The sequence below is a fragment of the Tsukamurella sp. M9C genome, from assembly GCF_020169415.1.
Lineage (GTDB): Bacteria > Actinomycetota > Actinomycetes > Mycobacteriales > Mycobacteriaceae > Tsukamurella.
In genome coordinates this window covers 169721-269294 of sequence record NZ_JAIULG010000001.1, presented here as the reverse complement: position 1 = coordinate 269294, position 99574 = coordinate 169721, and the positions used below count along the sequence as shown (strand labels likewise).

The 99574-nt window shown below is 70.4% G+C and carries 92 protein-coding genes and 1 pseudogene (1 of these 93 only partly in view); 48 read left to right on the top strand and 45 right to left on the bottom strand.

What is annotated here, in order from left to right; translation table 11 throughout:
* Both LB823_RS01280 and LB823_RS01275 read left to right on the top strand, forming a co-directional pair.
* A partial coding sequence (locus LB823_RS01280) for an LCP family protein (protein ID WP_224644943.1) occupies positions 1 to 1235 on the top strand: 1235 nt, incomplete at its 5' end.
* Between the two features lie 9 nt (positions 1236 to 1244).
* Positions 1245 to 1904 (top strand): TetR/AcrR family transcriptional regulator, encoded by a 660-nt coding sequence (locus tag LB823_RS01275; protein ID WP_224644942.1) that lies wholly within the window; start codon positions 1245 to 1247, stop codon positions 1902 to 1904.
* Positions 1905 to 1934: 30 nt separating this feature from the next.
* Here the strand turns inward: LB823_RS01275 and LB823_RS01270 are convergent, their stop codons facing one another.
* From LB823_RS01270 to LB823_RS01240, 7 genes are all read right to left on the bottom strand, one after another.
* Complete coding sequence (locus LB823_RS01270; RefSeq protein WP_224644941.1) at positions 1935 to 2831, bottom strand: DUF5926 family protein; 897 nt, start codon at positions 2829 to 2831, stop codon at positions 1935 to 1937.
* 10 nt (positions 2832 to 2841) lie between these two features.
* Positions 2842 to 3600, bottom strand: a complete 759-nt coding sequence (locus LB823_RS01265; protein WP_224644940.1) for a glycerophosphodiester phosphodiesterase — start codon at positions 3598 to 3600, stop codon at positions 2842 to 2844.
* A complete protein-coding gene (locus LB823_RS01260; RefSeq protein ID WP_224644939.1) occupies positions 3585 to 4418 on the bottom strand; it encodes a DUF4328 domain-containing protein in 834 nt (277 codons plus the stop codon). The genes LB823_RS01265 and LB823_RS01260 overlap by 16 nt, the downstream gene beginning before the upstream one ends.
* The gene (locus tag LB823_RS01255) at positions 4418 to 4768 is read right to left on the bottom strand and encodes a rhodanese-like domain-containing protein (protein ID WP_224644938.1); all 351 of its coding nucleotides are present in this window, start codon (positions 4766 to 4768) and stop codon (positions 4418 to 4420) included. Before LB823_RS01255 ends, LB823_RS01260 begins: the two co-directional genes overlap by 1 nt.
* A gap of 132 nt (positions 4769 to 4900) precedes the next feature.
* Positions 4901 to 5806: a S49 family peptidase gene (locus tag LB823_RS01250; RefSeq protein WP_224644937.1), complete on the bottom strand. Its 906-nt coding sequence runs from the start codon at positions 5804 to 5806 to the stop codon at positions 4901 to 4903.
* Between the two features lie 47 nt (positions 5807 to 5853).
* Positions 5854 to 6273 (bottom strand): DUF2752 domain-containing protein, encoded by a 420-nt coding sequence (locus tag LB823_RS01245; RefSeq protein ID WP_224644936.1) that lies wholly within the window; start codon positions 6271 to 6273, stop codon positions 5854 to 5856.
* A 74-nt stretch (positions 6274 to 6347) separates the two neighbouring features.
* The gene (locus LB823_RS01240; protein WP_224644935.1) at positions 6348 to 6746 is read right to left on the bottom strand and encodes a hypothetical protein; all 399 of its coding nucleotides are present in this window, start codon (positions 6744 to 6746) and stop codon (positions 6348 to 6350) included.
* 275 nt (positions 6747 to 7021) lie between these two features.
* On the opposite strand from LB823_RS01240, the gene LB823_RS01235 reads away from it, so the two are divergent.
* The 5 genes from LB823_RS01235 (at position 7022) to LB823_RS01215 (ending at position 10522) form a co-directional block, all read left to right on the top strand.
* Complete coding sequence (locus LB823_RS01235; RefSeq protein ID WP_224644934.1) at positions 7022 to 7198, top strand: hypothetical protein; 177 nt, start codon at positions 7022 to 7024, stop codon at positions 7196 to 7198.
* A gap of 169 nt (positions 7199 to 7367) precedes the next feature.
* Positions 7368 to 7970, top strand: a complete 603-nt coding sequence (locus LB823_RS01230) for a superoxide dismutase (RefSeq protein ID WP_224644933.1) — start codon at positions 7368 to 7370, stop codon at positions 7968 to 7970.
* 94 nt (positions 7971 to 8064) lie between these two features.
* Positions 8065 to 8670 carry a class I SAM-dependent methyltransferase gene (locus LB823_RS01225; RefSeq protein ID WP_224644932.1) on the top strand — a complete coding sequence of 202 codons (606 nt, stop codon included), beginning with the start codon at positions 8065 to 8067 and terminating at the stop codon, positions 8668 to 8670.
* A gap of 299 nt (positions 8671 to 8969) precedes the next feature.
* On the top strand, positions 8970 to 9704 hold the full coding sequence (locus tag LB823_RS01220; RefSeq protein WP_224644931.1) for a TMEM165/GDT1 family protein: 735 nt from the start codon (positions 8970 to 8972) through the stop codon (positions 9702 to 9704).
* A 59-nt stretch (positions 9705 to 9763) separates the two neighbouring features.
* Complete coding sequence (locus LB823_RS01215; protein ID WP_224644930.1) at positions 9764 to 10522, top strand: SDR family NAD(P)-dependent oxidoreductase; 759 nt, start codon at positions 9764 to 9766, stop codon at positions 10520 to 10522.
* Between the two features lie 3 nt (positions 10523 to 10525).
* Here LB823_RS01215 and LB823_RS01210 read toward each other — a convergent pair whose 3' ends face one another.
* From LB823_RS01210 to LB823_RS01200, 3 genes are all read right to left on the bottom strand, one after another.
* Positions 10526 to 11638 (bottom strand): MAB_1171c family putative transporter, encoded by a 1113-nt coding sequence (locus tag LB823_RS01210; protein WP_224644929.1) that lies wholly within the window; start codon positions 11636 to 11638, stop codon positions 10526 to 10528.
* Positions 11629 to 12141: a hypothetical protein gene (locus LB823_RS01205; protein ID WP_068523328.1), complete on the bottom strand. Its 513-nt coding sequence runs from the start codon at positions 12139 to 12141 to the stop codon at positions 11629 to 11631. The genes LB823_RS01210 and LB823_RS01205 overlap by 10 nt, the downstream gene beginning before the upstream one ends.
* A 90-nt stretch (positions 12142 to 12231) precedes the next feature.
* A complete protein-coding gene (locus tag LB823_RS01200; protein ID WP_068523327.1) occupies positions 12232 to 12723 on the bottom strand; it encodes a helix-turn-helix transcriptional regulator in 492 nt (163 codons plus the stop codon).
* A 184-nt stretch (positions 12724 to 12907) separates the two neighbouring features.
* Between LB823_RS01200 and LB823_RS01195 the strand changes: the two genes are divergently transcribed.
* Together LB823_RS01195 and LB823_RS01190 are read left to right on the top strand one after the other, a co-directional pair.
* Positions 12908 to 13993, top strand: coding sequence for a hypothetical protein (locus LB823_RS01195; RefSeq protein ID WP_224644927.1), 1086 nt, complete (start codon positions 12908 to 12910; stop codon positions 13991 to 13993).
* 80 nt (positions 13994 to 14073) lie between these two features.
* Complete coding sequence (locus LB823_RS01190; protein ID WP_224644926.1) at positions 14074 to 15015, top strand: iron-siderophore ABC transporter substrate-binding protein; 942 nt, start codon at positions 14074 to 14076, stop codon at positions 15013 to 15015.
* On the opposite strand, the gene LB823_RS01185 is transcribed toward LB823_RS01190, so the two are convergent.
* A complete protein-coding gene (locus tag LB823_RS01185; protein ID WP_224644925.1) occupies positions 15012 to 16559 on the bottom strand; it encodes a TM0106 family RecB-like putative nuclease in 1548 nt (515 codons plus the stop codon). The genes LB823_RS01190 and LB823_RS01185 overlap by 4 nt on opposite strands.
* 96 nt (positions 16560 to 16655) lie before the next feature.
* Between LB823_RS01185 and LB823_RS01180 the strand changes: the two genes are divergently transcribed.
* Complete coding sequence (locus LB823_RS01180) at positions 16656 to 17351, top strand: DUF6474 family protein (protein ID WP_068523324.1); 696 nt, start codon at positions 16656 to 16658, stop codon at positions 17349 to 17351.
* A gap of 1232 nt (positions 17352 to 18583) precedes the next feature.
* Here LB823_RS01180 and LB823_RS01175 read toward each other — a convergent pair.
* The 4 genes from LB823_RS01175 to LB823_RS01160 all read right to left on the bottom strand — a co-directional run bounded on the left by LB823_RS01175 (position 18584) and on the right by LB823_RS01160 (position 24134).
* Positions 18584 to 22696 (bottom strand): ADP-ribosyltransferase domain-containing protein, encoded by a 4113-nt coding sequence (locus LB823_RS01175; protein ID WP_224644924.1) that lies wholly within the window; start codon positions 22694 to 22696, stop codon positions 18584 to 18586.
* 44 nt (positions 22697 to 22740) lie between these two features.
* Positions 22741 to 23328, bottom strand: coding sequence for a hypothetical protein (locus LB823_RS01170; RefSeq protein WP_224644923.1), 588 nt, complete (start codon positions 23326 to 23328; stop codon positions 22741 to 22743).
* A 91-nt stretch (positions 23329 to 23419) separates the two neighbouring features.
* Entirely contained in the window at positions 23420 to 23716 is a 297-nt protein-coding gene (locus LB823_RS01165) for a WXG100 family type VII secretion target (RefSeq protein WP_107504231.1), read from the bottom strand.
* A gap of 85 nt (positions 23717 to 23801) precedes the next feature.
* The gene (locus LB823_RS01160; protein WP_068627341.1) at positions 23802 to 24134 is read right to left on the bottom strand and encodes a WXG100 family type VII secretion target; all 333 of its coding nucleotides are present in this window, start codon (positions 24132 to 24134) and stop codon (positions 23802 to 23804) included.
* A gap of 573 nt (positions 24135 to 24707) precedes the next feature.
* Between LB823_RS01160 and LB823_RS01155 the strand changes: the two genes are divergently transcribed.
* From LB823_RS01155 to eccCb, 5 genes are all read left to right on the top strand, one after another.
* Positions 24708 to 26129 (top strand): DUF4185 domain-containing protein, encoded by a 1422-nt coding sequence (locus LB823_RS01155; protein ID WP_224644922.1) that lies wholly within the window; start codon positions 24708 to 24710, stop codon positions 26127 to 26129.
* A 48-nt stretch (positions 26130 to 26177) separates the two neighbouring features.
* Positions 26178 to 26474: a hypothetical protein gene (locus LB823_RS01150; protein WP_224644921.1), complete on the top strand. Its 297-nt coding sequence runs from the start codon at positions 26178 to 26180 to the stop codon at positions 26472 to 26474.
* Positions 26475 to 26528: 54 nt separating this feature from the next.
* Positions 26529 to 27887: an EsaB/YukD family protein gene (locus tag LB823_RS01145; protein WP_224644920.1), complete on the top strand. Its 1359-nt coding sequence runs from the start codon at positions 26529 to 26531 to the stop codon at positions 27885 to 27887.
* Positions 27888 to 28192: 305 nt separating this feature from the next.
* Complete coding sequence (locus LB823_RS01140) at positions 28193 to 28915, top strand: hypothetical protein (protein ID WP_224644919.1); 723 nt, start codon at positions 28193 to 28195, stop codon at positions 28913 to 28915.
* A 28-nt stretch (positions 28916 to 28943) separates the two neighbouring features.
* Complete coding sequence (gene eccCb / locus LB823_RS01135; RefSeq protein ID WP_224644918.1) at positions 28944 to 33107, top strand: type VII secretion protein EccCb; 4164 nt, start codon at positions 28944 to 28946, stop codon at positions 33105 to 33107.
* Positions 33108 to 33119: 12 nt separating this feature from the next.
* Here eccCb and LB823_RS01130 read toward each other — a convergent pair whose 3' ends face one another.
* Positions 33120 to 33680: a M15 family metallopeptidase gene (locus tag LB823_RS01130; protein WP_224644917.1), complete on the bottom strand. Its 561-nt coding sequence runs from the start codon at positions 33678 to 33680 to the stop codon at positions 33120 to 33122.
* Positions 33681 to 33834: 154 nt separating this feature from the next.
* Between LB823_RS01130 and LB823_RS01125 the strand changes: the two genes are divergently transcribed.
* Positions 33835 to 34695 carry a glycosyltransferase family 2 protein gene (locus LB823_RS01125; protein WP_224644916.1) on the top strand — a complete coding sequence of 287 codons (861 nt, stop codon included), beginning with the start codon at positions 33835 to 33837 and terminating at the stop codon, positions 34693 to 34695.
* On the top strand, positions 34692 to 35321 hold the full coding sequence (locus LB823_RS01120; RefSeq protein ID WP_224644915.1) for a VC0807 family protein: 630 nt from the start codon (positions 34692 to 34694) through the stop codon (positions 35319 to 35321). Before LB823_RS01125 ends, LB823_RS01120 begins: the two co-directional genes overlap by 4 nt.
* Positions 35322 to 35333: 12 nt before the next feature.
* Here LB823_RS01120 and LB823_RS01115 read toward each other — a convergent pair whose 3' ends face one another.
* Positions 35334 to 35825 carry a hypothetical protein gene (locus tag LB823_RS01115; RefSeq protein ID WP_224644914.1) on the bottom strand — a complete coding sequence of 164 codons (492 nt, stop codon included), beginning with the start codon at positions 35823 to 35825 and terminating at the stop codon, positions 35334 to 35336.
* An 85-nt stretch (positions 35826 to 35910) separates the two neighbouring features.
* Between LB823_RS01115 and LB823_RS01110 the strand changes: the two genes are divergently transcribed.
* A complete protein-coding gene (locus LB823_RS01110; protein ID WP_224644913.1) occupies positions 35911 to 36837 on the top strand; it encodes an SGNH/GDSL hydrolase family protein in 927 nt (308 codons plus the stop codon).
* On the opposite strand, the gene LB823_RS01105 is transcribed toward LB823_RS01110, so the two are convergent.
* Positions 36820 to 37578, bottom strand: coding sequence for a helix-turn-helix domain-containing protein (locus tag LB823_RS01105; RefSeq protein ID WP_224644912.1), 759 nt, complete (start codon positions 37576 to 37578; stop codon positions 36820 to 36822). The genes LB823_RS01110 and LB823_RS01105 overlap by 18 nt on opposite strands.
* Before the next feature lie 125 nt (positions 37579 to 37703).
* Between LB823_RS01105 and LB823_RS01100 the strand changes: the two genes are divergently transcribed.
* Positions 37704 to 38057, top strand: coding sequence for a nuclear transport factor 2 family protein (locus tag LB823_RS01100; RefSeq protein ID WP_224644911.1), 354 nt, complete (start codon positions 37704 to 37706; stop codon positions 38055 to 38057).
* A 55-nt stretch (positions 38058 to 38112) separates the two neighbouring features.
* On the opposite strand, the gene LB823_RS01095 is transcribed toward LB823_RS01100, so the two are convergent.
* Complete coding sequence (locus LB823_RS01095) at positions 38113 to 39663, bottom strand: succinic semialdehyde dehydrogenase (protein WP_224644910.1); 1551 nt, start codon at positions 39661 to 39663, stop codon at positions 38113 to 38115.
* Positions 39664 to 39888: 225 nt separating this feature from the next.
* Here LB823_RS01095 and LB823_RS01090 point away from each other — a divergent pair, with 225 nt between their 5' ends.
* The 3 genes from LB823_RS01090 (at position 39889) to LB823_RS01080 (ending at position 42151) form a co-directional block, all read left to right on the top strand.
* Positions 39889 to 40821, top strand: coding sequence for a type IV toxin-antitoxin system AbiEi family antitoxin domain-containing protein (locus LB823_RS01090; RefSeq protein ID WP_224644909.1), 933 nt, complete (start codon positions 39889 to 39891; stop codon positions 40819 to 40821).
* Positions 40822 to 40863: 42 nt separating this feature from the next.
* Entirely contained in the window at positions 40864 to 41355 is a 492-nt protein-coding gene (rraA, locus tag LB823_RS01085; RefSeq protein ID WP_224644908.1) for a ribonuclease E activity regulator RraA, read from the top strand.
* A 73-nt stretch (positions 41356 to 41428) separates the two neighbouring features.
* Positions 41429 to 42151 carry a MerR family transcriptional regulator gene (locus tag LB823_RS01080; RefSeq protein ID WP_224644907.1) on the top strand — a complete coding sequence of 241 codons (723 nt, stop codon included), beginning with the start codon at positions 41429 to 41431 and terminating at the stop codon, positions 42149 to 42151.
* A 4-nt stretch (positions 42152 to 42155) separates the two neighbouring features.
* Here LB823_RS01080 and LB823_RS01075 read toward each other — a convergent pair whose 3' ends face one another.
* Positions 42156 to 42383, bottom strand: a complete 228-nt coding sequence (locus LB823_RS01075; protein ID WP_224644954.1) for an RNA-binding S4 domain-containing protein — start codon at positions 42381 to 42383, stop codon at positions 42156 to 42158.
* Positions 42384 to 42406: 23 nt separating this feature from the next.
* Between LB823_RS01075 and LB823_RS01070 the strand changes: the two genes are divergently transcribed.
* On the top strand, positions 42407 to 43267 hold the full coding sequence (locus tag LB823_RS01070) for an alpha/beta fold hydrolase (protein ID WP_224644906.1): 861 nt from the start codon (positions 42407 to 42409) through the stop codon (positions 43265 to 43267).
* On the opposite strand, the gene LB823_RS01065 is transcribed toward LB823_RS01070, so the two are convergent.
* Complete coding sequence (locus LB823_RS01065) at positions 43230 to 43370, bottom strand: hypothetical protein (RefSeq protein ID WP_224644905.1); 141 nt, start codon at positions 43368 to 43370, stop codon at positions 43230 to 43232. The two genes, LB823_RS01070 and LB823_RS01065, sit on opposite strands and share 38 nt — an antisense overlap.
* Positions 43371 to 43568: 198 nt before the next feature.
* Here LB823_RS01065 and LB823_RS01060 point away from each other — a divergent pair, with 198 nt between their 5' ends.
* Complete coding sequence (locus LB823_RS01060; RefSeq protein WP_224644904.1) at positions 43569 to 44093, top strand: DUF937 domain-containing protein; 525 nt, start codon at positions 43569 to 43571, stop codon at positions 44091 to 44093.
* 63 nt (positions 44094 to 44156) lie between these two features.
* Here LB823_RS01060 and LB823_RS01055 read toward each other — a convergent pair whose 3' ends face one another.
* Entirely contained in the window at positions 44157 to 45623 is a 1467-nt protein-coding gene (locus tag LB823_RS01055) for a glutamate synthase subunit beta (RefSeq protein WP_224644903.1), read from the bottom strand.
* Positions 45616 to 50223, bottom strand: coding sequence for a glutamate synthase large subunit (gene gltB / locus LB823_RS01050; RefSeq protein ID WP_224644902.1), 4608 nt, complete (start codon positions 50221 to 50223; stop codon positions 45616 to 45618). The genes LB823_RS01055 and gltB overlap by 8 nt, the downstream gene beginning before the upstream one ends.
* Positions 50224 to 50441: 218 nt before the next feature.
* Here gltB and LB823_RS01045 point away from each other — a divergent pair, with 218 nt between their 5' ends.
* The gene (locus tag LB823_RS01045; RefSeq protein ID WP_224644901.1) at positions 50442 to 50861 is read left to right on the top strand and encodes an ABC transporter permease; all 420 of its coding nucleotides are present in this window, start codon (positions 50442 to 50444) and stop codon (positions 50859 to 50861) included.
* Between the two features lie 83 nt (positions 50862 to 50944).
* Here LB823_RS01045 and LB823_RS01040 read toward each other — a convergent pair whose 3' ends face one another.
* Together LB823_RS01040 and LB823_RS01035 are read right to left on the bottom strand one after the other, a co-directional pair.
* Entirely contained in the window at positions 50945 to 51817 is an 873-nt protein-coding gene (locus LB823_RS01040) for an aldo/keto reductase family oxidoreductase (protein WP_304941257.1), read from the bottom strand.
* 31 nt (positions 51818 to 51848) lie between these two features.
* Entirely contained in the window at positions 51849 to 52310 is a 462-nt protein-coding gene (locus LB823_RS01035) for a GbsR/MarR family transcriptional regulator (RefSeq protein WP_224644900.1), read from the bottom strand.
* A 65-nt stretch (positions 52311 to 52375) separates the two neighbouring features.
* Here LB823_RS01035 and LB823_RS01030 point away from each other — a divergent pair, with 65 nt between their 5' ends.
* Together LB823_RS01030 and LB823_RS01025 are read left to right on the top strand one after the other, a co-directional pair.
* On the top strand, positions 52376 to 53272 hold the full coding sequence (locus LB823_RS01030) for an ABC transporter ATP-binding protein (protein WP_224644899.1): 897 nt from the start codon (positions 52376 to 52378) through the stop codon (positions 53270 to 53272).
* Positions 53269 to 54849, top strand: a complete 1581-nt coding sequence (locus tag LB823_RS01025; RefSeq protein WP_224644898.1) for an ABC transporter permease — start codon at positions 53269 to 53271, stop codon at positions 54847 to 54849. The genes LB823_RS01030 and LB823_RS01025 overlap by 4 nt, the downstream gene beginning before the upstream one ends.
* Before the next feature lie 521 nt (positions 54850 to 55370).
* Here the strand turns inward: LB823_RS01025 and LB823_RS01020 are convergent.
* The 4 genes from LB823_RS01020 to LB823_RS01005 are packed head-to-tail and all read right to left on the bottom strand — an operon-like array spanning position 55371 to position 58886.
* Positions 55371 to 56168, bottom strand: coding sequence for a glutamate racemase (locus LB823_RS01020; protein WP_224644897.1), 798 nt, complete (start codon positions 56166 to 56168; stop codon positions 55371 to 55373).
* A gap of 9 nt (positions 56169 to 56177) precedes the next feature.
* Positions 56178 to 57566: a cell wall metabolism sensor histidine kinase WalK gene (locus LB823_RS01015; protein ID WP_224644896.1), complete on the bottom strand. Its 1389-nt coding sequence runs from the start codon at positions 57564 to 57566 to the stop codon at positions 56178 to 56180.
* Positions 57563 to 58264 (bottom strand): response regulator transcription factor, encoded by a 702-nt coding sequence (locus LB823_RS01010; RefSeq protein WP_224644895.1) that lies wholly within the window; start codon positions 58262 to 58264, stop codon positions 57563 to 57565. Before LB823_RS01010 ends, LB823_RS01015 begins: the two co-directional genes overlap by 4 nt.
* Positions 58236 to 58886, bottom strand: a complete 651-nt coding sequence (locus tag LB823_RS01005; protein WP_224644894.1) for a hypothetical protein — start codon at positions 58884 to 58886, stop codon at positions 58236 to 58238. Before LB823_RS01005 ends, LB823_RS01010 begins: the two co-directional genes overlap by 29 nt.
* Positions 58887 to 59113: 227 nt before the next feature.
* On the opposite strand from LB823_RS01005, the gene LB823_RS01000 reads away from it, so the two are divergent.
* On the top strand, positions 59114 to 60619 hold the full coding sequence (locus tag LB823_RS01000; protein WP_224644893.1) for a SulP family inorganic anion transporter: 1506 nt from the start codon (positions 59114 to 59116) through the stop codon (positions 60617 to 60619).
* 9 nt (positions 60620 to 60628) lie between these two features.
* On the top strand, positions 60629 to 61075 hold the full coding sequence (locus LB823_RS00995; protein ID WP_224644892.1) for a MerR family transcriptional regulator: 447 nt from the start codon (positions 60629 to 60631) through the stop codon (positions 61073 to 61075).
* 27 nt (positions 61076 to 61102) lie between these two features.
* On the opposite strand, the gene LB823_RS00990 is transcribed toward LB823_RS00995, so the two are convergent.
* Both LB823_RS00990 and LB823_RS00985 read right to left on the bottom strand, forming a co-directional pair.
* The gene (locus LB823_RS00990) at positions 61103 to 63253 is read right to left on the bottom strand and encodes a bifunctional SulP family inorganic anion transporter/carbonic anhydrase (protein ID WP_224644891.1); all 2151 of its coding nucleotides are present in this window, start codon (positions 63251 to 63253) and stop codon (positions 61103 to 61105) included.
* A 74-nt stretch (positions 63254 to 63327) separates the two neighbouring features.
* Positions 63328 to 64242 (bottom strand): MspA family porin, encoded by a 915-nt coding sequence (locus tag LB823_RS00985; protein ID WP_224644890.1) that lies wholly within the window; start codon positions 64240 to 64242, stop codon positions 63328 to 63330.
* A 419-nt stretch (positions 64243 to 64661) separates the two neighbouring features.
* Between LB823_RS00985 and LB823_RS00980 the strand changes: the two genes are divergently transcribed.
* From LB823_RS00980 to LB823_RS00970, 3 genes are all read left to right on the top strand, one after another.
* Positions 64662 to 65015, top strand: a complete 354-nt coding sequence (locus LB823_RS00980) for a hypothetical protein (protein WP_224644889.1) — start codon at positions 64662 to 64664, stop codon at positions 65013 to 65015.
* On the top strand, positions 65012 to 65992 hold the full coding sequence (locus LB823_RS00975; protein ID WP_224644888.1) for a hypothetical protein: 981 nt from the start codon (positions 65012 to 65014) through the stop codon (positions 65990 to 65992). Before LB823_RS00980 ends, LB823_RS00975 begins: the two co-directional genes overlap by 4 nt.
* A gap of 456 nt (positions 65993 to 66448) precedes the next feature.
* Complete coding sequence (locus tag LB823_RS00970; RefSeq protein ID WP_224644887.1) at positions 66449 to 68869, top strand: hypothetical protein; 2421 nt, start codon at positions 66449 to 66451, stop codon at positions 68867 to 68869.
* Between the two features lie 1386 nt (positions 68870 to 70255).
* Here LB823_RS00970 and LB823_RS00965 read toward each other — a convergent pair.
* From LB823_RS00965 to LB823_RS00955, 3 genes are all read right to left on the bottom strand, one after another.
* Entirely contained in the window at positions 70256 to 71641 is a 1386-nt protein-coding gene (locus LB823_RS00965; protein WP_224644886.1) for an IS1380 family transposase, read from the bottom strand.
* A 121-nt stretch (positions 71642 to 71762) separates the two neighbouring features.
* Positions 71763 to 72812 carry a cell wall metabolism sensor histidine kinase WalK gene (locus tag LB823_RS00960; RefSeq protein WP_224644885.1) on the bottom strand — a complete coding sequence of 350 codons (1050 nt, stop codon included), beginning with the start codon at positions 72810 to 72812 and terminating at the stop codon, positions 71763 to 71765.
* Between the two features lie 5 nt (positions 72813 to 72817).
* A complete protein-coding gene (locus tag LB823_RS00955; protein WP_224644884.1) occupies positions 72818 to 73507 on the bottom strand; it encodes a response regulator transcription factor in 690 nt (229 codons plus the stop codon).
* A 68-nt stretch (positions 73508 to 73575) separates the two neighbouring features.
* Between LB823_RS00955 and LB823_RS00950 the strand changes: the two genes are divergently transcribed.
* Positions 73576 to 74460: a cytochrome c oxidase assembly protein gene (locus LB823_RS00950; protein WP_224644952.1), complete on the top strand. Its 885-nt coding sequence runs from the start codon at positions 73576 to 73578 to the stop codon at positions 74458 to 74460.
* A gap of 9 nt (positions 74461 to 74469) precedes the next feature.
* Positions 74470 to 75231 carry a DUF998 domain-containing protein gene (locus LB823_RS00945; protein ID WP_308011406.1) on the top strand — a complete coding sequence of 254 codons (762 nt, stop codon included), beginning with the start codon at positions 74470 to 74472 and terminating at the stop codon, positions 75229 to 75231.
* Between the two features lie 52 nt (positions 75232 to 75283).
* Here the strand turns inward: LB823_RS00945 and LB823_RS24165 are convergent.
* Positions 75284 to 75343 (bottom strand): annotated as a pseudogene (locus tag LB823_RS24165) (ArsR family transcriptional regulator); the annotation flags it as partial.
* Positions 75344 to 75519: 176 nt separating this feature from the next.
* Between LB823_RS24165 and LB823_RS00935 the strand changes: the two are divergent.
* Positions 75520 to 76737, top strand: a complete 1218-nt coding sequence (locus LB823_RS00935) for an MFS transporter (RefSeq protein ID WP_224644882.1) — start codon at positions 75520 to 75522, stop codon at positions 76735 to 76737.
* 760 nt (positions 76738 to 77497) lie between these two features.
* On the opposite strand, the gene LB823_RS00930 is transcribed toward LB823_RS00935, so the two are convergent.
* The 4 genes from LB823_RS00930 to LB823_RS00915 are packed head-to-tail and all read right to left on the bottom strand — an operon-like array spanning position 77498 to position 80678.
* Positions 77498 to 78835 (bottom strand): Ig-like domain-containing protein, encoded by a 1338-nt coding sequence (locus tag LB823_RS00930; RefSeq protein ID WP_224644951.1) that lies wholly within the window; start codon positions 78833 to 78835, stop codon positions 77498 to 77500.
* Positions 78836 to 78871: 36 nt separating this feature from the next.
* Positions 78872 to 79513, bottom strand: coding sequence for a 5,6-dimethylbenzimidazole synthase (gene bluB / locus LB823_RS00925; RefSeq protein ID WP_224644881.1), 642 nt, complete (start codon positions 79511 to 79513; stop codon positions 78872 to 78874).
* A complete protein-coding gene (locus LB823_RS00920; protein ID WP_224644880.1) occupies positions 79513 to 80046 on the bottom strand; it encodes a GNAT family N-acetyltransferase in 534 nt (177 codons plus the stop codon). The genes bluB and LB823_RS00920 overlap by 1 nt, the downstream gene beginning before the upstream one ends.
* Positions 80043 to 80678: a TetR/AcrR family transcriptional regulator gene (locus LB823_RS00915; protein WP_224644879.1), complete on the bottom strand. Its 636-nt coding sequence runs from the start codon at positions 80676 to 80678 to the stop codon at positions 80043 to 80045. The genes LB823_RS00920 and LB823_RS00915 overlap by 4 nt, the downstream gene beginning before the upstream one ends.
* Positions 80679 to 80714: 36 nt before the next feature.
* On the opposite strand from LB823_RS00915, the gene LB823_RS00910 reads away from it, so the two are divergent.
* The 3 genes from LB823_RS00910 (at position 80715) to LB823_RS00900 (ending at position 84723) form a co-directional block, all read left to right on the top strand.
* The gene (locus tag LB823_RS00910) at positions 80715 to 81122 is read left to right on the top strand and encodes a DUF5313 domain-containing protein (protein WP_224644878.1); all 408 of its coding nucleotides are present in this window, start codon (positions 80715 to 80717) and stop codon (positions 81120 to 81122) included.
* 46 nt (positions 81123 to 81168) lie between these two features.
* Entirely contained in the window at positions 81169 to 82248 is a 1080-nt protein-coding gene (locus LB823_RS00905; RefSeq protein ID WP_224644877.1) for an alpha/beta hydrolase, read from the top strand.
* 237 nt (positions 82249 to 82485) lie between these two features.
* A complete protein-coding gene (locus LB823_RS00900) occupies positions 82486 to 84723 on the top strand; it encodes a cation-translocating P-type ATPase (RefSeq protein ID WP_308011405.1) in 2238 nt (745 codons plus the stop codon).
* A gap of 293 nt (positions 84724 to 85016) precedes the next feature.
* Here LB823_RS00900 and LB823_RS23945 read toward each other — a convergent pair whose 3' ends face one another.
* The 3 genes from LB823_RS23945 to LB823_RS00885 are packed head-to-tail and all read right to left on the bottom strand — an operon-like array spanning position 85017 to position 88070.
* Positions 85017 to 86849 carry a cytochrome c oxidase assembly protein gene (locus LB823_RS23945; RefSeq protein ID WP_224644876.1) on the bottom strand — a complete coding sequence of 611 codons (1833 nt, stop codon included), beginning with the start codon at positions 86847 to 86849 and terminating at the stop codon, positions 85017 to 85019.
* 10 nt (positions 86850 to 86859) lie between these two features.
* Positions 86860 to 87582: a hypothetical protein gene (locus LB823_RS00890; protein ID WP_224644875.1), complete on the bottom strand. Its 723-nt coding sequence runs from the start codon at positions 87580 to 87582 to the stop codon at positions 86860 to 86862.
* 32 nt (positions 87583 to 87614) lie between these two features.
* Positions 87615 to 88070 (bottom strand): hypothetical protein, encoded by a 456-nt coding sequence (locus LB823_RS00885; RefSeq protein WP_224644874.1) that lies wholly within the window; start codon positions 88068 to 88070, stop codon positions 87615 to 87617.
* Positions 88071 to 88250: 180 nt separating this feature from the next.
* Here LB823_RS00885 and LB823_RS00880 point away from each other — a divergent pair, with 180 nt between their 5' ends.
* The 3 genes from LB823_RS00880 (at position 88251) to LB823_RS23940 (ending at position 91024) form a co-directional block, all read left to right on the top strand.
* Positions 88251 to 89729 (top strand): hypothetical protein, encoded by a 1479-nt coding sequence (locus tag LB823_RS00880; protein WP_224644873.1) that lies wholly within the window; start codon positions 88251 to 88253, stop codon positions 89727 to 89729.
* Between the two features lie 73 nt (positions 89730 to 89802).
* Positions 89803 to 90747, top strand: a complete 945-nt coding sequence (locus tag LB823_RS00875) for a DUF222 domain-containing protein (protein WP_308011404.1) — start codon at positions 89803 to 89805, stop codon at positions 90745 to 90747.
* Between the two features lie 13 nt (positions 90748 to 90760).
* Entirely contained in the window at positions 90761 to 91024 is a 264-nt protein-coding gene (locus LB823_RS23940; protein WP_308011403.1) for an HNH endonuclease signature motif containing protein, read from the top strand.
* On the opposite strand, the gene LB823_RS00870 is transcribed toward LB823_RS23940, so the two are convergent.
* Positions 91025 to 92323, bottom strand: coding sequence for a lipase family protein (locus LB823_RS00870; protein ID WP_224644872.1), 1299 nt, complete (start codon positions 92321 to 92323; stop codon positions 91025 to 91027).
* Between the two features lie 224 nt (positions 92324 to 92547).
* On the opposite strand from LB823_RS00870, the gene LB823_RS00865 reads away from it, so the two are divergent.
* Complete coding sequence (locus tag LB823_RS00865) at positions 92548 to 92691, top strand: hypothetical protein (RefSeq protein WP_224644871.1); 144 nt, start codon at positions 92548 to 92550, stop codon at positions 92689 to 92691.
* Positions 92692 to 92727: 36 nt separating this feature from the next.
* On the opposite strand, the gene LB823_RS00860 is transcribed toward LB823_RS00865, so the two are convergent.
* A complete protein-coding gene (locus LB823_RS00860) occupies positions 92728 to 93351 on the bottom strand; it encodes a TetR/AcrR family transcriptional regulator (RefSeq protein ID WP_224644870.1) in 624 nt (207 codons plus the stop codon).
* Between the two features lie 60 nt (positions 93352 to 93411).
* Here LB823_RS00860 and LB823_RS00855 point away from each other — a divergent pair, with 60 nt between their 5' ends.
* From LB823_RS00855 to LB823_RS00845, 3 genes are read left to right on the top strand one after another with little or no spacing between them, the layout of a single operon-like run.
* The gene (locus tag LB823_RS00855; protein WP_224644869.1) at positions 93412 to 94302 is read left to right on the top strand and encodes an SDR family oxidoreductase; all 891 of its coding nucleotides are present in this window, start codon (positions 93412 to 93414) and stop codon (positions 94300 to 94302) included.
* Entirely contained in the window at positions 94299 to 95216 is a 918-nt protein-coding gene (locus LB823_RS00850) for a patatin-like phospholipase family protein (protein ID WP_224644868.1), read from the top strand. Before LB823_RS00855 ends, LB823_RS00850 begins: the two co-directional genes overlap by 4 nt.
* The gene (locus LB823_RS00845) at positions 95213 to 96679 is read left to right on the top strand and encodes an NAD(P)/FAD-dependent oxidoreductase (protein WP_224644867.1); all 1467 of its coding nucleotides are present in this window, start codon (positions 95213 to 95215) and stop codon (positions 96677 to 96679) included. Before LB823_RS00850 ends, LB823_RS00845 begins: the two co-directional genes overlap by 4 nt.
* Positions 96680 to 96682: 3 nt before the next feature.
* Here LB823_RS00845 and LB823_RS00840 read toward each other — a convergent pair whose 3' ends face one another.
* Positions 96683 to 96892: a sigma factor-like helix-turn-helix DNA-binding protein gene (locus LB823_RS00840; RefSeq protein WP_224644866.1), complete on the bottom strand. Its 210-nt coding sequence runs from the start codon at positions 96890 to 96892 to the stop codon at positions 96683 to 96685.
* A 150-nt stretch (positions 96893 to 97042) separates the two neighbouring features.
* Between LB823_RS00840 and LB823_RS00835 the strand changes: the two genes are divergently transcribed.
* The 3 genes in view from LB823_RS00835 to LB823_RS00825 are tightly spaced (each overlapping or abutting the next) and all read left to right on the top strand, a layout consistent with a single transcriptional unit that may run on beyond the window.
* On the top strand, positions 97043 to 97927 hold the full coding sequence (locus LB823_RS00835) for an SDR family NAD(P)-dependent oxidoreductase (protein ID WP_224644865.1): 885 nt from the start codon (positions 97043 to 97045) through the stop codon (positions 97925 to 97927).
* Positions 97924 to 99492, top strand: coding sequence for an AMP-binding protein (locus LB823_RS00830; protein WP_224644864.1), 1569 nt, complete (start codon positions 97924 to 97926; stop codon positions 99490 to 99492). The genes LB823_RS00835 and LB823_RS00830 overlap by 4 nt, the downstream gene beginning before the upstream one ends.
* A protein-coding gene (locus LB823_RS00825) for an MBL fold metallo-hydrolase (RefSeq protein ID WP_224644863.1) crosses the window boundary here: on the top strand, positions 99489 to 99574 show its beginning. It continues 694 nt past the right edge of the window; only the first 86 of its 780 coding nucleotides appear in the window; the start codon lies at positions 99489 to 99491; its stop codon lies beyond the right edge, outside the window. The genes LB823_RS00830 and LB823_RS00825 overlap by 4 nt, the downstream gene beginning before the upstream one ends.

The window sequence follows — 99574 nt, the reverse complement described above, 5'->3', positions numbered from 1 at the left end:
CCCAGCCCCGCGCCACCCGCGTCGAGCGGCCGCAGCCGCAGCCCCGGCAGGAGTGGGCGCCGCGGCAGGAGCCCGAGCCCGTCCCCGCGGGCGAGGTCAAGCGCACCGTCGGGGCCCGGGGCAGCAGCGACGGGCGCGTCCCGCCGCCCCCGCGTCCGCCGCGCAACCGCAACCGCGGTCGTGACCGGGAGCCCGGTCGACGGTCCGCCGCCCCCGCACCCGAGGCGCCCGCGCCGAAGAAGGTCCGCCGCAAGCGCAAGCTGCACCCCTTCCGCTGGCTCGGCGTCTTCCTGGTCCTGCTGCTGGTCGGCACGGTGGCGGGCACGATCTACTTCGACGGCAAGCTCACGCGGATCGACGCGCTCGCCTCGTACGCGGGCCGCGTCGCCGACACGCCGGGCACGAACTGGCTGCTCGTGGGCACCGACGCCCGCGAGGGCCTGACACCCGCGCAGCAGAAGGCGCTCGCGACCGGCGGCGACCTGGGCGGCGCCCGCACCGACACGATCATGCTGGTGCACGTCCCGAAGTCGGGCGATGCGACGGTGGTCTCGATCCCCCGCGACCTCTACGTGCAGATCCCCGGGCAGGGCGGACACAAGATCAACGCGGCCTACTTCCTCGGCAGCACGTCGGGCAACGGCGACGCGGCCGGCGCGCAGCTGCTGGTGCAGACCTTCGAGAAGGCCTCCGGCGTGCGCATCGACCACTACGCGGAGATCGGCTTCGGCGGCTTCGCGAACATGGTCGACGCGATCGGCGGCGTCGAGATGTGCCCGAAGTACCCGATCAACGACCCCAAGGCCGGCCTGCGGATCAAGGCCGGCTGCCAGACGCTCGACGGTGCGCAGGCGCTCGGCTACGTGCGCACCCGCGCCACCCCGAACGCCGACCTCGACCGGGTCGTGCACCAGCGCGAGTTCATGTCGGCGCTGTTCAAGGAGGCGACCTCGCCCACGACGCTGCTCAACCCGTTCGAGATGTGGGGCCTGTCGAACGCGGTGGTCGACGCGCTGTCCGTCGACAAGGACACGCACCTGTGGGATCTCGCGCGCCTCGCGTGGGCCATGAGCGGCAGCACCGTCACGACCACGACGCCCACCGCGGGTGGCGAGTACACCAGCGACGGCGACTCCCTCGCGTGGGGCAAGAACACCGATGAGTTCTTCGGTCTCATCGCCGCCGACCAGCCCGTTCCCGCTCGCCTCCTCAGTGGGACCCCGGGAACCGGTTAAGGTGGCGCCATGACTGAACGCGGCCGGATCGGCCGTCCGCCGAAGGTGAACCGGGAGCAGGTCGTCGCCGCGGCGGCCGACATCCTCACCACCGACGGCCCGCTGAAGTTCTCGATGCGCACCCTCGCGGCGCGCCTCGACATCAGCGCGATGGGCATCTACCACTACTTCGACTCGAAGAACGACCTGCTCGGCGCGGTGCTGGAGCACCAGTCGTGGAACACGCCGGTGCCCGAGTTGGCCGAGGACCCGCACGAGCGGCTGGTGCAACTCCAGCTCACCGTGATCGACCACCTCACGCAGCACCCGTGGGTCGTCGACGTGCTCTCTGCCGACGAGATCATCGACGCCTACTCGGCGTGGGCCTTCGACGAGTTCCTGCGCACCACCGACGAGATCGGCATCCCCGAGCAGGAGGCGCTGCACCTGCTGCTGGCGCTGTGGCGGTTCACGATCGGCGAGGTCACCGTGCGCACCAACCAGGCGATGCGCGACGCCCGCCCGTCGTCGAGCGCGTGGGTGGACCGGGAGATCCCGCAGCACGTGCTGGACCGGCCCCGCCTGTCGAGCGCGCTCGGCTCGCTGGCACCGAGCGCCGAGACCTACGACGTGCGGCAGACCATCCGCGCGTACCTCCGCGGCGCCCTCGGCGACCGCTTCCACGGCTGACCCGGCCGGGGCCGGATCAGCCGGCCCGGCCTACAGCGAGACCTGGCGGCCGCGCAGGCCGTCGCGGGAGCGTCGCTGCGCGGCGGTGAGCTCGGAGTCGTCCGTCAGGGCCTCGGCGAGGCGCTTCGCCAGTTCGACGGTGCCCGGCACCCACTCGTCGGGGTGCGACTCGCGGTCGAGGTCGAAGACGGGCACGAGCAGGCCGTCGGAGCGGAACGAGCCGGCGAACCGCGAGCCCTCGCCCACGGTGAGGCCTCCTGCGGCGTGCACGCGGGCCAGGGCGGCCATCAGCTCGTCCTCGGGCGCGGGGTGCACCCAGCGCAGGTGCGCCTTGGAGCCGGTGTCGGCCCACCACGGCGCGCCGATGCCGTCGGCGCCCAGGTCGAGGCGCGCGGCCGGCGTGATGAGCGAGTTGGCGTGCTCGACGAGCTGCCGGGTCTGCGCGTCGGCGTCGCCGGCGAGCCACCAGTCGAAGTCCTTGTGCACGGTGACCTCGAGCGGCGCGTCGGCCTCGAGGACCTCGAGCAGGGCACCGTCGGACTCCTCGGACAGCGCCTCCCCCACCGCGGCGTCGGCGGCGAACCGGGCGGCGCCGGCGAGCGCGGCGCCGGGCTGCAGCGGGCGGATGGCGGTCTGCAGGGCGGCGTAGCCGATGACCCCGTCGGCCTCCTCGCGGACGAGGGCCTGCGCGGCGCCCGGGAGCACCGTCGCGAGGCGGATCTCGCGGTTCGCTCCGGCGACCTTCAGCGGCGCGGTGGCGCTGGGCACGAAGTTGCGCAGCGCGACGATGTCGCACTCGGCGGCCAGGCCCTCGAAGGGACGGCCGGTGTCGGCGACGCTCGCCTCGGCGCGGGCGCGCTGGGCGGCCAGCTTCTCGGCACGGTTCGATCCCTCGCGGGGAGTGGCATTGCGTTCGCGTCTACCCATGCCCGGCAGCCTATCCCCGCAGCCAGGAGCGCGTGCGGGCCGGGTGGTTGGTGGCGACCCACTCCACGCCGAGGCCGTTGCACAGCGCCACGTCGGCCTCGGAGTCGACGGTCCAGCAGTAGGTGAACCGCCCGGCGGCGCGGGCCTTGGCGACGGTGTCGGGCCGCTCGCGCAGCGAGTCCACCGACGGCCCGATGCCCTGGGCGCGGACCGCGGTGGCCGCGCCGCCGCCGAGCAGCCGCGAGGCCTCCCCGAGGAGCACCGCGGGCACACCGGGGGCGTTGCGGCGCACGCGCCAGACCGCGGAGCCGGAGAAGGAGATGACGATGACGGGCGCGTCGGCGAGGTCGCCGGACTTGGCGAGGCCGTGGCGCTGCAGGGCCGCGAGCAGCTTCTGCTCGACCATGCCGCCGAATCGCACGGGGTGCTTGGTCTCGACGAAGAGCTTGCGTCCGGACGTGCGGGCGAGCTCGATCAGCTCGTCGAGGGTGACCACGGACTCGGGATGTCCGGGCCGCTTCCACGAGCCGAAGTCCATCGCCTGCAGGTCGGCGAGGTCGAGCTCGGAGACGGCGCCGGTCCCGTCGGACGTGCGCTCGACGGTGCGGTCGTGCAGGCAGACGAGGTGCTGGTCCTTGGTGAGCCGGACGTCGCACTCGATGGCGTCGGCACCCTCGGCGACTGCGGCCTCGAAGGCGCTCATGGTGTGCTCGGGGTACTCGCCGCTGGCGCCCCGATGCGCCACGATCCCCGCTACGCCGCCAACCATCGCGTCCCGTCCTCCTGCTCCCGGGCCGTCGGCCCCCCGTCGATCATCCGGACCAACCGTGCCGTGACCAGCAGGAACGCCCCGCTCAGCAGGTAGGTCAGCGCGGTGTAGACCATCGCGTCGGCGCCGTGCTGCAGGCCGCCGTCCGCGCGCGAGTACGCCACGCACCCCACGGTGACGATAGTCAGCGCGGCCCACCCGGCCCACCATCGCCGGATGAACATCGCGCGACGATCCGTCGGCTCCCCCGCCGCGCGCCGCTGCGCGTCGGCCAGTTCCAGCACCAGCACCGGGGCGGCCACCAGATTCACCACCGGGACCAGGCAGTACACCCACAGCTGCCAGGCCGGGCGCGGCTCGCGGGTGCCGAGCGCCGCGTACGCGCGCTCGCGCGCGACCCGCAGCCACAGCGCGAGCACCACGAAGAGCGCGATCACCGCGATCACGGCGAGCCAGCCCGCCACGAAGACGGCGACGGTGGCGATCACGGCGAGCCAGCCCGGCAGGGGCCCGGATCGGTTGATCACGAGCAGGAGGTACGCCAGGCCCTCCACGATCGCCGCCGCGAACACGATGCCGGTGGTCAGCCGCAGGACGAAGGGGGTCGCCTCGGCCGCGGCCTCCGCGGTGGTCGGCGCGGCGGGCGCGGCCGGGGTGAAGTCCTGGCGCAGGCCCCAGCGCGGGGTCGCGGGGTAGCGCGGCGTCGGCTTCGGGGCCGACGGTGCGCGGCGCGGCACCGGCAGCGTCTCCGGCGGGCGCCGGGCGAGCCAGCGCAGGCGGCCGCGGGGTTGTGCGGTGCGCGCGGGACTCGGGTGCATCAGACGGTCCCCTCGCTGCCGTCCGGCCGCACGACGGGCCGTCCCACGGACGCCCAGGCGATCATCCCGCCGTCCACGACGGCGGCTTCTATCCCCACGGTTTCGAGATAGCGCACGGCCTGTTCGGAGCGGCCGCCGCCGCGGCAGATCACGTACACCTGGTCGTCGAGGTCGATCTCCTCGAACCGCACGGGCAGGTCGGGCAGCGGCAGGTGCACGGCGCCGGGCGCGTGACCGAGGTCCCATTCGCCCTGGTCCCGGACGTCGAGCACGGTGAGCCCCGGCGCCGCGGCGAGGTCGTCGGGCAACGCATCGACGGGGATCGGACCGTCTGCGGGGTAGTCCGTCATGGCTCCAGTCTTCCACGCGCGACGGGGGCCGCCGACGATTCATCCACAGTTTCCACAGGCTCATCCACAACTTGAGGGTTGTGCGGCGAGCCCTTCACCAGCGCGGATTCAGCGCCCTGTGGATCGAGCATGTCAAGCCCCGAAATTCGCCCACAGGCCGCGGCGCTGCAGGCCGGCGATCGCACCGTCGAGCACGCCGGCCGTGACCGAGGCGGCGAGACCGGCCCCGTCGACCGCGGTGCCGCCGAGCAGGCGGGCGAACAGCGGCTTCGGGGTGTGCATGGCCTCGATCTCGGCGTCGGGGAAGCGCTCCTCCAGGACCCCGCGCAGGGTGCCGACGCCGTCCGCGAGCCCCAGGTCGACGGCCTTGCGGCCGATCCACACCTCACCGGTGAACAGGGCGGGGTCGTCGCCGAGGCGCTCGCCGCGGCGGCTGGTGACCCACTCGCGGAAGGCGCTGTGGATATCGCCCTGGAGGCCGTGCAGCCATTCGACGTCGCCCTCGCGGACGTCCTCGAACATGTCCAGCCGGTGCTTGGCGTCGCCCTCGGTGAAGACCCGGCGCTCGAGGCCGATCTTCCCGATCAGCTCCTTCGCGCCGAAGCTCGCGGAGATCACGCCGATGGACCCGACGATCGAGGTGGTGGTCACGAAGATCTCGTCGGCGGCGCAGGCCAGCCAGTACCCGCCCGACGCGGCGACGTCCTCGCAGAAGGCGAGCACGGGCAGCTCGTGCTTCGCTGCGAGCTGCCGGATCCGGGCGGCGATGAGCTCGGACTGCGCCGGGGAGCCGCCGGGGCTGTTGAGCACCAGTGCCACGGCGACGGCATCGTCGGTCTCGAAGGCGCGACGCAGCACCGACTCGACCCCGGCCAGGTTGAGGGTGCCGCGGCCGAGCCCGCCCGACATGGCGGGCGCCGCGATGGGGCCTTCGAGGCGCACGACGGGGACGACGCCGCCGGCCTGCCCGAGGGCGGCGCGCACGCGGTGGCTGGCGGCCTTGGCCGCGTCCTGCAGATCGGTCACGAGGGGACTCATGGACCCGACGGTAGCGGGCGAATCCGACACCCCGCCGTCGCCGCAGGTCAGGGCGCCAGCGGCGAACCCGGGAAGTTCCGCGCGACGGTCCAGACCACCGCCAACACGCCGACGGTGATCCACAGGTACTTGTTCTGCGGCACCGCCGGCACGGTGAATCCGACCCGCCGGCCGAGCCAGGCGAGCCACAGCCACGCGAGCACGGCGCCCGCCGGGTAGATCAGGGCGTTCGAGCCGAGGGCGGCGAGGAAATCGCCGTTGGTGACGTCGTTGACGGCGCGCAGGCCCCCGCAGCCGGGGCAGTAGAGGCCGGTCGCCGCGTACAGCGGGCACACGCCCCAGCTGTTCTGGACGTGCGGATCGCGCAGGTGCAGCGCGAGGACGACGGCGCCGGTGCCCGCCGCGGCGGCGATCGGCCACGCGGCCGCCCGCAGGCGTGCGGACGGCGACGGCGCGGTCGTGGTCATGGCCCCCAGGTTAGCGCCGGGCGCCGACCTGGCGCCCGGGCGCATCGTCCCGAGCCGCGGCGAGGATCTGCGGGTCAGAGGGCGGATGCGAAGGCGAGGCCGCCGAACAGGCAGCCGAAGGAGACGAGGGCGTCGAGCAGGGCGTACCCCCAGGCGTTGCGCCGGTTGAGCAGGTTGAGCACCGCGTGCGCGCCGAAGGTGGTGCCGAGCAGCAGCGACGTGAGGAAGGTGATCGCCAGCACGTCGAAGGTGCCCGTGTAGGTGCAGGCCATGGCCGCGCACTCGCGGATCGAGGGCATGGCGCGCGCGGCGAGCGCCAGGTTGACGATCGTCGCCGTGAAGGACACGACGAGCAGTGTCATCGACACGATGATGTCGGCGCGGGTCTGGCGGCCGCCGACGAGGGTGCGAACGCGGCCGGCCCGATCACCGCTGAGGCGCTGGGTGCGCGCCCCGAAGCTGGTTCCGGTCATGTCCACCATGTTCCCGCGCCGCACCCGGGATTCCAAGCGTTTGCGATAGGAACCGACCGCGTTTCTATCGGCCCGCGTCGCGGCGTCGCAGGTGGACGCCGTAAATCAATCCGTCGGTCTAATAGGTCACATTTGCTTGAATGAACAACAAACATCGGACATTCTTGGCCCGACTGTCCACCGGCGCCGGATCCCGCCGTGTTCCGGGTTCGATTTCCTACAGGCCTGAAGGTCCGCTACAGTGTTCCACACCACATCTGTGACGAGCTTCACAGGTGCAACACACGGAAGGCGGCGCGATGACGGTCAAGCACTCCCACTCCCTCTCCGCCGGTCCCGACGCCGCGTCGCGCAGCTCCTGCACCGTGTACTTCTCGCGCTCGCTGACCCGCACGCTGCTGACGGTGGGCGTGCTCGCACTCGCGCTGGTGCTCATCGTCGTCCTGGGCTGACACCCGGCCGGAACGCCCCGTCGGCCCTCGCCGGGCCGCACCGCGAACCTCAACTGCACTTCATGCGCTTTCGGCCGTCCTTATTGCGGAACCATTCCAGATAAGAAAGGCTGGAAGAGTACGAAGGACGAAACAGGAAGCGATCGCTTCCGCAATCGAAGGGAAAGACGTGGCCGTCTACACTCTGCCGGAACTCGACTACGACTACAGCGCTCTCGAGCCCTACATCTCGGCCGAGATCATGGAGCTGCACCACAGCAAGCACCACGCCGCGTACGTCGCCGGCGCCAACCAGGCCCTCGAGCAGCTCGCGGAGGCCCGCGAGGACGGCTCGATCGCGACCAAGGCGCCGCTGCTGAGCAAGAACCTCGCCTTCCACCTGGGTGGCCACACCAACCACTCGATCTTCTGGAAGAACATGTCGCCCAACGGTGGCGACAAGCCGGTCGGCGACCTCGCCGCGGCCATCGACGACCAGTTCGGCGGCTTCGACAAGTTCCAGGCCCACTTCAACGCCGTCGCGATGACCCTGCAGGGCTCCGGCTGGTCCGTGCTCGCCTACGACCACATCGGCCAGCGCCTCATCATCCAGCAGCTGACCGATCAGCAGGGCAACATCTCGGAGGCCCTCACCCCGCTGCTCCAGCTGGACATGTGGGAGCACGCCTTCTACCTGCAGTACAAGAACGTCAAGGCCGACTACGTCAAGGCCTGGTGGAACGTCGTGAACTGGGACGACGTGGCCGCGCGCTACGCCGCCGCCACCGCCTGAGTCCTTCTTCCTCAGCCTCGAGACCCCGTCCAGCGCATCGCGCCGGCGGGGTTTCGTCGTTCCCGGTGTCAGTGCCTCCTGACACAGTGGGCACATGACACAACCGGGATACGACGCCCTCGCCGACACGTACGCCGAGATGTTCCCGGATCCGTACCAGTACCCCATCGAGCGGCACGCCGCGGCGGCGTTCGCGGAGGCCGCCGCGGGGCGCCCGGGCCGGACGGTGGACGTCGGCTGCGGGCTCGGCCACGTCGCCGCCGACCTGGCCGGACGCGGCCTGGACGTGATCGGCGTCGACCCCAGCCCCGGCATGCTCGCGCACGCGCGCCGCCTGCACCCGGAGGTCCCCTTCGTCGACGGTGACGCCTCCCTCGCCGCCCTGCCCGACGGCCCGATCGCCGCGATCCTCGCCCGGTTCAGCCTGATCCACGTGGAACCGGCCGAGGTCCGGTCGACGGTGCGCGCCTGGTCGCGACGCGTCGCCGCGGGCACACCCGTCATGGTCGCCTTCCAGGCGGCCGACGATCCCGGGCCGCCGCTCGCCTTCGACCACGCCGTCGCACCCGCCTGGCGCTGGCATCCCGACGAGTTCGCCCGCGTCCTCGTTGAGGCTGGCTTCGCGGAAGCGTGGCGGATCGTCGTCCGCGACAAGGACTACCGCTTCCCCATGGCGCAGCTCCTCGCCGTCCGCGACTGACCATGCGGCACGGTGCCGGGCGCCCGGCACCGTCGGATCCGGGTACCCGAAACCCTCGGGCCGGGCCCGTGAAGAATCAAGACAGGGCTCCAAAACTCCTGCGCTACTTGTCATTTCAGAGGCACGCGACTAACCTGGAGCTCGCACGAAGGGGAGTAGCCCCCAATCGCGCGGTCGACACACTGGCGAGAGCCCGGCCGCGCGAACCGGAAAGCCTCCGGTGGGCGAGACCTTTGTGCCACTTGCGCGGTCCGACGGTCGGATCCGTGTGGCACAGGTCTTCGCAGGAGGTATGCACCGTGCTCAACGCGTTGCTCATCAGTTTCGCCGTGGTCTTCGTGGCCGAGCTCGGCGACAAGTCCCAACTCATGGCGATGACCTTCGCTGCCCGCTTCAAGTGGTGGGTCGTGCTGCTGGGCATCACCGCCGCCACGGCGCTGACCCACATCGCGTCGGTCGGCATCGGCTTCGCGCTCGGCTCCGCCATCCCCACTCAGCTCATCACCGCCGTCGCGGGCGTCTCGATGCTGGTCTTCGCCTTCTGGACCTGGCGCGGCGACACCCTCTCCGACGACGAGAGCGGCACCGCGGACCGGGTCACCCGCTCCGTCTTCCTCGCCGTGGCGTCCGCGTTCTTCCTCGCCGAGCTCGGCGACAAGACGATGCTCGCCACCATCACCCTGACGACGCAGCACAACTGGTTCGGCGTGTGGGTCGGCTCGACGCTCGGCATGGTCGCGGCCGACGCCCTCGCCATCGCGGTCGGCGCGCTGCTCGGCTCGAGGCTGCCGGAGCGGGCCATCGCCATCGGCGCGACGATCCTGTTCTTCGGCTTCGGCGCGTGGCTCCTGGCCGAGGCCTGGCCGGAGCTCGACGGCACCAGCCGGATCGTCACCGGGCTGGTCGTCGCCGTCACGATGATCGGCGGCGGGCTCGTCGTGCGCCGGGCGCACCGCGCCGCGGCGGCGGCACCGTCGAACCCCGAGGTCCCCGAGGAGAGCACCCCCGGCCCCGGAAGAACCGCCCTTCACTAATGTGAGGTGGGTCGCGCCGCCCACCGGCGAGTGCGCTCCACTACAGAAGGGAACCAGCCATGGACGTCTCCGGCTCCTCCGTCATCGTCACCGGTGGCGCATCCGGCCTCGGCGCCGCCACCGCGAAGCGCTTCGCCGATGCCGGCGCCACCGTCTTCGGCCTCGACCTGCAGCCGTCGATCGACAAGGCGACCCCGGTCGAGAACGTGCACCTCGTCGCGACCGACGTGACCAAGGAGGACGAGGTCCTCGCCGCGATCGCCGAGGCCGTCAAGGCGGGGCCGCTGCGCGTGGCCGTCAACTGCGCCGGCGTCGGCTGGGCGGGCCGCATCCTGTCGAAGAACGGCCCGCACGCGCTGGAGCTGTTCCAGACGGTCATCAACATCAACCTGGTGGGCACGTTCAACGTGATGCGCCTGGCCGCCGACCAGATGAGCAAGCAGGAGGCCGTCGACGAGCAGGGCTCCCGCGGCCTCATCGTCAACACCGCCTCCGTCGCGGCGTTCGAGGGCCAGATCGGCCAGATCGCCTACACCGCGTCCAAGGGCGGCGTGCACGCCATGACCATCACCGCCGCGCGCGACCTGGCGCAGTTCGGCATCCGCGTGAACACCATCGCCCCCGGCACCATCAACACCCCGATGCTGGCCGGCGTGACCCCGGAGTTCAAGAAGACGCTCGAGGCGGGCATCCCGTTCCCGTCGCGCCTGGGCGAGCCGAGCGAGTACGCCCAGCTGGCCTACTTCCTCGCGGAGCACGATTACATCAACGGGGAGACGATCCGCATGGACGGCGCACTCCGCATGGCTCCGCGGTAGCCGTTAGATCTGCAGTTCCTCCGCCGGCGTCGCCCCGACCGCGTCCGACAGGACGAGGAGCGGGGCGGCGTCGTCGTCGATGGAGGGGCCGTCGGGCGGCAGCACCATCGACGACGGTGCCGGGGCCGCCCCGGCCTCGTTGCGCAGGTCGATCGCGACGAGCAGGTTGTGCACGTTCTCCTCGGGCACCCCGTCGCCGAAGTCCTCGGGCAGGTAGGGGCTGAGCTGCACCAGCACGTCGCGGATCTCGACGACGCGGCGCTGGAAGCGCAGGTGCGGGTCACGGCGGGCCTTGCCCGCGTCGAGCACCACCTCGGGGACCGCGGTGGTGAGCAGCGTCCACAGCGGCTCGAGCCGCTTGTAGTCCCGGCGGTGCTTCTTGCGGTACTGCATCTGCACGACGAAGCCGCGCACGCCCGGGTAGCTCAGGCCCACGACGAACAGCAGGATGCCGCCCGCGGTGCAGGCCTGCGACAGGGTGAGCAGCACCGGCCAGGAGGCGACGTGGCCCGCGCTGGTGAGCACGAACGCGACCTGGGTGAGCGAGCCGACGGCGGTGATCGCGAGGCCCGCCGACATGAGCCGCAGCGACGTCGTGAGGTAGCCGTCGGCGAAGGGCATCAGCCGGGTCAGGGAGAGCACGCAGTCCGCGAGCCCGTACATCAGGTAGCCGCCGGCGATGACGAAGAAGACGGCGAAGCCCAGTTCCTGCACGGTCAACGTGTCGAGGCTGGCGTCGCGCAACGACGGCGGCGTCACGTTCATGGCGACGGACAGGCCCACCACGGCGGCGATGAGCGGGATGGCCTCCATCCCCGCGCGACGTTGCCGGGCGGATTCGGTGGGGCCGTAGAAGAAGGCGACGGCGAGCGCCGCGACGCCCAGCGCCAGCGAGGCGTAGCCGCCGAGGCGGGAGGCGCCGCGCCAGAGCGCACCGTCGATGGTGGGAGCGAGCGGCGAGCCGAGGAGGAGTACGGCCAGCGTGAGCGCGGCGATGGCGACGGTCACCGCGACGGCCTGGATCCCGGCCTTCGCGCGGTAGAGCCGGTCGATGCGCCAGCACAACACCAGGGTGAAGAACGCGACGCCGAGTACGTTCACGAGCTTCACAGCCACCGGGAATGACCTCCCAGGGCGCGCTGGATGCCGCGCAGGCTGTCGTGTTTGGCGGTGCGGCCCGCGAGGGCGCCGGCCTCGGAGGCCCAGCCGAGAATGATGGAGGCGATCATCTCGGCCTCCCACTCGTGCTCGTCGTCGTAACAGGTGCGGTGCAGGGCGGCGTCGGCCTCCGGGGAGGACATCTCCGCGGTCTGCGGTGCGGCCGCTGTTGGACCGGCGTTCTGGTGGCCTGCGATGAGGTGGCCGAACTCGTGGATGATGATCTGGTCGCGGTGCGTCCGCGAGGTGTTCGCCTGATAGAAGAAGTAGTCGGCGTCGTCGCCCACGAGCCACAGTCCGTTCGGCATGCCGACGGGCAGCGGCTGCGAGATCACGAGGATATCGCGGCCGCGCCGCTTGCCGTACTTCTCGCACAGCTGGACCGCGTCGAAGGGCAGGTCCAGGTCGAGGCTGCGCACCTCGTTCTCACACAGGCGGCGCAGCGCTTTGACGGAACGCACAGCCCACCTCCACACGGTCGTAGAGGGACGACGCGCGCCGGAGGCACACTCACGGCGCCCGGACGGGCTGCGGCGTGTCAGCCGGTGAGGCTAGAGCCCCTCATTTTCGCGCGAGTCTACGGGAAGCTCGGGCGGGTCGGCGGGCAAGCCCTGCTGCACTCGCAACACCTTGATGAGCTCGTTGACCATGTTCACCGAGTCGGGCGAGAGCCCTGCCAGGCGGAACGCGGCCATCTGCACCTTGGTGTCGGCCTGCAGGCGCATGAGGTGGATCTGGTCACGGGTGCGCTGGGCGGCCTCGTCCTCGAGGAAGTAGTGCACGTCCACGCCGAACGCGGCCGAGATGCCCTCGACGGTGCGGAAGGACGGCGACTTCGCCTTGCCGGAACGCAGCTGGCTCAGGTACGACTCGCCCAGGCGGAAGCCCAGGGCGGTCGAGCGCTGGGCGATCGCCTTCGCGGTGAATGCGCGGCCGTTCGGGCCGGGCACCGTGCGGAACAGCTCCTCGAGCCGACTCGCGAACAGGCCCTGGCCCACCAGAGCGTCGCTGTCGTACTTATTACCTGTATCCACTTGTGCCATCCCTCTCTATCACCGGCACGACCTGTGACCCGCGGAACACATTATGTTGCGAGTCCACAAGCCTCGATCACACTATAGCGCACTTCACCATGGAACACGACCGCTTCGTGATCGACTATCGTCCGCATGGGCGGATACTGTATTCTTACCTACGCCTGTGGATGAAGAGCGGAAGGGGTGTGTTGTGTCGCGTCCGACCCATCTCCCGCGTCGACTTCGCGCCATCGGCATCACCGCTCTCGCCATCGGCGCCATCGCCTCCGCGCCCGCTTGGGCGACCCCCGATTCATCGGATTCCGACAACAGCTCCGGCTCGGGTAGTTCGACCTCGCAGAGCACCGGAAGCAGCGACTCCTCGTCGTCGAGTGATGCCGGCGACGCATCGTCCACGTCAGGTACCGCGGGTCGAGCGACGGGCAACGACTCCCGAATCGGCAGCAACGGCTTCGGAGCCGGCAGCAGCTCCTCTCGCGGCAGCGGCTCGGACGAGTCGAACGACACCGGGTCGTCGAACGGCGCCGGCACGACAACGGGCGACGAGACCGAGACGGGCAGTAACAAGCCCGACAAGGACGAGGACAAGGGCCACGGCCACGGCGGCGGCCTGATCGGCATCATCGGCGGCATCTTCGGCGGTGGCGGCTCGAGCAGCGGCGGCTCGACCGGCACCGCGACCCCGCCCACGATCCCCAGCGCGGGCGGCTCCGATTCGGGCTCGTCGTCGAGCTCGTCCGCCGGCTCCACCAACTCGACCGGCTCCGGCGGCGCCTCGATCTCCAGCGGCAGCGGCGTCCGCACCGGCAATCCGCTCCCCGAGTCGACGTCCTCGGTCAACGACGGCAGTGATGGCGGCACCGCGCAGGCCCCCAGCGTTCCGGCGGCGCGTCCTGCGGCGGTAGCGCCCGCCGCCCCCGTCGTCGTGGAGCCCGTCATCGTCCCGCCGATCGTCGTGGCGGGCCCGGTGCTCCCGGCCCCCGCTCCCGCACCGGCGAAGCCCGCCGCCCCGAAGCCGGCGGCTCCGGCCCCCGCGGCCCCGGCACCGTCGAACAACGACCGCACGCCGGCGGAACAGAGCTCCGGCAGCAGCGGGAACAGCACCGTGTTCGCGGCGGCGTACACGTCCGCGCAGCGCGTGGCGCCGGTCGCGGCGGAGACGGCGCGGCAGCTCTCCCCCGCGATGATCGCCATCCTCGGCGGCATCGCGCTCCTGGGCAGCGGCAGCTTCGCCGACGCCCTGCGCCGCGCGCATATGCGCCAGGCCCAGGCCTAACCTCCCGAACAGCTCCCGAGCCCCTCGCCGGTATGAGGGCGCCCGCACCACTCCAACTATCCTTAGCCTAACCTAAAGCGATGACCTCTCCGAGTCCTCGCTCCCCGATGCGCCGCCCCCTCAGCCGACGATCGCTGCTCCTCGGCGCGGGCGGCCTGGGCACCGCGGCCGCGCTGTCCGCGTGCGGCGCCGACGGCACGTCCGCGCAGACGGGCGACGACGGCCCGAAGCGGGTGGTCGCGCTCTCCACCGGGCACCTGGATCATTGCCTCGCGCTGGGGACGGTGCCGGTCGGCCTCGCGGTGGTCGCCCCGGAGGCGAGCAACAGCACCGGGATCCCCCAGTTCATCCGCGACGCCTTCGGCGACAAGTACGACCTCGACGCGATCCGGATCGTCGGCGAGCGGATGACGCCGGACCCGGAGAAGATCGCCGCACTCAAGCCCGACCTGATCCTGTCGAACAAGCGGGCCGACAAGTCCCTCAACGAGCAGCTGGCGAAGATGGCCCCGACCGTGCTCACCGCGGGCGGCTCGGAGGCGTTCAAGACCGATCTGACGACCGTCGCCGAGGCGCTGAAGCGGCAGCAGGCCGGCGAGAAGCTGCTCGCCGACTACGAGGGCCGCGCCCGCGCGTGGGCGCAGTCGCGCGGCGACGCCGCGACCGTCTCGCTGGTCCGGGCGCGGGGCGATCAGTACCTGTACTTCGGGACGCTGGCCCTGGCGAGCATCGTCGGCACGGACGCCGGCCTGACCCGCCCTGCGGCCCAACGCTTCTCCGACGTCGCGAGCCGCGCGCTGTCGCCGGAGGAGGTGGGGATGCTCGACGCCGACTGGCTGTTCTACTCGTTCCCGAAGGCCTCGCGCGACATGACGGAGGCGGCGCTGTGGAAGAAGCTGCCGGTCGTCGAGCGCGGGCGCGCTTTCGAGGTCGACGTCGACCCCTGGTTCCTCAACGCGTCCACCGTCGCCGCGGAGCGCGTCCTCGCCGACATGCAGAGGTTCACGGCCGGCAGGCCCTAGCCGCCCACGACCGGCAGCGCGAGCACCTTCTCGCTCGACATGAACGCGCGCAGCGCCGCGGTGGCCTTCACGTCGTCCTCGTTGTAGTCGAGGATCCGCTGCCGCTGGACGGCCCGGTCCTCGTCGGCGAAGCCGGCGTCGATCCCGACGCCCACGCGGTACCAGAGCATCGACGCCTCGCCGCCGGCCTCCGCGTCGCGCCAGTGGAATCCGGCGACGGGCGCCACCTTCTTCAGGCCGCGACCCTCGAGGGAGAGGAAGGCGTCGCCGACGGCGTCGAACATGTCGACCCACTCGGGCGAGGCGATGAACTCCTCCACGGCCCGCCGCACGGGCACGCCCGGCTCGCCCGCGAACCGGTCCGCAGAGGCCAGCAGCCACTTGTTCTCGGCGTTCTGCGAGTAGCAGTACGCGGCGAAGGTCTTGCCCGCGGAGTGCGCCTCCGCGCGACGGTCCATGAGGAAGGCCCAGAACTCGGCGAACGAGCGGGCCTCGTCGCGCGTGGGCACGGGGTCCCAGGTGACGAAGGGCCGGTAGCCGAGGTCGACGCCGTCGCGCCGCAGCCATGTGCCCCACAGGTAGGCGCCGTACTCCTGGTAGCTCTCCATGTCGACGTCCACCTCGACGTCGGCCCGGCGCACCTTCACCTCGGGCCGCCGCCGCACGAGCACCTGCCCGTCCCGCCACGCGCGGGCCATGGCCCGCAGGTCGGCGATGGGCACGGGCACGTCCTCGGGCTGGGGCCCCGCGTACTCGGCCAACTGGTCGACGGTGCCGATGCCCGCCTCGCGCAACCCGGGCGCCGACCGCCCGTCGGCCACCAGGCTCACGTCCCGCGCGAGCGTCAGGGTCTGCGCGCACTGCGGCCACCACGGGCACCGTCGGCATTCGGCCACCCGCACGGGCTCGGTCTCCACGGTGCCGGCCAGGACGGCCCGACGGTCCGTGAACCGCTCGTCATAGGTGGCGAGGAGCGGCCCGACCTCCTGGACGACGATGCGCGCACCGTCGACCCCGATGCTCCCGCCGAGCAGCGTCCGGGACGCGAAGCCCGCGTCCTGCAGCATCCGGGTGAGGTGCGCGAGGCGCATCTGGTCGCCGCGGTGCTGGCGGGAGCGGACGGTCTCGTCCTCGCGGGGCTCCCAGCGGTCCAGCGGCGAGGTCACCGCGCCGGCGCCGGGGTCGCAGGTCTTGTGGTTGACGACGATGACGGGGATGTAGCCGTCGGCGAGGCGGACGAGGAGCTCGCTGTGACCGCGGCGGTCGTGCGCGGTGGGCAGCACGGCGTTCCAGATCCGGTCGGCGCCGGCCTCCATCGCGGCGAGGGTGCGGCGCACCGCGCCCTCCCCCGGCTCGATGACGGTGAGCCCGGGCAGCCGGTCGCGGACGGACGCGCGGAAGACTGCCGCGGCCTCCACCCGCAGCGCCATGCCCGGGTCGGGATCGCCCTGCGGGGCGCGGGCCTCGAGCGCCAGACGGTGCCGACAACCGGTGAGCGAGCGCGCGCTCACCGGAGTCGTCTTGATGCCCTGGTCGATGTCCACTGCTTAGCAGTATGGCGGGCGGCACCGACAACCCGCGGAGCCGCGCTGTGCAATGCTGTACCGGACGGCAGTACTGACCTACAAGGACGTGCACTGATGGGTTTGTTCGGCAAGAAGACGAAGTCCTCCCGCGCGGAGCGCCGCGCGCAGGCCAAGGCGCTCAAGTCCAAGGGGCGCCTCGAGGCGAAGCTCGCCGCCAAGAACGCCGACCGTGACGCCAAGCGCGTCGTGAAGAACGCGTCGAAGAGCGAACGCAAGGCGCTGAAGGCCGACCTGCAGCGCTCGAAGATCGTGGCGAAGGCGCAGGGCAAGGCCGATGCGGCCAACCTGAAGATCGCCGAGACCCAGGCCCGCGCGGCCGTCGACGGCAAGCTCCTCTCCGAGGCGCGGCTCAAGCGCTACATCTCGACCGCGCGCCTGCTCGCGCCCGTCGTGGTGCCGATCGCCTACCGCGCGGCGCAGGCCGGCCGGAACCAGCTCGATGCGGCCAAGGCCTCGCGCCTCGGCGTGCCCGTCGACGAGGTCGCGGCGTTCGCCGGCTACGGCGGCGGCCTCTCGGCCCGCGTCGCGGCGGCCCGTCGCTCGCTGGACCAGCTGGCGGCCACGCACCCCGATGCGGAGACCAAGTCCTTCACCACCGCGGTCGCGCAGCGCCTCGACGACCTGGGCACGGCCATCACCGCGTCCGAGTCGATGCCGCCCGCGCGCCGCCGCCCGGCACACCAGGCCATCGCCCGCGAGCTGGACGGCATCGACGCCGACCTCCTCAACCGCCTCGGCGTCAGCTCCTAGTCCTGCGCTCCGCGCGGCGGTTATGCGCTGCCGCACGGAGACGTCGGACAAGTTGAGGACTGTTGCCGAACGAGAATCGGCCTGGCAATCGCCCTTCCTCGTTTGAAGACGGCATTCGCCTCACGTTCGATCGATTCGAAGGCGCGGCACAGAGGAAAGAAGCCTTCGTCCGTGTGGTGGGGGTAGAACGTGGTCGCGCAATCGCGCGCTTCATTGAATGACCAGTGGACACTCTTCTCTTTAGCGTCGCGCCGTCGATGACATTCAGATCATCCTCGGCCGAACGTATTGTATTGGATGATACCGTCGCAGCCGGGTACGGTGCTGGTTCGGTGATGCGGCGACTCTGCTGCCTTCGGAATTGACGAACCGAACATTCTCAGAGGTCGCTGCAATTGATCTGCCCCCAATCGATGCGATAGCGACAATGGATTTTGTTGAGCATCTCACTGTTGCCTTCAAACGCCTTCTCGATCTCGGTCGATCAGAACATGTTCCGGAATGCGTCCGTCGGGCGTCCGTCGGATGCCAGTCATCTGACCCTTGCAATGCATTCGCGGTTTCTCCGGCGCGCGGTTCACGTACTCCCAGCCGGGGATGGCGCCTCCCTTCGACCAGGTTGCCTTAGGAAGGCTTGAGGGCCATACACCAGTGTGCTACGGGTCGCCGGATTTATAGTGCGCCCCCTGGTTTGGGGCAGATACGTGCCGGGGAGTGGGCGTGTTCCACATCCCATACGCAGTTGTAGTACATGAGTGCCACCACACGCTCGGTGGAGCCGCGCGATGGGTACGGGACTTGAAAGAAGTCGGGCGTTGCGAGCTCGGACAGGCCTTCCCTGCCTTCGATGATCGGCATTAGCCTGTCCGCATCGTCACCCGCGTCGTGTTAATCCCGGCCAGCCACGCCCGACATCGACACCGAGGGACCACCGTATCGTCGGGCCCGCACTGCTGCTGCGAGATGTCATCTTTTCGCGTGCGGTAACGCCCGTGGGGAATTAACAGGCGATCAACGTCCCCTACTCATCAAATTTCGGAGAAGCCTCTGTCGTTCGCCCATCCAGGTAAGCCTGTTGCCTCTCAGCTTGAAACGCCTTCAAGTTGCGTTCAGCTTCCTCGATTTCAGCAGGAGCTAATGGTTCCAAACCGAATTCTTCAGGACTTCCGAAAGTTCTTCCATTTACTGATTCCGACACTCTACGTCCACCTCTCTTGGTTTTTTCGGCCATTTCAAGGAGCCACCCTCTGGATCATTGCAATGATGGTTTCTCCGGTGACCGGATCCACACTCTTGCTCAGCACTTGGAATAGGCTATCCGTAGGAAACAGTACTTCCATCTCCCCGGGAATCGCAGAGAGGGGCTCGACATACTTTCCAGATGTCGATTGAATAATGAATCTGGTATTTCCAGAGAAGGCTTTAGTCGGATCGATGGTCGTACTTGTGAATGGCGCCTCCCGCACGACAGCCCCTGGCTGATATCGCGCAAGATCGGCCGGACTCAGATCGACGCCGCGAACGACTTGCCCGCTGTAGTCGGGAAGCTTCGCCAATGCTGCGTTAATCGCATTGGCCATTGTTCGCTGCTCTCCGGTAACCACACCGCTCCTCAATCCTGCGTTCAAGGTCTGATAGTGCTTATTACCAGTGTAGTCGAGAATCGCCTGCCTGTCCGCCCCAGTAAGACTCTGCCTAGCTGCGATTCCGCTGGCTTCGTCTGTGGTTGTGCGGAGGGCTGCTACCGCAGCCTTCTCGCCACCTTCCTTGAGGGCATTGGATGCGATCTGCTCTCCGCCGACTCGGAGAAGGCCTCCGAGTGCGCGGCCTGCGCCAGGTGCGGCGGCGGCGACGCCGACGACGTCGAGGATGCCGAGGAATGTGTCCAGGCTCTTGTCCTGTACGACGCCCTTCGACATGTACTGCGTGCCTTCGTACCCGTTGGTCGAAGAGATCGTCGACGTGTTTATTCCCATCCCGACGTCTTGGGCGACGCTAAACCCGCCGTCAGGGCGTGCGACAATATTAGCCATCAACGGCTTCCCGTTACCACCGATGATGGGCTTTCCGTCGGGGCCGGTCATCGGCGCCTCGTAGGTGCCGTTTCCGGTCTGGATTATCTGACTGGGGTCGAACTTGGGGACGAGGCCGTACTCGCCGAGGGCCTCAATGAGTGCAGCGTAGGTCCTCTTTACCTGCCCTTGAGCGGCAGTAATCGCCGCCCCGTCACCCGGGCTCATATACAGGTCGCGCACCGCACGCTCGTAGGCTTCTTGGGCGGGCTTGACCTTTTCGTTGAAGATCTTCAGGCGTGCTGGATCGCCGAGCTCGTTGATGCGGCTCGCGGCGAGGACCTCTTCGTCGACGCCGTTGATCCGATAGTGCTTGGCGAGACCTTGCTGCCCCATATTCGTGATGGTGGACTCGATCACGTCTCCGTTGGCGTTTACGCCGGTCGTCTCGTAAACGTTGCCTGTCTCGCCCGTGGTGATCGTGTCGGTGTATCCGCCGCCGTACTGGTCCGCAACGTCGACATGGGTGCGCTGTTGGGGGCTGGTGTTGTCGACGGTTCCTTGGTTGCCGGGTGTGTCGGTCCACGTCGAGGAGACGGGCTTTCCGTCAGGGCTGAGGGTGGTGTGGCCGTCGATGCGGGTGCCGTCGAAGGTCTGGGTGATCGTCTCGATCCCGTCGAGGGTGCGCGTCGACTGCGTACGGCTGGTCGCACCGTCACCACGCACGAGGTAGGTGTCTACCTGCTTGCCGGGGTCGCCGATCGACACTGAACTGATGTCGTTGTCCTGCGGCGTCCCCGGCACCGGGGACTTGACTTTCACCTGCGCTCCGCCGGCTTGTAGCTGCGGCACGATCAGCCCCGCCACCGGGCTCTGCCCCAGATCGGGGGCGAGCTCTACCGACACGATCGGACCGGTGTCCTTGACGACCTTGCCGCTGGGATCGATGTGGTAGCCGAGGGCCTGCAGCATTGCCGAGTTCATCAATCCTGACTGGACAAGTCGGGTCAGCTCAGCCGACCTGTCACCAGGCGCAGGAACGCCACCACCAGTGTTGACGTTCGGGTCGGCGACGCTCTTGACACCGACCTCGGAGCCCGAAACGTCCTGGAAACTGCTGCCGGTGTCGGTGACGGCTCCGACGTAGGTGTCGGGCTGCTTGTCGTCCTGACCAGATTCGGCGTCCGGCTTCGGCGGCGCCTCTGGTGCGGGGGTGGGCCGGTACGGCTGCGGGTCGGTGTTCGCGGTACCACCACTGCTTGCTCCAGCAGAAGGACTGTAGGGCTCGGATTGGACGTTCGGGGTCGTGGTGCCCCCATTGCCCTGTGGCCGCTCGAAAGGGGCGTTGACCGCGTTCGTCGTCGTCGGCCCCGAAAAGCCATCGGACTGTACCGTCGGCGCCGAGCCGCCCGCAACCTGCCCGACGGAAGCGCCAGCACTAGCGCCTGCGGTGGCCCCGCCGCTAATATCCGCGATCTGCGATCCTGAAGGCGGCTTGATCTGCGCCCCCGCAGGAGCGTCCGCGATCAGGGGGTACAACGCGTTCTTGTTCGGGGCGATGTGTTGGGTGATCGTCGACGTTTGGTCGTCGACCTTATCGATGGAGTACCAGGTGGGTTGATCGCGTCCGACTGCGTCTTTCGCCCACGGAGTCTTGATCGTACGGACGATCTGTCCGGTGCCGCTGTTGACCAACACGACGGAGCCGTCGGCGCGTTCGATGAGTTCCTCATCGGGACCGGTCGCGACGTTGGTGGTGAAGTTTCCGGGGCTATCAGGGGTGGCGAGGATGTACCAGGCTTTGGGTTCTCCGCCTTCGAGATCGGGGAGGGTGAAGGTGACGTATCCGCCGTTGTCGGCGTGGATGTCCACGTCGGGCGTGGTGACGTGCACTTCGCCGGTGTTGGCGACTGCCTGGCCTGCTTCGAGGTTTTTGAGGGTGAGGGCGTCCAGGGCGGAGGTGAGTGTTTCCTTCGCGCCTTCGCGGGCGAGTTCGCCTGGCTTGGTCGCCCACTCCACCAGCCCGTATACCCAGCCGACGAACGGCACCGCGGCGGGCGCATGGGTTGCCGCCGAGCCGGCTGCGGCGACGGGGTCGGCCAGGATCTGCTCGGGTGTCGCCGACGCCACGGCACGACCAGCACCCGCAACGGGGCTGGTGACGTTCGAGAGCAGCCCCGTCCACGCGCGCACGGGGTCACCACCGACACCGATCAGCGCGGCATTGCCGGCGATGGTGTTACCGAACCGGTCGACGGCTCCGCCGACGAACCGTCCCGGCACCGAGACCACCTGACCGACCGCATTCTCCGCGATCGACTGCGCCTTCGACTCCTCACCCGACCATCTACGCCCGGCCGACTTTTTGCGCGGCTGCTCGCGCAGCAGGGTGTTCGGGGAGGCGAGCATCATCATCGCCGTCGGAACACCAGTGGGATCGAGTCCGAGGATGTTCGTCGCCTGCCCGTCCCGCACGAGCTTCTGTGCCTGCTCGCTCGTGGGATCGGTGAGGAGCTGGTCGCCGACCTTGATCCCGTCCGGGGTCACCTGCGGCGCGAGTTGCTGGCCGCGGGCGGTGATCTGCTGCGGAACCGAGGTGACCGCACCGGCTACGGCACCCAGCCCATCGGCGGTCGCCTTCGCGGCGCGTCCCGGAGCACCGGTCACGCCACCGGCAGCGGAGGCCGCACGCGAGGCGGTCGACCGCGCACCCTGCGCCACAACACCACCCGCCACCGCTCCGCCAGGCAGCGTGGAGAAGTAGTCATTGACCGGCACCATCGCCTCGGTGCCCGCGTTGATCACCGCGGCCGCCTGCTGCCCGGCCACCGCCACCCGCTCGTGCACCACACCCGCGGCGCGAACGAGCTCATCCCACTCGCTGCGCAATCCCGAGTACTCCGTGAACGGAACGTTGACCTTGATCCATACCTTCTGCATGTGCTCGAACACCGCCCGCGCCCGCGCTTCGAGGGGTTTCAACGCTGCTTGGGAGGCGTCGAGTTCGCGGGCGAGTTCCTTGATCCCCGAACCGACCCGCGAGTACGACTCCACCGCCGCGCCGAGTTGCATCGCCAACTCGCCGGGGACTCGGCCGCGGAAGAACTGGCCCTCCACACCGACGAACTCGGGTACCTCGAGTCCGCGAACCCGCGCATGCGCCGACTCCGCCGCCTCCGCGAACCCCAGATACAGACGCGCATGATCGAGTACCTCATCGACGCTCACCCCCGGCAGCGTGAACACCGCCTCCGGGAACCCGCCGACGATCAGATCACCAAGCAGCTCCAACTCCCCGACGATGCCGTCACCAGGAGTGATGTCGAAACTCATCGCAAGAGGCCTCTCTAGGCAGTGACTATGGGGCGCGGAGGGGGTCAGGCGGGCAGGCGGATGCCGTAGCCGCGAAGAAGCTCGTTCTCCAGCTGCGGCAGTCTGTTCCGGTCGAAGGTGCTCACACCGACGTAGATGGCCAGTGTCTCCTTGCTCGTCTGCGCCGCGGTGTAGCGGCCGCTGACGAAGTACTCCCGCTCTGTCGCGGTCGCTGCGTAGCGGATTGTCACCGCCTCGGTGGGCAGGCCGCAGGGTCCGGCGACGGACCGCCGGGAGAGCACCTGCTTACGGGCGGTCTCCACATCGGCGAGCTGGGCGGAGGTGGTGATCTTCTTGTCGGTGGGCACACCGATCCACGCGTCGAGAGCGTCGCGGTTGGATGCGTCCACCAATCGGCCGAGTGCGAGGCGGGACGCACCAGCGGGGACGGCGCCCTCGTGCCACCCCGGTGCGGCAGGAATCTCCACGCGGACTGTGCCTTCCGCGCCCAGCGTCAGTGCCGGTTGAGGTACGGCACGGCAGCCGGCCGTGGTCGGTGCGGCTTCGGCGGGCGCGACGACAGCACCGGCGATCACGATACTGGTCAGCGCCGCTACCGACAGCCGCTTGGCAAGGGTGAAAATGGAGGACATCAGCTCAGTGATCCTTCGATAGACAACGACAGGGACGCGGCCGCGCAGGCACAGCGCGGCCTTGAGGACTATGACGAGCTCGTGAGGACAGTCAGTTGCGCGACAGCGCGGAGCGCACCTGCGACCGCATGTCACGAACCTGCTCGGTGTTCGTGCCGAGCGCGGTCTTCATCTGCCCGAGGATCTCGCTCACCGACGCCGCGGCGTTGTTCCACTTGGTCTGCACGCCGCGGTAGAGCACCTGCTCATCCGCGTTCCACTGCGACTCCACCGACGCGACGTACCCCTGCAACTGCTCCAGGTTCGCTTCCAACGCGGCGACGATCGACGCCAGATCATCACCGGCGGTCTCCGCGCCACCCTCGTCGTACGCATACATCTCAGACATGATCATCCCCTCATCGGAAGGCTCAGAAGCAGCTCACGGAAGTCCGTGGCTGCAGATCAAAAGTCGGGCTCGAAAAGCCCCAGAGTCAGCGGAACTTCGCCTGATCCCAGGCCATACCCCGAGCCGCCTGCTCAAGGTTCGCCGCCTGCTGCTGCTCACCGGAGGTGTACAGCTGCCCCGCCTGCCCCACCGACTCACGGATCGTCGTCAACGCCGCGTTGAGCTCCTTGAACGAAGCATCCCACCGCGTCGTCAACTGATCCCACGCGATGAACGACTGCCCCTTCCACGACGCCGGCAGCGCCTCCACCGCGGAGACGAACCGCTTGCCCTGAGCGTTCAACGCCCCCGACACCTGCTCGATGTTGGTCGCGTGCGTGGTCACCGCATGATTGGCGACTGAGAAACGAGTACCCATGGCCGTCGTGCCCCTCCGGGAATCTTCCGGGGCAAGACACCCCAGGTTGAATTTGCGCAGGACACTACAAGCGGTTACGACCGTTCGCAACAGTTACCGCAACCAACGTACCCTTCGTCACATCAAGTAGCGAGGGCTGAATCCGCGCGATAAGGTCGCCGCGATCCATATGAAAATCTCAGGTTTACTGGAGCGGCACTCCAGCGAACCCAGACCAGCGGGGAGCACGCCGTGGCGAAACATGCTGTACGTCACAACCGATCTCGAGGTACGTCCGTGCTCCTCTCGCGCGTGCGTGCCGCTGCGGTCGGCTCCGTGGCGGTGTGCACCGTCGCCGCGTGCTCGACTTCCTCAGCACCCTCTCAGACGGTGAAAGCGGGCGCGCAGCCCTCTCAGGTCAGTGCCCAGGGTTCATTTCCCTACGCCGTGCCCCCCGCTCCCGGGGTTCCGGGGCTCCCCATCGTCGCAGCCGCACCGAACGGTCCCGGCGGGCCGGGCGGACCCGCGAAACCGGCCGCTCCGGCCGCCGAACCTCCCGGGGCCGGACAGCCCGCCCTCCCGCAGGGTCGATCGGTGACGAACGCCTTCGTCTCGAAGATCACTGGCGCCCAGTCGTATTCACACACCGACAAGAACTGGGGCGTCGCCGGCGCGGCCTGGGCCGTGCCGTTCGCGGACTCGCGGGGACGAACTCTCGTCGCGTTCGGCGATACGTTCGGCGGCCCGCGCGCGACCGGCGAGCAGGCCACGACTCCGCCGCTGGTTGACGGTAGCGGATTGAACGTGCCGATCATTCCCTCGGCGGTCAAGATCCCCGTGCCCGACATCCCGTTGATCAACATTCGCGCCGGCGGCCAGCAGGGTTCAGGGTCCGGCAGCGGCGGCTCGGGCAGCTCCTCGGAGGGTTCCGGCGGCGGCACCGGGCAGCAGAGCCCCGGCGTCGGTTGGACGGGGACCACGGGACCGACGGGATTCGACTGGAGGTCCAATTCGCTCGCAGTCGCAGACGTCTCCAATCCCTCGGCGGGCATGAAGATCACCTCGTTCATCTCGGACCGCCCTGGCCACGCCAAGGAGATTCTGCAGAGCGCGAAGGCGAAGGGTGCCGAAGAGACCGTCATCCCGACCTCCGGGTTCGCGATCGGCGACCGCACCTTCCTGACCTACACCTCCATTCGGAACTGGGGTCCTTCGTCCGGGCAGTGGGTGTCGAACTACTCGGGCATCGCCTACTCGGACGACGGTGGCTCCACGTGGTTCAAGGCCCCGAAGGCCGTCTGGCGCAACTCCGAGCGGAACACGGCCTTCCAGATGACCTCCGCCGTCGTCGTCGGCGACGAGGTCTACCTGTACGGGAGCCCGCCCGGCCGCATCGGCGGCGTCTTCGTGTCGAAGACCAAGACCAAGGACGTCCTCGACTCGTCGAAGTACAAGGTGTGGAACGGCGGCGAGTTCTCCGCGGCGGAGAAGACCGCCCCGTCCCCCCTCGCCTGGGGTGCGCTCGGCGACTTCAACGTCGCCTATCATCCCGGCGTTCAGCGGTTCGTGATGGTCAATACGGACATGGTGCGCAACGCCATCGTGATGCGTCAGTCCGCGTCAGCGCTCGGCCCGTGGTCGGATCCCGAGATCATCGCCTCGGGCACCGACTACCCCAGCCTCTACGCACCGCGGGTCCTCCCCGGTTCCTCGGGCAACGATCTGTACTTCGTCGTGTCTCAGTTCAATTCGTACAACACGTACCTGATGCACACGAACGTCACCAAGCAGAATCCCAAGCCGCCGGCGCAGTTGGCCCCGGTCACCCTGCCCGGTGGAGCTCAGGTCCCGTCGATCCCGGTGCCGGACGTGGGCCAGAGTCCGCTCCCGAACGCGCCCTTCCTCCCGCCCGGGCCGGCGCAAGGGGCGCCCACCGGACCGACCAGCCAGCTACCTCCCACCACCGGCAAGCCCTCCCCCTCGTCGTCCACCGCGACGGCGCGGGCCGCGTCCTGACCGTTCCTGCTCCGCATCTCGCCATCTCGACCGGAAGGGCCGAAGCCGATGAACTCCTCGTTCTCCCAGTTCCCGCTCGACGACCTGCTCGACGCGAGCAGCAGTCTGCGGGTGGTATCCGCGTCGCTGTCGGCCCCGGCACGCCCCGCCGTCGCCGGCGCAGGAGCGGAAGCAGGTGCGGCGGTCAACGCAGCCATGGCCGGTCATGCCGAGGTCGGCGGGGTCTTCACCCAGCAGCTGATCGCGAACATCGCCGAGTTCGGCCGCGCCGCCGACGGTATCGCCGCGCGGGCATCGGCGTCGGACATCGCCGGCAAGGCCCTGTTCAACCGCGTGCAGGCGTGACCGGGCACGCGTCGAACGGCGCACACCTCACCTCCGCCCGGGCGGGGACGTTCCGTGGCTGAGTTCGTCCGGGTCACCGTCATCGGCCCGGAGGACAACGCCGCCGACGTCACCGCGCCGCTCCGACGCCCCGTCGCCGAGGTCGTCGACCAGGTCGCCGCCGTTCTCGGTCTCGATCCGTCCGACGAGACCGGATGGCAATTCGCGTCGGTGGCGGCCGGTCCCCTCGCCGCGCACGGGAAGCTCAGCGACTACGGCGTCGTGGACGGGGACCTGCTCTACATCGTGCCCGCCGCGAGCGAGGTCGCCGCACCGGAGATCTTCTCCGCGATCGACGTGGTCGCCGACTACGTCGAGGACGACCGCCGGATGTGGACCGGCAGCGCCCGGCATTCCGTCGTCGTGGGCTACGCGGGAATGCTGGTCATCGTGGCGGCCGTCGCCTTCGCCGTCACGGGGGGCCTCGTCGCCGGCGCATGCGCCGCAGCGATGGGCGCGTTCATCCTCGCGACCTACGCAGCCCCGGAGCCGGCCCGTCACCTCGTCTGGATCACTCCGATCTGCTTCGCCGCCGCGTCGGCGGCGGTGTTCCACGCGTCCCCGTGGCCGCAGGTCGTCCTCGCCACCGTCGGCGGCGGCCTGTGCGGAATCGCCATCACGACCTTCGTCCTGTCACCGGCCCGGTGGGCGATCGTCGCATCGTCGTCGATCGCCGGCGCAACCGCGATCGCCGCTGTGATCGCGATCCGGTTGGGAGTCAACGCGACCGCGCTCGCGGCATGGATTTCTCCGGTCCTCATCATCGGCCTCGCCTGCGCCGGAAGGCTCTCAGTGGCGTGGTCGGGACTGGGCGGCGTCGTGGCCCGCACCGAAGAGGAGTCTCCCGCCGCCTCGTACGAGGCCGGACGTGAGCGCCCCGGTCGACCCGAGATCGTGCGGCGGGCGTTCATCGCCACCGACCTTCTTGACGGGATCGTGTGGGCGTGCTGCGCGAGCGCCGTGGGAGCCGTTCTCGTGCTAGCGATCACGGGGGTCTGGGAGCAGGCGGCGTTCGGCGCCTACATCGGACTGGCCTTCCTCCTGCGGAGTCGAAGCTTCTCGGAGGTCCGGCACGTCGCGCCGATCATCGGCGTCGCGGTGACGAGTGCGTTCATCGTGCCGGTCGCCCTGATCGGTCAGCGCATCGGGGAGTCGGCGCCGTTCATCACCGCGGCCGCGACCATGGTCATCGCCCTGCTCCTCGGCGTGATCATTCTGTTCCTCGGCTACTTCGAGCTCCCCACCGTCACCGGCGCACGCCTGGCTCAGCTCTGGAACGTCGTCGATGCGCTCGTCCTACTGGGGCTGATTCCCATGCTGTTCTGGGCTCAGGGCATCTACCAGTACATACTTGGTACCGACCTGGGGCGCTGATTGTGACTTCGCACCCATCCAGCCGGCGATCCACACTCCCGCCAGCACCGCCGCCGCGGCGATCGCCGCGATCGCGACGGACCACAGCACGAGCATCACGACCGAAGCCGTCGACCGCGGGGGAAGTTTGCCGTTCAGGACCGCGGCAGTGGTCAACTTCGTACGGAGCGAATGCGCCTGCAGAATCCGCTGTCGTTCCGACCGTTCCCAGTGCACCCGCTGCGCCCGCTGACGCGAACCCGCTACCTGATCGTCGACCTGCATTCCGCAACGGTATCGCGCGCACGACCCCGAGAGGCCACTCCGTGATGAAATCGACAGTCCGCGCGCCGCAGCATCATTCGGCACGCTTCACCGGTGCCGTCCGCGGCGTCACGATCGCCGTAGCCGTGGTGGTTCTGCTAACCGGATGTTCCGCGCGCCTGACGCGAACACCCGACGCCCCCGCCTCCTCGGCCTCCAGCGCGCCGTCGGCACCGCGTGCGGCGGCAGCGATGGCCAAATGGGCTGCCATTCACAGCGGCCCCTACCTCACCCCGACGACGGCGCTGGAGTCCTACTCCTGGGCCGCCCTGGTGATGGGAAAGAACGCACCACGCTGCCAACTCGGCTGGGCCACACTGGCGGCCATCGGGCGCATCACCTCCGACCACGGGACGTCCCGGAGTCACCGCCTCGGGGACGACGCCGTCGTCCGGCCCTCCTTCCGCGAAGCGCAGAAGCCGGCGGCGAAGGACACGGACGGCGGATTCTACGACGGCGACGCTTCCGCGGACCTTCTCATGGGCCCACTTCTGTTCGCCCCCACCGTGTGGGAGCAGTGGGCCATCACCGCGAGCTCCGATACGAACACGCCACCCAACCCCGACAATCTCGACGATGCCGCCTTGACCCTCGGTCGCCTGCTCTGCGGCGCCGGCGCCGACATGTCGACCCCCGAGGGCTGGCAGAAGGCCGTCGCCTCGTACAACCCCGATCCCAAGTTCATCGAGGCGGTCAACTTCCAAGCCAAGTCGTTCACCGACTGAAGCGCCACTACGGCAGAAACGAAGATCCATGTCGGTCACAATCTTCCGCCGGCCCGCCCGCGGGCGTGGCCCCGAGCTGAACGTCGCTCCCCTCGACATCCCCGCCGTCCCCGCCACCGCCCGTGGCGCGGGCGGAATATCGACCGTCGTCCGCGCGGTGCTCCCGCTCGGCGCGGCGATCGGCGCCGGGGCGATGCTGTTCTCCGGCAACAACCCGATCCGGATGCTCGCCGGCGTCGCCATCATCGCCTCCATGGTGCTCGCCGCGATCGCCAGCGTGATCTTCGCCCGCACGGGTAGCCGCCGGGAAGCACGTGAGGCCCGCCTCGGGTACGTCGACTACATCGGGCGACTCCGCGTGGGTATCGACCAGGACATCCTCGACTACCGTGCCGCGATGGCGTGGCGCCACCCGGCACCCGAAGCCCTACCGCAGATCGCGGTCAACCGCCTCCGACTGTTCGAACGACGCCGCGGCGACATCGACTTCCTCGTGGTCCGCATCGGTGAGGGCATCGGCCCGATAGCGCGTTCCGTCACCCTTCCCGGCGCCTCCGGCTCCGCCGCGCCACCCGATCCGGTCGCCGCGGCGCATGCCGACAGGCTCCTTCAACGCGCGGAGTCGGTCATCGGAGTACCGGTCGCCGTCCGGCTGCGCGGCACGGTCTCGGTGCTGGGCGAGGGGCATGAGACCGGACGGACGATCACGGCCCTCGTGCTCGGCGCCGCCGCTCTTCACGCTCCCGCCGATCTGCAGATCATGCTGTGCACCACGCCCGATGACATCGGCACACCCCCCGACCCCGTCACCGGGGCAGGCCGATTCGACTGGATGAAGTGGCTCCCGCACACGGCCGACCCGGGGCGCTTCGACGGCCCCTTCCCCGCCCGCCGCATCACCACGGATCCGGACGAGATGCGGACGCGGCTCGTCGAACTCATCTCCGCGCGCATCACCGCCCTCAGCGACCGGGGCCACCGGTCGCGTTCGGAGTCCGCATGGGACGGCCCGACGCTCGTCGTCATCATGACCGAAGCCGCCCGCATCGGCAGTGGCCTAGGGGCGGGCACCGATCCGGCCGACCTGCTACCTCCGGGAGTCTCTCCCGAACAACTCGGGATCTGCTTCGTGACCGAGACACTGCGCCGCGTCGATGAGCCGGGACACGTCGATACCCGCGTACGCGTCTCCCCGACGGGCGAGGTGGATGTGACCGACCTGACGGGCGTCCTGACCAGGCTTCTCGGCGGCGACGACTCCGACGCCGACGGTGAGCCGGACACCACCGACGGCGCGACCGCCGTGCGGAGCTCGCGATCCGGATACGACGGCGATGACGGCCGGATCTCCGCGGCATCGATCAACGGGATCGACCTCGACAGTGGACCGGGATGGGTGAAGCGTCTCATCCTGGGGACGGACCGCGGGACCGTCGACGCCTGGACCCTCGAGCTGGCCACCGTCTGCGCCAGGCGGCTCGCGCCTCTGCGCCTCGTCGCGGACCCGATCCCGTCGAGTGCCCTCGAAGCCACCTTCGATCTTCCATCCCTGCACGACATCGGGGATCCCGCAGATCTGGACCCGGCGGCACTGTGGAGCACGCCGAGGCCGCTCGGCGATCACCTCAACGTTCCGATCGGCGCGGATGCGGCCGGCGCGCCGGTCCGCCTCGACATCAAGGAGTCCGGCCAGAACGGGATGGGGCCGCACGGCCTCTGCGTCGGCGCCACGGGATCCGGCAAGTCCGAACTCCTTCGAACGCTTCTCACCTCCATGGCCATCGCGCACCCGCCGGATCTCCTGTCGTTCGTCCTCGTCGACTACAAGGGCGGGGCCGCGTTCGCCGGGTTCGAACGCCTTCCCCACACCAGCGCCTCGGTCGACAACCTGGCCGACGATCTCGGGCTGGTCGATCGCCTGCACGACGCCCTTCTCGGTGAGCTCCAGCGGCGCCAGCGCGTCCTCGCCGATGCCGGCAACCTGCCGAACGTCACCGAATACCAACGCCTACGGCGGATCCGGCTCGCCGATCCCACTGCGGAGCCGCTGCCACCCCTCCCCGCGCTGTTCGTCGTCATCGACGAGTTCGGTGAGATCCTCTCGGCCAAGCCCGACTTCATCGATCTCTTCGTACAGATCGGGCGGATCGGCCGCTCGATCGGCGTCCACCTCCTCCTGTCCACTCAGCGTCTCGAGGAGGGCCGGCTCCGCGGTCTCGAATCACACCTCTCGTACCGGATCGGGCTGCGGACGTTCACGGCGCAGGAGTCCCGGACGGCACTCGGTGTGTCCGATGCGCACACCCTGCCCGCCGTGCCGGGCTCGGCGATCCTCAAAGTCGACCCCGACGTCTTCACGAGGTTCAAGGCCGCGTTCGTCTCCGGCCCGTACCGGCCCAGCGTCGAGCGCGTGCAGAGCGAGGCCGCGCCGGAGGTGTCCCGGTTCGAGTTCTCGCCCGTCGCGGAGAATCCCGGCCGCCATTCCGCAGCACCCACGATCGCCCCGACCGACACGACGACGCTCGACGTCATCCTCGACGCGCTCGATGCGCCCGCCCTCCAGTCCCGCCGCATCTGGCTGCCCCCGCTCCCGGCGGCCCTGCCCCTCGATCAGGTCGGCGCGGGCTCGACCCACTCCGTGGACGGCCTCGCAGTCGCGATCGGCCTCGCCGATGAGCCCAAACGGCAACGTCAGTCACCGCTCACGGTCGACTTCCGGGGAACGTCGGGCAACGTCTACATCTCGGGCGCCCCGCAGACCGGCAAGACGACCACCCTGCGGACCATCGTCTCCGCCGGCGCGATCAGCCACCCGCCGGCGACGCTCGGGTTCCACGTCATCGACGCGAACGGAACGGCGCTCGCGGACCTCGAGCGTCTCCCCAACACCGGGAGTGTCGCGACGCGCTACGACGGCGACCTCGCACGCCGGATCGTCGCCGATCTCCACGGCAGTCTTGATTCCCGCGAGCAGTTCTTCGCGTCGCGCCGAATCCAGGGTATCGCCGACCTCCGGGCGCGCATCGCGAACGGCGAGCAGTTCCCCGAGATCGTGACGGCCGACGTCGTCCTCGCGATCGACGGCTGGGCCTCCTTCAAGGAGAACCACGAGGACCTCGTCGACGTGGTCCAGGACATCGGCAACCGCGGTCTCGCGCTCGGTATCCACGTCGTCATCGTCGGTGGGCGATGGGCCGACCTCCGGATGTCGATGCAGGCAGTGATCGGCACCAAGATCGAGCACCGCCTCAACGATCCACTCGATTCGACGATCGGCCGCGCACAGAACACGCTGATCCGCGCCGATCAGCCCGGCCGTGTCATCACGACGGAACCCCTCGGCGCGCAGGTCCAGATCGCCCTCCCCCACCTCTCCTCCGACTCGGGCTTCGACGAGGTCGTCGAAGTGGCGCGGCACCGTGCCGCGGGTCAGGCCATGCCGCCGGTTCCCACCCTCCCCGACGCGCTCGCCTATCGAGGCTTCCGCTCCGGATTCCCCGAGCGCGAGCCGCTCCTCGTCGGCATCAACGAGACCGACCTCGCTCCGCTCGTCCTCGATCCGACGACGACCGACCAGCACCTGCTCGTCATCGGCGAATCCCGTTCGGGGAAGACGAACCTCCTCCGCGTGATCGTCGAGGAACTCGTCTCGACCCACACCGACGAGCAACTCGTCATCGGCCTCTTCGATCCCCGGCGCACACTGCAGGGCTTCGTCCCGGACGACTACCTGGGCGGATACGCGGGATCGCCGCCCGCGGCCGGAGCCCTTGCGGCGGGCATCGCGGAAGAACTGCAGCGGCGGCTCCCGCCGGAGGACCTGCAACAGCAGGCGGCGCCGTTCACGGGACCGCACATCTACCTCATCGTGGACGACTACGACCTGCTCGCGTCCGGCACCTCGAACAATCCGTTGGCCCCGCTGATCCCGTACCTCCCCTACGCGGCCGACATCGGGCTGCACCTGGTGGTCGCCCGCCGTTCAGCAGGCATCAGCCGCGCGCTCTACGACAGCGTCGTCGGCGGAATCCGCGAGCACAACGCCACGATGGTGCTGTTCTCCGGCGACCGCCAGGAAGGCAGCCTGGCGCCCGGCGTCCACCTCACCCATCAGCCGCTCGGCCGCGTGCGCATCATCCGGCCCCATTCCGCACCCGTCCACGCCCAGACCCTGCTCCTCGAGTCCGACTGACCGGTCACCCCCTCATCGCTGCCGCGCGGAGGCGTCCGACACCATCTCCGGGCACGCCCGCCCGTCCCGCAGCTCGTAGTGCCACACCTCGTTCGCGTACGTGCGGCACAACCCGAACCGCTCCGAGTAGCGGTCCATCCAGTACGCGGCCTCCGTCGGCCCCACGTCCACCGCATCGCCCGTCACGTGCTCCGAGGTCGACGGAGTCGCGACCAACCGCGCCGCCTCCTCCGCCCCATCACGCCGCACGGCATCGTCGTAGAGGAACTGCTGATACCGCTTCGACCGCCACCCCGACGTCAGGTGCATCGCAACGCCCTCCCGGGCCGCCGCGCGCGCAGCCGACCGAATCGCCGTGCGCAGCTTCGGATCGAGCCTCGTCACCGCCGGCACATCCGCATCCACCGCCACCCGGTCCAGCACCACGCCATCCGCCTCCCCCAACTGCCCGACGGTGCCCGTCTCCACCCTTCCCGGTATTCCCGGGAGCGCTTCCGAGCACGCCGCGATCACCGCCGCCACGGCGACGAGGACGACCAGCGCGGCAGCCGATTTCGTGAGTACATGAGCCATGTCCTCACGATGGGCCGCCCACGTCCCGGTACCGTCGCCGACGGTCCGCGGTCCCGTCCCGGTTGTGTTCCAAACGCCACACCACCGGCGACCTGTGAGTAGTCTCACCGGTCGCCGCGCTGCGACGGCCCCGAGGCGGACGTAGCGTTTCGCCATGGCAGAGAGCACATTGACTGTTGTCGTTCCCGCCTACAACGAGGACGAGGTCATCGAGGAGTGCCTCGAGCGACTGCTCGCCGAAGGTTCCGAGATCGACGAGATCATCGTGGTCGACAACAACTCGACAGACCGCACCGTCGCCCTGGTGGAGGCCGCCGCCGCGGCGAACCCCGTCGTGAAACTGATCCGCGAGACCCGGCAGGGCCTGGTGTGGGCCCGCAACGCGGGGCTCGACGCCGCCACGTCGTCGGTGATCGCCCGGATCGACGCGGACACCGTCGTCGCTCCGGGGTGGGCACGGCGCCTGCGCACGTTCTTCGACTCCGACGACGGCCGCGGCTTCGACGTCGTCTCCACCCTCGGGGAGTTCCGCGGGCTCCCCGGCCGGCGATTCCAATCCGCCCTGAACAGGTGGAACGATCCGTTCGGGCGCAACGAGAAACGCGCGCAGCGGGTGAGCTACTGCTTCGGCCCGAGCATGGCCTTCCGCGCCGAGACGTGGCGCCGGATACGGCCGCACGTCACGATGCGCAGAGACGTCTTCGAGGACGTCGACATCGCCCTCTGCGTCCAGGACTCGGGCGGGGAGTGCGCGCTGATCCGGGACGTCGTGGTGGAGGTCTCGCCGCGCCGCTTCTACACCGGCGTCGGCAGTTACGCGACGTACGCCGCGTACCTGCCCCGCACGTTCTGGATCCACGGCCGGCGGGGAACGGCCACCTGGCTGACGGCCGCGCTCCCGCTGACCGTCGGCTTCCACGCGGCGCGGCTCGCCGTCCTGCGCGGCCTCGGCGACGGCGGCTTCGCGTTGCGGAACGTCTTCCGAAGCACCGGGACGGAGCGCGAGCGACCATGAAGCGACCGCCCCCGGCGATCCTGGGAGGGCTCCTCCCGGTCATCGCCTACTTCAGCGCCACCCGCCTGGGCGGCCTCTCGCAGCTGACCGGCGTCGTGCTCGGCATCGTCACGGGGCTGGTGATCGTGACCTGGCGGATGCTCGTCACGCGCCAGGTCGGGCAGCTGGAGCTGTTCACGACCGCCATCCTCGCGGTGGCCCTCATACCGTCGCTCGTCACCGGAGAACCGCGGATCGCCCTTGCGGCACAGTCCATCGACGGCTTCTTCGCGGCGGCGTACTTCCTCGTCTCGGCGTTCACCCGCAGGCCGCTCGTGGCGAGCATTCTCGGGCCGATGTACGTGAAGGCGCTCAAGGTGGAACCGACGGCGTGGGACCGCTGCCTGGACGAGTCGCCGCGGTTCCGCAGCCGGATCCGGTGGATGAGCGTGGTCTGCGCCGTCACCGCGGTCACCGGATCGTCGGCCGGCCTGTACCTCGCGCTGCACTACCCGATCGACACCGTGGTCCTCGTCGGGCCGGTGATCGGCTTCGTCCTCGTCCCGCTGGCCCTGCTCGTCATCAAGCTGGCGGATCGGCCCCTCCGCGCGGAACTCCGCCGTCCGGTGGACCCCCACCCGGCCTGAGGGCCCAGCGCGTCACCAGCGCAGCGTGAGCTCGCCCCCGTCGGGGAGCGCCGCCCAGCGCGGGGCGAAGTCGTCGTAGCGGGCGAAGATCCTCTCGCGCAGGGCGGGATCGACGTCCGCGTCCTCGAGGGCGCCGGGCCACGCGGGCTCCGGCTTCCGGTGCCCGCGCTCCACCTCCCACAGCGCCGCGGTCAGCGACGCGAGGTACTCCGAGCGCGCCATGTCCGCGGACTGCGCGGCCGTCGGCTGCCGCTTGCGGCGGGACGCCTTGCGACGCTCCCCCGGGTCGGCGGGCCAGAACAGCCCGTCGAGGCCGTTCGCGTCGGCGATCCGCCCGAACACCCCGCCGCGCAGGCCCGCCTCGGCCTCGACGATGAGGTGCGCCGCGTCGTGCGGCACCGGCGGCCGACCGCCCGGGCCGCCGCGGGGCGCCAGCTCCGGGCCCTTCGCGCGCGTGATCCGCACGTCGTACCCGTTCCGGCGCTTGACGAACGTGACCTCCATGCCTCCAGGGTGCGTCGCACGCCGGGCCGCCGCAACCGGTTTTCGACGGGCTGCGGGCCGCGGCCGCGCGCAATACAGTGGCGGCATGTCGATGCGCGCCCGCCCGTCCCTGTCCCTGCTCGGCGCGGCGGTCCTCGCCACGACGGCCGTGATCGGCGGCGCGCCGGCGCACGCGGCCCCGGCCACGCCCAGCTACGTCGCGCTCGGCGATTCCTACTCCTCCCTCCCCGCCGACGCCACCGTCGGCGCCTCGCAGCAGGAGCGCGCCTGCGGGCGGTCCACGCACAACTATCCGAAGCTGGTGGCCGCGTCGCTGGGCCTGGCCCCGGACGCGCTGCGGGACAACACCTGCGGCGGCGCCAAGACGCGGGACGCCTTCGCGAGCCAGCACGCCGGCTCCGCGAAGACCGGCTACTACGACGCCGCGCCGCAGCTCGACGGGATCACCCCCGCCACGACGCTCGTCACCGTCTCCCTCGGCGGCAACGACGGCGACCTCTACTCGAGCATCCTCGAATCCTGCGCGGTGGCGCCGCGATCGGCGGCGGTCCGCTGCACCGCCGATCAGCGCACCCGCCCGGCCCGCCTGTCCGACGGTGCCGTCGCCTCCCGTCTGGCGAAGATCACCGCGGCGAACGAGCGCATCATCCGCGCCGTCCGCGAGCGCTCGCCGCGGGCGCGGATCCTCGTGGTCGGCTACCCCGCCGTGTTCGCCGGCGACCGAACATGCGCCACGATCGCCCCCTTCCGCTCCGCCTCGATCCCGTGGATGCGCAGCATCCTCACCGAGCGGCTCAACGGCGCCGTCCGGCGGGCCGCCGTGAACGCCCGCGCCGAGTACGTCGACATGGAGGCACCGTCGAAGGGCCACGAGCTGTGCAGCGCGCGCCCGTGGATCAACGGCGTCGACGAGGTGCCCCGCGCCGCCGCGCTGCACCCCTTCCCCGAGGAGGGCGAGGCCGTCGCCACCGCGGTCACCGCCGCAGTGCGGGCGTCAGGCCCGCGCCCGTAGCCGCTCCCGCGTGGCCTCGTCGGCGGGCAGGAAGGTCTCCAGGTGCAGCTCGTCGACGGTGGCGTCGTGCGGCGTGAGCACGGCGCTGACCACGCTGAACAGTCGCAGCGGCGCACCGTCGGGCATGCGGAGGACGAGCTCGACGACGGGCCCGGACGGCGCGGGTGCCGGGCCGCCGCCCGGGTACTCCCGGCACTCGGCGAGGAGCGCCGCCAGCCGCGGATCGGCGGTCCGATCGGCGCGCGCGGCCACCTGGTGCAGCAGGTGCTCGCGCCAGGCCCCGAGGTCGACGATGCGCGGCGCCAGCCCGTCGGGGTGCAGGCTCAGGCGGACGACGTTGACCGGCGGTTCCAGCAGGTGCGGCGCGCAACCGGCGAGCAGCGGGGCGACGGCGTCGTTGGCGTCCACCAGGTCCCAGTACCTGTCGAGGAGGACGGCGGGGTAGGGCGCGTGCGCATCGAGCAGGGTGCGGAAGGAGGCCAGCACGCCCGCGGCGTCCGCGGGGCTGTCGTGCCGCGGGGCGAAACCGCCCGCCACGAGGAGGGCGTCGCGCTCGCGGGGCGGCACCTCCAGGTGGTCGGCCAGCCGCAGGATCATCTCGGCGCTCGGCCGGGACCGCCCCGTCTCGACGAAGCTCAGGTGCCGCCCGCTGACCTCGGCGCGGCTCGCGAGTTCGAGCTGGCTGAGCCGTCGCCGCTGCCGCCAGGTGCGCAGGAGCGGCCCCACCTCGATCGTCGTCATGCCCGCGAATCTATCCGCGCCGGGGAGGCGCCACCATTACCTCCGAGGTAATCGCCACGACTCGCGATCGGCGGCAGACTCGGCCTCGTTCCCATCGAACCGACCGAGAACACCTGGAGGACACCATGAACCACGTCGTCGACGCCTACCTCGCCACCTGGAACAGCACCGACCCGCAGACCCGCCGCGACCTGCTCGCGCGGCACTGGGCGCCCGGGGCCACGTACACCGATCCGATGGCGGAGGTCGCCGGGACCGAGGCCATCGGCGCCGTCGTCGCCGGCGTGCACGAGCAGTTCCCCGGCTTCGAGTTCACCCTCGTCGGCGAGCCCGACGCGCATCACGGCCAGGTGCGGTTCCAGTGGGGCCTCGGCCCCGCGGGCGCGGAGCCGCCGGTCATCGGCTTCGACGTGGTGACCGTCGACGCCGACGGGCGCATCGCCACCGTCGCCGGATTCCTGGACCGCGTCCCCGCCTGACGAGAAGACGGCGATGGCCCCCTCCACGTGGAGGGGGCCATCGCCGTGCGCCGGACTACCGGCCGATCAGCTTGAGCGCCTTGATCGCCGACGGAACGACGTTCAGGAAGACGTTGCGCGGCACGCCCCTGATGCCGCCGATGCCGATGATCCGCTGCTGCGCGATGGTCTTCGACTCGCAGTACTTGAGCAGGCCCTCGGTGCCGTGGCGACGGCCGACGCCCGAGATGCCCATGCCGCCCATCGGCGCTGCGGTGGAGCCCCACGCGGCGGCGTAGCCCTCGTTGATGTTGACGGTGCCGGCGTTGATCCGCTCCGCGATCTCCTGCGCCTGCTTCGTCGTGCCCGCGAAAACGCTGGCGTTGAGCCCGTACTCGGTGTCGTTGGCCTTCTCGACGGCCTCGTCGATGGAGTCGACGGGGTAGATCGAGACCAGCGGGCCGAAGGTCTCCGACTTGAAGCAGACGGCCTCCACCGGCACGTCCTTGAGCACGGTCGGCTCGTAGAAGAACGGGCCGAGGTCGGGGCGGGCCTTGCCGCCGGCGAGCACCGTCGCGCCCTTGGCGACCGCGTCGTCCACATGCGCGGCGACGGTGTCGATCTGCGACTTCGATGCGAGTGAGCCCATCTCGTTGTCGAAGTCGTAGCCGGCGCCCAGTGCGAGCGCGGCGGTGCGCTCGGCGAAGGCGCGGGCGAACTCGTCGGCGATCGCCCGCTCGACGTAGATCCGCTCGATCGAGATGCACAGCTGCCCCGAGTTCGAGAACGCGGCGCGGGCCGCACCGTCGGCCGTGTGCGCGATGTCGGCGTCCTTCGTGACCACCATGGGGTTCTTGCCGCCGAGCTCGGCGGAGAAGCCGATGAGGCGCTTGCCGCACTGCTCCGCGAGCGTGGCGCCGGTGGCGGAGGAGCCGGTGAACATGAGGTAGTCGGCGCGCTCGACGATCGCGGTGCCCACGACGCCGCCGGGGCCGGGGACCACGGCGAACAGGTCGCGCGGCAGGCCGGCGCGGTACAGCAGCTCGACGGCCGCGAGGGCGCAGTACGGGGTCTGCGAATCGGGCTTGAGCACGACGGCGTTGCCGGCGGCCAGCGCGGCGACACCGTCGGAGACGGCGAGGGTGATCGGGTAGTTCCACGGCGCGATCACGCCGACGACGCCCTTGGGCTGGTAGCGCACGCGGGTCTTGGTGAACACCGGCAGCATGCCGTCGGTGCTCTTCTCCGCCAGGATCTTCGGCGCGTTCTTGCCGTACCAGCGGGCCGTCATCGCGACGTCCAGCGACTCCTCCTGGGCGTACTGGCGGGCCTTGCCGGTCTCCAGCTGCACCATGTCCATGAGCTCGGCGCGGTGATCGTTCACCAGGTCGGCGAACTTGAGCAGCACGGCCGCGCGGTCCTTGGCGCTGCGGGCCGCCCACTGCTTCTGCGCGAGGCGGGCCCGCTCGAACGCCTTCTCCACGTCCTCCACGGTGCCCACGGGAATCGTGGTGACCTTCTCGCCGGAGAACGCCTCGAGGACGTCGCGCGACTCGCGCTGCTCCGGGTGGTCGATCGCCGCGAGGGCGCGAAGACGGTCGAACGTGGCCTGGGTAGGTGCTGGCATGACGCCAGATTACCCGCTTGTTGATGCGCACTCAATAGTGTCGCCGTCCGACGCTCGTGAATGCGGCCGAATCCTGGGCGACGAGGCCAGAATCGGCCTCCTGACCTGCTAGTCCGCCGGTTTCACGACGGCTTCCTCCACAGCTGAGCGTACGAAACGTGTTTTCTCCACAGCGGCGCTCCCGACGAGCCCGTCCAGTCCTACGCCGGCGTCACGCTGGGTTCCATGCACACCATCGAGATCCTGCAGGCGCTGGCCGCTCCGGACGGCGGCGTCTTCTCCCGCCGAGCCGCGCTGCGTGCGGGCGCCGACTCCGCGGAGATCGAGCGCCTTCGCCATCTGGGCGACATCGTCGTGATCCGTCGGGGCTGGTACCGCCTCCCCGGAGCGAACACCGCGGTCGTCGCCGCAGTGAAAGGCGGCGCCGTGATCACGTGCGTCTCCGCACTGGCGTTCCGCCCCGGCGTCTGGATCCCGCCACGCAGATCCACAAAGACTGCCAAGGCCACGCTGTCGAAGTCGAAGACCCATCTGCGGCGCGAACGACATCGGCGGACGCGATCGCACGCCGACTGCGACGCGTTTCAACGCCTCCCTTCACCGACCCGCGCCGTCGACGACCTACCCACCGCTCTGCGCTGCGCGGCGAACTGCCTCGACGCCGACGAGTTCGTCGCGGTACTCGACTCGCTCCTGCGCAAGCCCGATCCCTATAGTCTCCAGGACCTGGAGGAGATCTTCGCGGACGCCCCGAAGGCCACGAAGCGGCTGCTGAAGTACCTGGACCCGCTGGCCGGCTCCGGCACCGAGTCGCTGGTCCGGTACCGCCTGACCTGCCTACACATCCGCGTGCGCAGCCAGCAGACGATTGCTGAACTCGGCCGGGTGGACCTGCTCGTCGGCGACAAACTCATCATCGAATGCGACAGCACCGACCACCACAGCGGCGCGCAACGGCTCGTGGACAACAGGCGCGACCGGACCGCCACGCGCGGCGACTACCGCGTCATGCGGTTCGACTACTCCGAGGTCATCGGGAATTGGGACGCGATCCTTGCCGAGATCCTCGACATCGTCCGCACCGACCGGCACGTCGGCGTCGTCCGGGTCGTGAAACCGGCAGGTGCCGACGATACGAAGCCGGATCTGGCCTCGTGACCCCGGAATCAGCCGGATTCACGAGGCGATACCCTGGCGACCATGAGCAACGTGCAGTTCACCCCCACCGCGGACCTGGTCGACGAGATCGGCCCCGACGTGCGCAGCTGCGACACGCAGTTCCGCCAGTTCGGCGGCCGCAAGCAGTTCGCCGGCGAGGTCGTCACGGTCAAGTGCTTCCAGGACAACGCGCTGCTCAAGTCGATCCTGGGCGAGCCCGGCGAGGGCCGCGTGCTGGTCATCGACGGCTCCGACGAGAACGGCGTCCCCTCGCTGCACACTGCGCTGGTCGGCGACCTCATCGCCGAGCTCGGCCGCGGCAACGGCTGGGCCGGCATCGTGGCCTACGGCGCGGTCCGCGACGCTGCCGTGATCGGCACGCTGGACATCGGCGTGAAGGCGCTCGGCACCAACCCGCGCAAGTCCACCAAGACCGCCGAGGGCCAACGCGACATCCCGCTCACCTTCGGCGGCGTCACGTTCAACCCGGGCGACAGCCTTTTCAGCGACGACGACGGCATCGTCCTCCGGTGACGCACCTCGCCCCCGGGGCCACCCTCCTCCAGCGCCGCGACGGCATCGTCCTCCGGTAACGCCCACCACGCCCATGTGGAGCACGCGCGAGGTCGCTGAGCTGGCGGGGACCAGCCTGCGCACCGTGCGGCACTACCACGACGTCGGGCTACTGGACGAGCCCGCGCGACGGTCCAACGGCTACAAGACCTACGGCGTCGAGCACCTGGTGCGGCTGGTCTGGATCCGTCGCATGACGGGGCTGGGCTTCAGCCTCGCGCAGATCGCCGCGATGGACGCCGACGATGTGGACGACGCGGCGGCCGCCGAGCTCGATGACAAGCTCGCCGCCGACATCGAACGGCTGCAGGCGATCCGCGAGGACCTGCGCGCGCTGCGCACGTCGACGGCACCGTCGGACCTGCCGCCCGAGCTCTCCGCGGCGGCGACGGCCCGGAACCTCTCCCCCGCGGACCGCAAGTTCAGCGCCGTCCTCGCCCAGCTCGTGGGGCCGACCCGCGCCGAGGAGTACGCACGCATGCTGACGGCGTACAGCCGGACTGACGCTGCCGACGACTTCGACCGGCTGCCCGCCGACGCGGACGAGGCCACCATTGACAATCTCGTCGCCCGCCTCGTCCCCGACGTCCTGCACCAGGTCGCGGGCTTCCCCGACCTGGGCACCTGGTCCGACGAGGGCGGGCACGATCAGCGCACCGCGCAGCGCGTGATCCTCGCGGCGCTGACCGAGCTGTACAACCCGGCGCAGCTGCAGGTGCTCGGCTGGGTCGCAGCCGCGGCCGCGGGCGAATACTGACCGGTCAGCGCGCCACGCGGGCGGACCGCCCGAAGACCTCCACCACGTCTCCCACCGCGAGCTGCCGGCCACGACGCAGGTCGACCTCGCCGTTCACCGCCACCTCGCCCTCGGCGATCACCGCCTTGGCCTCGGCCCCCGAGTCGATGAGACCCGCCAGCTTGAGGAACTGCCCCAGCCGGATCACATCGTCGGAGATGGTCACGTCGATCGCCTCACTCACGCGCACCATCATGCCCGACTATCCTCGCCGGTGTGCTGCTCGATCTGGCGGGTACCCGCACCCACGTGGTGGTCGACGAACCGATCGCCCCGGCGAGCGGGCCTCCCATCGTGCTCAGCTCCGGCCTGGCCGGGAACTGGTTCGACTGGGACGCGGTCACGGAGCTCCTGACCGCGAGCCGCACCGTCGTCCGGCTGGACCGACCCGGGTACGGCCTCTCCGATCCCTGGCCCGACGGTGCCGTCCCCACCCTGGACTCCGAGGTCACCCGGCTGCGCGAGCTGTTGGACGCGTTGGACATCGGCGCGGCGGTGATGGTCGGGCATTCGATGGCCAGCTTCTACGTCGAGGCCTTCGCCCGCGAACACCCGCACCGCACAGCGGGATCCGTCCTCCTGGACGGCAGCGTCGAGACCTCTCCCCGCTGGGTGGTGCCGGGCGAGCTGCGCGACGCCGCGCTCCTGCGGTCGGCCGACGCGGCGGCCGCGGTACGGATGAACCTGTTCGGCCCGTTGGTGCACCGGATGCTGGGCGCGGGCGCGCCGCCGCCCGAGTACGCGGAGATCCTCTCCTCCGAGGCCTACTTCCGCGCCGCGTTCCTGGAGAACGGTCGATACCCCGTGCTGGCGCACGAGCTGGCCGATCTGCGGGAGCGGACGCCGCTCCCGGCCGGCGTCCCGTGGACGGTGGCCGCGGCGTTCGCCGGGCGGCGCACCCCGTGCGCGACGCACTGGCTGGAGCAGCAGCAGGAGCTGGCCGACGTGCTGCATGCGCGGTTCGCGGTGATCGCGCCGAGCGGACACCAGGCCATGGTCGATCAGCCCGCGCAGACCGCGGCGCTGATCCTGGACGTGACTAGCCGACCCGCAGAACCCGCAGGTCCGACGCGGTGACGAGGCGCTCGCCGTCCTCGGCGAGCGTGCGCGCGAGTCGGCGGTTCCGCAACCGGGAGATCGCCTTCGAGCCCAGCAAGGTGGTGCGACGGTGCAGCTTCACGACGGTCTCCGGTGCGATCTCGATGCGGAACGGTTGGTTACAGATACTGTATTCCTCCCGCGCGGCGGGGTCCAGCGCTCGCGGCCGAAGCGTGTCGCTCCTCACATGCGGGTTCCGGCGAGCGCCCGCGCACGCCGCGGCTACGCTGTGGGTGTTCGTGCAGCAATTTGCGTCCTCACACATCCTCCAAGGAGAACCGTGTCCGATCTCGACGACCTGATCAAGTCCATCCCGCTCGCGGATATCGCCGCCCAGCTCGGCGTCTCGGAGGACGTCGCCTCGGAGGCCGTCAACCAGACGGTGCCGACCCTGCTCGCCGGCCTCCAGGCGCAGGACACCACCGAGGCCCCGGCCGATCTCGCGCAGGCCGCCGACAGCGGCGACGGCCAGCAGATCGTCTCCAGCCTGTTCGGCGAGAAGACCGACGACGTGGCCGCCGCGGCCGCCGCGCCGCTGTCCTCCGGCGTCACCGACGGCCTGGTCAAGCAGCTGCTCCCGATCCTCGCGCCCATCGTGATCAGCTTCGTCATGAAGAAGCTGACCAGCGGCGGCGCGGCCGCTCCGCAGCAGGAGCAGGCCCCGGCCCCGCAGCAGCAGAGCGGCGGCGACGTCCTCGGCAGCATCCTGGGCAACATGCTCGGCGGCGGCAACCAGCAGGCCGGCGGCAACGCCGCGGGCAACGTGCTGGGCAGCATCCTGGGCGGCCTGCTCAAGGGCAAGTAACCCGCTCGAACGACCGAAGGCCGGCCCCCGCGAGGGAGCCGGCCTTCGTCGTTCGACGGTGCGCTACCGCTGCGGCGCGGCGGTGGGGACGATCGGCGCGGGCAGCGCGGTGTCGCCCATGAGGAACCGGTCGACGGCGGCCGCGGCGCTGCGGCCCTCCGCGATGGCCCACACGATGAGCGACTGGCCGCGGCCGGCGTCGCCGGCGACGAAGACGCCCGGCACCGTCGACTGGAAGTCGTCGCCGCGCGAGACGTTCCCGCGCTCGCTGTACTCGACGCCCAGCTTGTCCAGCAGGTCGTCGCGCTGCGGGCCGACGAAGCCCATGGCCAGCAGCACGAGGTCGGCCTCGAGGGTGAAGTCGGTGCCCTCGACCTTCTCGAACCGGCCGCCCTCCATCTTGACCTCGTAGGCCTTGAGGCCGGTGACCTTGCCGTCCTCGCCGACGAACTCCTCGGTGCTGACGGAGAAGACGCGCTCGCCGCCCTCCTCGTGGGCCGAGCTGATGCGGTACATGAGCGGGTAGGTCGGCCACGGGGTCGACTCGGCGCGCTCACGCGGCGGGACCGGCATGATCTCGAACTGGTGCACGGTGGTCGCGCCCTGGCGCAGCGAGGTGCCGAGGCAGTCGGCGCCGGTGTCGCCGCCGCCGATGATGACGACCTTCTTGTCCTTGGCGTGCAGCGGCGGCAGGCCGTTCTCGTCGAGGACGTCGTCGCCGACCGCGGCGCGGTTGGCCCAGGGCAGGAACTCCATCGCCTGGTGGATGCCGTCCAGCTCGCGGCCGGGGATCGGCAGGTCGCGCCACACGGTGGCGCCGTTGGCGAGCACGACCGCGTCGAAGTCCTCGCGGAGCTGCTCGACAGTCACGTCGACGCCCACGTTGACGCCCGTCTTGAAGACGGTGCCCTCGGCGTTCATCTGGGCGAGGCGGCGATCGATGTGCCGCTTCTCCATCTTGAACTCGGGGATGCCGTAGCGGAGCAGGCCGCCGATCCGATCGGCGCGCTCGTAGACGGTCACGGTGTGGCCGCCACGCGTCAGCTGCTGCGCCGCCGCGAGGCCCGCCGGACCCGAGCCGACGACGGCGATCTTCTTACCCGTCAGCTTGGTGGGGTGCTGCGGCGAGACCCAGCCCTCGTCGAAGGCCTTGTCGATGAGCTCGACCTCGACCTGCTTGATGGTGACGGGATCCTGGTTGATGCCCAGCACGCACGACGCCTCGCAGGGCGCGGGGCACAGCCGCCCGGTGAACTCCGGGAAGTTGTTCGTGGCGTGCAGCCGCTCGATGCCGTCGTACCAGCGGTCCTTGTACGCCAGCGTGTTCCACTCGGGGATCAGGTTCCCCAGCGGGCAGCCGTTGTGGCAGAACGGGATACCGCAGTCCATGCACCGGGAGGCCTGCTTGCGCAGGGTGGTCCCGTCGAAGGGCTTGTACACCTCGTTCCAGTCCAGGAGCCGGAGCGGGACGGGCCGGCGAACCGGGGTCTCGCGCGAGTTGTTCTTCAGAAAGCCTTGCGGATCAGCCACGAGCGGCCTCCATCACTGCGTCGTCGATGTTGCGGCCGTCGAGTTCGGCGCGCTTGATGGCGGTGAGTACGCGCTTGTAGTCGCGCGGCATCACCTTGGCGAAGAGCTGGCGCTCCCGCGGCCAGTTGGCCAGGATCCGTTCCGCGACGGCGGAATCGGTGTAGCGGTAGTGGTCGGTCACGGCGCCGTGGACGAACTCGATGTCGGCCTCGTCGAGCGACTCCAGCTCCACCAGCTCGGTGTTGAGGTCGCGCTCGAACTGTCCGTCGGCGTTGTAGACGTAGGCCACGCCGCCGGACATGCCGGCGCCGAAGTTTCGTCCCGTGTCGCCGAGGACCACCACGCGGCCGCCGGTCATGTACTCGCAGCCGTGGTCGCCCACGCCCTCGACCACCGCGACGGCGCCCGAGTTGCGCACCGCGAACCGCTCGCCCGCCTTGCCGTTGAGGTAGACCTCACCGGCGGTGGCGCCGAACAGGATCACGTTGCCCGCGATGATGTTGTCCGCGGCGACGAACTCCTCCGGGGCGTTGCGCGCCGGGCGGACCACGATCTTGCCGCCCGAGAGGCCCTTGCCCACGAAGTCGTTGGCGTCGCCCTCGAGGCGCAGCGTGATGCCCTTCGGCACGAAGGCGCCGAAGCTGTTGCCCGCGCTGCCCTTGAACGTGATGTCGATGGTGTCCTCCGGGAGACCGTCGGCGCCGTGCGCCTTGGTCACCTCGTGGCCGAGCATCGTGCCCACGGTGCGGTTGACGTTGGAGATCGGGGTCTCGATGGTGACCGGCGCGCCGGTCTCCACGGCGACCCGCGCCTGCGAGATCAGCTGCTGGTCCAGGGCCTTCTCGAGGCCGTGGTCCTGCGGCTGGCTGCAGAACAGGTCCTGCTTCATGAACGGCGAGTCGACCTGCGCCAGGATCGGCGAGAGGTCCAGCTTGCCGGCCTTGGCGCCGCCCCAGTGGGCCTGCGCCTCCGTGGTGTCGAGGATCTGCGACTGGCCGACGGCCTCCTGCAGGGTGCGGAAGCCCAGCTCGGCGAGCAGCTCGCGCACCTCCTCGGCGATGTAGAGGAAGAAGTTCTCCACGAATTCGGGCTTGCCGGTGAACCGGCGCCGCAGCACCGGGTTCTGGGTCGCCACGCCCACGGGGCAGGTGTCCAGGTGGCACACGCGCATCATGATGCAGCCCGAGACCACCAGCGGGGCGGTCGCGAAGCCGAACTCCTCGCCGCCGAGCAGCGCGGCGACGATGACGTCGCGGCCGGTCTTGAGCTGGCCGTCGACCTGCACGACGATCCGGTCGCGGAGGCCGTTGAGCAGCAGCGTCTGCTGGGTCTCGGCGAGGCCGATCTCCCAGGGCGCGCCCGCGTGCTTGACCGAGGTCAGCGGGGTGGCACCGGTGCCGCCGTCGTGGCCCGAGATGAGCACCACGTCGGCGTGCGCCTTCGAGACGCCCGCGGCGACGGTGCCCACGCCGATCTCCGAGACGAGTTTCACGTGAATCCGCGCCTGCGGGTTCGCGTTCTTCAGGTCGTGGATCAGCTGCGCCAGGTCCTCGATCGAGTAGATGTCGTGGTGCGGCGGGGGCGAGATCAGGCCGACGCCGGGCGTCGAGCCACGGACCTCGGCGACCCACGGGTACACCTTGTGCGGGGGCAGCTGGCCGCCCTCGCCGGGCTTCGCGCCCTGCGCCATCTTGATCTGGATGTCGGTGCAGTTGCTCAGGTAGTGCGAGGTCACGCCGAACCGGCCCGAGGCGACCTGCTTGATCGCCGAGCGGCGGAAGTCGCCGTTCTCGTCGGGCGTGAAGCGCCGCGGATCCTCGCCGCCCTCACCGGAGTTCGAGCGCCCGCCGAGGCGGTTCATAGCGATGGCCAGCGTCTCGTGCGCCTCGGCCGAGATCGAGCCGTAGCTCATGGCGCCGGTCGAGAAGCGCTTGACGATCTCGCTCGCGGGCTCCACCTCGTCGATGGAGATCGACGGGCGGTCGCTCTGGAAGCGGAACAGGCCGCGCAGCGACGCGAGCCGCTCGCTCTGGTCATCGACCAGCTTCGTGTACTCCTTGAACACCTTGTACTGCCCGGTGCGCGTGGCGTGCTGGAGCTTGAAGACGGTGTCCGGGTTGAACAGGTGGTACTCGCCCTCGCGGCGCCACTGGTACTCGCCGCCCACCTCGAGCTCGCGGTGCGCCAGCTCCTCGGGGCGGTCGTTCATGGCGCGCTTGTGCCGCGCGGCGACGTCGGCGGCGATCTCGTCGAGGCCGATGCCGTCGAGCTGGCTCTGCAGGCCGGTGAAGAACTCGTCGACGACCTCCTGCGACAGGCCGATGACCTGGAACAGCTGGGCGCCGGTGTACGAGGCCAGCGTGGAGATGCCCATCTTGGACATCACCTTGAGCACGCCCTTGCCGGCCGCCTTGACGTAGTTGGCGTTCAGCTTCTCCAGCGGGGTGCCGTTGAGCTCGCCGCGGATGTGCATGTCCTCGATGGTCGCGAAGGCCATGTACGGGTTGACCGCCGCGGCGCCGCAGCCGATGAGGGCCGCCATGTGGTGCACCTCGCGGGCGTCGCCCGACTCCACGATGAGGCCGACCTTGGTGCGGCTGCGCTCGCGCACCAGGTGGTGGTGCACGGCGGAGGTCAGCAGCAGCGACGGGATCGGCGCCAGCAGCCGGTCGGAGTTGCGGTCCGACAGGACGATCAGGCGCGCGCCGCCGTCGATGGCCTCGGAGACCTGGGTGCGCACGGTGTCGAGCGCCTCGCGCAGGCCCTTGCCGCCCTCGGCCACGTGGTACAGGCCCGGGATCACCACGGACCGGAACTCGGGCAGGGTGCCGTCGTCGTTGACCTTGACCAGCTTCTGCAGCTCGTCGTTGTTGAGGATCGGCTGCTCGAGGTGGATCTGGCGGCAGCTGATCGCCGCCGGGTTGAGCAGGTCGGACTCGCTGCCGATCGTGCCGCCGAGCGCGGTCACGATCTCCTCGCGGATCGCGTCGAGCGGCGGGTTGGTCACCTGCGCGAACAGCTGCTGGAAGTAGTCGAACAGCAGGCGCGGGCGCAGCGAGAGCACGGCGACGGGGGTGTCGGTGCCCATGGAGCCGATCGCCTCGGCGCCGGTCTTCGCCATCGGCGTGAGCAGGAGGTCCAGCTCCTCCGTGGTGTAGCCGAACATCTGCTGCCGCTGCGTGACCCGGTCGTGCGCCATCACGGTGTGGGGGCGGTCCGGCAGGTCCTTCAGGCGCAGCAGGCCCTCGTCGAGCCACTGCTGGTAGGGCTCAGCGGCGGCGAGCTCGCCCTTGATCTCCTCGTCGGAGACGATGCGGCCCTGCGCGGTGTCCACGAGGAACATGCGGCCCGGCTGCAGGCGGGTCTTGTAGACCACGTCGGAGTGGTCGATGTCGAGCACGCCCACCTCGGAGCCGAGCACGACGAGGCCGTCCTTGGTGACCCAGATGCGCGACGGGCGCAGGCCGTTGCGGTCGAGCACGGCGCCGATCACGGTGCCGTCGGTGAAGCAGACCGAGGCCGGCCCGTCCCACGGCTCCATGAGCGAGGAGTGGTACTCGTAGAACGCCCGGCGGGCCGAGTCCATGTCCTGGTGCCGCTCCCACGCCTCGGGGATCATCATCAGCACGGCGTGCGGCAGGCTGCGGCCGCCGAGGTGCAGCAGCTCGAGCACCTCGTCGAAGCGCGCGGTGTCGGAGCCGCCCTCGGTGCAGATCGGGAAGATCTTGTCCGCGGCGTCCTCGCCGAAGGCCGAGACGTCGAGCAGCGCCTCGCGGGCCCGCATCCAGTTCTCGTTGCCGTTGACGGTGTTGATCTCACCGTTGTGGGCCACGCGCCGGTAGGGGTGCGCGAGCGGCCAGCTCGGGAAGGTGTTGGTGGAGAAGCGCGAGTGCACCAGGCCGAGGGCCGACTCGACGCGCTCGTCCTGCAGGTCCACGAAGAAGCCGCGCAACTGCGGGGTGGTCAGCATGCCCTTGTAGACGAAGGTCTGGCCGGACAGCGACGGGAAGTACACCGACTCCTCGCCCTGCGAGCCCGCGCCCGCACCGTCGGTCCCGAGCTCGCGCTCGACCCGCTTGCGGATCACGAAGCAGCGGCGCTCGAGGTCCATGCCCGAGAGGGGCGCACCGTCGGAATCCGTGCCGGCGATGAAGACCTGCCGCATGGTGGGCATGGCGTCGCGGGCGAGCGCGCCCAGCGAGCCGTCGTCGGTGGGCTGGTCGCGCCAGCCGAGGACCGTCAGGCCCTCCTCGGCGACGATGCGCTCGACGCCCTCGGCGGCCTTGGTCGCCTCGGCGGCGGCCTGCGGGAGGAAGGCGATGCCCGTGGCGTACGCGCCCTGGTGGGGCAGCTCGAAGTCCACGACCTCGCGGAAGAAGCGGTCCGGGACCTGGATCAGGATGCCCGCGCCGTCACCGGTGTTGGGCTCGGCGCCCGCGGCACCGCGGTGCTCGAGGTTGACCAGGGCGGTGATGGCCTTGTCGACGATGTCCCGGGACTTGCGTCCGTGCATGTCCACCACGAAGGCGACGCCACATGCGTCGTGCTCGTTCGCGGGGTGGTACAGGCCCTGGGGGCCCGGGGGGACGAATCGGCTCATCGAATACCTGCCTCTACGCAGCGCCTCACGGCGGAACGGGTTCTTCAAGGTTCGGCGATCCGGGACTGCAGATCACCTCAGGCATCGTTGGCTGTACCGAAAATATTAGTTTCCCCGCCTCGGATCACCAAATGAAAGGTCATCCTTACCGGCCTGGACCTGCGCCGATGCACCTGCGAAGCCGCGCGGGGCGCTCATTTCGACTAGGTTTCCACGACGTGACCGGAAGTGATCCGGGCGAGCTGCTCACGGTGGGCCCGGGCCTCGCCGTCGCGCTCGTCGCCCTCGCCCTGACGGGCGCCGCCGTGGCGTGGCTCGGGCGAACCGGCTACGGCCCCGCGATCCTGAGTTCGACGGTCCGCGCGACGGTGCAGCTCGCGGTGCTCGGGATGGTGCTCAGCCTGATCGTGCGGAGCCTGTGGTTCACGGCGGCGTTCGTGCTGCTCATGGGCGTCACGGCGGGGTGGACGGCGGCCCGCCGCATCGTCGGCGGGCGGCCGCGATGGTCGGAGCTGGCGGCGACGACCGCGGCGGTCGCCGGACCGGCCGCGATCCTGTGCGTGACGCCGATCGCCGTCGTGGCCGTGACCTGGCTGGTGGCGGCCGGCCGGTACGAGACGGGCCCGCGGAACTACTGACCGCGTACGACGGATCGCCGACGGAGCCTCGGTGCATCTCTGCGACCGGGCCCCGGCGCGTCGTCGCCGACACGCACCGAAGGTCAGCGGGTGCCGATCGCGTCCAGCTCGGCGAGCGCGTCGGCCGGGAGCTCCAGCGCGGCGCCGGCGACGTTCTCGCGCAGGTGCACGACCGACGAGGTGCCCGGGATGAGCAGGATGTTCGGCGAACGCTGCAGCAGCCACGCGAGGGCGACCGCCATCGGGGTGGCGCCGAGCCGGGCCGCGACGGCGTTCAGCGCGTCGGACTGCAGCGGGCTGAACCCGCCGAGCGGGAAGTAGGGCACGTACGCGATACCCTGCGCCGCCAGCGAATCCACCAGCTCGTCGTCGACGCGGTGGGCGATGTTGTAGAAGTTCTGCACGCACGCGACCGGCGCGATCGACTGCGCCTCCGCGACCTGCTCGGCGGTCACGGTGCTCACGCCGAGGTGCCGGATCAGGCCCTGCTGCTTCAGCTCGGCGAGCACGGTGAAGGGCTCGGCGATCGAGCCGGCGCTGGGGGTGTCGAAGTCGCCGACGCGCAGGTTCACCACGTCGATCGCGTCGAGCCCGAGGCGTTCGAGGTTCTCGTCGACGGCGCGGCGCAGGTCGTCGGGCTCCAGCGCGGGCGGCCAGCCGCCGGTGTCGTCGCGGCGGGCGCCGACCTTGGTCACGATGTGCAGCGACTCCGGGTAGGGGTGCAGCGCCTCGCGGATGATCTCGTTGGTGACGAACGGGCCGTAGTAGTCGCTGGTGTCGATGTGCGTGATGCCCAGGTCGATCACGTCGTGCAGCACCTCGATCGCCGCCTCGCGGTCGGCGGGCGGGCCGAAGACGTGCGGCCCCGCGAGTTGCATGGCGCCGTAACCGAATCGGGTGACCGTGAGGTCGCCGCCGAGGGCGAACGTGCCGCCGGGCAGGGTGGTTGCAGTCATGCACCCATCATTGCACCGCGACCGCCCGGTGTCAGTGCCCGTGCTTGGCCTCGCGGACCTTCCGCCAGCGCTCCATCATCTCCGGGAGCTCGTCGATCATGAACTCGAAGAAGTCGCGCATCACCGAGAGACGCTCGGCGGCGGGGCCACCCGTGGGCAGCTCCTCGATCCCCTCGATGGCGACGTCGCGCCACCGCTCGAGGATCGGATTGCGAGCGGCGAAGGCCTCGTACCAGATGTCGTCGCCGAGGGTGATCAGGCTGTGCCGGGAGCCGGGCACGTGCGTGCGGCGGATCATGCTCGTCTGCTCGAGGTACCGCACGGCGCCCGACACGGCGCCGGCGGACACCTGTAATCGCTCGGCGATCTGCGAGGGCGTGAGCGCCGCTTCCGGCGACGTCAGCACCGCGGCGAAGACGCGGGATGCCATGCGCTGCATACCCGCGTCCACGAACGCGGCTGCCATGTTCTCCACGAAGTCGGGCGCGTCCATGCAGGTCACGATAGCCACAATTCAGACACTTCACAAATTTGTGAACTGAGCGTAGCGTCGGCGCCATGACAACTGAAGTCGTTCGGGTCGAGGGCCTCACCAAGACCTTCGGCAGCGCACACGCACTCACCGGGCTCGACCTCCACGTGACGCCGGGCGAGGTCCACGCCTTCCTCGGCCCCAACGGGGCGGGCAAGTCCACCACCATCCGCGTCCTCCTCGGGCTGCTGAAGAAGACCTCGGGCACCGTCGAGCTGCTGGGCGGCGATCCGTGGTCCCAGGCCGCCGAGCTGCACCGCCGCCTCGCCTACGTGCCGGGCGACGTGACGCTGTGGCCCAACCTGTCCGGCGGCGAGATCATCGACCTCATGGGGCGCCTGCGCGGAGGCCTCGACGAGGCGCGCCGAGCCGAGCTGATCGAGCGCTTCGCCCTCGACCCCGCGAAGAAGGCCCGCACCTACAGCAAGGGCAACCGGCAGAAGGTCGCGCTCGTCGCCGCCTTCGCCGCGCGCGCCGAGCTGATGATCCTCGACGAACCGACCTCCGGCCTCGACCCGCTCATGGAGGAGGTCTTCACCCAGTGCCTCGCCGAGGCGAAGGCCGACGGCACGTCGATCCTGCTCTCGAGCCACATCCTGTCCGAGGTGGACCGGGTCGCCGACACCGTCACCATCATCAAGGACGGTGCGTCCGTCGAGACCGGCTCGCTGGCCTCGCTCCGCCACCTCTCCCGCACCCGGGTCGAGGCGACGCTGGCGCGCCCCGTCGACCTCGCGAACACCGCGGGCGTGCACGACCTGCAGGCCGACGGTGACCGTGTCTCGTTCAGCGTCGAGGCGGCGGACCTCGGGCGCCTCCTCGGCGAGCTGGCGGCCGCCGGCCCCACGTCGCTGACCAGCCGCCCGCCGACGCTCGAGGAGCTCTTCCTCCGGCACTACGACACCGCCGGGGCCGTGCGATGACGGGCCTGGGTGCCACCCTGCGGCTGGTGGTGCGGCGCGACCGCATCCAGCTGGTGGTGTGGCTCCTGCTCTACGTCGCGATGGCGGCGTCGGCCTATTCGACGGCGAAGACCAACTACGCCGACCAGGCCTCACTCGACTCCGCCGCGCGCGCCGCCAGCGAGAATCCCTCGCTCGTCGCGATGTTCGGCCCCGTCTACTCGGCCACCACCGGCGCGGTGGGCGTGATCAAGATGGTCGTCATGATGGCGGCCGCCCTCGGGCTGCTCACCGGTCTGCTGGTGATCCGCCACACCCGCGCCGACGAGGAGTCCGGCCGCCGGGAGATGCTGGGCGCCTCCGCGATCGATCGCACCGCTCCCCCGCTCACCGCGCTCATCGAGACCACCGCGCTGAGCCTGGCCATCGGCGTGCTCAGCGCGCTGACGCTGATCGGCATGGGCGCGGATGCGCAGGGCAGCATGCTGTTCGGCGCTCTCTGGGCGTTCACCGGCATCGTCTTCGCCGCGTTCGCGCTGCTCTGCGCGCAGCTCACGGAGGGTGCGCGCGCCGCGCGCGGCCTGTTCGCCGTGGGCCTCGGCGGCGCCTACCTGCTCCGGGCCGTCGGCGACGTCTCCGTCATCCGGACCGACGGGACGCTGCCCGCCGAGCCCGGCTGGGAGTCCTGGCTCTCGCCGCTCGGCTGGGCGCAGCAGATCCGCCCGTTCGCCGACGACCGGCCCTGGCCGATCCTGCTGCTGCTCGCGGCGTCGGTGGTGCTCACCGCGGTGGCCCTGCGGATCGCCGCGCAGCGCGACCTGGGTGCAGGCCTGATCCCGGTGGGTCGGGGCCGCGAGCGGGGCAGCGCCCTGCTCGGCTCCGTGGAGGCGCTGACCTGGCGACTGCACCGCGGCCAGTTGATCGGCTGGAGCGTCGGCATGCTGGCCGTGGGCCTCGCCTTCGGCGGCATGGGCAGCGCGGTCGACTCGCTGGTGGGCAACTCCGGGACGCGCGAGATGCTCGAGCGGCTCGGCGGATCCGGCTCCAGCCTGCTGGATGTCTTCTTCGGCGCCGAGTTCTCCATCATGGGCATGGCGGTCGCGGCGCTGGGCATTTCCATCGTCAACACCGCCTGCTCGGAGGAGACCTCGGGCCGCGCGGAGTACCTGCTCTCGGCGCCGGTGGCGCGGCTGCGCTGGTACGCCTCGCACCTGACCGCGGCCGTTATCGCGACGACCGTGGTGAGTCTCGCCCTCGGCGCGGGCGTCTCCCTCACCGCGGGCCGGGAGCTGATCGTCCCCGCCCTGGCCGCGCTGCCGGCGGTGTGGGTGATCACGGCGATCGCCGCCCTCGCGGGCGCGATCTCGGCGCGCTGGGCGTCCGTGGGCTGGGTCGTGCTCGCGCTGTGCGTGACCACGATGATCGCCGACGTGCTGAAGCTCCCCGACTGGGTCGCGAAGGTCTCGCCGTTCAAGCACGTCGCGACGCAGCCCGGCGCCACCGTGCTCACCGGCGCCACGATCACCCTGGTGGTGATCGCCGCGGCGGGCCTGATCGCGGCTGCGCTGTCCGAGTCCCGCCGCGACCTCGCCGCGTAGGCCGCACGCCGGGGCGGCCCGCTGGGCCGGGTAAGTCGATCAGACAGGTGATGCGTCCCACGCATACCCCCGAAAACTGAAGGTCAGGGGCATTTTCGACGGACAGGGCGATGCGCCCGGCGCATACCCTCCCCTGTGAGGCCCGACGGTCCGCCGCCCGCTCCACCCGTGTACGTCCGGGAGGGGTATGCGCCAGACGCATCGCCCGATTCTCGAAAACCGGCTCTAACCTGGAGGTTTGGAGGGTATGCGTGGGACGCATCGCTTCCGTGCAGCAACACGGGCCCAACGCGGGCTCGCCCCCGATTGCGCTCTACGGGGCGTTGGTCACGGACTCGTCACGGGGCGATCTCAGCCTCTGAGACAGTTGACGTTTCACCTGAGAGACCCGGGGCTAACTTGAGAGATCAAAAGCCCTGCAAATGACTACTGACCGCAGCGAGCGAGTCAGCTGCGGTCAGTGCTCTCTCAGGATAACAGGAGAGTTGCGGTCATGCATATATCTCATCGCGATTCTTTTGTCACGGTGTTTTCGCGCTGCGACCGCATCGCTCCAGGAGCAGCCGGCCGGCGGGATAGGCGGCGAGCGAGGCGGGCAGCGCCCCCGGACGCCCGGACTCCAGCACGGCCACCACGGCGCCCAGCTCCGGCGGTCCGCCGGGCTCCACGCCGAGCCGGCGCAGCGTCTGCCGGGCGACAGGTTCCGGCGAGTCGAAGACCGCGACGTCCCGCCCGGTCCGCGCCCGGAGCGCGGACACGATCGGCTCCCTGACCAGCCCGTAGTGCGTGCAGCCCAGAACCACCGACTCGATGTCGTCCGGGGTCGCCGCGGCCGCCGCGGAGATCGCCGCCGCCACCCGCTCGGGGTCGCCGGAGTCGATCGCCTCGGCCAGGCCGTAGCAGGGGATGCGGTGCGCGAGGGCCGGGTCGGCGAAGGCGTCGATGAGCGAGGTCTGGTAGTCGCTCACCGTCGCCGCAGCGGTCGCCCAGACGGCGAAGGGGCGCCCCGTCGACCCCGCGGGGCGGATGGCGGGCACCACCCCGACGACGGGGACGGCGGGCTCGAAGCGGGCGCGGGCCGCCTCCAGTGCGTACATGGAGCCGGTGTTGCAGGCGACGATGATCGCGTCCACGTCGTAGCGGGCCGCGGCGCCGGCCATGGCGACCACGCACTCCGAGATCCGGGCCGGTTCCAGCAGGCCGTAGGGCATGTTGTCGGGGTCGCGGGCCAGCACCAGCTCGGTGTCGGGCCGCACGCGGGAGAGGGCGTCGGCGTAGTTGACCATCCCGAAACCGGAGTCGATCACCGCTACGCGCATGACCCGAATTTACCGGGCGAGCCGCAACCGGAAGACGGTGGTGGCGCCCTCGCGCCGGTAGTCGACGTCGCCGCCCAGCAGCCGCGCGTTGTCCCGGGCGATGGCGAGCCCGAGGCCGGCTCCCCCGCCGGCACCGCGCGAGCGGGCCTCCTGGGCCTTCGCGAACCGGCCGAAGACCCGTTCCTCGTCGCCGGGCGGCACGCCCGGACCGTGATCGCGGACCTCGACGATCGCACCGTCGGCCGACGGAGCGACGGTCACCGTCACGGGCGGCGCGCCGTGCCGGACCGCGTTGCCCACCAGGTTGGTCACCACCGCGACCACGCGGCGGCGGTCGGACTCGACGGTGAGGGGCGCACCGTCGACCTGGACGGCGTGCCAGCCGCGGGCGGAGAGGGCCTCGCGCAGGGCCCCGACCAGCTCGAAGGGCGCGCGCCGCACCTCGGCCGCACCGGCGTCGAGGCGCGTCATCTCCAGCAGGTCGTCGACGAGGCCGGCGAGGGTGTCGACCTCGGAGGCGACGAGCTCGGAGGCGCGGCGCAGGTCGGAGTCGGCGCCGAGGGTCGCGGCCTCCTCGCGCAGCACCTCGGCGGCGGGGACGAGCGCGGCGAGTGGGCTGCGCAGCTCGTGCGAGACGTCGCCGACGAACCGCCGCGACCGCGCGTCCTGGTGGCGCAGCACGTCGATCGACTCGTTCTGCCGGTCGAGCATGGAGTTGAACGTGTCGGTGAGGTCGCGCAGTTCGGTCACGTCGGTCGCGGGGAGGCGGGCCTCGGTGTCGCCGTCCGTGACGCGCGCGGCGACGGACTGGATCCGGCTGAGCGGCCGGGTCACCGTGCGCGCGACGATCAGCGCGACGAGGATGCCGAGCAGAGCGCTGCCGGCCACGGCGACGACGACCAGCAACGTGAGCCGGTTCAACCGGGGCCCGACGTCCTCGAGCGGCTGCACGCCGTAGACCACGACGCTCTCCGCATTGAAGATCGTCGGCCGGGGAACGCTGTGCGCGACCAGCACCTTCCCGTCCGGCAACCGCTGGAAGCGGTACAGCGACGGCACCTTCTCGAGCTCGCGCCGCATCGCCCCGGGGAAGTCCTGCGGGGGCGCGGACCCCTGGCGGACGGTCACGCCGTCGACCTCCACGGTGTAGTCGCCCGGGAGGAACTCCCCGATGCTCGATCGGCCTCCCGGCGAGGCCCCACCGCTGCCCGGCGCGGGCATCCCCTGGCGCTCGAAGGTCTCCATGTCGTGCCGGAACGTGGTGAGCACGGCTTCCTGCGCGTCCTGATACACCCAGTCCCGCACCACCATTGCGACCGCGACGCCGGTGACCCCCGCGGTCAGGCAGGTCACGATCACGATGATCGCGAGGATCCGGGTGCGCAGACCTGCGATCACGGCGTGGGCCGGAACCGGTAGCCGAAGCCGCGCACCGTCTCGATGTGGCTGGTCCCGTCGTGTGGGTCGATCTTGGGGCGCAGCCGCAGGATCGCGTTGTCCACCAGCCGGGAGTCGCCGAGGAAGTCCTGGTTCCAGGCCATCGCGAGCAACTGCTCGCGGCTGAGCACCTGGCCCGGGTGGTCGGCGAAGGCGTACATCAGCCGCTTCTCGGTGGGCGTGAGCGGCAGGGGCGCACCGTCGCGCAGGACCTCCGCGCCGGCCCGGTCGACGGTCAGCGGACCGTCGTTCGACGGTGCCGCCACCTCGCCCGACGGTGCCGGGGCGGGGTCCGCGGACGGCGCGGTGCGGCGCAGGGCGGCCTTGATCCGGGCGTCCAGCACGCGCGGGCTGACGGGCTTGACCACGTAGTCGTCGGCGCCGGCCTCGAGTCCGGCGACGGTGTCGATGTCGTCGGAGCGGGCCGTGAGCATGAGGATCGGGACGGTGCTGGAGCGACGGATGCGGCGGCACACGGCGAAGCCGTCCTCGCCGGGCAGGCCGACGTCGAGGATCACCGCATCGGCGGCGGTCACCCGCTGCTCGAGGTCGTCCGTGGCGGCGGCCAAGTGCTCGACGGTGTGGTCGAGCCGGCCGAGCGAGAGCGTCAGTGCGTCGACGATCGCCGGGTCATCCTCGATGAGCAGCAGTCTGACCACCCGTGAGGCTCCCTTCCACGTCGGAGGTCCAGGCCCAGGCGGCCTGACCGACCCGGACCACCGCGGCGGCGCCGACGGCCACCAACCATGCTCCCAGGACATCGCCGGGGCGGTGCCACTGTTGGGCGACGACGAGGACGGAGACCACGCTCCCGGCGCCGACGGCGACGAGGAGCGCGAGGGCGCGGTAGCGCCGCGCGGCGGAGCCGACCAGGATCACCGCGAGCGCCGCGACCACGGCGACGGTGTTCGACGGGAACGAGTTGAGCTCGGGGCCGATGCCGAAGGAGGGCCGCTCGAGCAGGGCCTTGAGCAGGTACGCGCCCGCCACCGTCGAGCCGAGGACGAGCGCGGCGGAGACGGCGACCGTCTTCGACCGGCGGCTCGCGACGACCGCGGCCACGAGGAGGCCGCCGGCCGCGATCATCGGCAGCTGGTAGCGGCCCAGGGCGCCCTCGACGGGGTTCTCGACCCCGAATGCGGCGGAGATCGTCCGCATGAGCTCGTGGTCGATGACCTGGCCCGATGCGGTGCCGACGACCGCGAGGTAGAGCCCGGCGAAGGCCAGCGCGGCGACGACTGCCGTCGTCGCGGCGGTCCAGGGGCGTGTGGTTGCGAACATGACGTCGAGCATTGTCCCTCATCGTCGTCGGCCCGCCTCCGTTTCGCCCCGCGAATGTCACAGCCGTGTCGCAATCCGCGCCGCCGAGGACCCCACGCATACAACTCTTCCCTAACGGGAGGGTAGAGTTCGGCCGGTTCGCGCGGTGGACCCGCGCGCCGCAGCTCATTCACCGCAGCCGGGGCACATCGCCGCGTGATGCGACCGATGCACGAAGGATCCGATCGATGACAGTCCACACGCGCACGGCGCGGTTCGTCCGGGACAGCGACGTCGTGGCCGCGCTGCGCAGTCCGAAGCGCCTCAAGACCGAGACGCTCGCGGGTCTCGTGGTGGCGCTGGCGTTGATCCCGGAGGCGATCTCCTTCTCGATCATCGCCGGCGTCGATCCGCGCGTCGGGCTGTTCGCCTCGTTCACCATGGCGGTCACGATCGCGGTCGTCGGCGGCAGGCCCGCGATGATCTCGGCCGCCACCGGCGCGGTCGCGCTGGTCGTCGCCCCCATCGCGCGCGAGCACGGCCTGGACTACCTACTCGCGACCGTGATCCTCGCCGGACTCCTCCAGATCGTACTCAGCGCCCTCGGCGTCGCGAAGCTGATGCGGTTCATCCCGCGATCGGTGATGGTCGGATTCGTCAACGCCCTCGCCATCCTGATCTTCCTCGCCCAGGTGCCGCACATGACCGGCGTGCCGTGGCTCGTGTACCCGATGATCGCCGCCGGCCTGCTCATCATGATCGGCCTGCCGCGGCTCACCACCGCTGTGCCGGCGCCGCTGGTGGCGATCGTCCTCCTGACCGGGGTCACGATGGTCGCCGGCCTCGCCGTCCCGAACGTCGGCGACGAGGGCGAGCTGCCGAGCACCCTTCCGCAGTGGCTGATCCCCGATGTCCCGTACGACCTGGACACGCTGCGGCTGATCGCGCCGTACGCCCTCGCGGTGGCCCTCGTCGGCCTGCTCGAATCGCTCATGACCGCCAAGCTCGTCGACGACATCACCGACACCCACTCCGACAAGACCCGCGAGGGCTGGGGGCAGGGCGTGGCGAACGTGGTGACCGGATTCTTCGGCGGCATGGGCGGCTGCGCGATGATCGGCCAGACGATGATCAACGTCAAGAGCTCCGGCGCCCGGACGCGGATCTCGACCTTCCTCGCCGGGTTGTTCCTCCTGATCCTCGTCGTCGGCCTCGGGGACCTCGTCGCGCGGATCCCGATGGCCGCGCTGGTGGCGGTGATGATCATGGTCGCGGTCGGCACCTTCGACTGGCACAGCATCGCCCCGGCGACCCTGCGCCGCATGCCGCGCAGCGAGACCGCGGTCATGGCCGTCACCGTCGCGATCACCGTCGCCACCCACAACCTGGCGTACGGCGTCGTCGGCGGCGTCATCGTCGCGACCCTCCTGCTCGTCCGGCGGGTCGCGCACTTCACCGAGGTCGTTCCCACTGAGTCGGCCACCTCGGGCACGCGCACCTACCGCGTGCAGGGCGAGCTCTTCTTCGCCTCCAGCAACGATCTGGTGCACCAGTTCGACTACGTGAACGACCCGCGGCACGTGATCGTCGACCTGTCCGCGGCGCACGTGTGGGACGCGTCGACCGTCGCGGCACTCGATGCGATCGAGACCAAGTACCGCGGCAAGGGCAAGACGGTCGAGTTCGTCGGGCTCGACGCGGCGTCCGCGGAGCGGCACGGCCGTCTCAGCGGGCACCTCGGCGGCCACGACTAGGCTCACGCCATGGCAGACGCACCGGAGACCGGCCGCCTCCTGCAGATCGGACAGGTCGCGGAGGCCACGGGGCTGTCCCTCAAGACGATCCGGCACTACGACGAGGTCGGCCTGGTCACGCCATCCGAGCGGAGCCCCGGCGGGTTCCGCCTCTACACCTCCTCCGACGTCGAGCGCCTGCTCGTGATCCGACGCATGAAGCCGCTCGGCTTCACCCTCGAACAGATGCGGGATCTGCTCGCGGCGCTGGACACGCTCGCCGACGACGCGGCGGCGGACGAGGTGCGCGCCGACGCCGCGGTCTTCGTCGACCAGTGCTCCGATGCCGCGCAGCAACGCTGCGCCGAGCTCCGGACGCAGCTCGCGATCGCGGAGGAGTTCGCGAGCACCCTTGCCGGGATCGCCCGCCGGCCCGGACGATCGGGAACGGCGGAACGCGCGACGCCGCGGGGGTGAGGTCCGCGGCGCCGCGCCGGCGTGTCGCTAGGCGTGGGTGAGAGTGTCCGCCTCCACGACCGCCGAGTCCGTCACGCGCAGCACCCGGCCGGACGCGATGTCGAAGAACAGGCCGATGACTTCGACCCGCCCCGCGGCGACCGCGGCCCGCACCAGCGGGTGCTCGGCCACCGCCGCCACCTGCATCGCGACGTTGACCAGCGAGAGCTGGTCGGCCGCCCCGAAGCCCAGATCCGCCGCCGCCCCGCGCACGGGGTGGCCGGTCCGGAAGGCCTCGGTCGACGGTGCCGCGTGCTCGATCCAGCGCCGGATCGTCGGAGGAACGACCGGGGATTCGAGCGCGACGCCCATCGCCCCGCACGCGGAGTGCCCGCAGACGATGATCTGCCGGACCGCGAGCTGGTCGACGGCGTAGGCGAGCGAGGCCTCGATCGACGGGTCCGTGCCCGCGGGCGGGACCAGGTTGCCCACGTTGCGGACGGTGAACAGGTCGCCCGGGCCGCTGCCGGTGATGACGTTCGGCACGACCCGCGAATCGGCGCAGGTGAGGAACAGCGCCTCCGGCTTCTGGCCGCCGCTGAGTTGGTCGAAGTCGTCGCTGAGCAGGGCGGCGTGCCGCCGGTGGTAGCGGGCGATCCCGTCGGCGAGGCCGCCGCGGGCGTGCGCGCGCCAGGGCAGCAGGCCGCGCTCGGCCGGGCGTTCCGTGGTCCGACGGGGCGTGACCGTCGCGGCCGCGTCGAGAGCCGCACCGCCCAGGTCGTCGACGGTGACGGTCCCGCCTGCGGCCCGGTAGCGCCGCGACCACTCCTGGATCTCCTCCGCCGCCGCGTGGTCGAGGAAGTCGACGGTGAGCTCGATCGCGACGTCCTGCCCGGGCGGGACGGTGGCGAGCACCCGCGTCAGGCGCGGCAGGGAGAAGAAGGACAGCGTCCCGTCGACGGTGACGTGCCAGCGGCCGGCACCGTCGACCACGGCCTCGATATGGGCCCGCGCGACTCGCCACAGGACGAGGACCAGCGCGACGACGAGTCCGGCGAGCACGCCCTCGAGCAGGTTGAGGAACAGGACGCCGCCGATGGTGACGGCGTAGACGAGCAGGTCGCCCGTGCGGCGGGCGGTGCGGATGTGGGCGATCTTCACCAGTTGGACGCCGATCACGATGAGCAGGCCGGCGAGGGCGGAGGTGGGGATCTTCTCGACGAGGCCGGAGAGCGCGACGGAGAAGAAGAGTAGCCACACGCCGTGCAGGACCGCGGACCAGCGGGTGCGGGCCCCGGCGGCGACGTTGGTCGCGCTGCGCACGATGACGCCGGTGACGGGGAGGCCGCCGAGCAGCCCGGAGACGGTGTTGGCGGCGCCCTGGCCGACGAGCTCGCGGTCGAGGTTCGTCTTGGCGCCGTCGTGCATGCGGTCGGTGGCCACGGCGGAGAGCAGCGACTCGACGCTGGCGATGAGCGCGACGGTGAGGACGCCGAGGGCGACGGCGCCCCAGTTCCCGGTGGGCATGGCGGGCAGGCCGATCGCGTCGATGATGGAGCCGTTCAGGCGGATCCGCTCGACGTTCATCGGGACGACGAGGGAGAGCACCGTCGCGGCCGTCACCGCGACGAGGGCGCCGGGGACCCGGCGCCACTTCGCGGGCAGCTTCGGCCAGAGCACCATCACCGCGATCACGACGAGGCCGACGGCGAGGTCCGGCCAGTGCAGGGCGCCGATCCGCGAGGGCAGCTCCGTGAGGTTCTGCAGCACCGAGCTGCGCGAGGAGCCGCCGAGCAGGACGTGGGCCTGCTGGATCACGATCGTCACGCCGATGCCGGCGAGCATGGCGTGCACCACGACCGGCGAGATCGCCAGCGCCGCACGGGCGATCCGGCTCAGGCCCAGTCCGATCTGCACCAGGCCCGCGGCGACGGTGATCGCGGTGGTCACCTTCCAGCCGAAGGTCGCGATGAGTTCGGCGACGACCACCGTGAGGCCCGCGGCCGGGCCGCTGACGAGCAGCGGCGAGCCGCCCATCAGGCCGCCGACGATGCCGCCGATGACGCCCGCGATGAGGCCCGCCATGAGCGGCGCGCCCGACGCCAGCGCGATACCGAGGGACAGTGGCAGTGCCACGAGGAAGACGACGATCGACGACGGCCCGTCGAAACGCGCTATGTCTCTGAGTTTCTCCTGCATGGACACCACTGTGCGGGCGCGGTGTGGCCGCCCCGCCGCGATGCCGTGAAGGTTCCGTGAAGCCCGCCGTGCAGCTACCGGTTCTGCTCGGGGCGGGTCAGGAAGATCGGCTTGCCGAAGGTGGTGAGGGTGTCGTCGGTGGCGTCTGTGCTGATGGCGACGGTGGCGTAGGTGCGGACCTGGACGCCGCCGATGCAGTTGTCGACGGCGATGCGGATGTCGCGGGTCATGGTCTGGGCGTTGGGGCCGACGACGGCCTTCTTGGCATAAGGAATGTCTTTGGTGGTGCCGGGTTTGAGGATGCCGGAGATGTTGCCCGTCTCGGTGACGGTGCCGGAGAGGGTTCCGGACAGGCTGCCGGACCCGGTGCCGGAGACGCTACCTCCGCCGGAGCCGCCGTTGGAGCCGCCCTGACCCTGTCCGGTAACGGTGCCGGATGCGGTGACGGTGGGGGTGATCGAGGCGGTGGTGGCGTTGGAGAGAGAGCCGCCGATGGTGAGGCTGTCGGCAGTGACGGCGCAGCCGACCTGGACGCCGGTAGTCAGGGTGGCGGACTTGATTCGGCTGGTGGGCTTGCGTTTCGGATCGTTCGGGTAGGCGGCTTCGACCTTCGCTTCACCGCCGACGCTCGAGAATCCTTCGAAGCTCTGGGGCGATCGGTTGAGCGGCGGGACGGAATCGAGCTTCTCCCCGAACTTGGAGACGGTGACCTTCCAGCCATCGCGGGTGACGAGTTCACGACTGGTGTCGGCGAACTCGCCCTCGCGGATCTGCCCGGGGACGGGGACCCGCATCCGCGGTGCCGGCGGCGGGGTCACCGCAGCCTGGGCCGCGGGCTTCGCAGCCGCCGCGGCGGGGACCGGCTTGGGTGCCGGCGCGGGCGCGGCTCCCGCCGGTGCTGCCGTGATGGCGATAGCCGCTGCGGCGGCGCACAGACCGATCAACGTCCGCGGAAGCCGGGACGGGTGGGCGTGAGGCGCGGTCGGCATGTCGTGGACTCCCCAGGTGTAGTCAATCGGCAGTGTCACATCTGTAACAACAGCCCCAATAGCACCACAGCGGACACACGATCCGCAATCCGAGTGGGTAACAGAACGATCACAGTTGCCTGAACCTCGCAGGCCCGACCGGCATCGACGCGACAGGCGCACCGCACCTATCCGGCGAAGGTCGCATGACGAAGAACACGGGATTCGAGGCGTGGAGCGTTCTCCGCCATGGCGTTTCACCCATGATCTTCCCCGCCGCGCACACGGCGTGAGAAGACTCAGCGCTTCACGACACGAGTAGTCGATATCGAATACCTAGTACGCCGACATGGTTACTATCCGCTACGGTCAGATTCGGGCGGACGACGACAATCCCCCAGTAGTGCCGTGATGTCGTAAGCGTAGCGAAAGGGTGACCCATGTCCGCGGACGAGGCCCGACAACTTCCCGTGCAGCAACCAGCGGCGCCTGCGGCCGCTGCGCCCACTTCCGCCTCGGCTGCACGGCCTGCTGCCAGTGACGCTGAGCCGGAAGGGAAGTCGCCTGACGAGGAGCTCCGCACCCTGGCGCGCAAGGCTGCCGGGCTACTTGTCGGGTTGGTGATGTTGATCGGCTGCGGGTTCGCCGTCTCCCACCTGAACGCGTGGGGTGAGCGGTTCACGATGCCGCTGGTGTTCGTGGTCTTCGTGCTCGTCATGATGCTCGCCAGCAACCTCGTCGTCGGTGGCGCGAGCGCGGTGTGGAACGCCGCCCGCAGTGGCTCCCGCTCATGACTCCTGCCCCTGCGCGACCCGATCAGACCGGCGATGACGTCGCGGTCTTCGCCTCGGCGTTGCGCCGGTTGTTCGCCCTGGCAGGCTCGCCGACGGTACGGGCCGTTGCTGAGGCCGTCGGGGTCAGCGCAGCGACGGTGTCGAACTGGCGCACCGGACGACACCTACCGGCTGAGTTCGAGACCATCGAACCGATGCTGGTGTGGCTGACTGCCCGCGCCGCCACCAACCTCGACGTCATCCGGGACGACGTGGTGACGGTGCGGCAGTGGCAGCACCTGTTCACCACGGCCACCGGCCGCGACCCCGCAATGCCCGTGCTCACCCAGATCGCGACCGCCGCCGAGCAGTGGGCGACCGACGCCGACACCACGGAACCGGCGCGTCTGGAAGACGCTAGGCGTCTCCTTCTGAGCTGCATCGCGGTCTCGTCGACCGGCGACCTCGCACTTCGCACACCCGACGTGCCCGCCGCAGCGGGGCGCGTTGCCGCCGAGCTCGTCGAAGTCGGCCTCCTGGGTCTGACACCCGACCCCAGCAACGACAACCAAGACCTCGTCCGACTGACGGACCTGCGGCTGACCGAGACCTGGCCGCGCCTGTCGACCTGGATACGGCAGGCCCGACCCGTGCTCATCGCACGGAGCGCGCTCGAGCAGGACGCCCACCGCTGGGACACTGCCGGCCGACCTCGCGCCTGGCTCTACGACCACGTCCGCCTGACCCTGACCGCCGACGCCCTCATCTCCCTCGCACCCGCGACCGGCGACCCCGCCGCAGCGCCCGGAGCGCCGTTCCGGTTCGGTGCGGCGACCATCGCGCACACCCCACCCGGTGCGGTCACCGAGTTCTGGACCGCCTCCCAGGCCGCGTCCCTGCACACGCTGCGCGTGCACCAGACGATCGCCGCTCTCGTCATCGCCCTCATCGCGCTAACCCTCGCCCTCGGCCTCGCCCTCGGCGCCGTCACCGCCTAGGCCGCCGATGCGCACCCGACGAACAGCCCGCATCCGGCCTGACTGCGAGTCAGTCGCGGCGGCCTCACAACCACCCAACCGCGGGCGATTTGCGTTGTTCAGCAGGCCGTTGAACACGCCGCGAACCGGGTTGCCGTGTTTAGTCGCCCCACTAAACACCACTAAACAGATCAGCCCTGGCCTCCAGAAACGCTTGTTCAGCACCTCAAGGCGGTTGACAAGCCCGAATCGTGTGGAAGCTTGGCATCCATCACCCGGCACTTCGCCGAATCTCCGATCCAATTCCCTGCACTTTGGAGTGTCCTGATGCCCACACCCACCCCGCGGCGGCAACCGCAGCCCGCGCCGCTACCGTCCGGCAGTCCACGCCACTCACGCGCCGTGACGCCCGCGCGGCCGGATGACAGCGGCGGCACATCCGGAACAGCGTCAAGCTCCAGGGCACCGTCGCAGACGGTGCGGCAGCAGCGCCTGCAGGGCGCATTCCTCACCATCATCGGCCTCGCCGGCCTCATCGGCGGCGTGATGTTCTCCATCGAAGCACCCCGATTCACCCCCGTACCGGTGGTGTTCCTGACCTTCTGGCTCGTCATGGTCATCGTCGGCAAGATCCTCTTCGCCGGCCTCGGCAAGCTCCGCGACACCGGTGTCGGCGCCCCGGCGCCCACCCAGGTCCGTGCCGCCGCTGCGGTCGCCGGGATCGTCGTCGCTGTCGGGATGATGGGCTTCGCCGCCACCACCGCAGGCACCGGCACAGCGATCGCAGCGCCGTGCCCCGGCGGAGGACCCGCCACCTGCGGCCCGACCGGACCCGAGCTGACCTTCACCCCACCCCCAGCCCAGACCGGCACGCCGGGTGGGCAGCAAGGCGGCCAACAGGGCGGGCAGGACAACAACGGCATCGCCACCTCCCCCGCGGGCAGTGGCGGGGACAACGGCCCCGGCATCCAAGCACAGACCCCCCAGTTCGGCACCCCCGGGCAGCAGGCCCCGAACATCCCCGGCAACGAACAACCCGGCCAAGGCAGCGGCCAACAGCCGCAGGGCAACGGGCAGCAGAACCAGAACCCGGCCGTGCAGACCACCGCACCGGGCGGGCCGCAGCAGACCGGACAGCAGCAGCCAGGCCAGCAGACCCAGTCAGGGCAGCCCAGCAGCCCCACCGTCACCGTGACCAAGACCGAATCGCAGTGCGCAGTCCCCGGCGCCGGCAACGGCGCGGGCGCACCCGCCGGCCCTGGTGGCGGCGGCGCGAGCAACAACGGCGGCGGCACCGGGCCCGGCACCGGTGACGGCGAGCAGAAGGACGGCGCTCCGTCGTGGGCGTACCTCGTCGGCGAAGTGTCGGCGTTGATGACGGGGCGCCGCGGCCGCAAGGCTGGTCCGCTCAACTCGGACGGGTCCACCCCGACGAACGACACGATTCCTGGTGACCTCATCGAGGGTGAGAACTACAAGCAATGGACCACTCCCGACGGTGACCGCACGTTCATTCTCAGCGAGAACGAGAACGCTCCGTCGAAGTACCGGTTCAACCTCGACCAGCCCGAAGGCGGTTCCTCCAAGGTCAACGACGACGGCTCCGTCAGCGTCTTCGACCGAGACGGTAACCAGGTCAAACGCTTCGAAGCGCCCTGGGCTTACGACACCAAGACCGGGGAGAAGATCCCCACCCGCTACAGCGTCGACGGCAATGACCTCGTACAGACCATCGACCGCCCCGAAGGCAACACCAACCCGATCCTCGCCGACCCCGACGAAACCAACGTCGGCATCGTCAACACCACCGGCCGCCAGGACGGCGACTCGTGGACCGAGACCCGCCCCAACGGCGAAACCCTGACCCACACAATCGTCCCCGGCAGCGGCGGACAGTCCGTCGATACCCGCGCAACCCGCCCCGACGGAAGCTTCAGCGACATACGCACTGTCAGCGACGGACAAGGCGGATGGCAATCCTGGTCCGACAACAACGACGGCAGCAGCAGTTACGCCGGCCAACAAGGCGCAGGCGGGGACCACTACTCCCAGCGCTACGACGGCTCACCTCTCGACGGCCAGGCGCCACGAGTGACCTCCACCGGCAACGCCGACAACTCCCAAGGAACTATCACCGGCACTAACAACGACGGCACGCAATCAACCGGTGACTACAATCGCGTTGGCGACGGCGAGTATCAACTGACCACGAAGAATCCTGACGGAACCACAAGTTCAGTTCGGTCCGTTACTGACGAGGCAACCGGTGACATCACCACCGCCGTCGCCGACGAGGACGGCGTGAAGGTCGCCGACAGCACCGGCAAGGTCACTGAAGTCGACGTCAGCGATCCAAACGCGATCGATCCGGTAAACCGAGGCAACGCCATCGCTGGTGCTATCAGCAGTCTCGACAAGGCCTTAAACGGAACGCGCCCTAGCAATACGCTCCTACCTGGCGTAGGCAAGACACACCTTCCCCCGTGGGCAGCGCGCATCTCACCTGCATCACGACTCTCGACGCTCGGCATGGGCCAGGCTGACCTGCTCCAGCGGCCGAGCAAACACTCCATTCAGGCAGTGGAGAGCACACTCGCCCGGCGTGGCGCAGCACTCGGGAAATTTGGCAGCAAACTGCCGGGCATCGGAGCGGCATTCACCGCCCTGGGCGCGGCCAACGATATTCGCGGCGGAAAGGATGCGACGCAAGCGGTTGTCGGCGCCGGATCCTCGTTCGCAGGCGGTTGGGCTGGTGCCGCTGCAGGCGCGTCGATCGGCGCAGCTGGTGGCCCGATCGGCATGGCGATCGGCGGTCTTATCGGAGGTGCCATCGGCAGCGGCCTCGGACAGGCCGCCGGTGAGGGTATCGTCAAGGGATTTAAGTCACTCTTCGGATGAACGTGGGTTGATAGGCATGACGTACAAATCGATCGCATACATAGCGGCCGCATCGATATTTCTGCTACAAGTCGTAGGCGCTTCAATTCTGCTGACTGGGCCGCGCATAATAGGATCAACACAGAGGCTGTACACACTTGCCGCGATATTGATCGTCGTACCTCTGGGAGTGGTTGTTGCGTACTGCGTTGCAGCCCCTCCGGAAAGTGTTCAAGAAAAGATCATTCTCGCCTCAGGATTCGTCGCAACCTCCGCCTGGTTCATAGGACGCCAGGTTGCGGCATCAAGTGCACGCATCCAATCCGAACCGGCAGGCGACGGAGACAGTGGACAGCAATAGGAGGCCGTCTTGTCGGTAGCAAACGCGAGCAGTCTTCCGTTTAGCCAGAACGGTCTGATGTGGATCGGCGTCGTAACAGGTGGAATTATTCTACCGATGCTGTTTACCTCTACCAGCCGTCGGGTTGCCCGAATCGTATGTCGGACGAACTTCACGCTATTCCCTATTCTTCTACTCCTATTAATTGCCACAACGGAAGCGTCGCTTGAGACGTCGATAGCCATAAGCATACTGTGCACGATGTTCGTTCCGATCCTGTTCTGGAAATACACAAGACTTGACCGGAAGCCTCCATGGAACGACATTGACCACCTGACGCGTGTCGCACCCCCTCCCAAGCCGCGGCCTAAACAATACGACTGGTATGCGCCAGGCGTCACTCCTGAAATGCGAATGGTTCCTCGAGACTACAAGAAGTACATCGACACGTACGGTCGGGGAGAATTCTGGGACAATATCGTAATTGAGGAACCGTCGTGGGTGGCAACCAGAGGATTGTCAACTCCAGCGCACCTGGTGAGCTTTCTGCAAAGTTTGAGCGACCATCCGGTTGGCAAGTCTGTGACTCTAACTTGCTACGGAACAGGCGATCAGCAGGAGGCGTTCGGAACCAGTCAAGACACCTACCTTGGAGTCGGCTGGGCTCGAACCGGTCAGTGGATATTGTGGAGATCCAAAGGGGTTGACAAAGACGTATGGCCTGTCCTGGTGGTTGGGGAAAACGGTGTCGACTACGGAGCCAAGGGGCTTACCCACTACCTGTCCGGTCTACTTAGAGGGCACGTAAAGTCATCGGCATTCGACCGAGGTTGGATCAGCGAAATGGAATCAGTTTACGACGGCCGACCGGATGCTATATTCAAGCCTCTCTAACCTCGGTCTTTCATGAGGTGGCCGTCCCGTCCTGATCGGTTTCGGATCGGCGTTTTCGGGCCCGGTTCGGGATTGTGGGCATGGCGTTGCGACCCGGTGTTGCGTCGGGTGGCGTCGGGTTCCACTGTCCCGTGGGGTGTTTCGTGATCGTTCGGTCAAGGACGTCGAGTGGGTCATGTCGGGGCTCGTAATCGGTCCAGGCGGCTCAGTCCGACGAGGAGAACATCGGTGTCGGGGGGGCGGTCGCGGCCAGGTGCAGTCGGGTTCGGCGGGCGTAAGAGTCGGTGGCGCAGCTTCTTCGGTTCCCATCGGCGAGCATCATGACTGGTCAACGCCAGTGTTTGGGTCCAGGTGATCAGGGTCGAGGCCAGTGCGGCGATCGCGGCCCAGATGCGGTTCTGGTCGAATCGGTGCAGCGGGAGGTTCCGCAGGCCGGTGTCTTTGAGGGCGCGGATGCGGTCTTCGCAGCGGGCGCGGCGGCGGTGCCGCAGTTCGAGGCGTTTCGATCTTGCCGCGGCTGTTGGTGACGAACGCTGTGTCAGCCGCATTCCGTCCCGGTCGGTGAACGTCAGTTGGGCGCCGGGGTGGGGGCGTTCAGCACGGATGATGAGCCGTATCCCCGCAGGCCAGGAACTCAAGTCGACGAGGTCGGTGAGTTCGGTGACCCAGGCGCCGTCCCGCACGCGGCCGGTGTCGTCGTCGATCGCCGCAATCCATGCCGACTCGGGGACGAGGTCGACGGCGGCGGCGAGCTTGTCGGTCAGGCCGAATCCGATCGAGTAGGACAGGTGCCGAAGGGTGAGATAGTCGAGAAACTGGTGCGTGCCGCCACCGCCATCGGCACGGATCAGGACCTTGCGGCCGACCCGATACCTGCCGACGCTGGTGACCGTGTCGGGCAGCTGCGCCAACGCCTGCTTGACGACGCTGATGTGGTCTGCGGCGGTGTTCGAGCCCGCGTTCCCGGGCCGCAACAGCACCGCCACCGGTTCTCCGGTCCCGGCCGGGCCGTGGTCGACGAACCCCATCAGTGGGTGAAACCCGAAGCCTTTCTTGAAGTTCGGTGCAGCGTCTAGCTTCTCCGAGTGGGCGGTGATGAGGGTGGCGTCGAGGTCGATGACCAACGGAATTTCGGCGGTGACCTGGTGATCGGGGGCATCCTCGCCGGCCAACGCACAGACCCGTGCCCGCGTCTGTGCGGTCGCTGATCCGATCGCTGCGAGAGCCCTATCGGCGTTAGCGGCCAACGCGGTGATCAGCCGGGAGACCGTCGGATCTGAGGCCACCTGCCCCATCACCGCGGTCTGGCTGCGGAGCTGATCGAGGTCGGCCAGGCAGTCCCCGCCCGCGGCGATCGACACCGCCAGATCAACGATGATCTTCCCTGGATCGTGGACCGCGTTCGGCTTGCGCCACGGCATCAATGAGCTGCTCAGAGCCGCAGCTAGGCCGGCGGTCTCAGCCGCGCGAAGCAACAGCACCGTCCCTGCGTGCGAGACCAGATGCTGCCCGGCCGCGTCGACTGCCAGAGCTGGATACAAGGACGTAGACTGGTTCACCAGAAGGGTGCTCCTTCGAGTGAGACGAATAAGGTGTGTGGTAACCCCTATTCTTCCAGCTCAGAGCACCTTTCTTCATGCCAACACGCAGCCTTGATCAACTCGCGGTGAAAGGCCGAGGCTAACCCGGCGCAGGCAGGGTGAAGGCGAAGAGCGCGCCGCGGCCGGGACCGTCGGACTCCACCCACATATGCCCGTCGTGGGCGGTCACGATCGCGCGGCTGATGGTGAGGCCCACGCCGCTGCCGCCGTGGTCACGATCCCGGGCGACGTCGGTGCGGTAGAAGCGCTCGAAGATCCAGGGCAGGTGCTCGGCGGCGATGCCGTCGCCGTGATCGACGACCGCGATCCGGATCCGGCGGTGCGGATGGCCGTCGGCCTCCAGCTCGACGGTCCCGCCCGGATCGCTGTGCCGCAACGCGTTCGAGAGCAGGTTCGCCAGCACCTGGTCGAGGCGCTGGCGGTCCGCACGGATCGCGCGACGAGCGCCAGCGCCGATCCGCACGTGCAGTCGGACCCCCTTGTCCGCGTACGCCCGCGCCGCCGCGGCGGCCGCGGCCTCGAGCGCCTCCGTCACGTCGACCGCGCTGGGCCGCAGGTTCAGCGCGCCCTCCTCCGCGTGCGAGACGGACAGCACGTCGTCGGTGAGCCGTGCGAGGCGCGTGGTCTGCGTGCGCAGCATGGTGAGGGTGGCGACGTCCGGCTCGACGACCCCGTCCGCGATGCCCTCCAGGTAGCCGTCGAGAACGCTGACCGGCGTGCGGATCTCGTGCGCGAGGTCGGCGAGCAGCCTCCGCCGCGATTGGTCACTGGACTCGAGCTGCACCGCCATCTCGTTGAACGCCGACACCAGTCCGTCCGCCTCCGGCCCCAGCGCGACGGGGGCGACGCGCACCCCCGAACGACCGTCGGCGACCTGCCGCGCGGCGCCCTCCAGCTTCGCCATCGTGCGACCCAGGCGACGCGCGATGAAGACGCTCGCCACGACGGAGAAGGCCACCGCGGAACCGAATCCGAAGACCACGGCGACCACGTTCACAGACACGGCGCCGGTGCGCCCCAGGATCAGCGGCCACACCACGAAGTCGACGACGGCAGTCACGGCGAGCGTCCCCAGCGAGACGGCCATGAGCATCCCGCCCATCCGCCCGCCCATCCCGATGTCGCGCATCCGCCTCATCCGGGGCCCATCCGGTAGCCCACGCCGCGCACCGTGCGCACGAAGCGCGGGTCGCCGGCATCGTCGCCCAGCTTCCGCCGCACGCGGCCCACGTGCACGTCGACGAGCCGCTCGTCACCGACCCAGCCCGGGCCCCAGATGGATTCGATGAGCTGCGTCCGCGAGAAGGCGACGTTGGGGCTGCGCGCGAGGGTGGCCAGCACGTCGAACTCGGTGGCGGTGAGCTCGACGACACGCTCCCCCACCCGCACCTCGCGCCCCAGCGGATCAACCGTGAGCTCGCCGAACCGACGGGCGGCGGCGGCACCGTCGGGCAGCGTGCGCGGGCGGCGCAGCATGGCCCGCACCCGCGCCACCACCTCGCGCGGGCTGAAGGGCTTGACGAGGTAGTCGTCGGCGCCGACGGACAGGCCGACGATCTTGTCGAGCTCGTCGCCGCGGGCGGTGAGCATGATGACGTAGGCGTCACTGAACGACCGCACGGCGCGGCAGACCTCGAGCCCGTCGAGGCGCGGCAGGCCGATGTCGAGCAGGATCACCGCCGGCTCGAGCTCGCGCGCCAGGGCCAGCCCGCGCTCGCCGTCGGCGGCGGTGGTGACGTCGAAGCCGTCGCGGGTGAGGTACTCCTGCGCCAGCCTGGCGAGAGCGGGTTCGTCCTCGATCACGAGTACTTTGTGGGTGTTCATTCTTCATATAGTAATATGCGCATGTGCTGATTCCTGAACCTCCGGTGCCGGCACCGTCGATCCTGGGCATGCTCTCCTGGGATCCGCCCGCGCTCCCCGTCCTGCCGCTGGCGGCGGCAGTCGCGGCCGCGCTGTACCTGCTGGGGGTGCGGACGGTGCGCCGGAAGGGCCGACGGTGGCCGGCCGCGCGCGTCGCGAGCTTCCTGCTCGGCTGCGTCGTGCTCGCGGGCGTCACCGGGCTGCGGATCGAGGCCTACTCGTGGCACCTGTTCAGCGCGTTCATGTTCCAGCAGCTCACGCTGTCGATCCTGGTGCCGCCGCTGCTCGTCGGCGGGGCGCCCGGCGTGCTGCTGCTGCGCGCGACGCCGCACCGCGGGCTCGGCCGGGTCGTGCTCGGAGCCGCGCTCGGCCTGCTGCGCAGCCCCGCCCCGCGGATCCTGCTGCACTCGGGCTTCACCATCCCGCTGTTCCTGATGAGCTACTACGGCGTCTACCTCGGCGGCGTGGTCGACGCGATCGGCGGGACGTGGCTCGGGCACACCGCGCTACAGGTCTTCTTCCTGGGCGTCGGCCTGCTGTTCATCATCCCGATCCTCTCGATCGGCCCGCTGCCCGGCCGCGACTCCTGGCTGATGCGCTTCTTCGACATCTTCATCGAGATGCCGCTGCACGTCTTCATCGGCGTGATCCTCATGATGGCGACGACGCCCATGGTCGGCCTCTTCGCCGCGCCGCCGGCGGCCTGGGGCATCGATCCGCTGCGCGACCAGTCCATCGCCGGCGCGCTCGCCTGGTCCTACGGCGAGCCCATCGCGATGATCACTACGTGCCTGTTCGCGCTGCGCTGGCGCCGGTCCGAGCGGCGCGACGCCGAGCGGGCGGGGGCGGACCGTCGGGAAGAGGACGAACGCGAGGCGTACAACGCGTACCTGCGCGAACTGCGCCGTCAGTAGTCTGGGGCCATGCGCCGCGCCCGCCTCATCCTGCTCGCGGGCTGCGTCCTCTACTCCGCGTGGATGATCGCACCGCTGCTGGGATCACAGCTGAGCCCGCTGTACTCCTACGTCAGCGAGACCGGTTCCGTCGGGCAACCGAACGCCCAGTTCTTCCGCGCGACGGACCTGCTCGCCGGCACCGCCTTCGTCGTCGCGGCGGCGCTCGCCCACCGCGCCGCGCGGCCGGTGCCGACGCTCGCCCTTGTCGCGCTCGTAGGCCTGTTCGTCCTGGGCGCCGCGACCATGTGCGACGCCCTCATGCCGCTCTCCTGCACCCCGACCGCCGACGCCGCCTGCGCCGCCCGCGAGGCCGCCGGCCAGGTGCCGCTCACGCACGTCGGGCACGCGGTCTCGTCGGGGATCGCGGGCTTCGGCGGAGTGGTCGCCGTGCTCGCGTGGGGGCTGTGGCGGCGGCGGAGTTCCGGGTTCGACGGTGCGCGGCTCCCCCTCGGCATGGGGGTGGCGTACCTGCTGGCGACCGCGTGGACGCTGGCCGCGATGCTGGAACCCGCGCTCTACCTGGGGCTGGCCCAGCGCTCGCAGGTGCTCACGCTCACGCTGTGGCTGGTGCTTCTCGCGACGTCACCGCAGGCCCGGCGGCCTCGCGACCAGCAGCTTCGCGCTCAGCCGCCCGCAGAACCGCCTCGAGCAGACCGGGGTACGCCGCGTTCACCTCGTCGATCAGCAGCAGCTGCCGCGCCGTCGCGCCCAGATCGTCACGACGGGTGAGACCCGCCTCGCGCAGCACCTTGAAGTGATGGCTGGCGGTCGCCTTGGTGACGCCGTCGTAGAGCTCCGCGCAGACGAGCGGGCGCCGCTCGCGATGCAGCCGCCGCACCATCTCCAGGCGCACCGGATCGGCCAGCGCGCTGAGCACGGTGTGCAGCGGGACGGTGGCGGTCGCGTCGGTCATCATTCTCGTTCCCTGAGATAACGGTTTGATCTTCGTCGAACCGGGTGTAGTGTTGCGAACGGTTCGACGATCGTCGAACCACCACCGTACACCCGGAGGTAAGAATGAGCCTGGCGCAGCAGGTCGCGACACCGTCGATCCACGTCCACCCGCAGCGCTGGTCCTTCGCCCTCCTGCTCACGCTGCTCGCGCTGGCCCTCGGCGTCTCCGGACTCCCCTCACCGCTGTACCCGCTCTACCAGCAGCAATGGCACATGTCCGCGCTGTCGACCACCATCGTCTTCGCCGTCTACGCGATCGGGGCGCTGGGCGCGGCGCTGACCGTCGGGCCGATCTCCGACGCCATCGGCCGCAAGCCGGTACTGCTCGCGGCCGTCGGCACGATCCTCGTGGGCCTGCTGCTGTTCCTGTTCGCCGGCGCCGAGTGGCAGCTGATCCTCGCGCGGTTCCTGCACGGCGCGGCCATCGGCTCGATCACCGTGGTCGCCGGGGCGGCCCTCCTCGACGTCCGGCCCACCGACGGTGCCCGCAACGGCATGCTGTCCGGCGTCGCCCTCAACGTGGGCATCGCTGCCACCGCGCTGGGCGCCGCCGCCGTCGCGCAGTACGCGCCGCACCCGCTGCGCACGCCGTTCGTGACGATGGGCGTCGTGGTGCTCGCGATCCTGCTGGGCGTGATCGCGCTGATCGAACCGCACGTCGGGCGCACCGGCGAGCGGGTCCGGCTCAGCCGCCCCGGCGTGCCCGGCGAGATCACCGCCGACTTCTGGTTCTCCGGCATCGGGATCATCACCGCGTGGTCGGTACTCGGCGTGTTCCTCAGCCTCTACCCCGCGCTGGTGCAGCACGTGACCGGGCACGGCTCGGTGATCTTCACGGGCGGCCTCGTCGCGGTGATGGCCATCGCCTCCGCGATCTCGCAGTTCATCGGCGGGCGCTACCCGGCCCGGCCGACCGCGATCGTCGGCGACATCGGCCTCGCCGCCTCGCTGGCGCTCGCCGTGGTGGCGGTGCGGTACGGCCACACCTGGCTCATCGTGGTCGACACGATCCTGCTCGGCGCCACCTTCGGCCTCGCCTTCGGCGGCTCGCTACGGCACCTCGGCTCCGTCGCGCCCGCGCACGCCCGCGGCCAGGTGATGAGCGCCTACTACCTGCTCGGCTACCTCGCGATGGGCGTGCCGACGGTGATCGCCGGCTACCTCGCCACGCAGTACAGCACCGCCACGATCTTCCCCTGGTTCGCCGCCGCCGTCGCCCTGGCCTGCCTCGGCGCCGCCTGGATCGGCCTGCGGGGTCGACGGTCCGCCGTCGTCGCCTAGGCGCGGGGCGCGGGCGCGCACGACCGGCTGCGGCGAGGTCGTCGGCGAGCGAATCCCAGACCAGTCCGCGATCGAGGCGCCCAGTGGGTCGACGAGGTGATGGCACCGGCCTCGCCACTCTCGGATTCTGTCCGTTTCGGACACGGCGTGACCGCCCGTCTCCGACGGGGGATGCGGCGGCCCAGAGGGGAATCGACTCCGCGCGGGGACCTATGAACCCCCACGGCCCGCCATGGGGAAGTGGGCTCAGCGTGGGGGATTCGGCGCAGCGCGGGGGACATCCGCTCCCCCACCGAATACCGCGGCTTCCCATGGGGGAACCGGCGCAGCGCGGGGGACATCCGCTCCCCCAGCGAACACCGCGGCTTCCCATGGGGGAACCGGCGCAGCGCGGGGGACATCCGCTCCCCCAGCGAACACCGCGGCTTCACATGGGGGAGACGGCGCCGCGCGGGGGACGGCCGAACCCCTATGAAACGAGCGGCTTCTCGTGGGGGACCGAACGTCGCACGCTCCTCTCGGCGCGGCGCGGGGGACGAACACACCCCATTGCCCAACGGTCGCCGATGCAGGTCGCCGATGCAGGTGGCGGATGCCGAGCGGCCGGGCTCGCCTGCGCGGCATCCGCGGCGCGTTGTCCATATCGGACAGAATCCGAGAGTCGCGCGATTCGCACATCACCCTCGCGGGCGCGGCCAGGCACCGTCCCCGCACCGAACCGCCCGTCGCCGCGGCGAAATCACCTGCAGCGACCGCGGGATCAGCCTCCGGGCGTACCCGAGGCGGGCGCGTCGGTGGACGGCACCGTCGACGGCGAAGGCGCGGCGGACGTGGTCTCCGAAGCATCACCCTGCGCGCCCGGCGGCAGCGCGCTGCCGGCGACCCAGGTGGCCCAGGGCACGGACCAGTCGCCGTTCTGCCACTGCTCCAGCGCGGGACCGCCGGTGTTGCGGACCTCGACCACGTCGCCGGGCTGCGACAACCCGAAGAACCACTGCGCGTTCGCGGGGCTCAGGTTGAGGCAGCCGTGCGACTCGTTGCGGACGCCCTGCGCGCCGATGTTGTCGAGCGCGTGCAGGTAGATGCCGTCGTTGCTGATCCGGGTGGCCCAGCCGATGGTCTGCTTGTAGCCGAGCCGCGAATTGATCGGCAGGCCGTAGGTCGACGAGTCCATGATCACGGGGTTCGCCTTGTCCAGCACCGTGTACACGCCGCGCTGCGTCCAGAAGTGGAACGTCTGCCCGTTGACGACCTCGTTGCCGCCCTGGCCCATCGACGTGGGCATCGACCGCACCATCTGGCCGTTGACGAAGACCTGCACCTGCTTGGTGTTGTCGTCGGCGATGGAGACGTGCGATTCGCCGATCGAGAACGCGATCGAGATGTCCTTCTCGCCCCACAGCCCGGGGCTGACCTCCTTGCCGAAGGCCTTGACCTCGATCGACACCTTCGTGCCCGACGGGTAGTAGTCCTTCGGCCGCCACGCCACCGTCTTGTCGGTGGTCCACGTCCACGCGCCCTCGAGGGCCGGGGTGGTGGTGACCTTGAGCAGCTTCTGGGCCATGGCCCGGTCCTTGATCGCCTCGTCGAAGTGGACGACCGCGACCTGCCCGACGCCGTAGACGGCACCGTCGTTGAGCGACATGCCGCCTGTGTTCTCGAAATAGGGCAGCGTCTTGTTCGTCTCGTCGACGGCGACCGTCGAGAACGTGGTGCGCTTCTCGCGCTGCTGGCCCAGCGTCTCGTACTTCGCGACCAGCGTGTACTGGCCGTTGTACTCGAGCGGCTTCGACGCCTTCCAGGTCAGCATGTCCGTCGAGAGCGCGCCCTCCACGGCGACACCCTTCGTGTCGGTCAGCGTGACCGAGCCGAGGACGGCCTTGGTGATCGACACCGTGACGGGGGTGATGGGGCTGACGGCCTGCGCACCGTCGGCCGGGGCGACGGTGACCTCGGCCGGGTCGGGCGGCGGCGTGGACGGCCCCGCGCTCGTGCCGCCACCGGTCAGGTCGCCGATCGTGCAGCCGGCGGCCACCAGGGGCACCGCCGCAGCGGCGCCGACCAGAACCGCGCGCCGGCCGACGCGCTCGTTGAACATGCTCACTCGTGTTCCCCTCGCTGATTACATGCGAGTCTAACGATGAGTGCCGACATCGCCCTCCGGGTAGCGCTCCCGATGCATCGCCTCGGCCAGCGGGCGACGCTCGCGCCAGCCGAATCGCTCCAGGTCGGGCACCGTCTGCAGGGCCGTGACCGGCCCGACGCAGAGCCACGCCACGATGTGGACGTGCTCGGGCACGTCGACCAGTTCGCGCAGGAAGGGCTCGCGATAGAAGGACACCCAGCCCACGCCGATGCCCTCCGCGGTGGCCGCGAGCCACAGGTTCTGGATGGCCAGCGCGACCGAGAGCCGGCCGGTCTCGTCGATCGTGTGCCGGCCGAGGATGTGCGTCCCGCCGCGGGTGGGGTCGTAGGTCACCACGACGCCGGTCCGCGACGACTCGATCCCCTCGATGACGATCGGGTTGAAGGTGTCCTTGCGGTCGTCCGGCAACGACCGGGCGAAGTCCTCGCGGCACTCGCCGACGTGTGCGGCGAAGCGCGCGAGCGTCTCGGGCTCCTGCACAACGACGAAGTCCCAGGGCTGCGTGTTCCCGACGCTGGGCGCGCTGTGCGCGGCGCCGAGGATCCGCACGAGTCGCTCCTCGTCGATCAGCTCGCCGGAGAACTCGTTGCGCACGTCGCGCCGGCGCAGGATCGCCTCGAAGACGTCCATCAGGCCCCGTCGGACGGGGCGGCACCGTCGGCCAGCGCGGCACCGTCGACCAGGGCGGCCAGGGCCCCGAGGCTCTCGCCCGTGAGGCGCTGCGTGGTCCACTCCTCCATCGGCACGGCGCCGATGGAGCGGTAGAAGCCGATGGCGGGGGCGTTCCAGTCGAGGACGGTCCACTCGAGGCGGGCGTACCCGTTGTCGCGGCACTCCTGCGCCAGGGCGGCGAGCAGCTTCTTGCCGTGGCCGCCGCCGCGGACGCCGGGGCGCACGTAGAGGTCCTCGAGCCAGATGCCGTGCGTGCCGGTCCAGGTGGAGAACGTACGGAAGTAGACGGCCATCCCGACGACGTTCTCGGCACCGTCGGAGCCCGGCTCGGAGGCGATGAGCGCGAAGACTGCGGGCGCGGGCCCGAACAGCGCGGTGTGCAGCTGCTCGGCCGTGGCGACCGCGGACTCCGGCTCCTTCTCGTAGGCGGCCAGCTCGGCGATCATCGCCAGGATCTCCGGCACGTCGGCCGGCGTCGCGGGCCGGATCACTTGCCGCCCCCGGCCGCCGAACCGCTCGGGCCGCTCGCGGCCGCGGCCTGCGCGGCGATCGCGGGCATGAGGCATTCGCGGACGACGCGACCGGCGGTGTAGGGATCGTCGAAGCTGATCAGGCCGTCGGGCGCGAGCAGCACCGAATGCCCGACGCGGGCGAAGATCTCCGCGATCGGCTTCGGGTCGAACTCCGGCAGCTCACCGCTCGACTGGAAGCCCGCGATGATGTTCGCGGCGAACTCGCGGCCGATCTCGATGACCATGCCGCCGCCCTGCGCGATCATCGGCAGGCCGACGACGACGTTGCCGTCGCCGATGCCGCGGATCAGGGGCCGGCGGTGCGCCTCGCGGAGGAACGCGACGAAGCCCTCGGTGAGCGCCTCCTCGACGGTGCTCAGGCCCTGGACCTGCTGTTCCACCGTCTTGAGCAGCTGCTCAGCCTCGTACCGGATGGCCTGCTGAACGAGGTTGTCCTTGCGGTTGAAGCGGCGGTAGACGGTGGCCACGCCGATGCCCGCGAGGTTCGCGACGTTCTCCATCGTGGTCCGCGAAATGCCGACGCTGCCGATGCTCGACACCGCTGCAGACAGGATGCTCTGCGCGGTCTGATCGTTTCTGCCGGGACTCACAACGTCCGATTCTAGGCGCAGTGGGACAATGGGGGCATGAACGACGGTCCGAGCAAGCCCAACCCGATGCAGTACGTCCTGTACTCCTACGGTCGGAGCGTGCTGCCGCCGTCGATGCACGAGTGGGTCGCCAACGACCTCGCCGGGCCGCGCGCCGCGCTGCGGACCGTCGTGCGCTTCGCGATCCCGTGTCTGCTGATCCTGATCCCGTTCTGGTTCATCGACACCTCCGTGCTGAACCGCGCGACGATGACGCTGCCGATCTTCATCCCGTTCGTCTACTTCTCCATCGCGCTGAACAAGATCTACCGGCGCGGGCGACTGCGGCACCACGGCCTGGATCCCGAGCTCGTCGACGTGATCGCCCGCGAGAAGGAGGCGGACCTGCACGCCGCCTACATCGCCAAGCACGGCCCGCGCGACGAGTACCCGCGCCACACCTGAGCCTCCCCGCGCGCTGATATGTGACGCACGTCCTACTATCGGTGACATGGCGCTCACCGAACTCGTCCAGAAGCTGGCCCTGAAGATCCCGACGCCGCTCGTCGCGGGCGGCGCGAAGCTGCTCTTCGGGCTGCCCGTGCAGGTCAAGCAGCGGCTCGGCACCCCGCAGACCGTCGAGGGCAACGAGCTGGACCTCGACGCCCAGATCACGCTGCTCATGCTCAAGGCGCAGGGCGTGAACGGGCTCGCCGGCGACCGCGACGTCGCGCACTCGCGCGCGTCGACGCGGATGCTGAGCGCGGCCGTCGGCGCGGGCGCGGCCCCGTCGGTCGGCACGCGCGGACTCATGGTCGACGGTGCCGCCGGCCCCCTCCCGGCACGTCTGTACACGCCGGCCGGGCTCGAGGCCGGCTCGCCGCTCGTCGTCTTCTTCCACGGCGGCGGCTTCGTACTGGGCGACCTCGACAGCCACGACGCGCCCTGCCGGTACATCGCAGACCGGGCCCGGGTGCGGGTGCTGTCCGTCGACTACCGGCTCGCGCCGGAGACGATCTTCCCCGCGGCCGCCGACGACGCCGTCGCCGCCACCGCCTGGGCGATCGAGCACGCCGACCAGCTGGGCGCCGACCCCGCGCGGGTGGCCGTCTCGGGCGACAGCGCGGGCGGCAACCTCGCCGGCGTCGCGGCGCGCGAGCTGGCGCTGGCCGGCGGCGCGCAGCCCGCGTTCTCGCTGCTCTTCTACCCCGTGACCGGCGCCGACCCGGCGAACCGCAGCCGCGACACCTTCGCCGACGGCTACTTCCTCACCAAGGCCGACATCGAGTACTTCCGCCAGCTGTACACGCCGGAGCCGGGCCAGGACACCGACCCGAAATTCGACCTGCGGCACGCCGACGGCCTCGCCGGCATCGGGCGCACGCACGTCGTGGTGGCCGGGTTCGACCCGCTGCGCGACGAGGGCGCGGCCTACGCGCAGCGGCTGCGGGACGCGGGCGTCGACGCCACGACGCAGCTCGCTCCCGGCGCGCTGCACGGCTTCCTCAACATGGTGGGCGTGAGCGCCGATGCCCGGGTCGACGTGGACGCCGCGCTCGACGTGTTGACGGAGGTTCTCGTCCGCAGTTAGCGACAACAACTGTTGGCAGTTGCAGCTGCATGAGAACACGCATGTCACGAAAGGTGGCACCTGTACGCGTATACCCCGTATCGTGGGTTCTGCGGCCGCCATATGACGTCTCCCCCCACGTCGGTGGCTGCGTGATTGAGCCTTGATACCGGCTCCCCCTCCTCCCCCCATTCCGGGAGCCGGTATCAAGGCCTTTCGCGTTTTCGGCCCCGGTGGCCCGGGGTGGATACTGGAGGGGTGACGGATCTCGACCAGGCCCCCGCTCCGGCCGCCGCGCAGCCGGAGCAGGCGCAGCGCACCTTCCTCGACGTCGGCGGCATGACGTGCGCCGCGTGCGTCGGGCGAGTCGAGCGCAAGCTCAACAAGCTCGACGGGGTGCGCGCGGTGGTCAACCTGGCCACGCGGACGGCCACCGTCGAGCACGCGCCGACGGTCACCGTCGAGCAGCTGACCGGCACCGTCGAGGCCGCGGGGTACACCGCTGCGCCGAAGTCCCCGAACCCGCGCCGCGCGATCCTCGCCGAGGAGCGCGAGCGGCGCGACGTGCTGCGCCGGCTGATCGTCTCGCTGGTGCTGTTCGTGCCGGCCGCGGACCTGTCGATCGTGCTCGCGACCATCCCGTCGACGCGCTTCACCGGCTGGCAGTGGGTGCTGCTCGCGCTGAGCCTGCCCGTCGTGACCTGGGGCGCGTGGCCGCTGCACAAGCGGGCCTTCCTGGGCGCGCGGCACGGCGCGGCCACGATGGACATGCTGGTCTCGGTCGGCATCATCTCCGCCACCGCGTGGTCGGTGGTCACCGTGCTCACGCCCGGCCGCGAGCGCCCGGATCCGCACGGCTTCTGGAACGCGATCATCCAGTCCGATCCGATCTACCTCGAGGTCGCGATGGGCGTCACCGTCTTCGTGCTGGCGGGGCGGTACTTCGAGGCCTCCGCCCGCGCCAAGGCGGCGTCGGCGCTGCGGGAGCTCGCGACCCGCGGCGCCCGCGAGGTGTCGGTGCTGGTCCGCGACGGTTCCGAGCTGCGGATCCCCGTCGGGGAACTGCGCGAGGAGCAGCTCTTCGTGGTGCGGCCGGGCGAGACGATCGCGACGGACGGCATCGTCGAATCCGGGTCGGCGTTCGTCGACAACTCGGCCATGACCGGCGAGTCCCGCCCCGTGCCGGCCGGCCCGGGCGACAAGGTCGTCGGCGGCACCGTCTGCCAGGACGGCCGCCTGACGGTGCGCGCGACCGCCGTCGGCGCGGACACCACCTTCGCCGCGATGCTCCGCCTCGTCGAGGACGCGCAGGCGACGAAGGCGCGGATGCAGCGCCTCGCCGACCGCGTCTCCGCCGTCTTCGTGCCCTGCGTCTTCGCCATCGCGGCGCTGACCTTCGTGGGCTGGCTTCTGGCCGACGGGGTCGACAGCGCGGTGAAGTCGGCGATCGCCGTGCTCGTGATCGCCTGCCCCTGCGCGCTCGGCCTGGCGACGCCCGTCGCGTTCATGGTGGCCTCGGGCCGGGGTGCACAGCTCGGCGTGTACGTGCGCGGGCACCAGGCGCTGGAGGCCACCGAGACCATCGACACCGTCGTCTTCGACAAGACCGGCACCGTGACCACCGGCGTGCTCTCGGTGGCCGAGGTGAGCGTCGCGCCCGGGTTCACGGAATCCGGCGTGCTGCGGCTCGCGGGGGCCGTCGAGTCGGCGTCCGAGCACGCCGTCGCGCGGGCCGTCGTCGCGCGGGCCGGCTCCGACCTGCCCGCCGTCGAGGACTTCCGGGCGGTCCCGGGCCTCGGCGCCACCGGGGTGGTCGACGGTGCCGTCGTGCGGGTTGGATCGCCGCGGTTCGTCGAGCCGGGCGTGCTGTCGGGGGCCGTCGAGGCCGCCGCCGAGGCCGGGCGGACCGTCGCCGTCATCGAGGTCGACGGTGCCGTCGCCGCCGTCCTCGAGGTGGCCGACACCATCAAGGCCGACGCGGCGGACGCCGTCGCGCGGCTGCACGAGGCCGGGATCCGGACCGTGCTCCTGACCGGGGACAACGCCGCCGCCGCGGCGAAGGTCGCCGCGCTCGTGGGCATCGACGACGTGCGCGCCGACGTGCTGCCGGACGGCAAGGTCGCGGCGGTCCGCGAGCTGCAGGCCTCCGGGCGGCGGGTCGCGATGGTGGGCGACGGAGTGAACGACGGCCCCGCCCTGGCCGCGGCCGACCTCGGCCTCGCGATGGGCACCGGCACCGACGTGGCCCAGAGCGCCGCCGACGTCGTGCTCATGCGGGAGGAGCTGTCCGCGGTCCCCGACGCGCTGGGCCTCGCCCGCGCGACGCTGAAGACCATCAAGACGAACCTGGTCTGGGCGTTCGGCTACAACGTCGCCGCGATCCCCGTCGCCGTGGCCGGCCTGCTGAATCCGCTCATCGGCGCCGCCGCGATGGCCTTCAGCTCCTTCTTCGTCGTGTGGAACAGCCTGCGCCTGCGGAAGTTCGGTACGAAATAGCCGTGCGGCCCGAGGTACAGGCATGTTCGCCGTCATGCCGGACCTGCATAGCCCTATCTCTACAGGTCACAACCGTATTCATCGGCGCACGTCATGCGGAATCCGCATAGCCTCCGCGATCCCGTCGGGCCACAGGTCAGCCGGGTATGCCGATACTGCATGACTCGGTCGCCACGAAACACCGTGGCCCTGCAGAAACAAGCGTATGCACAATCGGCATAGCAGTCGCCGCGCACAACCACTTCGATACGTGGCCGCCCAGCACCGTCAGGACGGCTGGCGTGCGGTACAGCTCAGAGCAGCTCGGGCTCGGAGTCCTCGTCACGGTTGCGCCACGCCCAGTGCAGCACCAGGCCCAGGGTGACCAGGGCGATCGCGGCCTCGTCGGTGGCCCAGGCGACGACGCCGCCGACGAACTGATCGCGGTGCAAGTCCGTCATCCACTCGAAGTCGAGGTAGAGGTACAGGCGCGAGCCGACGAGCCCGTCCATCGTCATGATGATGAGCGCGAAGACCATGGTGATCGGCATCATCGCCAGCAGCATGCCGATGCGCCCGATGAAGGGCAGCTCGCCCGGCACCGGGTCGATCTGGAAGACGCGCCAGTAGAACAGGAACCCGGTGAACAGCAGCGCGGCGTAGATCGCCAGGTGGCCCCAGTGGTAGCGGCCGATGCTGTCGAAGAGCGGCGTGAAGTAGAGGCCGTAGAGCACCGCGGCGAACAGCCCGAGCTGCACGACGGGGCGCATCAGCACGGCGAAGGAACGCGACTCGAGGACCGTCGAGAGCCAGCGCGCGGGCGCCCCGGTCAGGGTGTCGCGCATCAGCGTGATCGGCGCGCCGAGCAGCAGGAAGACCGGCACGATCGACGTCATCAGCATGTGCACCACCATGTGCACGCTGAACATCGCGTTGGAGTAGGTGCGCAGTCCGGAGCTGGTCAGCGTGAGCAGGAAGACGCAGCCCAGGATGAAGAACACGGTCCGGTACCAGGGCCAGTTCGTGGTGCGCCGGACCAGCAGGAGGTAGCCGACGGCGAGGGCGATCGCGAAGGGCGCGAGGTTCAGGTCGGGGCGCCAGTTCCCGAGGAAGGCCATCGCGCTGGGCGGGTCCGGCAGGTTGTAGCCGAGGAAGTTCTCCCCCACCGTCGGCCGGCTGCGCAGGAAGGGCGGGGGCGTCAGCTCGGACGCGGCGATCGCGGTGCCGAAGGCGGCCGTCAGCAGCGCCGCGGCGACGGGCAGGGCCCGCAGCCAGTGCGCGGCACCCGCTGCGAGCAGCAGCGCGCCGGTGGCCAGGAGCAGCAGGCCGTACCAGGTCACCCACAGGTCGGAGCCCGGCGCCATGATCAAGGCGATCACGAGCCCGTTGAGCAGCGCGACCCCGGCGAACAGCGGGCCGATCCAGCGCCGCTCCGGCCGGGCCGGCAGACGCACCGCGGACCACAGCCCGCCGAGCCACAGCGCCGCGACCACGCCGAGGGTCGTGAGCGCCGCGGTGGTGTAGTCGTGGTTCCAGTTCTGCGCCTCGTTCGCGGTGACGATCGTGGCGAGCAGGCCGACGACGGCGGGCAGCAGCATCCACAGGTGCGCCATCCACGTCATCGCCGTGCGCAGCGCGACGTACACGATCACGGCGCAGACCAGGGAGACGATCCACCCCTTAGCGGTGTCCGACGCGGAGATCAGGATGCCGAGGCCGCCCACACGGTAGGTGTCGACGAGGTTCTGGGCGGCGCTCTCCGCGGCCGCCAGGAAGACCATCGGGAGCGAGACGACGGCCCAGACGACGGCGTACCGTCGGGCCTGCAGCTGCGTGAGGTACCCGCGCAGACCGAGCTCACCGGTGTCGAGGGCCTTGGTCCGGAAGACGGCGTAGGCCACCGCGCCGAAGGTCAGGGCGGCGGCGACGGTGCCGATCACGCGGCCGACAGCGGCCCCGTACGCGGTGAGCGCGCCCGGGTAGGCGTTGCCGTTGACGAGGTAGCGCAGCTCACCCTCGCTGCTGACCAGCCAGATCACGACCGCGACGGCGGCGAGGGAGCCGACGGCGAGCGCCGCGATGCCACCCGTGCGCGGTGCGCCCGGGGATCCTTCGGTCATCGCAGCGGCGTCGGACTCCTGCGCCACCGTGGTCAAGTTACTTCGCGTCCTTGATCTTCTTCACGGACTTGTCGAGGAAGCCGTTGAACTCGCCGCGGTCCGGGTCGCCGCCGAGCTTGGTGCCCTGCACCGCGACGGTGTAGCCGCGCAGCGAGGCCACGCCGACGAGGACCTTCTGGTGGATCGGGAAGGAGTCGGCGCCCTTGGTGCGAGTGCCGTCGAGCGCGATCTCGAAGGTGGCCTTCTGCTTGTCCGAGGAGACCTCCTTGGTGATGGCGCGCACCTTGATGGTGCCGCCCCGCGGATCGTTGGTCTCGATGGTCACGTCGGAGCACAGCTTCAGCAGGCCGACCTTGACGGTGTCGACGTCGACGTCCTTGGCGACCAGCGTCTCGCTCAGGCTCTTGCGGTCCTGGTCGTGCACGCCGGCGACGGTGTCGCCGTCGCCCTGGCCGCCCTTGGCGGCGGCGAGGATGTTCTTGCACTCCGGCGGGGTGACCTTCGCGGAGCTCGCGAGGGTCAGGGGGTCGGCGCCGAGCTCGTTGGCCAGCCGCTGCTGCGGCGACGGCACGACGATGTAGCCGCTCGGGAAATCGCTGGAGTTGAGCAGCAGCTCCGCCGCCGGGGCGGTGGGCTTGGTGGTGGTGTCGGGGTCGGCGACGGCGACACCACCGGTCAGGCCGGCGACCAACGCGGTCGCGGCGGTGAGGGTGGCGGCACGACGCAGGCCCGCTCGCTTGAGGTCAGTGTTCGCGTTCATCGAATCCTCTATCCGTTCTCGTCGGCCCGGCGTTACCGCGCGGCGCGGCCGCGCAGCGCCATCCAGCCGAGGGCGGCCGCAGCCACCACGATCTCCGCCGCGGCGAAGACGATCATCAGGGTCATCCAGGGCTGCATCGCGCTCATCGAGTGGCCCATCGAGCCCATGTCCATGCCGGGCATCGAGTGGTCCATGCCGGCCATGCCGGAGTCCATCGCCGACATGAGCACCGGGTGCAGCGCGATCATGATGGCGCCCATCGCCGCGGTCCGGAGCCAGGCGCTCACCGTCGGGTTGCGGAACAGGCAGACGGAGCAGTGCGCGCAGCCGATCAGCATCGCGGCGACGATGAGCGAGACCACCCAGCTGTTGTCGCCGAGCATCGGCAGGTGCACCAGCGACGTCGCGAGGGCGACGGCCGCGCCGACCCACCCCCAGATCCGGATGGTGCGCGACGTGTCCGTGGTCTCCGCGTGCTTGTGCATCACGCGGGCCATCCTACCTGGCATTTCGCGGTGAGCAGAATCCCCGATCGGCCTGTGCGTGCGGCCGCCTCGGGCAACCCCCGTCGCTTGACCGGCTCCACACCTCGTGGTCGACTGGGCCCAGGTAATCGGCGTTACGAAACCAGCGCTTCAGCAGAACCGACCGATCGGAACGGGTCCGTCATGAACGCGAAGCACCTGGGCGCGATGGCCGCCGCCCTCCTCACCGCAGCCACCCTCACGGCGTGCGGGTCGAGCGACGACCAGCAGGACAGCTCCGTCGCCTTCTCCCAGATCACCGGCGAGGACTTCACGTCGAATCCGGGCGCCTTCCAGACCGACGGCGTGCCCGTCCCCGAGAAGGGCGTCACGATGGTCGGCGATCCCATCGCCTCGCAGGCCGTGGCGAACGCGGGGCTCGAGCAGGGCACCGTCACCGCGAGCTCCGACGACGGTGCCACCGTCTTCTATCCGAAGGCGCCGCCGGTTCCGGGGCTGCCCGTCGCGGAGCAGGACGTCGCGCCGCCACCGCCGCAGCTCACCCGGCCCGTGAACACCCGCCCGTGGAACTACACGCCGCACCAGGTCACCGTGTACCGGCAGATCTGCGAGACCGGCCGGTGGAACGGCTGGGTCGCGGGCGCCGAGGTGCAGTCGCAGACCTGTTGGACCGTGTACGGCCGCCAGCTCGGCGTGCGTCCGTGGTACCCCGGCCAGCCGAAGCCCTGGGAGCGCCCGTCGTGGCCCAAGCCCTGGTACGAGCCGACCTTCCGCGCCGACGTCCCCGTGATGTGGGTGTACCCGCGCGACTGGACCCGCCCGCGCCCGCAGCCGATCGTCTCCGTCTCGATCGGGCTCAACGTGCCGCAGAATCCGCACGCCCGCCCCAACCCGCGCTTCCGCGACGACCCCTACCTCCCGGTGTGGGCGGTCACGCCCGGCCGGCCCGTCGCCGCCCGGGATCAGGCGCGGGTCGTCGCGCCGTGGTTGGCCTACGACGTCACGCCGACGGTCCGCTACACGTCGCCGCCCGTCTACCCGGGCACGGTCCTCGCAGCGCTGCCCACGTCGGGCCGCGCCGAGGTGATCACCGCGCTCCCGGGCGCGGACGGCGAGTGGAACCCGAACCGCGATAAGACGGTGCTCGCCCCCTCCGCCCGGGCCATCGCGGGCGCGAGCGTCTACAACGGCACGCGGGCCGACGTGGTGCGCGCGCTGGGCGAGGACGTCGACGTGACGGTCGCGACGAGCCGCACCCGGCCGTCGACGACCACCACCACGACCACCACCCGGACCTCGAGCGAGAAGAGCGCGGACGCCACCTCGACCGCCCGGACGACGGATCCCGAGGAGACCGGGGCCGCGACGACGACGCGGACCACCGACCGCACGACCACCACGACGACCACCGAGAAGTCGTCCACGGCCACGAGTCGCACGACCACCTCGTCAGCGGAGCCGACCACCACGAAGCCTGCGACCACCACGACGACCACGGCACCGTCGGCGACGAGGACCACGACGACCGCGCCGAAGACGACCACGACCGAGGTGCCCGTCACCACCACGCAGGCGGAGAAGCCGGCGACCACCACGACCGCGCCCGCGACGCGGACCACGACGAAGCCGGCCACGACGACCACCACCACGCCCGCGCGCTGACCGCACCCGGTGTCTTTTCGAGACGGTGTTGCAGTCTCGAAAACTTGTCGGTGGGTCCGCGTAGCGTGAGTTCATGGACGAAGACGTTGGTGTAGACGAGGATCGGCCGCCTGATGGTGGCGTGGCGGAGCGGTTGCGTTCGATGGAGCAGCAGCGCTGTCGGACGGTGTTCGAGCAGTACCGGTTGGCGGCGGAGTTGCTGCGGGAGCGGGTGTGGGAGCGGGTCGCGGCGGGGTTGCCGCAGGACCGGTGGCAGCAGGGCGTGGCGGCGGAGGTCGGGCTGGCGCTGCACATGTCGCCCAACACGGCCGCGAAGTTCGTGAACCGGGCGGTCGAGCTGGAGAAGACGATGCCGTGCACTCGCGCCCGGTTGCGCGAGGGTGACCTCACGCCGGAGGCGATCCCGGTGATCGTCGGCGGCCTCGCGCACCTGGACGCCTCCGATCGGCATACGGCGGATGCGCAGTTGTGTGCCGATCCGGCGACGCTCGCGGGGATGGGGCTCAAGCAACTCGCCGCGAGGGTCGAGCAGGTCGCGTATCGGCTGGACGCGCAGGCGACGGTGGATCGGAATGCGTCCGCGGAGAAGGACCGGACGGTGACGATCCGGCCGCTGCCCGAGGGGATGGCCAGGGTGTCACTGCTGTTGCCGGTGGCGCAGGGCGTCGGGGTGTACGCGGCGTTGCGCAAGCACGCCGCCACGTTGATCGGGATCGGCGCGGACCTGCGCACGCGCGGTCAGATCATGGCCGACACCGCGTTCGCGCGGATCACCGGCCGCGAGGCCGCCGCAGGTCAACCGGTCACGGTGAACCTGACGATGCCCGCCACGGTGCTGCTGGGGCGACCGGCCGGGCACCGCGCACCTCGACGGCGGCGGGACGGTGCCGGCGGAGATCGCCCGCAACCTCATCGGCCGGGCCACCGTCGCCGGGGTCGCCTGGGTGAAGCGGCTGTACATCGCACCCGAGTCGGGCGCGGTCGTGGGCATGGACTCACGGCAGCGGTGCTTCCCTGATGGGTTGGCGGAGATGATCCGGGCACGGGATCGGTACTGCCGGACCCCGTACTGCGACGCTCCGATCGCGCACACCGACCACGTGGTTCCGCACGCAGCGGGTGGCCCCACCAGCTTCGAGAACGGGCAGGGGCTGTGCGCGGCCTGCAACTACGCCAAGGAAGCCACCGGCTGGACCAGCGTCGTCGTTGAGGATCCGAGCGGGCGGCACACCGTCGACACCCGAACACCGAGCGGACACCACCACCGGTCCACCGCCCCGGACCAGGCGGCCTAGCTAGATCCGGCGGGCCAGGCCCACCCGGGTCAGCGTGCCGACGAGGCGCAGGGTGCGGCCGAGCTGCCGCGGCGAGGCCATGATGGTGCGCTTGTGCCGATGCCCGGCGTCGGTGGCGGGCTTGCCGTCGAGCCGGTCGGCCAGCCAGCCGAGCAGCATCGGTGCCGACAGGAAGTGCATGGAGAAGTGGTCGCTCCACTGGTCGGTGCGGTACTCGACGTGCGTGCCGCCGGACGTGTACCGGTCCACGTGGGCCTCGGCGTCGGAGGCCGGCGAGATCTGGTCCTTGGTGGACTGCACCACGAGCATCGGCACGGAGGGCGCGGACTGGCCGGGCCGGATGTCGTCGAAGATCTCCAGCAGCTTCGGCAGCCGGGCGATGTCCTCGAACGGGAGGTCGCAGTAGTAGCCGAAGTCCTTGTGCGCCATCTTGCGGATGGCCCGCTCGGGCGACCACTCGAGCGCGTCCTCGTAGAAGACCTTGCGCCCCTTGTCGTCGACGTGCTCGGCGAGCACCTCACGCAGCGTCGGGTACTCGCGGGCCAGCGCCGCGATCACCAGCGTCGGCAGGCCGGTGAACAGGGTGTTGTTGAGGTAGACGAAGACATTGCCCGGATCGGAGACGGGCGCGCCCACGGCCCCGGCGATCAGGTTCAGCTCGGGGGCGTACGACGGTGCGATCTCCGCCGCCCAGGACGTGGCGAGGCCGCCACCCGAGTAACCCCAGACGCCGAGGCGCGTGTCCGCGGCGAGGCCGAGCGGCTCGTGCGAGAGCGCGGCGCGCAGACCGTCGAGCACCATGTAGCCGGGCTCGCGGGGGATGCCCCAGCGGCCGGTCTGGCCGCCGTGGTCGGGCACGGAGACGGTCCAGCCCTTGGCGACGGCAGCCGCGATGAAGAGGTACTCGATCTGCGGGAACGAGGCGTCGTCGCAGCGGACGCCGTGCTGCAGCACGTACGAGGGGAAGGTCTTGGGGTGCAGCGAGTCGATCGCGCACTGGTACGAGACCAGCGGCGCGCCCGGCTTCGCTCCGCGAAGCGGGCTGATCACGGTGGTGACGGTGACCTCGGGGACGCCGTGCATGTTCACGGTGCGGTACAGCAGCTGGGTGGCGCGCACCTTCTGCTTGATCCGGCCGAGGAAGCCGATGCTCACGTCGCGGTACCGCAGCACGGTGCCCTCGGGTGCGTCCTCGAAGCCCGACGGGGCGTCGAAGAACGGGTCGATGCCCACCATCTGCGGCTCCGCGGGTGCGGGCCACAGCTCGGCGAGCTCCGTGCGGTTCTGCACAGCCGTCATGTCGCGTCCTCCTGATCGGGCGTTCGGAGCGACTGTACACACATTTGGGACAGATCTGAATAATCTGTCCCATTGCGGTTCGGTTGCGGAGACCCCGCGGCCGAGACCCCACGCTGCTCGGGCCGCTCGGGCCGGCGCTGTGTGAACATCCGGTGAATCCGTCCGCGACCGGCCCCGCGACGGCTAATCTTCAGTTCGCTTAATGGCGGATTGAGGTGAATGACATGACCCCTGGTGACCGCGTGCAGTTGCGCGACGAGGTGCTCGGATTCGGAACGGTGCTCAGCGCCGACGACGAGGCGGTGTCCGTCAAGCTCGACGACGGCCGCGCCGTGGCAGTGCACCGCGAGGCCCTCGTCCTCCTGTGAGCCCGATCGCGGCCCCGGACGCGGGTGGTTCCGCCGCTAAGAACCGGCCGCCGCCAGCATCATCAGCGTGGCCCGCATGGACTCGATGACGGGCTCGGTGGCGATGGTCGGATCGATCGCGCGCTGAATACCCAGCCCGATCCCGGCCGAGAGCAGCAGTTCCGCGGCGGATTCGAGCGTGCTCCGCAGGTGCGGTTCGATCTCCTCGGCGCCGGACTCGCCCCGCACCAGGTCGACGAGCATCTCGACGACGGTGCTGCGCGCCGCGGCGCGGAGCTCCACGATCATGGCGAGCAGGTCCGGATCGTTGCGGGCGACGGTGATGAACTCGAGTTCGAGCATCGTCCAGCCCACGTCGCCGGCGGTCCGCTGCACCCAGTCGGCGAGCAGATCGATGCGGTCCTGCAACTGCCCCTCACCCGTGACCACGCCGGCGAGCTCGCCGATCTTCTCGTCATGGATGGCCTGCAGCACCTCGCGGCACAGGTTCGGCTTGTCGACGAAGTTGGAGTAGACGGCACCCTTGGAGTACCCGGCCCGGTCGGCGATGTCCTCCAGGCTCGCGGCGGCGTACCCGACCTCCAGGAAGCGATCGCGCGCGGCGATCAGCAGGTCGGCGCGGGTTTGCGCGCGTTGTTCCACCCTGGTCAGCCTGGCCACGGGAGAAGAATACGCGACAGGGTATTCAAAAACTCGCAGTATTCGGATACTGTCAGTCACATGAACCTGTTCTCTTCTCGCGACCACCTCGCCCGGCTCGACGGTGCGCTCGTCGTCATCACCGGCGGCGCCCGCGGCATCGGTGCTGCCACCGCCCGCCTCTTCGCGCAGCACGGCGCCCGCGTCGTGCTGGCCGACGTCGACCTCGACGTCGCGGAGACCACCGCGGCGACGATCCCCGGCGCGCGCGCCGCCCGCCTCGACGTCACCGACCGCGCGTCCTGGGCGGCGCTCGTCGCCGACCTCGACGCCCCGGTCGACGTCCTGATCAACAACGCCGGCGTCATGCCGCTCGGGCACTTCGAAGAGGAGTCGGAGACCACCACCGAACTCATCCTCGACGTCAACGTGCGCGGCATGCTCAACGGCATGCGCGCCGTGATCCCCGGGATGGCCGAGGCCGGCGGCGGCCACGTCGTCAACGTCGCGTCGATGGCCGGGATGATCCCGATCCCCGGCATGGTCACCTACAACGCCAGCAAGTTCGCCGCGCTCGGGGCGTCGCTCGCCGCGCGCCGGGAGTACGACGTCGCGGGCGTCGCGGTCTGCGCGATCCTCCCGTCGGCGGTCCGCACCGAACTCTCCTCCGGGGCGCAGCTCGGCGGCGCCCTGCCCACCGTCGACCCCGAGGACGTGGCCGCCGCGATCCTCGACACCCTGCGCACCCGCGCGGCGCGCACCTCCGTCCCGAAGTGGGTCGCCCCGGGCTGGAGCCTCGTCGAGGCCTTCGTTCCCGAGCCGATCGAACGCCTCGCGCGCAAGCTCCTCGACGACCGGCGCACTCTCGATCTCGACGCGGCCGCCCGCAAGGCCTACACCGACCGCATCGCCCGGCAGGCCACCGACCACGCGGACCACGCCGCCCTGACCGACGGGGAGGCCGCCCGGTGACCCGCGCGCTCGTGATCGGCTGCGGCGGCACCATCGGCGGGGCGTGGACCATCGCCGCGCTGGCCGCGCTCGAGGAGCAGCTGGGCTGGGACGTGCGCGAGGCGGACGTGCTCCAGGGCACCTCCGCCGGCTCGGAGATCATCACCGCCCTGCAGGCCTTCTCGGTCCAGGACCTCGTCGCCATGCAGGAGGGGCGCGCGGAATCGCCCGTGCTGCAACACCACCTCGCCGCCACGCCGGCGCCGCTGCCGCGGATCCCGTTCTCGCTGCCCGCCGACCCGTCGACCCTGTGGACCCGGCGCGGCGGGCACGCGCCGCTGACCGGCGTCGCCCCGCGCGGGCGCGGTGATGCGACGTGGCTGCAGGAGCTCGCCGACGCCACCGTCGGGCCGGGTGCGCTCGTGCCGCCGAAGGCCCGCCTCGTGGCCTACGAACCCGCCACCGGCGAACGCGTCGCCTTCGGCGCGCCCGGAGCCCCGAAAGCCACTGCCGGCGAGGCCCTCCGCGCGTCGTGGGCGATCCCCGCGTGGATGCCGCCCGTCGAGATCGAGGGCCGCACCTACGTCGACGGCGGCGCCGCCTCGACCGCCTCAGTCGACCTCATCACCCCGCAGGACGCGGACGAGATCGTCGCCGTGGTCTCCATGGCCTCGGCGCCCGGCGTCCGCGGCCCCGGCCTCGGCGGCCTCGTCGAGTACGCGGCGCTGCGCCGCCCCATGTCGGCCGTCTTCTGGGGCGAGGTCGAACTGGCGCGGGCCCGGGGGCAGAAGGTCACCGTGATCTCGCCCGACGGTGCCGATCTCGCCGGCCTCGGCCCGAACTTCATGGCCCGGAGCAAGCGCGCCGAGGCGTTCGCGGCCGCACAGCGCACCGCTCCGCTCGCCGTCCGTCGCGGACTGGAGGAGGCACGATGACCGAGCCCCGCATCGTGGTCATCGGCGCCGGCGTCGCCGGCATCTCGACCGCGCACGTCCTGCAGGAGCAGGGATTCACCGACTGGGTCGTCCTGGAGAAGGGCGCCGACGTGGGCGGCGTCTGGTTCTGGAACCACTACCCCGGCCTCACCTGCGACGTGCCCTCGCAGATCTACCAGTTCGCCTTCGCCCCGAAGCCCGACTGGGAGAAGATCTGGGCCACCGGCCCGCAGATCCAGCAGTACCACCGCGACGTGGTCGAGCAGCTGGGCCTGCAGGACCGGATCCGCTGCAACACCGAGGTCCTCGCCGCCGAGTTCGACGACGCCTCCGCCACCTGGTCGCTCACCCTGAACACCGGCGAGACGATGACGGCCGACTTCGTCGTCTGCGCCACCGGCGTTCTGCACAATCCCGCGATCCCCGACATCGAGGGCCTCGCCGACTTCGAGGGCGACGTCGTGCACACCGCACGCTGGGACGACTCCCTGGTCACCGAGGGCCGCAGGATCGCAGTCATCGGCACGGGATCGACCGGCGTGCAGGTGGTCTCGGCGCTGCAGCCGAAGGCGAAGCACCTCACGCACTTCGTCCGCTCCCCGCAGTGGGTGCTGTGGGCGCCGATGCGGCTGCCCCAGATCGGGCTCGTCTCGGAGCTCTTCAAGCGGGCGCCGAAGGTCCTCGACCAGGTGCACCAGGGCCTGCTCTGGGGCTCGGGCATCCTCGCCGACATCGCGACGAAGCCGTCGTGGCGGCGCAGCGCGGTGCAGGCGTACGCCCGACTCTCGCTGCGGGCGCAGCTGCCTCCGGCGCTGCGGAAGGACCTCACCCCCGAGGACGAGCCGCTGTGCAAGCGGCAGGTCGTCTCCGGTACGTACTACTCGGCGCTCAAGGCCCGCAACGCCTCCCTGGTGACCGACGGCATCGAGCGGATCGAGCCGACCGGCATCCGGACCGTCGACGGGCAGCTCCACGAGGCGGACCTCCTCGTGCTCGCCACCGGCTTCCGCGCACACGACTACATGCGGCCCATGCGGGTGACGGGCCGCGACGGCGTGAAGCTCGACGACGCCTGGGCCGACGGTCCGCGGGCCTACCGCATGACGGCGATCCCCGGCTTCCCCAACCTGTTCACCGTCCTCGGCCCCAACTCGCCGACGGGCTCGATCTCCCTGCAGTTCTCGGCCGACCTCACGGCGAGGTACATCGCGCAGTGGCTCGATCGGTTCCGCCGCGGCGAGGTCCGGACGATGGAGGTCACCGAGGAGGCCACGGAGGGGTTCAACCGGCAGGTGGCGGAGGCCATGGGCCCGACGGTGTGGAACACCGGCTGCAACTCCTGGTACTTCACCGAGGGCGGGTCGATCGACCTGTGGCCCTTCGACCGGAAGACCATGGTGCGCATGCTGTCCGCGCCCGACGACGCGGACTTCCACGTCCGACGGTCCGCCGACCGCACCTGACGATCACGGCGTCCCGAGGCGGGCGCGGAGGACGGAGAGGGCCCGGTGCTGCGTGAGCAGCACCTGGCCCTCCGTCATTGTGAGCACCTCGGCGCACTCGGCGACGCTGCGCCCCTGCACGATCCGCAGCAGCAGCACGATCCGCAGCTCGTCGGGCAGGCGGTCCACCAGGGACGCGCGGGCGCGCGACGGCGCGGCATCGGAGTCGATCATGTCGTGATCCTCCGATCCGCGTGCGGCGAACGTTCCTCCGCGCGGTCCCGATTCCGTCCCGATCGTGTCGCAGCCTCTTGACAGCGCGCCGGCGACCCACCATTCTGAACAGAGTTCAGATACTGAACCTCGTTCAGATTGGAGGCCGTCATGGCCGCATCCTCACTCCTCGGGCGCCTGTCCAGCCCCCGCCGGGAGACCGATCCGCACCGCCTCGCGAAGGCCGTCGGCGGCCGCACCGTCCTCGTCACCGGCGCCTCTTTCGGGCTCGGCGCCGCCACGGCGGAGTCGTTCGCCGCCGCCGGTGCCACCGTCCTGCTCGTCGCGCGCACCGCCGACAAGCTCGACGAGGTCGCGGCCCGGATAAGGGCCGACGGCGGTACCGCCCACGTGCTGCCGGCCGACCTCACGGACCAGCGCGCGGTCGAGGACCTCGCCACTGCGATCCTCGACCGGCACGGCGCGCCCGACATCGTGATCAACAACGCCGGCAAGTCGATCCGCCGCTCGCTCACCCTGCAGCTCGACCGACCGCAGGACTTCGAGCGGACCGTCGACATCAACTACCTGGGCCCCGTCCGGCTCCTGCTGCGCCTCGTCCCCGCGATGACCGAGGCCGGCGGCGGGCGGATCGTCAACATCTCGACGGTCGGCGTCCGCATGCACCCCGGGCCGCGGTGGGGCGCGTACCAGGCGTCCAAGGGCGCCTTCGACACGTGGTTCCGCAGCGTGACACCGGAACTCCGGGCCCGGAACATCAGCACGACGTCGATCTACATGGCGCTGATCCACACCCGGATGAGCGCGCCGACGCCCAGCATGCGCCGGCTCCCCGGCCTCCACCCGGAGCACGCCGCGCAGATCGTGGCCGCCGCCGTGGTCGACGGCCCGCGCTCGCTGGCACCGTGGTGGTCGTGGCCGCTCGATGTTGCCTCCACGGTCGCGGGCGGCGCCTTCTCCGCCGCCTACACGCTGGCCTTCCGGTTCGGCGAGGACTCGCCCTCGGCCCGTGCGAACGCGGAGGCGCTCCGATGAGCGCCGTCCCCGAGATCGTCCGCGCGGCGCTGGGTTCCGGCCTGCTGGTTCCGCCGCCGCCCCACCGGTGGCCCGCCGTCGCCCGCGGGCTCGGCTCCGGTGCACCCGGATTCGTCACCCTGCTCCGCTTCGCCGCGGCGCGCGCGCCCGGTCGGATCGCGCTCGTCGTCGACGAGGGCGCCCTCACCTACGGGGACCTCCTCGCCGAGGTCGGGGCCGCGGCGACCGCTCTGCACCGGAGCCACGGCGTCGCACCCGGGGAGACGGTCGGCGTCCTGTGCCGCAACGGCCGACGCTTCGTCGTCGCCCTCCTCGCGACGGCGTCCCTCGGCGCCGACGTCCTGCTGCTCAACACCGACTTCCGCGGCCGCGCCCTCGCCGCGTCGCTCGAGGGCCACGCCGTGCGGCTCGTGATCGCCGACGAGGAGTTCGTCCCCGCCCTGGGCGAGATCCCCGAGACCACGATCGCCTCGTCCGCCCTGCGCGACCGCTGGGGCACCGTCGACCCCGCCCCGCGCGAGGCGCGACTCATCCTGCTCACGTCCGGGACGACCGGCACTCCGCGCGGCGTGCCGCGCGATCCGGCACCGTCGACCCTGCTCGGCATGACCGCGAGCGTCATCGCCCGCACCGGCGCGCACGTCGGCTACCGGACCGCGGTGGCGGTGCCCTTCTTCCACGCCTTCGGCCTCGCCGCGCTCGCCCTCACGCTGGGCCTGGGCGGCACCGTCATCACGCAGTCGCGCTTCGATCCAACGGTCGCGCTGGACCGGGCGGCGACGCACCGCGCCGACGCCCTGATGGTGGTCCCCGCGATGCTCGCCCGCATCCTCGAAGCCGCACCGCCCGAGAGCGTTCCGCCGGTCGTGCTGAGCGGCGGTTCCGCGCTGCTCCCCGCGCTCGCGGACCGGTTCACCGCCCGCTTCGGCGACGTCCTGTTCAACGGCTACGGCTCCTCCGAGGTCGCGCTCGCGACCCTCGCCACGCCCGACGACCTGCTGCGCGCCCCGGGCACCGTCGGCCGGCCGGTTGCGGGGGCCACCGTCCGGGTCCTCGACGACGACGGTGCGCCCGTCCCCACCGGGATCACGGGCCGGATCTTCGTCGGCGGCCGCCCGGCCGTCGGCCGGTACACGGGCGGCCCCGACAAGGCCCGCGTGGGCGCGCTGATCGCGACCGGCGATCTCGGCCACCTCGACCGGCACGGATTGCTGCACGTGGCGGGCCGCGACGACGACATGATCGTCAGCGGCGGCGAGAACGTCTACCCGCGCGCCGTCGAGAACGCCCTCGCGGCGCACGCCGGCGTCGCGGACTCCTGCGCCCTGGGCGTCGCCGACGCGCAGTACGGCCAGCGCCTCGTCGCGCTCGTGGAGGCGGCGGATCCTGCTCGGCCGACCGGGGAGGCGCTCCGCGACTACCTGCGCGGATACCTGTCCCGGTTCGAGCAGCCCCGCGACATCCACTTCGTCGCGGCGGTCCCCCGCAACGCCGCGGGCAAGGTCGACCGGCGCGCGGCCGCGGCCCTGCTCGCGACCCTGGAATCCGAGGGGGCAGCCCGATGACGGTCCACCTGTTCGACGTGGCGCCGCTGCGCCCCCTGGGCGGCGGGGAGGTGCCGACCCTCGCGCTCGTCGTGGTCGACGG

Coding starts and splice junctions, on each gene's coding strand:
- LB823_RS01275 (WP_224644942.1), top strand. CDS start 1,245: ATGACTGAACGCGGCCGGATCGGCCGTCCGCCGAAGGTGAACCGGGAG.
- LB823_RS01270 (WP_224644941.1), bottom strand. CDS start 2,831: ATGGGTAGACGCGAACGCAATGCCACTCCCCGCGAGGGATCGAACCGT.
- LB823_RS01265 (WP_224644940.1), bottom strand. CDS start 3,600: ATGGTTGGCGGCGTAGCGGGGATCGTGGCGCATCGGGGCGCCAGCGGC.
- LB823_RS01260 (WP_224644939.1), bottom strand. CDS start 4,418: ATGCACCCGAGTCCCGCGCGCACCGCACAACCCCGCGGCCGCCTGCGC.
- LB823_RS01255 (WP_224644938.1), bottom strand. CDS start 4,768: ATGACGGACTACCCCGCAGACGGTCCGATCCCCGTCGATGCGTTGCCC.
- LB823_RS01250 (WP_224644937.1), bottom strand. CDS start 5,806: ATGAGTCCCCTCGTGACCGATCTGCAGGACGCGGCCAAGGCCGCCAGC.
- LB823_RS01245 (WP_224644936.1), bottom strand. CDS start 6,273: ATGACCACGACCGCGCCGTCGCCGTCCGCACGCCTGCGGGCGGCCGCG.
- LB823_RS01240 (WP_224644935.1), bottom strand. CDS start 6,746: ATGACCGGAACCAGCTTCGGGGCGCGCACCCAGCGCCTCAGCGGTGAT.
- LB823_RS01225 (WP_224644932.1), top strand. CDS start 8,065: ATGACACAACCGGGATACGACGCCCTCGCCGACACGTACGCCGAGATG.
- LB823_RS01215 (WP_224644930.1), top strand. CDS start 9,764: ATGGACGTCTCCGGCTCCTCCGTCATCGTCACCGGTGGCGCATCCGGC.
- LB823_RS01200 (WP_068523327.1), bottom strand. CDS start 12,723: ATGGCACAAGTGGATACAGGTAATAAGTACGACAGCGACGCTCTGGTG.
- LB823_RS01190 (WP_224644926.1), top strand. CDS start 14,074: ATGACCTCTCCGAGTCCTCGCTCCCCGATGCGCCGCCCCCTCAGCCGA.
- LB823_RS01180 (WP_068523324.1), top strand. CDS start 16,656: ATGGGTTTGTTCGGCAAGAAGACGAAGTCCTCCCGCGCGGAGCGCCGC.
- LB823_RS01175 (WP_224644924.1), bottom strand. CDS start 22,696: ATGAGTTTCGACATCACTCCTGGTGACGGCATCGTCGGGGAGTTGGAG.
- LB823_RS01170 (WP_224644923.1), bottom strand. CDS start 23,328: ATGTCCTCCATTTTCACCCTTGCCAAGCGGCTGTCGGTAGCGGCGCTG.
- LB823_RS01165 (WP_107504231.1), bottom strand. CDS start 23,716: ATGTCTGAGATGTATGCGTACGACGAGGGTGGCGCGGAGACCGCCGGT.
- LB823_RS01160 (WP_068627341.1), bottom strand. CDS start 24,134: ATGGGTACTCGTTTCTCAGTCGCCAATCATGCGGTGACCACGCACGCG.
- LB823_RS01150 (WP_224644921.1), top strand. CDS start 26,178: ATGAACTCCTCGTTCTCCCAGTTCCCGCTCGACGACCTGCTCGACGCG.
- eccCb (WP_224644918.1), top strand. CDS start 28,944: ATGTCGGTCACAATCTTCCGCCGGCCCGCCCGCGGGCGTGGCCCCGAG.
- LB823_RS01130 (WP_224644917.1), bottom strand. CDS start 33,680: ATGGCTCATGTACTCACGAAATCGGCTGCCGCGCTGGTCGTCCTCGTC.
- LB823_RS01125 (WP_224644916.1), top strand. CDS start 33,835: ATGGCAGAGAGCACATTGACTGTTGTCGTTCCCGCCTACAACGAGGAC.
- LB823_RS01120 (WP_224644915.1), top strand. CDS start 34,692: ATGAAGCGACCGCCCCCGGCGATCCTGGGAGGGCTCCTCCCGGTCATC.
- LB823_RS01115 (WP_224644914.1), bottom strand. CDS start 35,825: ATGGAGGTCACGTTCGTCAAGCGCCGGAACGGGTACGACGTGCGGATC.
- LB823_RS01110 (WP_224644913.1), top strand. CDS start 35,911: ATGTCGATGCGCGCCCGCCCGTCCCTGTCCCTGCTCGGCGCGGCGGTC.
- LB823_RS01105 (WP_224644912.1), bottom strand. CDS start 37,578: ATGACGACGATCGAGGTGGGGCCGCTCCTGCGCACCTGGCGGCAGCGG.
- LB823_RS01100 (WP_224644911.1), top strand. CDS start 37,704: ATGAACCACGTCGTCGACGCCTACCTCGCCACCTGGAACAGCACCGAC.
- LB823_RS01095 (WP_224644910.1), bottom strand. CDS start 39,663: ATGCCAGCACCTACCCAGGCCACGTTCGACCGTCTTCGCGCCCTCGCG.
- LB823_RS01090 (WP_224644909.1), top strand. CDS start 39,889: ATGCACACCATCGAGATCCTGCAGGCGCTGGCCGCTCCGGACGGCGGC.
- rraA (WP_224644908.1), top strand. CDS start 40,864: ATGAGCAACGTGCAGTTCACCCCCACCGCGGACCTGGTCGACGAGATC.
- LB823_RS01080 (WP_224644907.1), top strand. CDS start 41,429: ATGTGGAGCACGCGCGAGGTCGCTGAGCTGGCGGGGACCAGCCTGCGC.
- LB823_RS01075 (WP_224644954.1), bottom strand. CDS start 42,383: ATGGTGCGCGTGAGTGAGGCGATCGACGTGACCATCTCCGACGATGTG.
- gltB (WP_224644902.1), bottom strand. CDS start 50,223: ATGAGCCGATTCGTCCCCCCGGGCCCCCAGGGCCTGTACCACCCCGCG.
- LB823_RS01040 (WP_304941257.1), bottom strand. CDS start 51,817: ATGACTGCAACCACCCTGCCCGGCGGCACGTTCGCCCTCGGCGGCGAC.
- LB823_RS01035 (WP_224644900.1), bottom strand. CDS start 52,310: ATGGACGCGCCCGACTTCGTGGAGAACATGGCAGCCGCGTTCGTGGAC.
- LB823_RS01030 (WP_224644899.1), top strand. CDS start 52,376: ATGACAACTGAAGTCGTTCGGGTCGAGGGCCTCACCAAGACCTTCGGC.
- LB823_RS01025 (WP_224644898.1), top strand. CDS start 53,269: ATGACGGGCCTGGGTGCCACCCTGCGGCTGGTGGTGCGGCGCGACCGC.
- LB823_RS01020 (WP_224644897.1), bottom strand. CDS start 56,168: ATGCGCGTAGCGGTGATCGACTCCGGTTTCGGGATGGTCAACTACGCC.
- LB823_RS01005 (WP_224644894.1), bottom strand. CDS start 58,886: ATGTTCGCAACCACACGCCCCTGGACCGCCGCGACGACGGCAGTCGTC.
- LB823_RS01000 (WP_224644893.1), top strand. CDS start 59,114: ATGACAGTCCACACGCGCACGGCGCGGTTCGTCCGGGACAGCGACGTC.
- LB823_RS00995 (WP_224644892.1), top strand. CDS start 60,629: ATGGCAGACGCACCGGAGACCGGCCGCCTCCTGCAGATCGGACAGGTC.
- LB823_RS00990 (WP_224644891.1), bottom strand. CDS start 63,253: ATGCAGGAGAAACTCAGAGACATAGCGCGTTTCGACGGGCCGTCGTCG.
- LB823_RS00985 (WP_224644890.1), bottom strand. CDS start 64,242: ATGCCGACCGCGCCTCACGCCCACCCGTCCCGGCTTCCGCGGACGTTG.
- LB823_RS00980 (WP_224644889.1), top strand. CDS start 64,662: ATGTCCGCGGACGAGGCCCGACAACTTCCCGTGCAGCAACCAGCGGCG.
- LB823_RS00975 (WP_224644888.1), top strand. CDS start 65,012: ATGACTCCTGCCCCTGCGCGACCCGATCAGACCGGCGATGACGTCGCG.
- LB823_RS00960 (WP_224644885.1), bottom strand. CDS start 72,812: ATGCGCGACATCGGGATGGGCGGGCGGATGGGCGGGATGCTCATGGCC.
- LB823_RS00955 (WP_224644884.1), bottom strand. CDS start 73,507: ATGAACACCCACAAAGTACTCGTGATCGAGGACGAACCCGCTCTCGCC.
- LB823_RS00950 (WP_224644952.1), top strand. CDS start 73,576: ATGCTCTCCTGGGATCCGCCCGCGCTCCCCGTCCTGCCGCTGGCGGCG.
- LB823_RS00945 (WP_308011406.1), top strand. CDS start 74,470: ATGCGCCGCGCCCGCCTCATCCTGCTCGCGGGCTGCGTCCTCTACTCC.
- LB823_RS00935 (WP_224644882.1), top strand. CDS start 75,520: ATGAGCCTGGCGCAGCAGGTCGCGACACCGTCGATCCACGTCCACCCG.
- LB823_RS00930 (WP_224644951.1), bottom strand. CDS start 78,835: ATGTTCAACGAGCGCGTCGGCCGGCGCGCGGTTCTGGTCGGCGCCGCT.
- bluB (WP_224644881.1), bottom strand. CDS start 79,513: ATGGACGTCTTCGAGGCGATCCTGCGCCGGCGCGACGTGCGCAACGAG.
- LB823_RS00910 (WP_224644878.1), top strand. CDS start 80,715: ATGAACGACGGTCCGAGCAAGCCCAACCCGATGCAGTACGTCCTGTAC.
- LB823_RS00905 (WP_224644877.1), top strand. CDS start 81,169: ATGGCGCTCACCGAACTCGTCCAGAAGCTGGCCCTGAAGATCCCGACG.
- LB823_RS00890 (WP_224644875.1), bottom strand. CDS start 87,582: ATGAACGCGAACACTGACCTCAAGCGAGCGGGCCTGCGTCGTGCCGCC.
- LB823_RS00880 (WP_224644873.1), top strand. CDS start 88,251: ATGAACGCGAAGCACCTGGGCGCGATGGCCGCCGCCCTCCTCACCGCA.
- LB823_RS00875 (WP_308011404.1), top strand. CDS start 89,803: ATGGACGAAGACGTTGGTGTAGACGAGGATCGGCCGCCTGATGGTGGC.
- LB823_RS23940 (WP_308011403.1), top strand. CDS start 90,761: ATGATCCGGGCACGGGATCGGTACTGCCGGACCCCGTACTGCGACGCT.
- LB823_RS00870 (WP_224644872.1), bottom strand. CDS start 92,323: ATGACGGCTGTGCAGAACCGCACGGAGCTCGCCGAGCTGTGGCCCGCA.
- LB823_RS00865 (WP_224644871.1), top strand. CDS start 92,548: ATGACCCCTGGTGACCGCGTGCAGTTGCGCGACGAGGTGCTCGGATTC.
- LB823_RS00855 (WP_224644869.1), top strand. CDS start 93,412: ATGAACCTGTTCTCTTCTCGCGACCACCTCGCCCGGCTCGACGGTGCG.
- LB823_RS00845 (WP_224644867.1), top strand. CDS start 95,213: ATGACCGAGCCCCGCATCGTGGTCATCGGCGCCGGCGTCGCCGGCATC.
- LB823_RS00840 (WP_224644866.1), bottom strand. CDS start 96,892: ATGATCGACTCCGATGCCGCGCCGTCGCGCGCCCGCGCGTCCCTGGTG.
- LB823_RS00835 (WP_224644865.1), top strand. CDS start 97,043: ATGGCCGCATCCTCACTCCTCGGGCGCCTGTCCAGCCCCCGCCGGGAG.
- LB823_RS00830 (WP_224644864.1), top strand. CDS start 97,924: ATGAGCGCCGTCCCCGAGATCGTCCGCGCGGCGCTGGGTTCCGGCCTG.